Origin of the sequence: Moorena sp. SIO3A2 (assembly GCF_010672265.1) — a bacterium.
Classification (GTDB): Bacteria; Cyanobacteriota; Cyanobacteriia; order Cyanobacteriales; family Coleofasciculaceae; genus Moorena; species Moorena producens.
In genome coordinates, this window is record NZ_JAAHHC010000009.1 from 1 (window position 1) to 115,343 (window position 115,343).

Annotated in this window: 98 protein-coding genes and 4 pseudogenes; 48 read left to right on the top strand and 54 right to left on the bottom strand. The window is 44.0% G+C overall.

The window, feature by feature from the left end:
* Positions 1–394: 394 nt before the first annotated feature.
* A complete protein-coding gene (locus tag F6K64_RS12585) occupies positions 395–1,378 on the bottom strand; it encodes an alpha/beta hydrolase family protein (RefSeq protein WP_008185462.1) in 984 nt (327 codons plus the stop codon).
* Positions 1,379–1,499: 121 nt separating this feature from the next.
* Positions 1,500–1,667, bottom strand: a pseudogene (locus F6K64_RS12590) (element excision factor XisI family protein); the annotation flags it as partial.
* Positions 1,668–1,975: 308 nt separating this feature from the next.
* Between F6K64_RS12590 and F6K64_RS12595 the strand changes: the two are divergent.
* Complete coding sequence (locus F6K64_RS12595) at positions 1,976–2,617, top strand: LON peptidase substrate-binding domain-containing protein (RefSeq protein WP_008185458.1); 642 nt, start codon at positions 1,976–1,978, stop codon at positions 2,615–2,617.
* Between the two features lie 169 nt (positions 2,618–2,786).
* On the opposite strand, the gene pheA is transcribed toward F6K64_RS12595, so the two are convergent.
* Positions 2,787–3,647, bottom strand: coding sequence for a prephenate dehydratase (gene pheA / locus F6K64_RS12600; RefSeq protein WP_008185455.1), 861 nt, complete (start codon positions 3,645–3,647; stop codon positions 2,787–2,789).
* A 397-nt stretch (positions 3,648–4,044) separates the two neighbouring features.
* Here pheA and cobJ point away from each other — a divergent pair, with 397 nt between their 5' ends.
* Positions 4,045–6,015: a precorrin-3B C(17)-methyltransferase gene (gene cobJ, locus F6K64_RS12605; RefSeq protein WP_008185453.1), complete on the top strand. Its 1,971-nt coding sequence runs from the start codon at positions 4,045–4,047 to the stop codon at positions 6,013–6,015.
* Positions 6,016–6,161: 146 nt separating this feature from the next.
* Here the strand turns inward: cobJ and F6K64_RS12610 are convergent, their stop codons facing one another.
* A complete protein-coding gene (locus F6K64_RS12610) occupies positions 6,162–6,578 on the bottom strand; it encodes a Tery_1686 family protein (RefSeq protein ID WP_008185450.1) in 417 nt (138 codons plus the stop codon).
* Positions 6,579–6,946: 368 nt separating this feature from the next.
* Between F6K64_RS12610 and bcmE the strand changes: the two genes are divergently transcribed.
* Together bcmE and F6K64_RS12620 are read left to right on the top strand one after the other, a co-directional pair.
* Complete coding sequence (bcmE, locus tag F6K64_RS12615) at positions 6,947–8,329, top strand: thiamine pyridinylase (RefSeq protein WP_008185449.1); 1,383 nt, start codon at positions 6,947–6,949, stop codon at positions 8,327–8,329.
* Between the two features lie 202 nt (positions 8,330–8,531).
* Positions 8,532–9,377, top strand: a complete 846-nt coding sequence (locus tag F6K64_RS12620) for an alpha/beta fold hydrolase (RefSeq protein WP_008185446.1) — start codon at positions 8,532–8,534, stop codon at positions 9,375–9,377.
* Positions 9,378–9,398: 21 nt separating this feature from the next.
* Here F6K64_RS12620 and F6K64_RS12625 read toward each other — a convergent pair whose 3' ends face one another.
* On the bottom strand, positions 9,399–9,605 hold the full coding sequence (locus F6K64_RS12625; RefSeq protein ID WP_008185444.1) for a DUF433 domain-containing protein: 207 nt from the start codon (positions 9,603–9,605) through the stop codon (positions 9,399–9,401).
* Between the two features lie 1,104 nt (positions 9,606–10,709).
* Between F6K64_RS12625 and psbQ the strand changes: the two genes are divergently transcribed.
* The 6 genes from psbQ to F6K64_RS12655 all read left to right on the top strand — a co-directional run bounded on the left by psbQ (position 10,710) and on the right by F6K64_RS12655 (position 16,055).
* The gene (gene psbQ / locus F6K64_RS12630) at positions 10,710–11,210 is read left to right on the top strand and encodes a photosystem II protein PsbQ (protein ID WP_229414543.1); all 501 of its coding nucleotides are present in this window, start codon (positions 10,710–10,712) and stop codon (positions 11,208–11,210) included.
* 18 nt (positions 11,211–11,228) lie between these two features.
* Positions 11,229–12,365 (top strand): NAD(P)/FAD-dependent oxidoreductase, encoded by a 1,137-nt coding sequence (locus F6K64_RS12635; RefSeq protein ID WP_008185439.1) that lies wholly within the window; start codon positions 11,229–11,231, stop codon positions 12,363–12,365.
* Positions 12,366–12,608: 243 nt separating this feature from the next.
* Positions 12,609–13,325 (top strand): hypothetical protein, encoded by a 717-nt coding sequence (locus F6K64_RS12640; protein WP_229414541.1) that lies wholly within the window; start codon positions 12,609–12,611, stop codon positions 13,323–13,325.
* Between the two features lie 29 nt (positions 13,326–13,354).
* Positions 13,355–14,185: a biotin--[acetyl-CoA-carboxylase] ligase gene (locus tag F6K64_RS12645; RefSeq protein WP_008185433.1), complete on the top strand. Its 831-nt coding sequence runs from the start codon at positions 13,355–13,357 to the stop codon at positions 14,183–14,185.
* Between the two features lie 96 nt (positions 14,186–14,281).
* Complete coding sequence (locus F6K64_RS12650; protein ID WP_131827241.1) at positions 14,282–14,551, top strand: hypothetical protein; 270 nt, start codon at positions 14,282–14,284, stop codon at positions 14,549–14,551.
* A 10-nt stretch (positions 14,552–14,561) separates the two neighbouring features.
* Positions 14,562–16,055, top strand: a complete 1,494-nt coding sequence (locus tag F6K64_RS12655; protein ID WP_008185431.1) for a M23 family metallopeptidase — start codon at positions 14,562–14,564, stop codon at positions 16,053–16,055.
* A gap of 129 nt (positions 16,056–16,184) precedes the next feature.
* Here F6K64_RS12655 and F6K64_RS12660 read toward each other — a convergent pair whose 3' ends face one another.
* Positions 16,185–17,150: a GDP-mannose 4,6-dehydratase gene (locus tag F6K64_RS12660; RefSeq protein WP_071106964.1), complete on the bottom strand. Its 966-nt coding sequence runs from the start codon at positions 17,148–17,150 to the stop codon at positions 16,185–16,187.
* 705 nt (positions 17,151–17,855) lie between these two features.
* Here F6K64_RS12660 and F6K64_RS12665 point away from each other — a divergent pair.
* Positions 17,856–18,008 carry a hypothetical protein gene (locus F6K64_RS12665; RefSeq protein ID WP_287265509.1) on the top strand — a complete coding sequence of 51 codons (153 nt, stop codon included), beginning with the start codon at positions 17,856–17,858 and terminating at the stop codon, positions 18,006–18,008.
* Positions 18,009–18,336: 328 nt separating this feature from the next.
* Here F6K64_RS12665 and F6K64_RS12670 read toward each other — a convergent pair whose 3' ends face one another.
* Positions 18,337–18,474, bottom strand: a complete 138-nt coding sequence (locus F6K64_RS12670) for a hypothetical protein (RefSeq protein WP_287265511.1) — start codon at positions 18,472–18,474, stop codon at positions 18,337–18,339.
* A gap of 290 nt (positions 18,475–18,764) precedes the next feature.
* On the opposite strand from F6K64_RS12670, the gene F6K64_RS12675 reads away from it, so the two are divergent.
* Entirely contained in the window at positions 18,765–20,408 is a 1,644-nt protein-coding gene (locus F6K64_RS12675; protein WP_083374227.1) for an SLBB domain-containing protein, read from the top strand.
* Positions 20,409–20,746: 338 nt separating this feature from the next.
* Positions 20,747–20,947, top strand: a complete 201-nt coding sequence (locus F6K64_RS12680) for a type II toxin-antitoxin system HicB family antitoxin (protein WP_071106965.1) — start codon at positions 20,747–20,749, stop codon at positions 20,945–20,947.
* Between the two features lie 52 nt (positions 20,948–20,999).
* Here F6K64_RS12680 and F6K64_RS12685 read toward each other — a convergent pair whose 3' ends face one another.
* Together F6K64_RS12685 and F6K64_RS12690 are read right to left on the bottom strand one after the other, a co-directional pair.
* Positions 21,000–21,392, bottom strand: a complete 393-nt coding sequence (locus F6K64_RS12685) for an SCO5389 family protein (RefSeq protein ID WP_071106966.1) — start codon at positions 21,390–21,392, stop codon at positions 21,000–21,002.
* A 426-nt stretch (positions 21,393–21,818) separates the two neighbouring features.
* A complete protein-coding gene (locus F6K64_RS12690) occupies positions 21,819–22,061 on the bottom strand; it encodes a hypothetical protein (protein ID WP_008179649.1) in 243 nt (80 codons plus the stop codon).
* 579 nt (positions 22,062–22,640) lie between these two features.
* Between F6K64_RS12690 and F6K64_RS12695 the strand changes: the two genes are divergently transcribed.
* The gene (locus F6K64_RS12695) at positions 22,641–23,954 is read left to right on the top strand and encodes an acetyl ornithine aminotransferase family protein (protein ID WP_071108091.1); all 1,314 of its coding nucleotides are present in this window, start codon (positions 22,641–22,643) and stop codon (positions 23,952–23,954) included.
* A gap of 275 nt (positions 23,955–24,229) precedes the next feature.
* Positions 24,230–25,237 (top strand): phytanoyl-CoA dioxygenase family protein, encoded by a 1,008-nt coding sequence (locus F6K64_RS12700; protein WP_158026788.1) that lies wholly within the window; start codon positions 24,230–24,232, stop codon positions 25,235–25,237.
* 62 nt (positions 25,238–25,299) lie between these two features.
* Here the strand turns inward: F6K64_RS12700 and F6K64_RS12705 are convergent.
* The 5 genes and pseudogenes from F6K64_RS12705 to F6K64_RS12725 all read right to left on the bottom strand — a co-directional run bounded on the left by F6K64_RS12705 (position 25,300) and on the right by F6K64_RS12725 (position 29,053).
* Positions 25,300–26,085, bottom strand: a pseudogene (locus tag F6K64_RS12705) (sulfotransferase-like domain-containing protein).
* Between the two features lie 153 nt (positions 26,086–26,238).
* Positions 26,239–26,430: an SRPBCC family protein gene (locus F6K64_RS12710; protein WP_071106971.1), complete on the bottom strand. Its 192-nt coding sequence runs from the start codon at positions 26,428–26,430 to the stop codon at positions 26,239–26,241.
* Positions 26,431–26,484: 54 nt separating this feature from the next.
* On the bottom strand, positions 26,485–27,324 hold the full coding sequence (locus tag F6K64_RS12715; RefSeq protein ID WP_071106972.1) for an aromatic ring-hydroxylating oxygenase subunit alpha: 840 nt from the start codon (positions 27,322–27,324) through the stop codon (positions 26,485–26,487).
* 75 nt (positions 27,325–27,399) lie between these two features.
* Positions 27,400–28,431 (bottom strand): alpha/beta hydrolase, encoded by a 1,032-nt coding sequence (locus F6K64_RS12720; RefSeq protein ID WP_071106973.1) that lies wholly within the window; start codon positions 28,429–28,431, stop codon positions 27,400–27,402.
* A 7-nt stretch (positions 28,432–28,438) separates the two neighbouring features.
* On the bottom strand, positions 28,439–29,053 hold the full coding sequence (locus tag F6K64_RS12725) for a class I SAM-dependent DNA methyltransferase (protein WP_071106974.1): 615 nt from the start codon (positions 29,051–29,053) through the stop codon (positions 28,439–28,441).
* 101 nt (positions 29,054–29,154) lie between these two features.
* On the opposite strand from F6K64_RS12725, the gene tnpA reads away from it, so the two are divergent.
* The gene (tnpA, locus tag F6K64_RS12730) at positions 29,155–29,406 is read left to right on the top strand and encodes an IS200/IS605 family transposase (RefSeq protein ID WP_267875740.1); all 252 of its coding nucleotides are present in this window, start codon (positions 29,155–29,157) and stop codon (positions 29,404–29,406) included.
* 165 nt (positions 29,407–29,571) lie between these two features.
* Here tnpA and rpsJ read toward each other — a convergent pair whose 3' ends face one another.
* The 4 genes from rpsJ to rpsG form a co-directional block, all read right to left on the bottom strand.
* Positions 29,572–29,889 carry a 30S ribosomal protein S10 gene (gene rpsJ, locus F6K64_RS12735; RefSeq protein ID WP_008179644.1) on the bottom strand — a complete coding sequence of 106 codons (318 nt, stop codon included), beginning with the start codon at positions 29,887–29,889 and terminating at the stop codon, positions 29,572–29,574.
* Between the two features lie 98 nt (positions 29,890–29,987).
* On the bottom strand, positions 29,988–31,217 hold the full coding sequence (gene tuf, locus F6K64_RS12740) for an elongation factor Tu (protein ID WP_008179643.1): 1,230 nt from the start codon (positions 31,215–31,217) through the stop codon (positions 29,988–29,990).
* Between the two features lie 23 nt (positions 31,218–31,240).
* Positions 31,241–33,316, bottom strand: coding sequence for an elongation factor G (gene fusA / locus F6K64_RS12745; RefSeq protein WP_287265517.1), 2,076 nt, complete (start codon positions 33,314–33,316; stop codon positions 31,241–31,243).
* A gap of 140 nt (positions 33,317–33,456) precedes the next feature.
* Positions 33,457–33,927: a 30S ribosomal protein S7 gene (rpsG, locus tag F6K64_RS12750; RefSeq protein ID WP_008179641.1), complete on the bottom strand. Its 471-nt coding sequence runs from the start codon at positions 33,925–33,927 to the stop codon at positions 33,457–33,459.
* A 186-nt stretch (positions 33,928–34,113) separates the two neighbouring features.
* On the opposite strand from rpsG, the gene F6K64_RS12755 reads away from it, so the two are divergent.
* Positions 34,114–34,263 (top strand): hypothetical protein, encoded by a 150-nt coding sequence (locus F6K64_RS12755; RefSeq protein ID WP_154659673.1) that lies wholly within the window; start codon positions 34,114–34,116, stop codon positions 34,261–34,263.
* On the opposite strand, the gene rpsL is transcribed toward F6K64_RS12755, so the two are convergent.
* The 4 genes from rpsL to F6K64_RS12775 all read right to left on the bottom strand — a co-directional run bounded on the left by rpsL (position 34,256) and on the right by F6K64_RS12775 (position 38,388).
* Positions 34,256–34,627 (bottom strand): 30S ribosomal protein S12, encoded by a 372-nt coding sequence (gene rpsL, locus F6K64_RS12760; protein ID WP_008179640.1) that lies wholly within the window; start codon positions 34,625–34,627, stop codon positions 34,256–34,258. The genes F6K64_RS12755 and rpsL overlap by 8 nt on opposite strands.
* An 88-nt stretch (positions 34,628–34,715) precedes the next feature.
* The gene (locus tag F6K64_RS12765; protein ID WP_008179639.1) at positions 34,716–35,060 is read right to left on the bottom strand and encodes a HesB/IscA family protein; all 345 of its coding nucleotides are present in this window, start codon (positions 35,058–35,060) and stop codon (positions 34,716–34,718) included.
* Between the two features lie 528 nt (positions 35,061–35,588).
* Positions 35,589–36,017, bottom strand: a complete 429-nt coding sequence (locus F6K64_RS12770) for a phosphomannose isomerase type II C-terminal cupin domain (RefSeq protein WP_008179636.1) — start codon at positions 36,015–36,017, stop codon at positions 35,589–35,591.
* Between the two features lie 310 nt (positions 36,018–36,327).
* Positions 36,328–38,388 carry a phosphodiester glycosidase family protein gene (locus F6K64_RS12775; RefSeq protein ID WP_287265519.1) on the bottom strand — a complete coding sequence of 687 codons (2,061 nt, stop codon included), beginning with the start codon at positions 38,386–38,388 and terminating at the stop codon, positions 36,328–36,330.
* A 919-nt stretch (positions 38,389–39,307) separates the two neighbouring features.
* On the opposite strand from F6K64_RS12775, the gene F6K64_RS12780 reads away from it, so the two are divergent.
* On the top strand, positions 39,308–44,104 hold the full coding sequence (locus F6K64_RS12780; RefSeq protein ID WP_287265542.1) for a glutamate synthase-related protein: 4,797 nt from the start codon (positions 39,308–39,310) through the stop codon (positions 44,102–44,104).
* Positions 44,105–44,191: 87 nt separating this feature from the next.
* Here F6K64_RS12780 and F6K64_RS12785 read toward each other — a convergent pair whose 3' ends face one another.
* The 6 genes and pseudogenes from F6K64_RS12785 to F6K64_RS12810 form a co-directional block, all read right to left on the bottom strand.
* On the bottom strand, positions 44,192–44,947 hold the full coding sequence (locus tag F6K64_RS12785) for a hypothetical protein (protein WP_287265520.1): 756 nt from the start codon (positions 44,945–44,947) through the stop codon (positions 44,192–44,194).
* 276 nt (positions 44,948–45,223) lie between these two features.
* Positions 45,224–45,523, bottom strand: coding sequence for a hypothetical protein (locus tag F6K64_RS12790; RefSeq protein WP_287265521.1), 300 nt, complete (start codon positions 45,521–45,523; stop codon positions 45,224–45,226).
* Between the two features lie 696 nt (positions 45,524–46,219).
* The gene (locus tag F6K64_RS12795) at positions 46,220–47,137 is read right to left on the bottom strand and encodes a polysaccharide deacetylase family protein (protein WP_287265523.1); all 918 of its coding nucleotides are present in this window, start codon (positions 47,135–47,137) and stop codon (positions 46,220–46,222) included.
* Positions 47,138–47,254: 117 nt separating this feature from the next.
* Positions 47,255–48,811: a bifunctional pantoate--beta-alanine ligase/(d)CMP kinase gene (locus F6K64_RS12800; RefSeq protein WP_287265524.1), complete on the bottom strand. Its 1,557-nt coding sequence runs from the start codon at positions 48,809–48,811 to the stop codon at positions 47,255–47,257.
* A 116-nt stretch (positions 48,812–48,927) separates the two neighbouring features.
* A pseudogene (locus F6K64_RS38205) lies at positions 48,928–49,323 on the bottom strand (septal ring lytic transglycosylase RlpA family protein); the annotation flags it as partial.
* 1,036 nt (positions 49,324–50,359) lie between these two features.
* The gene (locus F6K64_RS12810; protein WP_008179597.1) at positions 50,360–51,442 is read right to left on the bottom strand and encodes a septal ring lytic transglycosylase RlpA family protein; all 1,083 of its coding nucleotides are present in this window, start codon (positions 51,440–51,442) and stop codon (positions 50,360–50,362) included.
* Between the two features lie 672 nt (positions 51,443–52,114).
* Between F6K64_RS12810 and purM the strand changes: the two genes are divergently transcribed.
* The gene (purM, locus tag F6K64_RS12815) at positions 52,115–53,167 is read left to right on the top strand and encodes a phosphoribosylformylglycinamidine cyclo-ligase (protein ID WP_008179594.1); all 1,053 of its coding nucleotides are present in this window, start codon (positions 52,115–52,117) and stop codon (positions 53,165–53,167) included.
* Position 53,168: 1 nt separating this feature from the next.
* Here purM and F6K64_RS12820 read toward each other — a convergent pair whose 3' ends face one another.
* Positions 53,169–54,392, bottom strand: a complete 1,224-nt coding sequence (locus F6K64_RS12820) for an RNA-guided endonuclease InsQ/TnpB family protein (protein ID WP_044492266.1) — start codon at positions 54,390–54,392, stop codon at positions 53,169–53,171.
* 55 nt (positions 54,393–54,447) lie between these two features.
* On the opposite strand from F6K64_RS12820, the gene F6K64_RS12825 reads away from it, so the two are divergent.
* Complete coding sequence (locus tag F6K64_RS12825; RefSeq protein WP_008179590.1) at positions 54,448–54,579, top strand: ribbon-helix-helix protein, CopG family; 132 nt, start codon at positions 54,448–54,450, stop codon at positions 54,577–54,579.
* A 318-nt stretch (positions 54,580–54,897) separates the two neighbouring features.
* On the opposite strand, the gene F6K64_RS12830 is transcribed toward F6K64_RS12825, so the two are convergent.
* From F6K64_RS12830 to petM, 4 genes are all read right to left on the bottom strand, one after another.
* On the bottom strand, positions 54,898–56,535 hold the full coding sequence (locus F6K64_RS12830) for a DUF6930 domain-containing protein (protein ID WP_008179589.1): 1,638 nt from the start codon (positions 56,533–56,535) through the stop codon (positions 54,898–54,900).
* A 465-nt stretch (positions 56,536–57,000) separates the two neighbouring features.
* Positions 57,001–57,918: an NAD(+) kinase gene (locus tag F6K64_RS12835; protein WP_044492265.1), complete on the bottom strand. Its 918-nt coding sequence runs from the start codon at positions 57,916–57,918 to the stop codon at positions 57,001–57,003.
* A gap of 212 nt (positions 57,919–58,130) precedes the next feature.
* Entirely contained in the window at positions 58,131–59,108 is a 978-nt protein-coding gene (locus tag F6K64_RS12840) for an SDR family oxidoreductase (protein ID WP_008179584.1), read from the bottom strand.
* Positions 59,109–59,330: 222 nt separating this feature from the next.
* Positions 59,331–59,435, bottom strand: coding sequence for a cytochrome b6-f complex subunit PetM (gene petM / locus F6K64_RS12845; protein ID WP_063747919.1), 105 nt, complete (start codon positions 59,433–59,435; stop codon positions 59,331–59,333).
* 162 nt (positions 59,436–59,597) lie between these two features.
* Between petM and pdxA the strand changes: the two genes are divergently transcribed.
* Positions 59,598–60,698: a 4-hydroxythreonine-4-phosphate dehydrogenase PdxA gene (pdxA, locus tag F6K64_RS12850; protein ID WP_008179581.1), complete on the top strand. Its 1,101-nt coding sequence runs from the start codon at positions 59,598–59,600 to the stop codon at positions 60,696–60,698.
* A gap of 20 nt (positions 60,699–60,718) precedes the next feature.
* Here the strand turns inward: pdxA and F6K64_RS12855 are convergent, their stop codons facing one another.
* Positions 60,719–61,093: a hypothetical protein gene (locus F6K64_RS12855; RefSeq protein ID WP_008179579.1), complete on the bottom strand. Its 375-nt coding sequence runs from the start codon at positions 61,091–61,093 to the stop codon at positions 60,719–60,721.
* 603 nt (positions 61,094–61,696) lie between these two features.
* On the opposite strand from F6K64_RS12855, the gene msrP reads away from it, so the two are divergent.
* On the top strand, positions 61,697–62,686 hold the full coding sequence (gene msrP / locus F6K64_RS12860; protein ID WP_008179577.1) for a protein-methionine-sulfoxide reductase catalytic subunit MsrP: 990 nt from the start codon (positions 61,697–61,699) through the stop codon (positions 62,684–62,686).
* A 172-nt stretch (positions 62,687–62,858) separates the two neighbouring features.
* On the opposite strand, the gene F6K64_RS12865 is transcribed toward msrP, so the two are convergent.
* Positions 62,859–63,485: a class I SAM-dependent methyltransferase gene (locus F6K64_RS12865; RefSeq protein WP_008179574.1), complete on the bottom strand. Its 627-nt coding sequence runs from the start codon at positions 63,483–63,485 to the stop codon at positions 62,859–62,861.
* Positions 63,486–63,592: 107 nt separating this feature from the next.
* Between F6K64_RS12865 and hemH the strand changes: the two genes are divergently transcribed.
* Positions 63,593–64,756 (top strand): ferrochelatase, encoded by a 1,164-nt coding sequence (hemH, locus tag F6K64_RS12870; RefSeq protein WP_008179571.1) that lies wholly within the window; start codon positions 63,593–63,595, stop codon positions 64,754–64,756.
* 129 nt (positions 64,757–64,885) lie between these two features.
* Here hemH and F6K64_RS12875 read toward each other — a convergent pair whose 3' ends face one another.
* Together F6K64_RS12875 and F6K64_RS12880 are read right to left on the bottom strand one after the other, a co-directional pair.
* A complete protein-coding gene (locus tag F6K64_RS12875; protein ID WP_008179569.1) occupies positions 64,886–65,386 on the bottom strand; it encodes a DUF427 domain-containing protein in 501 nt (166 codons plus the stop codon).
* Between the two features lie 458 nt (positions 65,387–65,844).
* Complete coding sequence (locus tag F6K64_RS12880) at positions 65,845–66,594, bottom strand: 2OG-Fe(II) oxygenase (RefSeq protein WP_287265526.1); 750 nt, start codon at positions 66,592–66,594, stop codon at positions 65,845–65,847.
* A gap of 439 nt (positions 66,595–67,033) precedes the next feature.
* On the opposite strand from F6K64_RS12880, the gene egtD reads away from it, so the two are divergent.
* Entirely contained in the window at positions 67,034–68,065 is a 1,032-nt protein-coding gene (gene egtD / locus F6K64_RS12885; protein ID WP_008179564.1) for an L-histidine N(alpha)-methyltransferase, read from the top strand.
* 106 nt (positions 68,066–68,171) lie between these two features.
* On the opposite strand, the gene F6K64_RS12890 is transcribed toward egtD, so the two are convergent.
* On the bottom strand, positions 68,172–68,336 hold the full coding sequence (locus F6K64_RS12890) for a hypothetical protein (RefSeq protein ID WP_008179563.1): 165 nt from the start codon (positions 68,334–68,336) through the stop codon (positions 68,172–68,174).
* A 35-nt stretch (positions 68,337–68,371) separates the two neighbouring features.
* On the opposite strand from F6K64_RS12890, the gene ovoA reads away from it, so the two are divergent.
* The 4 genes from ovoA to F6K64_RS12910 all read left to right on the top strand — a co-directional run bounded on the left by ovoA (position 68,372) and on the right by F6K64_RS12910 (position 70,666).
* The gene (ovoA, locus tag F6K64_RS12895; RefSeq protein ID WP_008179561.1) at positions 68,372–69,736 is read left to right on the top strand and encodes a 5-histidylcysteine sulfoxide synthase; all 1,365 of its coding nucleotides are present in this window, start codon (positions 68,372–68,374) and stop codon (positions 69,734–69,736) included.
* A gap of 130 nt (positions 69,737–69,866) precedes the next feature.
* Positions 69,867–70,091 carry a DUF433 domain-containing protein gene (locus F6K64_RS12900; protein ID WP_008179559.1) on the top strand — a complete coding sequence of 75 codons (225 nt, stop codon included), beginning with the start codon at positions 69,867–69,869 and terminating at the stop codon, positions 70,089–70,091.
* A 47-nt stretch (positions 70,092–70,138) separates the two neighbouring features.
* On the top strand, positions 70,139–70,297 hold the full coding sequence (locus F6K64_RS12905) for a hypothetical protein (RefSeq protein WP_008179558.1): 159 nt from the start codon (positions 70,139–70,141) through the stop codon (positions 70,295–70,297).
* Positions 70,298–70,450: 153 nt separating this feature from the next.
* A complete protein-coding gene (locus tag F6K64_RS12910; protein WP_008179557.1) occupies positions 70,451–70,666 on the top strand; it encodes a hypothetical protein in 216 nt (71 codons plus the stop codon).
* A gap of 316 nt (positions 70,667–70,982) precedes the next feature.
* Here F6K64_RS12910 and F6K64_RS12915 read toward each other — a convergent pair whose 3' ends face one another.
* From F6K64_RS12915 to F6K64_RS12925, 3 genes are read right to left on the bottom strand one after another with little or no spacing between them, the layout of a single operon-like run.
* On the bottom strand, positions 70,983–72,131 hold the full coding sequence (locus tag F6K64_RS12915; RefSeq protein WP_287265527.1) for an RNA-guided endonuclease TnpB family protein: 1,149 nt from the start codon (positions 72,129–72,131) through the stop codon (positions 70,983–70,985).
* Positions 72,132–72,187: 56 nt separating this feature from the next.
* A complete protein-coding gene (locus F6K64_RS12920) occupies positions 72,188–72,667 on the bottom strand; it encodes an IS607 family transposase (RefSeq protein ID WP_287263937.1) in 480 nt (159 codons plus the stop codon).
* Between the two features lie 53 nt (positions 72,668–72,720).
* Positions 72,721–73,278: a DUF4126 domain-containing protein gene (locus F6K64_RS12925; RefSeq protein WP_008184797.1), complete on the bottom strand. Its 558-nt coding sequence runs from the start codon at positions 73,276–73,278 to the stop codon at positions 72,721–72,723.
* Positions 73,279–73,538: 260 nt separating this feature from the next.
* On the opposite strand from F6K64_RS12925, the gene F6K64_RS12930 reads away from it, so the two are divergent.
* The 9 genes and pseudogenes from F6K64_RS12930 to F6K64_RS12970 all read left to right on the top strand — a co-directional run bounded on the left by F6K64_RS12930 (position 73,539) and on the right by F6K64_RS12970 (position 81,645).
* Positions 73,539–74,825 (top strand): Glu/Leu/Phe/Val family dehydrogenase, encoded by a 1,287-nt coding sequence (locus F6K64_RS12930; RefSeq protein ID WP_044493319.1) that lies wholly within the window; start codon positions 73,539–73,541, stop codon positions 74,823–74,825.
* 686 nt (positions 74,826–75,511) lie between these two features.
* Positions 75,512–76,057 (top strand): EF-hand domain-containing protein, encoded by a 546-nt coding sequence (locus tag F6K64_RS12935; protein ID WP_008184793.1) that lies wholly within the window; start codon positions 75,512–75,514, stop codon positions 76,055–76,057.
* A 16-nt stretch (positions 76,058–76,073) separates the two neighbouring features.
* Positions 76,074–76,208, top strand: a complete 135-nt coding sequence (locus tag F6K64_RS12940) for a hypothetical protein (protein WP_267875741.1) — start codon at positions 76,074–76,076, stop codon at positions 76,206–76,208.
* Positions 76,209–76,424: 216 nt separating this feature from the next.
* Positions 76,425–77,300, top strand: a complete 876-nt coding sequence (locus F6K64_RS12945; RefSeq protein WP_008184791.1) for a class I SAM-dependent methyltransferase — start codon at positions 76,425–76,427, stop codon at positions 77,298–77,300.
* A 5-nt stretch (positions 77,301–77,305) separates the two neighbouring features.
* Positions 77,306–78,886, top strand: coding sequence for a flavin-containing monooxygenase (locus F6K64_RS12950; protein WP_008184789.1), 1,581 nt, complete (start codon positions 77,306–77,308; stop codon positions 78,884–78,886).
* Positions 78,887–79,149: 263 nt separating this feature from the next.
* Positions 79,150–79,344: pseudogene (locus F6K64_RS12955) on the top strand (transposase); the annotation flags it as partial.
* A 1,509-nt stretch (positions 79,345–80,853) separates the two neighbouring features.
* Positions 80,854–81,159, top strand: a complete 306-nt coding sequence (locus F6K64_RS12960; RefSeq protein ID WP_008182331.1) for an IS5/IS1182 family transposase — start codon at positions 80,854–80,856, stop codon at positions 81,157–81,159.
* Positions 81,160–81,175: 16 nt separating this feature from the next.
* Positions 81,176–81,385 (top strand): transposase, encoded by a 210-nt coding sequence (locus F6K64_RS12965; protein WP_008182333.1) that lies wholly within the window; start codon positions 81,176–81,178, stop codon positions 81,383–81,385.
* Complete coding sequence (locus F6K64_RS12970; RefSeq protein ID WP_008182334.1) at positions 81,382–81,645, top strand: transposase; 264 nt, start codon at positions 81,382–81,384, stop codon at positions 81,643–81,645. Before F6K64_RS12965 ends, F6K64_RS12970 begins: the two co-directional genes overlap by 4 nt.
* A gap of 69 nt (positions 81,646–81,714) precedes the next feature.
* Here F6K64_RS12970 and F6K64_RS12975 read toward each other — a convergent pair whose 3' ends face one another.
* Entirely contained in the window at positions 81,715–82,824 is a 1,110-nt protein-coding gene (locus F6K64_RS12975; protein ID WP_008182336.1) for a hypothetical protein, read from the bottom strand.
* Positions 82,825–82,927: 103 nt separating this feature from the next.
* A complete protein-coding gene (locus F6K64_RS12980; protein WP_008182338.1) occupies positions 82,928–83,278 on the bottom strand; it encodes a DUF565 domain-containing protein in 351 nt (116 codons plus the stop codon).
* Positions 83,279–83,380: 102 nt separating this feature from the next.
* On the opposite strand from F6K64_RS12980, the gene F6K64_RS12985 reads away from it, so the two are divergent.
* A complete protein-coding gene (locus F6K64_RS12985; RefSeq protein ID WP_287249724.1) occupies positions 83,381–85,318 on the top strand; it encodes an ArnT family glycosyltransferase in 1,938 nt (645 codons plus the stop codon).
* A gap of 119 nt (positions 85,319–85,437) precedes the next feature.
* Here the strand turns inward: F6K64_RS12985 and F6K64_RS12990 are convergent, their stop codons facing one another.
* Positions 85,438–86,484: a T6SS phospholipase effector Tle1-like catalytic domain-containing protein gene (locus F6K64_RS12990; protein WP_008182343.1), complete on the bottom strand. Its 1,047-nt coding sequence runs from the start codon at positions 86,482–86,484 to the stop codon at positions 85,438–85,440.
* Between the two features lie 873 nt (positions 86,485–87,357).
* A complete protein-coding gene (locus F6K64_RS12995) occupies positions 87,358–91,023 on the bottom strand; it encodes an ATP-binding protein (protein WP_287265529.1) in 3,666 nt (1,221 codons plus the stop codon).
* 317 nt (positions 91,024–91,340) lie between these two features.
* Here F6K64_RS12995 and F6K64_RS13000 point away from each other — a divergent pair, with 317 nt between their 5' ends.
* From F6K64_RS13000 to F6K64_RS13015, 4 genes are all read left to right on the top strand, one after another.
* Positions 91,341–92,261, top strand: a complete 921-nt coding sequence (locus tag F6K64_RS13000; protein WP_008182350.1) for a circadian clock protein KaiA — start codon at positions 91,341–91,343, stop codon at positions 92,259–92,261.
* A gap of 127 nt (positions 92,262–92,388) precedes the next feature.
* On the top strand, positions 92,389–92,703 hold the full coding sequence (kaiB, locus tag F6K64_RS13005; RefSeq protein ID WP_008182352.1) for a circadian clock protein KaiB: 315 nt from the start codon (positions 92,389–92,391) through the stop codon (positions 92,701–92,703).
* 95 nt (positions 92,704–92,798) lie between these two features.
* Positions 92,799–94,358 carry a circadian clock protein KaiC gene (kaiC, locus tag F6K64_RS13010; protein ID WP_008182354.1) on the top strand — a complete coding sequence of 520 codons (1,560 nt, stop codon included), beginning with the start codon at positions 92,799–92,801 and terminating at the stop codon, positions 94,356–94,358.
* 644 nt (positions 94,359–95,002) lie between these two features.
* Positions 95,003–96,070, top strand: coding sequence for an LOG family protein (locus F6K64_RS13015; RefSeq protein ID WP_287253230.1), 1,068 nt, complete (start codon positions 95,003–95,005; stop codon positions 96,068–96,070).
* A gap of 104 nt (positions 96,071–96,174) precedes the next feature.
* Here F6K64_RS13015 and F6K64_RS13020 read toward each other — a convergent pair whose 3' ends face one another.
* A complete protein-coding gene (locus F6K64_RS13020) occupies positions 96,175–97,050 on the bottom strand; it encodes a DUF928 domain-containing protein (RefSeq protein ID WP_287253227.1) in 876 nt (291 codons plus the stop codon).
* Positions 97,051–98,150: 1,100 nt separating this feature from the next.
* Between F6K64_RS13020 and F6K64_RS13025 the strand changes: the two genes are divergently transcribed.
* Positions 98,151–98,582, top strand: a complete 432-nt coding sequence (locus F6K64_RS13025) for a hypothetical protein (protein WP_137985829.1) — start codon at positions 98,151–98,153, stop codon at positions 98,580–98,582.
* Between the two features lie 48 nt (positions 98,583–98,630).
* Positions 98,631–99,800 (top strand): 8-amino-7-oxononanoate synthase, encoded by a 1,170-nt coding sequence (bioF, locus tag F6K64_RS13030; RefSeq protein ID WP_287265531.1) that lies wholly within the window; start codon positions 98,631–98,633, stop codon positions 99,798–99,800.
* A 20-nt stretch (positions 99,801–99,820) separates the two neighbouring features.
* On the opposite strand, the gene F6K64_RS13035 is transcribed toward bioF, so the two are convergent.
* Complete coding sequence (locus tag F6K64_RS13035) at positions 99,821–101,491, bottom strand: CocE/NonD family hydrolase (protein ID WP_287265532.1); 1,671 nt, start codon at positions 101,489–101,491, stop codon at positions 99,821–99,823.
* 12 nt (positions 101,492–101,503) lie between these two features.
* On the opposite strand from F6K64_RS13035, the gene F6K64_RS13040 reads away from it, so the two are divergent.
* Positions 101,504–101,806, top strand: a complete 303-nt coding sequence (locus F6K64_RS13040) for a hypothetical protein (RefSeq protein ID WP_287265534.1) — start codon at positions 101,504–101,506, stop codon at positions 101,804–101,806.
* Here the strand turns inward: F6K64_RS13040 and F6K64_RS13045 are convergent.
* From F6K64_RS13045 to F6K64_RS13065, 5 genes are all read right to left on the bottom strand, one after another.
* Complete coding sequence (locus F6K64_RS13045; protein ID WP_353814189.1) at positions 101,741–103,249, bottom strand: SLC13 family permease; 1,509 nt, start codon at positions 103,247–103,249, stop codon at positions 101,741–101,743. The two genes, F6K64_RS13040 and F6K64_RS13045, sit on opposite strands and share 66 nt — an antisense overlap.
* Before the next feature lie 195 nt (positions 103,250–103,444).
* Entirely contained in the window at positions 103,445–103,897 is a 453-nt protein-coding gene (locus F6K64_RS13050) for a cupin domain-containing protein (RefSeq protein WP_008182370.1), read from the bottom strand.
* Between the two features lie 777 nt (positions 103,898–104,674).
* Positions 104,675–107,215 carry an endopeptidase La gene (lon, locus tag F6K64_RS13055; RefSeq protein WP_287265535.1) on the bottom strand — a complete coding sequence of 847 codons (2,541 nt, stop codon included), beginning with the start codon at positions 107,213–107,215 and terminating at the stop codon, positions 104,675–104,677.
* A 155-nt stretch (positions 107,216–107,370) separates the two neighbouring features.
* On the bottom strand, positions 107,371–107,847 hold the full coding sequence (locus F6K64_RS13060; RefSeq protein WP_287265537.1) for a nucleoside deaminase: 477 nt from the start codon (positions 107,845–107,847) through the stop codon (positions 107,371–107,373).
* A gap of 284 nt (positions 107,848–108,131) precedes the next feature.
* Complete coding sequence (locus F6K64_RS13065; RefSeq protein ID WP_008182374.1) at positions 108,132–108,275, bottom strand: hypothetical protein; 144 nt, start codon at positions 108,273–108,275, stop codon at positions 108,132–108,134.
* Between the two features lie 406 nt (positions 108,276–108,681).
* Between F6K64_RS13065 and F6K64_RS13070 the strand changes: the two genes are divergently transcribed.
* From F6K64_RS13070 to F6K64_RS13080, 3 genes are all read left to right on the top strand, one after another.
* Complete coding sequence (locus F6K64_RS13070) at positions 108,682–109,308, top strand: Uma2 family endonuclease (RefSeq protein WP_008182377.1); 627 nt, start codon at positions 108,682–108,684, stop codon at positions 109,306–109,308.
* Positions 109,309–109,535: 227 nt separating this feature from the next.
* Positions 109,536–110,948, top strand: a complete 1,413-nt coding sequence (murD, locus tag F6K64_RS13075; protein ID WP_008182378.1) for a UDP-N-acetylmuramoyl-L-alanine--D-glutamate ligase — start codon at positions 109,536–109,538, stop codon at positions 110,946–110,948.
* 41 nt (positions 110,949–110,989) lie between these two features.
* Positions 110,990–114,277: a patatin-like protein gene (locus F6K64_RS13080; protein ID WP_287265539.1), complete on the top strand. Its 3,288-nt coding sequence runs from the start codon at positions 110,990–110,992 to the stop codon at positions 114,275–114,277.
* Between the two features lie 46 nt (positions 114,278–114,323).
* Here F6K64_RS13080 and F6K64_RS13085 read toward each other — a convergent pair whose 3' ends face one another.
* Both F6K64_RS13085 and F6K64_RS13090 read right to left on the bottom strand, forming a co-directional pair.
* Positions 114,324–114,461, bottom strand: a complete 138-nt coding sequence (locus F6K64_RS13085) for a hypothetical protein (RefSeq protein ID WP_154659748.1) — start codon at positions 114,459–114,461, stop codon at positions 114,324–114,326.
* A 19-nt stretch (positions 114,462–114,480) separates the two neighbouring features.
* Complete coding sequence (locus F6K64_RS13090; RefSeq protein ID WP_287251228.1) at positions 114,481–114,888, bottom strand: ArsR/SmtB family transcription factor; 408 nt, start codon at positions 114,886–114,888, stop codon at positions 114,481–114,483.
* Between the last annotated feature and the right edge of the window lie 455 nt (positions 114,889–115,343).

Here is a 115,343-nt window from a genome sequence, read left to right on the forward strand (position 1 = left end):
TGAGTGTATTAATTTAGTACGAGAATTAATGAGACTTAATCGTAATAAATGGAAGTATTATTTACGAGGAATGAGAGCTAAATCGCTTGTCCTGTCTGCTTTATAACTATTTTCGTCGCCCCCCCAGAAGTTAGGCCTGGGATTGAATCAGCTAATTAGTGAAATTAATCAATGTCAATCCTTTTTTTATTCTGGATAATCTGGCTTATTTGTTAATCATTGAATTCGGAAAGTGACAGAAAAGGGATAAATTCCCTGCGGGCTTACCCCATGGCTAGAAGCAAGGGGCTTGCGCCCTTAGACTTTTCGGTCAAAATGTAACACAGTGCGATCAAGCCCGCTGCTAGGTTAGGTTAAGTTAAGTAACCCAACAATCTCACTAAATTAATTTAAATTACTTCCGTTCAAAGGAGGCAATCAAAGGGTTCTCAGAACTTAAGTATTGATTGATTGCTGACAAGGCTTGAGGTTGATGGGAAACATGAGCATCAATGAATAAACCAATTGTTTCTGCTAGCAAATTCCGTAGTAGGTCTTCCGGTTGAGATGCTGGATAGTCTAGGAAAGCTCTACCAGTAGTGGAATCAGATGGATAAGCAATAGAGAAATGATTGGCTCCCTCTAGAAGTAGCAGATAACTATCGTCTCTGCCCCCTGAGATCGATTCTCTAAAAGTGCGTAACACTGGAGTGGTTGCTTGTTCCCAAGTTACTCCATAGCGGTGGCTGCTGTTGGCAATAACTCCATCACAGGTTCCTCCAATCAGCATTAATGGTAAAGCATCAGGTAAAGGTAAGATTTTGCCCGATGGATATCCTAGTTGCTTTCCTCCTGCTGTATGTGCACCATAGGCAAAAGAAGCCACAATTTGTGGAAAGAAGCGTGGATTTGCACTTTCAATTGCAACTCTGCCCCCAGCGGAGTGTCCTCCTAGAATGATGTGTTTTAAATCAAGCAGGCCAGCTAGAACTCCGTTAAGTTGTAATTTCTCTAATGCTACCAATAGGCTTGGTAAAGCAGAGGCTGTTGGAGCTGAACCATAGGTGTTTGGAGCCCACATTGCGATGTCAACACCTGGAGTCAGACCTACTATACCAGGTAAGTTTTCGGCAACCCAGGAGAAAGTGACAACCACAAGCCCACGTTCTGCCAACTTAATAGCAAGCCACTGATATACTTCCGGACTACAGTTTATGCCATTAAAGAAAATGACGACTTTGAAGGGAGACTGCTGAGGATCAGCAGGAACAATACCCATATTTTGTTCCTGATCGCTGCCTGACATCAGGGCTGGATAGAAAACTTTCAAATGAATGGTGTCATATGGAGAGGAAGCATCTTCTACTTTGGTAGACTGAAAAATTGCTCGAATAACCATACCACAAAAACTTATTTATTCAGATTTTAATCAGCTTATCAATTACAGCGAGCTTTGAAGCACACCAATAGATGGAAGGCTAACGGCCTTGAGGCTAGCGGCGCGAGACCAACTCTGGGAAAAGCCAAATTTTGCCGTCTTTGATATCTAAATGAACGATAGAACGGTAAATCCGATTCAAATCTTCCCAACCCACATTCATCCACTGGTAATGATCCCGAACAGTGTCAAAAATTAGTTGTACTTCCACCTCATCATTAGAAACATCATCCTGGGCGTACTGGTTCAGTAATCTCTGAACCTACTCGCGGTATTGAGCTACTTTCTCCATTCAACAATCACCTCATTGGCTGGATCATACACAATTATCAAGACCTGATACTGTTGTATCGCAGGATGCTTTAGCCTACAGGTCTGCTGTCAGAGTAGTAAGTTATGACTGCTATTGCTGAGGAGCTCAAGCCTACACTCCCCTAGCCTCGCGAGTGTAGCTAGGTCACTACAAAAGACTACAGGAAGAATTATGCCGTGGAGTGTCAAACACAAAATCCGTTAAAGTATGTAAATAAGCGAAGTTACCTTTTTAACCCAGGCACAATGGTATCCTCATCCTCGATTGCTGTCAGAGAACTCCCCATATTTCCCCTACCTGAAGTAGTTTTATTTCCTGGACGCCCTCTGCCGTTACACATTTTTGAATTTCGCTACCGAATCATGATGAACACGATTTTGGATAGCGATCGCAGATTTGGTGTCTTAATGTGGGATCCTGTTAAACAGGAACCAGCTACAGTTGGCTGTTGCGCTGAAGTTATCCACTTTCAGCGTCTTCCCGATGACCGGATGAAAATAGTAACTTTAGGTCAGCAGCGGTTTCGGCTCTTAGAGTACGTTCGTGAAAAACCCTATAGGGTTGGACTAGTGGAATGGATTGAAGACCAGCCACCTGCTAAAGACCTCAAACCAAAGGCAAAAGACGTCGCACAGTTATTGCGGGATGTTGTGCGTCTTTCCGCTAAGTTGACCAACCAGAAAATTGAGCTACCAGAAGACCTGCCCGATCTACCGATTGAGTTGTCTTACTGGGTTGCTAGCAATCTGTATGGCGTAGCCTTAGAACAGCAGGCACTTTTAGAGACCCTGGACACGGAAAAACGTCTAGAACGGGAAACAGAAATTCTCACTTCAACTCGCAATCACTTAGCAGCACGCACTGTACTCAAAGATGCATTGACTTAAGCTTTAATTGTAGCGTTTCTCATAGCTATGAGGTACACAGGATTTTTGGCCAGATCCGCTGCTCTCGACTCCCGACTCCCGACTCCCGACTCCCTACTTCCATTAACCCAGAACGAAAGTACCTCACCCAATTAATAACTGCTATAACAGTTTTGTTCACGGTTGACGGTTAACTGTTGAAAGTAAAATTATCAACATTTATGAGGGTGTAGCTGCCAAAAATCTTGAGGATTTCCTGATCAGGAATTATTTCCTCAAGAGCAGCTTTAAATAATGGTGTATACAGATCTGATTCCAGTTCAATAAAGAATATGTACTCACCAAGTAATCGTTTGGTGGGACGAGACTCAATCCGACTTAAATTAATACCTCGACGGGCAAACACCTGGAGTGGTTTAGACAAGGATCCAGGTATATTAGCAGGAGGACTAAATGCTAAGGAGGTATGACTACCTCCAGGAGATGGCTTTAAACTCAGCACCCAAAACCGGGTGAAATTATCGGGATAGTCATTAATGTTAGATGCCAGTACTGGTAGAGTGTAAAGCTTTGCTGCTCGTTGAGAAGCGATCGCTGCTGCATTGTGATCTTTGTCCAAAAACTGTAGCGCTTCAGTAGTGGAGTTGGTAGGTACCAGTTGCACTGATGGCAGAAAATGCTCTAACCACCCCTGACACTGAGCCAGGGCTTGGGGATGGGAATAAACAGTTTTAATGTCTGCTATGGTTGATGCCCGTGACATCAGACAATGTCTGATGGGCAAAACCAGAGCCTGTTGGATTTGTAGCTGATCTAGTTGCCAAAGCCGATCTAGTGTCATGGCGACACTGCCTTCAATGGAATTCTCTACAGGTACCACTGCTAGATCAGCTTGTTGGTTAGCTACTGACTGTAAGGTTTGGCCAATGCTGGGATAAGCACACAAGAGGGATTGCTGACCCTGTTGTTTCTGGAGTCGCTCAGCATAAGCTGTGGCAGCGGCTTCTGTATAAGTTCCTGGTGGTCCGAGATAAGCAATAGAAAGTGACATAATAGAAAATCTAATTTTAAAGTAGCTTGAAGGTTAGCAGCTTGTTATTTAGTAAAGAGATGTGATTATTTTTTAGTGTGAACATAAATCAGTATTGAGTTTGATGATATAGTTATAAATGTTATCTAGAGTATGGCGGTTGAATTGTAATAATATAATTAATAATAAATTAGGATTATATCAGATTTTAAGTTACTTGGTATTTATCAAAATGTTAACTGTAAACTATTGAAAAAAAACACTACTAAGTTCGTCAGTATATCAGTTATTATTAGCTGGGGTATTTTTAGGCTTGTTTGGGAATCGAGGAACCGATAAACAGCAAGCGGGAATATTCTATTTTAAGAGTAAAGCTGGGTATCTTGATCTGCCCTAGTTAACGTTTATTTCTTTCATGATGGCATCGGTTTTTGAAAATTTCCAACCCCTAGCTGCGATCGCTACCACTCCTACTGGGGCTCAAATCCTGCAACCCCTGTGTCAAACTACTGGTGCAACTCTTTGGGTACCGAATTCTCTGAGCACCCTAGAACAGGTTGCTGTCTACAAGGGTTCTCTCAAAGACCACATTGCCTCCCTCTGGCCAAACCACCGTGCTTTGGTGTTTTGTTTGGCAGCCGGAGCAGCGGTGCGCTTAATTGCTCCTTTGTTAACGGATAAGTCCAGTGATCCAGCAGTTGTGGTAGTTGATCAAGGGGGAGGTTTTGTAATTAGTTTGTGTAGTGGTCATCAAGGGGGGGCAGATCAACTGACACGGTTAATTGCTTCCCAACTCGACTCAACGCCTATTTTAACGGGAGCAGCAGCGGATTTAGGTCTACCTGGAGTTGATGTCTTAGGTATTCCCTTTGGCTGGTATCGGGGAAAAGGGGATTGGACTAGAGTCAGTGCTGTGGTTGCCCGTGGGGAAATAGTACAGGTAATTCAAGAGGCTGGTTCCACTCTTTGGCAAGCTCATCTTAGAGATGGACATCCTTTTTATTTCGGATTTCCAGAGGATAGCGCTACAAGTGAATCCGAGTCGATCTCACCTAAAGCCAGGATTTGGATTAGTCCCACCCACCAGCAATTTTCTCCAGAATCGGATTTACCAAACGTGCAGTGGTATCCACGGGTAATGTGGGTGGGAATTGGCTGTGAGCGAGGAACATCGAAGCAGTTGATTGAAATGGCGATTCGGCAGACCTGTGAGGGTTATGGTTTATCAGAAAATGCGATCGCAGGAATTGCTACTATTGACCGCAAAGCCGATGAAGTCGGCATAGTCCAATTGTGCCAAGAGCGCCATTGGCCTTTACGCACTTTCCCAGCTGACGTACTCCGTTCCGTAACCGTACCCAACCCATCGGATGTGGTGGCGGCAGAAGTTGGTACTCCCAGCGTTGCCGAAGCAGCAGCTCTCTGTGGCGCTAGAGGGTTGAAGGTTAGCAAGTTGTTCGCGAAGCGTGGCCTTTTGGCCAAGGTTAGCAAGTTGAAGGTTGAAGGTTCTAACCTACAAGCGACTAACTTACAAGCGACTAACCTTCAACCCTTATTAGTTCCCAAACAAATAGTCAAATCAGCTAATCAACCAGGAGCAGTAACTGTAGCGATTGCTCAATCCCCAGTAGAATACACTGGACGTATGGGGAAACTGTTGCTAGTGGGTATCGGTCCGGGAAATCTTGACCAAATAACCCCAGCCGCTAAAACGGCTATATCCAGCGCTGATGCTGTGATTGGTTACTCCCTCTATATCAATTTAATTTCAACCTTGCGACGTCCAGGACAAATTATCGAAGCCTTACCAATTACCCAAGAAACCCAACGAGCAAAACGGGCTATTGAACTGGCTGAGTGGGGATTAACGGTAGCAGTGGTTTCCTCTGGTGACTGCGGTATCTATGGTATGGCGGGGTTAGTCCTAGAAGAATTGCGCTCTAGGGGCTGGGATGGTAAGACACCCCAGGTGCAAGTATTTCCTGGTATTACAGCGTTACAAGCTGCTGCCTCTCGTGTGGGAGCACCCCTGATGCATGATTTTTGTGCCATTAGTTTGAGTGACCTATTGACCCCTTGGCCAGTAATCGAAAAGCGTCTAGAAGCCTCAGCCGCAGCAGATTTTGTGACTGCGTTGTACAATCCGCGATCGCGTAATCGTACTGAGCAGATTGCGATCGCACAACGGATTTTTCTCAAGCATCGTAAGCCTGATACCCCTGTAGCCATTGTGGTTTCAGCCTATCGAGACGATGAAAACATCACTCTCACAACTCTTGACAAAATGCTGGAAATACCCATTGATATGCTAACTATGGTGCTAATTGGTAATCAAAGCACTGATATTCATCAGGATTGGATGATTACACCAAGGGGATATCAGATTTAAGGTTTAATGTTGAAGGTTTAAGGTTTAATGTTGAAGGTTTAAGGTTTAATGTTGAAGGTTGTTGGCTTTCGCGCAGCGTCGGCAAAGCCTAAAGCGTGGCCTTTTGGCCAAGGTTATTGGCTTGAAACCAGATTCAACAAGTTCAATCAGAGAAACAACTCAAACACCTGACGACAGAAATGTTTTAGCTTTTCCCCCACTTCAGCTGATGGCTGACAATTACCGATAATTTGCCAACGCTCCACTGTGGACAGTCGCCAAGCTTCTCCTTGATGGTTAAAGGCGGTCGCTTCCAAACCAATCAGCCGATGAGATTGATCCAAGTGGTCTTTATGAAACCGAATCTGTAACAAAATACTTCGACTTTGGAAGCGTCTACTCCAGCCAGGGAAGTGAAAACCAATGTCAATGGAGTTAGGATCCACCAGTTCTCGGGTTTCCGGGTCATTGGTCCAAGGCTTGAGGTCAGCCTTGGCATCAGGGAATTCAGACTTAAACAAATTCACAACAGCCGCAATTTTGGTGGTGACTTCTAAGCCGATTGCTTGTTCAGCTGCGTTCACGCCTAATCTCCTATGGTTAACTGCTAGTTAGTAACGTAATTTGTATCTTTTTATTACAACCTAAGATAAATCTACCCAATTATTTATAAAAATTTATACTTTTAGTGTAAAATTTAGTAATTTGATCAAAAGAAGAACCAAGTGTTCCAGGGTAAGCGCAAGAAAAATGAACTCATAATATGCTAGGGGAACCGATGTCAGAATAAAGGTTTCCAATGGTTCTTGGCTTCGATTCCCCCGGGTTACTCAACTCGAACAAGTCGGCAATCCTTGCCACTGCTGCCTGCTACTGATTGTCAACAAGTTCAGCAGGCACTGATTGATCCACGAGGGAAAAAAGGGGCTAGATATGTAGTGATGAAATAGTGATGAAAAAACTAATTAATTTCAGCTTGACCCTAATTTTAGCCTTGGCTATCAGTCTTCTAGGAATAGGAGAAGCATTGGCTACAGAGCTAAAGGTTGCACTGTATCCATACGTTCCTCGGCTTGAGCAATTCCAAACAGCAATACAAGCTGAATGGGATTTGGTTGAACCAAACGTTCCCTTGAATTTCGTTCCTTCGGAGGATTGGGATGGGGGTTACTCGAATAATCCTCCTGAAGATGCAGATGTTTATGTATTCGATGCCATGTTTTTCGACTACTTTCGCAGTAAAAACTGGCTCGAACCGATACAGGCTAGTGAAATCGACAACTTGGAGGACTTCGTTGAATACGCAATAGATGGGGTTAAGGTAGGTGGGGAGTATTACGCAATTCCCCAGCTTGGTTGTGCAAATATCTTATTTTATAGACAAGATGATCCAGCGATTGCCAATGCAACGAACCTAGATGAAATTCAGAGTGCTTTGTCTTCATGCACCTATACCAGCGAGATTCCCCCCGATATTCGGGGCATGATGCTTGATATGGCTGGTGGCACGACAAATGCTACTCTTTACCTAGACATTGCCCATAGCTTGACTGGAGAATATCCCTTCCCATTGCCTGAGAATGAATGCCAACTTAACTCCCAGGCGATAGACAACATGCAAGAGTTGCTAGGGATGGCAAGCTATGAGAATGCAACGGATTCTATGGAGCCCAAGCAGCAGCCCTACCAGCAGGCAGAGTGGTTTAGTAATGATTGGGGACGTGCACTCATGGGCTATACAGAAGCGATGTCAAACATGAGTGAAAACACACGGCAAAACATTGGCTTCAAGGTCATGCCGTTATCAGATCAAGATCAATCCTATCCAGAAGTTTTCTATGCTGATGTGATTGGTGTAAATACTACAACTAAAAACAGGGGGACACGTGACTTTGCTGTAAAGCTAGCTAATACGATGGCAGCCTCCACAACGATGATTGCAAGTATTGGAGCAGATGCAAGTCATCCCTATCCCCAGTATCTTATGGCCACTCGTCCCAGCATATTCCAGACTCTTGAGCAATCGTTCCCGCTTTATGGTGATATGTTTGGGCTCATCCAAGGTCAGAATATTATTATGTTCAAGGTGAATGATCAAAGCCGTAGCTGGCTAGGGAAAATGAAAAACACGATTCGTGAGAAGGCTAGGGAGAATTATTCTTGCGGCTGTGATTATCCAGCTATCGAACCTATTCTCAATAACACTTATGCTCCTGAGATTTGTGGAGATACATGTGCCGACCATGGCGCTTTTTGGAACGGTCAGTGGACCAATGCATACCCAGCTGCACAAGAAACATCTGTATGTGGTTGCAACACATGCCCCTTGCCATAAAAGTCTGGCACCTGAGTCCTCACTTGTCTAAATTCCCACTCAGGGGTAAGCTCATATAGCAATCCGAGCTGAAAAGTGAACAGTCACAGTTCTTACTCAAAACTCAGCACTCAGGACTGACGAACTATTTTCAAGGGAAGTATTGTTCACAAGTCGATCAGGATTGCCACACGACAAGCAACAGCGTAAAGGCAAAACAACCGTGTCCATCAGTGAACAATCTATAGAAGTCGGGTCTTGGGAATGGTTCTATCGGGAAGCTAAAGCCGTTGGCGATAGTAAACCAGTGCCAGTAGTACTGCTTCATGGCTTGCCATCCCAGAGTTTTTGCTGGTGTGAGATCATGCCAGATTTAGCTAAAGTAGGGTACGATGCGATCGCACCAGATTGGCTCGGTTCTGGATTATCCGCAAAACCGGATCGGCTTGACTTTCCTTACACACCAGATGCGTTCATTGAAGCCTTAGGCGATTTCCTTAAACAGCTGGAAATCGAAAGGTTTTCCTTAGTTGTCCAAGGCTTTCTCGCCTCAGTGGGACTTCAATATGCCTTGCGTCACTCAGACCAGATTGAGCGTCTAGTGATTCTCAATACACCTGTCTCGTCGGCTGCCAAGTTACCCAGCAAGATGCAGCAATGGGGATGGCCATTCATCGGAGATATGTTAACCCAAGACCCCCTGTTAGTTGACCGAAGTCTGGAAGGGGGGTCTCGCTATCGCATTGAAGACAAGTATTTAGATCTCTATCGCAAGCCTTTCCTCAAAAGCTCCGATCCTGGACGTTCTCTGGTAGCGACAATCAAGAATATCCAGATGAACAAGTGTATGGCAGAAATTGAATCAGGTTTCCGCAACTGGGACAAACCAACCTTAATTGTTTGGGGACTCAAAGACCCTTGGCTTCCGGTTGACCAAGCTGAGCAATTTGCTAATCAGCTTAAGAATGGGGAATTGGTGAAGCTGGAGGAAGCTGGACATTACCCTCAGGAGCATTGGTCGAAGGAAATTAGTGAAATACTGGTGCCGTTTCTAAGACGCAAAGCTTGAATTTTTCAGTATCCGTGGCAATTAAACGATGTCGCGATCAGCAGCAAATTCTAGGCAAGCTTTAATGTCTGTTTCGGTCAATTCTGGAAAGTCATCGACAATTTCGGCGTGAGACATACCAGCTGCTAGCCAGCCTAAAACGTCATCAACTGTTATGCGCATCTGTCGAATACAAGGTTTACCACCTCGCTTATCCGCTTCGGTGGTAATAATATTGCGATCGCTCATTGGAGTTTTAGGGAGTAGGGAGTAGGGAGTAGGGAGTAGGGAGTAGGGAGTAGGGAAGAGTAGAAAAGAGAGCCAAAGATTTTTTAGTACTATAAATCACATTTTGTTTTATGATAGCTTGGTAGAATATCTTGTGATCAGGGTTGGCGAATTTATTTCATCATTACTTAGCTTAAGCCTTAGTCAATATTTCCATCAGTAACGATTGCTGAACTAGTAATATAGTCTTATTTGACTTGATTTTAATTAAAACTAAAAATCCGTCATGATCGAGAAATTAATAATTGTTATCCCAATTATTAGCTTTTACCATGATACCAATCAATTTGATATTCTCAACTTCAAACCAATTCTAATTTTTGTATAAACTTGTTAATCTGACATTTATACAGCTCAGATACAAGCTTGAGAAAGGCAAACAGCAGTCAGTAGCTTCTACCTGAGCAGCTCGTGAATTAATTAGTATGTCGCCAACCAAGATCTTGCTGAAAGTAGTGCTTGGGTTGGTAAGCTTTGATGCAATCAGTGGTCAAGGTGCCCTATTGGGTATTAAACTTTTCGTTTGATGTGACCAATATTGGGTTATAGTACTTGACCAAAAATTTTGGGTTTAAAGCCCCGTTATTATAGGACGGCTTTTAAGTAAAGTGTGATAGAATAAACATGTAGCCTAGTACAGGCAGGATTCGTCGGTACTGCCAATTTAAAACAACGACGTAAAGCGATACTAGTACACGAGGAGCGCGCATACCTCGCCAAAACGCATGGATCTTAACAGATACCGAAACCCCAGTAAAATAAAATTTTAAAACTAAACGTACCGTGGGGCACACGGGAACGGGGGAGACCCAACGCTTAGGGAGATAAGCCCACGCTCGTTTAGTTAAATTAGGCTCGATATGCGCGTTTTTAAACGGGTATTTGGCTTAAGTACTGCCTTTGCTGGATAACTAATTTTAGCGATGCAGAGGTGCGACCCGTGGCGAATTTAATTCGCCTACGGAAAGCGCACCTAAGCGGTCTTGGGGGTTTCCCCCATGAGCGACTGCATCAAGACAAGGCGTGTCGTAGAACTAAGAATCCCCGCTCATAAGCTGGCGGGGAGTGTCAAGAACCTTAAGTAGTTTTCCCGAGAGGTTGGCTAGCGAACAAACAATGATGATGAGAAGTTATCGGTCTATTCTGACTGTGATTCTGGCAATGGTGATGACCTTTTTGGTCAGCTGTGGTAGCCCAAGTGCCACCACCGCTCCTACCTACACCCCTGAAAAAATTGCCCAAATCCAGACAAGTGCTACTAGAGTGCTTGAGCTTCGCGAGAAAATGCCAGTTCTCGAAGCCAACATTCAAGACGAAAACTGGGTAGATATTAGTTCATTTATCCATGGTCCGTTAGGAGATCTAGGGCGCAGCAGTAACTATCTGGCTGGTCAACTTCTTCCCAAAGACCAGAAAGCAGCCAAGCAAGCGGCTGAAGTATTGTTGAAATCTTTGGTGAAAATTGATGAAGCTTCTGTAGAGCGCAACTCCCAGCTAGCACTCAAAAACTACGAAGCAGCCTTGAAAAAATTTGATAACTTTTTGGAACTAATTCCCACTAGTTAAAAAGTTATCGATAAAATTGTGAGTAAAGTCGCTATTATTGGATGCGGTATCGTTGGAGCAGCGATCGCATATGAACTTAGTCGGGTAAATGGGCTAAGTATCACTGTGCTCGACCAGCATCTGCCAGCACAAGGCTCTACTGGTGCTGCTTTAGGGGTACTGATGGGTGCCATTAGTAAAAAAGTCAAGGGTAGGGCGTGGCAGCTGCGACAAGTCAGTATCCAGCGCTATCAGACCCTGATTCCTGAATTAGAGGCACTCACGGGATACCAGATTCCAGTCAATCGCAACGGTATCTTGAAGCTGTGTTTGCCTGGAGAGGACTTGGCCTCTTGGGAAAAACTAGTACAAACTCGCCTCACCCAAGGTTGGCAATTAGAAATTTGGGATGTTCCCCAAGTTAAGCACCGTTGCCCTCAGCTGAGTCAAGATAAATTTATTGCTGGAATCTATTCTCCCCAAGACCTACAAATTGATCCAACTGCCCTAACCCAAGTATTAGTGGCTGGTGCTGAGGCCAATGGGGTTAGGTTTAATTTTGGAATCACAGTTAAAGGCTTTGAATCCATAGGTTCCGATCTCAACAATTCTCTCAATTGCTCCCAAATCTCTACTGATTCTGGAACCCTAGAGATAGATTGGCTAGTAGTGGCTGCTGGGTTGGGTTCATCTGGGCTGATTAAGATGCTCCAACCACAAGACTTGCAAGTTAGTCGAGATCTGCCTCTGACTCTCAAACCAGTACTGGGACAAGGAGTAAAATTGCGGCTGCCACAGCCCATGGGATATGAAGATTTTCAGCCAGTGATTACTCGTGATGATGTTCATATTTTGCCAGTAGGTAAGCAAGACTACTGGGTGGGCGCAACAGTTGAGTTTCCCGATGATGCAGGTAATGTAGAAGCACAACCAGCCTTACTGGAGGTGGTCAGACAGAATGCGATCGCATTTTGCCCTGCTCTAGCCACAGCAGAAATTATCCACACATGGTACGGGTTACGCCCTCGTCCAGAAGGACGACCTGCCCCTGTTATTGATCAACTGCCTGGTTACAATAATGTTTGGCTAGCAACAGGTCATTATCGCAATGGTGTACTCCTTGCTCCGGCTACCGCACAAATAATTCGGGAAGAAATTATTGACTCAGGAAAATAGCTAGAGGTGCGACCCGTGGCGAATTTAATAATTAGATGCGGAAAGCGCACCTATTGTTTTTGTTGAGAGTTACTATTGAGATTTAACAGTTAACCGTCAATCGTCAAAAAACAGCGATCAATTAAAATATATAGGTTAAATGTTCATTAACTGATCAACTAATTGTTTTGTAGGAGGCGCGGCGCAACCTCTCAGGTTTAACCCCAATGGGGTGTCAGGGGAGTATCCAGCCGTGAATTTTTGATGAAATCTCGATGGTTAATCACGAGTTTGCTGATGGTGCTGATGAGCTGTAGCCCGTCGCCTACTCCATCAACTAAGAAAACACCGGTTTCCCAACCGATGCCAAGCCCGCCTAATTTAGAGGACACATCTAAATCTGGCAGTTCAAAGTCCACAACCAAACTGTCTCCACCAGCATCAGATGCCTTTACTATCTCTCCTAAAGGAATTGGACCGGCTAAGTTGGGAATGACCTTGGGACAGCTGAAACAATCCCTAGGGGATAAAGCAAAATTTGAGGTGAAGTCACCGTTTATTGTCGGTTTCGATGCGATCGCAGTTATCCAATCAGGACAACCCCAATACTATATTCTTTACCCGATGGGAACACCTATGGGTAATTCAACCGTAATGGAAGCGTTATTCACCACAAATCCTAACTATCGCACCACCAAAGGTGTTGGCCCTGGCACACCCCTCAAACTAGCTGAGCAAACTTACGGTGATGCTACCTTGTCCTTTAACTATGCCAGCGAGTCTCGGGAATACGTCAATTTTGCCAACCTATCGGAAGATATAGCCTTTCGCATGGGAGTAGCCGTCAATGATACTAATAATCAGTTTTCTGGCCTTTATGCTTCACCATTGAAAGAATATAACCAAACCCAGAACTATCGCGACTCAGCGACAATTAAATCTCTAGAAGTCTATTGCCGAGATAAATGTCCTTCACGCTAGATAATCATTTACGTGAGCTTATCATTTAAATGAATAAAAGCTCATTTAATCAACAAGCGTTTGAAATTGCTCTGGAAGCAGTAAGGGAACAGTTGCCCCTCAACTCCCCAGCCATGGGGCAATTTCCACCAATTCCTCTACAGGTCTTTGACACTCTCCCATCCACTAACCAAACCCTTTGGGAATTGCTCAACCAAGGTGCAACAGTTCCCACCATGGTTATTGCTGGGCAACAGACAGCAGGGCGGGGACAGTGGGGACGACAATGGCAATCTCCAAAAGGTGGACTCTACTTATCCTTAGCTTTAGCTCCCAAGTTACAGGCATTGGACAGCGCCCAGCTAAGCATGTGTAGTGCTTGGGGAATTGCTACAGCTTTGAGAGCTTACGCTATGCCTGTGTCTCTGAAGTGGCCAAATGACCTACTACTTAAGGGACGCAAACTCGGAGGTATTCTAACAGAAACCCGTGTCAAACAGGGTCAAATTACCAAAGCCGTTGTGGGTGTCGGAATTAACTGGAGCAATGAAGTGCCGGAATCTGGCATCAATTTGCGCTCATTTTGGCAACCCGAGTCCTATGCCACTGTGACTTCTATAGAAATGCTGGCTGCGATTGTTTTACAAGGACTACTGTCCGGATATCAACTCTGGTCAGAGGAAGGAATGAATAGTTTGCTACCACGATATCTAGCGCTATTCAATTATCAAGGAAGCCAGGTCATGGTAGAAGGAAATCCAGGCATCATAACAGGGGTAACCCCTAGGGGCGAACTGCGAGTGCATCTACACGATACTCCGACCCCAAAAGAAATTTTGCTCAAGCCCGGTACAATCAGTCTTGGCTATCGTAGTTGTTGAGAACTCTTACGGTTAAGGGTCAAATGTTAAGCATCAACTAATCAACAAAACAGGAATTATGGCGTTGCTTAATAATGGAATGATTTTAATAGTTTTGTGGAATGGGCATCTTGCCCGTTCCTGACGGTGCGCACCTATAGCGAATTTAATTCGCCAACGGTCGCACCTGTGGCATGGGCATCTTGCCGTGGCATGGGCATCTTGCCGTGGCATGGGCATCTTGCCGTGGCATGGGCATCTTGCCCGTTACAGTTTCCGGGCGGGCAGGATGCCCACTCTACTCCTATTCATTCCAAGACTGACGCAACGCCGGAATTATGGCTGATGGCTGAGCCGAGCGAGTATAACTGTGTAGTAATTATTTAGTGAGTCGTAAATGACCAAAGAAAACTCCCCTGGTAGCACCCTGTATAGCATTTTCTACCGATGCCCAAAACTCATCCATGGACTGAGTGTGATGAGTAGTATTGGTGTCCTCAGCAGCGGTATGGTTGTGGCCAAAACTCAGTCACCCATAGAAGCTGTATCAGTCAACACCACTACCAAATCTATAACGGAAGCAGCATTTGATCCAACTCTTATTGCTGCTTTGCCTAAACCTACACCCCCAAGCTCCTTTGCTGTGCCAGCTGTGCCAGTGGCCAAACCAGCCCCAGCAAAAGCTGCTTCAAAACCAGTAGCAGCAACCAAGGTCACTAAACCCATTGCCCCACGAGCACCAAAAGTTGCCCGGAAATCAGTAGCTCCCTCGGTGCCTATCCAGGTTAAGAAACCGATTGCTCCACCAGCTAGGAAATCTGTCCGGACAAAAGCGATCGCAGTCAAACGAGTACAGCGTAGAACCCAATTCTCTGTACCAGCTAAAGCCACTGTCGCCAAGCCACCGAAAGTCAAGCTCAATCCAGTAGCATTACAGCCTAGAGTTCCAAAAACCGCTGCTAAAAATAGCTATATTGACCGCACAAACTACAATGTTGGTGCCACTAAACGGTACACTCGCCCCTCGGCAGTTGTTTTAACTGAACGGTCAAGGGGTTGTCGGACTGTAGCCAGAAATGGGCAACTCAGGGGGAATTGTGGTGTTGCCCCGAGGCGTCAACCAATTGCTATCTCTGGAAGTAGACGGAACCGTAGAGTAACTCAATTACCCAGACCACGAGTAATTAGTACTCAAACTGCTAGATATAATCCGGTTCGACCAGTCAGATATAATTCATATAATTCAGTTCAACCGGTCAGATTTAATCGAGTCAAACCTGCCAAGAGTCGTCCAGCTAAATGGGTTCCTCGTGGGATTAGCGTTGCTCGGCGGAATCGGTCTGTCAGGAAACTTCCTACAGCCTTAGCCTACTACAATCTCACCCAACGACCCTTAGGACTGGCCAATTTCAGGCAATCCAGCTTTGTGTTCCCCGTAACGATTCCTTCTGCCATTAGCTCCCTATTCGGCTGGCGGACTCATCCGATTTCCGGTAATCGCCGTTTCCACGCTGGTACAGATATAGCAGCACCCCTAGGTACTCCAGTTGTTGCTGCCGCTGATGGTGAAGTAGTAACAGCTGACTTCTTAGGTGGCTACGGTTTGACCGTTATGGTGCGCCATGAGGAAGGTACCCAAGAAAGCCGCTACGCTCACCTATCAGAAATCTTTGTCCAACCTGGGGAATGGGTACAAAAAGGAACTGTAATTGGGCGGGTTGGCAGCACCGGTAATTCTACTGGTCCCCACCTACACTTTGAATGGCGGCATGCCACTCCCCAAGGCTGGGTAGCAGTGGATGCTGGCTCCCATTTGAAGTATTCTTTAGGTCAACTAGTCCAAGCCCTACAGGTAGCCCAAAATACCTCCTTTTCCCTACGAGGATTTTAGGCTGGTGATCGGGTGATCGGGTGATGGGGTGATCGGGTGATGGGGTAATGGGGACAGAGTTATATCAGCAGCACCAGTTATATCACCGTCTCAGTCCCCAGTCCCTTTTTCCCCTTTACCCTTTACCCTTTACTTAGACAAACTCTCCAACCGAGCTTCCACCATCATTCGCACCACATCCGGCATTTTGTATTGGGCTTGCCAGCCTAACTTATCCCTTGCCTTAGCTGGGTTAGATTTCCCTAAAGCCAAATCAGTCGGTCGGAATAAGTTGCTATCGGTCACCACATGCTCTTGCCAGTCCAAGTCAACTGTAGCAAACGCCGTTGCCACGAAATCTTCTAATTTATAACTCTCCCCTGTCGCTATTACATAATCATCTGGCTGGTCTTGCTGTAGCATTAAATACATTCCTTCAACATATTCAGGAGCCCAACCCCAGTCACGCTGAATTGCCATATTGCCCAAACGAAGCTTCTCTTGACTACCGTTAGCAATCCGACAAGCAGCACTAACAATTTTTTGGGTCACAAATCGTTCTGGTCGTAGGGGAGACTCATGATTAAATAAAATACCAGAGCAGGCAAATAACCCATAGGCTTCACGGTAGTTAGCTACTTCCCAAAACGCTGCTGCTTTAGCAACACCATAGGGACTTCTGGGACGAAAGGGAGTCTGTTCATCAGCGGCTTTGTCTCCAGTATCCCCAAAGCACTCACTAGAACTAGCATTATAGAGTTTAATGGGAGCACCAGTAAAGCGAATTGCCTCTAGTAAATTAATCGTGCCAGTCGCTATGCTTTCTAGGGTTTCTACCGGTTGTCCAAAAGACAAACCCACTGAACTTTGCCCAGCCAAGTTGTAAACTTCATAGGGTTGGAATTTTGTCAGCACTTGCAATACACTACGAAAATCCGTCAGTGTCATTGATTCCAACTTAACTTGGTCTCGGATACCCAAATACACCAAGTTCCTAAAGGAGGACATTTGAGCATCCCGTGATGTGCCACAGACAGTATAGCCTTTGTCTAAGAGCAATTTTGCTAAATATGCTCCATCCTGACCAGATACTCCACAAACCAGTGCCTTTTTCATTAACTTTTCTCAGGAAATAAACGATTCATGTCATGTTAATATTAACTATCCATGTTAGATATCATGAATCGAAGTGTACACTATAATAAAGAACAATAATGCTAATTGATAGCCCTGAGCGACAGTCTTTTAAATTTAGTTAATTATCCTAGATTGTCGAGAATTATGGCTAAGGCTAAGTTGTTTAGGGATATAAATAGGGATAGATATAAATAGAGATAAAAATTAACGTTACGTTCGTCAAACTATAAACCGGAGGCAAGAGCTAAAAAAAAATAGAGATAATTAAGTTGATTACCTAGGTGAATTACCCCATAACTTCAAACATCACTTATAATTATTTTGATTATAACTATTGTAAAACTATTTTGTTGATACTGTTTTCGTAAATTTTTATTTACTGTAACCTTTTCCCGACAACGGCGACAAATTATCTTGTGTTATTAAATAACTTTGGTTCTATTTTAAATCGTCACCAAAAAAAAATAATACCCCCTTCTGTCTTGATGAATGGCAAGCTACTAGTCAAGTATAACCTGCTGACTTAGAGTTGACAAAGGGGAACAGATTGGCGTCAGTGCTATTATGTGGGTATTAAGAATTAAGTATGACTAATTACTTATAGCAGCAGTTGGTCAGATGGGGAACTTTCCAGCTACGAGTATCCTCTAAGTAGAACAAACCGATATAGCGCTTTTTCTCCTCATGAGGTACACATATTTTTTTCCCTCTTCCCTGCTCCCTGCTCCCTGCTCCCTGCTCCCTGCTCCCTGCTCCCTGCTCCCTGCTCCCTGCTCCCTGCTCCCTGCTCCCTGCTCCCTTCTCCCTGCTCCCTTCTCCCTGCTCCCTGCTCCCTAAAACCAAAAAAATTGTACCTTACTAGATTAAAAACCGCTATAACGGATATTTAACAATGTCGCTCTACCAGGCTAATCTATGTCTTCACCAATTGTCAGTTGTCAATTGTTATTATTGACGCAACCACAATCAGAGACGTCATAGTAGTGAGTGCGCTTTACCTATAGGTTGCCTATCAAGAGATGAAACACTAGACCAGATCAAGCTCACCAATAACCGTAAGCATATGCGCTACGCGCACGCTGCTTGAGGTGCCGTCAGCGGTCAGCCGTCAGCTTTTAGCTCACGCTACGGGAACAGCTTTCCATAACTCAGATTAAACTAATGCTTACCTGTTGTCTTGATGCAATAGCGAGTGGGGGAAACCACGGCAGTCGCTCATGGGGGAGACCCCCTTTGGCCGCGCTGCCTCCCCAAGACCGTAATGGTGCGTTTTCCGTGATGGCGAGGGATTGCTCGCCATCACGGGTCGCACCTCTGCATCGCTTATTCAAAAGCTGTTCCCTTTGCTTACCCTATGCCCATAAGCACCTCAAGTAGCCTGTCCATAGCCCATAAGCTGATAACTGATAGCTGATACGCGACACGCTGATAGCTGAATGCTTACAAATAACCAATTACACATGACAGGCCAAGGGAAGCGTCAATGAACCCTAAACAACCCTAAACAGATTGGTGAGGTGGCTTGAGTCACAACATATTCCGGATTTTCTGAACAATTTAGTGTGTCTTTATCTAGCAAGAGTCAATATGTTTATGAACAATACAGTTAACCCAGGAAAAAAAAGACCCCTTGATATATTAAGCGAAATTGCTAAGAATCACAGTAGTCTACAACCACGATTGACTAGACCAGTGGTGGGTGTAAGCTTACTGGTGGTTTCCGCTATTACCCTACCTAAACCTAGCCTAGCTCAAATCCCTTCAATCAAGGTACCAGCTCCACCATCCCCGATCGAGGTACCAGCTTCAACATCCCCGATCGAGGTACCAGCTCCACCATCCATTGCTGACTTCATTAAGGTGAATCAGAGTAACACGGTATCAGCAGCCACACCCCCTGTGCGTAACTCTTTACCACCAGACAGAGCTTATACCCTTGATGCTGGAGATGTTCTTAATCTGAATATCTTTGATGTTGATGAATACAGTGGTCAGTATCAAGTACTGGTGAACGGTTCCCTTAACTTACCCTTGATTGGTAGTGTATTTGTAAGGGGAAAAACTCTCGATCAAGCTAGCGAACTCGTCACCAGTGCCTTTTCAGTTTACATCAAACGCCCAGTAGTTTCCTTGAGTCTGGTGAAACCCCGTCCTTTAAAAATTTCCGTGGCTGGGGAAGTGAGTCGCCCTGGAGCCTATACCATGGGTCTGAATGAAGGACAGCAATTTCCCTCCCTGACTCAAGCGATTAATTTGGCTGGGGGGGCTACCCTAACAGCAGACGTTAAGCAAGTAGAACTTCGGCGTCGTGAAGGCTCTGGGCAGCGCAATACTTATTATATCAATCTCCAGCAATTGATTAACAGAAGTGATATCAGGCAGGATGTTACCTTGCGGGATGGGGATGAAATCTTGCTCCGAACTACTACTGCTATCAACCCAGAGGAAACCCGTCTATTGTCCAATGCCAGTTTTGCAGCTAATGCCAGCCGTCCGATTCAAGTGGCTGTGGTCGGGGAAGTGATTAACCCAGGAGCTTATGTGGTCAAGGGAGAAACTCTGGGTAATAACAACATTAACATCGGTAGTGCTGATATCCGTAGCACCAATGCACCACCAACTGTAACCCAAGCGATCGCGATCGCTGGAGGCATTACCCAAGACGCTAACGTTCGCCAAGTTAAAGTGCGACGTTTGACCCAAGGGGGTACACAACAAGAAATTGCCTTGGATTTTTGGCAATTGTTGCGACAGGGTGACCTCTCTCAGGATATCCTCTTAAAGGAGGGAGATACAATTCTTGTCACCAAAGCTGACGAAATTGCTCCAGAGGTAGCATTGGCATTAGCAGATTCCAACCTTTCTGCTGCTGCCATCCCGGTCAATGTGGTTGGTCAAGTTCAACGACCTGGTAATGTGGAAGTCAAGCCCAATTCTCCTCTGAATGAAGCCTTGCTTGCCGCTGGGGGATTTGATGACGTTCGTGCTGAAAAGGGTTCTGTCGAATTAGTTCGCCTGAATCGCAATGGCACAGTTGAAAAAAGAGAAATTGAAATCGATTTTACTGCTCCAGTTAACGAGGAAACTAATCCCACCTTGCAGCCTAATGATGTGATTATTGTTAAACGGGATGGTGTCGCAAAAACTGCGGACAACGTCGAAAGGATTTCCAGACCTGCTAGCGGTATTTTCAACCTAATTGAATTACCGATTAGATTATTTAACCTTCTATTCTAGTTTAGCTGTCAGCGATCAGTATTAAGCATTCAGCTTATTTGCTGACCGCTGATGCTTTGTAAGCATATGCGCTACAGATGGTGCTACTTGAGGTGCGGTCAGCGGTCAGCGGTCAGGGTTCAGCTATCAGCTATCATGCTTAAAATAAACCTATGCAGGCCTATGGCCACGCTACGAGAACGGGAGATTTTAATAGTTCGAGATTAATGAGAATTGAAAGTCTGGGCAAAAGCCCTTGGCCTGTGGCCAAAGCTTAGCTCTTTTATTCAAAAGCTGACAGCTGACCGCTGAGGGCTGAATGCTGACCAATTTTAATACTGAGTTTACAGATAAGTCTGATGAAATGGAGAGTGATTCTTGAGCCTGATCTAGATAACGGAGACTGGGCAGCTTGGTGCCCGGAACTTCCTGGTTGTACTTCCTGTGGTCAAACTAAAGTAGAAGCAATAGAAAATATGCGTGAGGCTATTGAGCTCTACCTTGAACCTGCCCCCCTTGAGCTGGCTGAAGGCTCTGTCACATGTGAGGTTACTATCTAATGATATCTATTTTGACGCCTAGGCTCTAGTAGCTAGAGCCTCTGGCTAAGTTTTAACAATGGATCAGTTCTGGTGTCTGGTTCAGAATTTGACTGCGAATAGAAATAAAGTCCTGATAAGCCGGTGATTCTAAAGCTTCTGGACGAAATATAGCGGTTTTGTGGCAGTTTTGAAATGCTAACTTGATCCCAAAATAACCTTCGACTGCACCACGAATCGCATCCCCACCTATCATCCGCAGTAGCTGGGCTCGATCTTGCTCAGTTGGTGGTGGTACCGAATGCTCTACCCATTCCGCTTCACCCTCTGCCAAGCGCTTGGCCAGGTCTTCGACAATTCCAAAGGCATAAGGTAACGATTGCCTGATGCTCTCAATAAAAGCTTCTTGATTAACCTCACCCTCCTGTGCCTGCTTCAACAGCTCTGGAGTAATGTTCAGTGACATAGGCTTTTCCTTGATATCCCTAATCAACAAAATAGTTATCAGAGGTTCACACTTAGTTGCCTGAACCTCCCAGGGAACAGTATATTGTGATAATGATTATTTTTATTGTTAATAATAATCATTATTATTAAATAAATGTTACAATGCAGGCGGTTAGAGACGTACCATGCTATAAGTATGGGCTTGGTCAGTTTTGGGAGAATGCGATCGCACGCCATCCTAGTACCAAAAAGATGATGCCCCAGTAAACCGACTTGCAATGCAGCCAAACTATCCGCTACTTGGGGAATATCTTTGTGAAACTCAATCAAAAACTGCCACCCTTCCACTCCAGCACGTTTATAGCTGCCGCCAGTTTTCAGTCTGTAAACCAGGTTCACCTTTAATAAAGTCGCTGCATGACGCAAGTATCGAGAAGGTATCGCATCAGAATAATTCCGGTTCACGAGGTGGCAGGAGTTGATCACGATAGGACTCGAAAGCCGGGAAGTCAGGAATTCCTTCATAAGACAATACGGCATCCGACCACTGGGAAATAGAGCTAGGTGCTGTTTGGATTAGCTGGCGTAACGCTTGCAGAACAAGGGTTTGGATCCCGACATTTGATTGAACCGCTTGGCGGATGAGGTCTTGTTCGAGATCTGGAGGTAGGTCGATTGTGATTTGCATAGGTCAGATTCTTGGTATTAAAGTTTTGAATTTTTATTGAAGTTGAGGAGCTTGCGGTCTATTCAGAACTGGTTTTAGAGAGGAATCGAGCCATATTGGATTACCTGTGTTGATCTCGTCTAGCCAGTAACCGCTCACGTATTTGGTAGTGGTAAAGATGTAGTGATTTGGCTAAGATTTGGTCAAGATAACGGGAGCTAAAATCACTACTTGTGTACCACTAACAGCTTGCTATATTAGCCTATTAAAAAATGCCTTATTTAAGATAAATTTAATGTTGTATCACTACCTATTTATCACTACCAATATTTCAAAATTATTAATAAGCAAAAATAGTTATCGTATGACTATCATATCCAGCAGGTATTTCAAAATAAGATGCGAATACCGCTGGTTGTTTTGGGGCATCAGCTAATGGATGTGGATTGAAATCGGTTTGGAGAAGCTGCTATCAATCTTATCATTTCTGTCGCCTGTTCTTTTGGGAGCTAGTTAGCTAATAACACTCGCTAACTAGCTCCCCTTTTTGTCCAAAGTCCAATATAATTGCTCTGTTAGCAATTTAAAATGATTACTAAAATGCTTAGCATTACCAGCAACCGCACTCAGCCTCGGGTTCCCCAACTGAGAACATCCTTGCCTGGCCCCCGTGCCCGGGCGCTTATCGAACGCGATCGTGTCGTGAGTTCCCCCTCCTATACTCGCAGCTACCCGTTAGCAGCTGCCAGAGGTGAGGGCTGTATGGTCGAAGATGTGGACGGCAATGTTTTTCTAGACTTTACTGCAGGAATTGCGGTAACTGCAACTGGTCATGCTCATCCTCAAGTGGTTCAGGCAATACAGAACCAAGCAGCTAATCTCCTACATATATCGGGAACTGATTTTTATTATGAACCGATGGTGAAACTAGCGGAAAATCTAGCTGTACGTGCCCCTTTTCCAGAGTCAGTAGATGGTCGTGCCCGTGTTTGTTTCACCAACTCTGGAGCAGAATCAATCGAAGGTGCTATCAAACTAGCCCGCTACTATACAAAGCGATCGCGAATAGTTTCCTTCCAGGGTGGATTTCACGGGCGCACCTATGGGGCGATGTCTCTAACAGGTTCCAAAATCGTGCAGCGTCAAGGATTTGGACCGTTGCTTCCCGGTGTTACACACATTCCCTATGGAACCCATGGCAGTCTTGATTATCTAGAAGAAAAACTCTTCTCGAGTGTATTGCCACCAGAGGAGGTCGCTGCGATCGTTCTCGAACCAATTCAAGGAGAAGGGGGCTATATTCTACCATCCGATGGCTTCTTGGAGCGGATTCGCCAGATTTGCTCTCGCCACGGTATCCTGATGATTGTAGATGAGATTCAGTCGGGAATGGGGCGGACTGGGAAACTTTTTGCCATTGAACACTGGGGGGTAATGCCTGACATTATTACCCTGGCTAAAGGCATTGCCAGTGGTCTACCTCTGGGTGCTATCCTGTCTAGACCGGAACTAATGACCTGGCCTCCTGGCTCCCATGCTGCAACCTTTGGGGGCAATCCAGTAGCTTGTGCTGCTGCCAATGTCACCTTGGAACTATTAGAAGCAGAACTGATCGATAATGCTCACCAGATGGGAGAGGTATTGCACGCAGGTCTAACTGAACTGGCACAGCGATTTGACCAGGTTTCCTTGCCACGGGGGAAGGGTTTAATGATAGCAATCGATCTAATCGATGCCGATGGAAATCTCGACCCAGACCTACGGAATCGCATTGTGGATGGGGCTTTCTATAAGGGTTTATTGCTAGTCGGTTGCGGTAAAGCAGCAATTCGGTTTTGCCCACCCCTGATCATCAATAGCGATCAGATTCAGGTGGCTTTAGAGATTCTCACTGAGTTGTTTGAGGGAAAATAAAAAAAGTCGATATCTAGCAATTTTAAAATAGGTGAGATACACAAGTTTGGTATTTTAGGGAACAGGGAAAAAATAGGTGTGCGTCCCTCATTAATATCAGAACTGCTATAACTAATAAATGTAATGTGAATAAGGGAACAAATATGCTCTACCAGCCACATTTTCTATATCGTTTGAAGCTGATCTTAATTTACCTGCTTGTCAAACTTGAATTCCTTCAGCCCCTTTTACCTAAGAGTTTTAGGGATAAACTGCCTAGAGGCTGGAACAATCATATGTTTTGGGTTGCCTTTAAGTCAGGGGGAACTAGGGTATATTTTGAGTATTACTCCAAGTTACAAGAGCCAGATTCCTACGAACCTAAACTAGTTGTTGATCCTCAATATCAATTGACAGCAGAAGACATTCGCTGTTTCTATGAAAATGCTTACATCGGGCCATTCGATCTGATGCCTCCAGAAGAAATCGAAGGGATTAAAGAGCATTTGGTCGAGCTACTTAAAACTGAATCGAAGGTATTTTCTTATTCCAGGGGAGATTTTGAATTAGCTTCTGGAGGCAATGGCAAGGGTAACTGTTTTGATGATTTAAACGAGAAGGAAAAATATTATGTGAAGCTTCTCAACGGCTTTGAACGTCATCTTGAGGATTCTGTATACCTAAATTTGTTTAAGCATCCAGCTATTACGGAAAGATGTGCCCAAATCCTTGGCTCAGATCTACTCCTATGGCATTGTAATCATTTTGGTATTGATCCCCATACGAAAGGTAGTGGTTGGCATCAGGAAAGCACATGGCTCAGTATTGACATGAAAGAATCAATATTAGAGCCAACCAACGAGGAAGAAATGTTCGAGGTAGATTGCTGGATTGCTTTAACTGATGCCCCTATAGAGCGAGCTTCCTTAGCATTAATTCCAGGCTCTCAGAAAGAAATTTATCCAATGAAAGTCAAGGGTAAAAAAACCGACTCAGGAGATCAAGGGATTGTTTACGGTCAATACGATATAGAGCTAGACTACACAATTAAAGCTGAAAATATCAAATATCTTCCAGCCAAAGCTGGACAATTCTATCTGTTTTGTGGACGAGCAATGCATGGTTCTGCTGATAATATTACTGATCACAAGCGTTGGGCTGTGGGCGGTCGTTATATTAAAGCAGATACCAAGGTTTTTACCAAAAATATGCTGGAGAATGGTCTAACCCATGAAGTTTACGGTCTCAAGAATATCAAGTTAGACAATTGGAAACCGGTTCTAGTTAGGGGTAAAGAGGTTTAGCTTAAAAATCTAAGGACTTTTTAGTAACTTGATGCTTCTTAGGTAATCTGGGATTCATATTCCTAAACAATGAGGCGATATTTAGACATTTTTTCATAAAACGGCATAGCTTTATTAATACATGGCACTAATATATCTGGAATATTATCCTCTTGAGGCTTATCAAAAAAACCAGTAGAGTTAATAACATTTTCACTAAACTTTTCAAAAACTGTATTTTCCCATGATAAAACCTTCGTTTTATTGGGCTGCAAAGAAAGCATCTTTTCTGAAAAATCAACCCCTAATTGACTGCATAAAAGTTTTAAATAATCCCGAGGATTTTTGACGACATCGCCTGAGTCAATGACTAAAGGCTTTTCTTTTGTTAAGTCCTCAATTTATTTTAATAGTTGATAATGTTCTTCCCAGCCAACACGATATTCCCAATCCTCCCAATCGAAACCGCTGGCTGTAATGTTTTTCCAGTATGAAAGAATTGTTTCTTTTGGGTCTCGAATTAAAAATAAATTTTTAACTTTAGAGAGCCAATTTCTGTCAAATCCTGGAAGAAGATGATCTGAGATATGTTTTTGAAACGAAAAAGATTTTCCCTCTGGTAGATCGCCAGTTAATTTTTTAATCATGCTTGAATAATTAGTGTCGGGATGTCTTGATAAATAATCTGGTGCATAATTGATCCGATCATCAGAGTCAGTTAAAGTCTTAACAAAGCAGCAACCCTTTAAAGGTTCATCATAGATAATGCAATCATCAATCTGCTCAAATGCTCGTGTTATTGCAGTTGAACGACTTCTCGAACAAGCCCACATAGCAATGTGTTTAGTTTTCATAGCATTATGACTCATAATTTTCTACAATTGTATGACTAATGGAATTAACTGAAACAAATGTAACTATTTTGACTAACAGAGAGAATCAGTCAAGAAAGGTGCCGCAATCAGTTGATCACAAACTCATGTTAAAATGTCTCTAAATTTAACATTTACATGTACATGAGCTTAAAAATATAATGCCTTTTTAGTCAATTGTTGCATGTGATAAACAATTCTTTGATCCCATTCAATCGCTTCTGATTTAATCATAAAGAGACCCTTCTCATAACCTAAAGAGGATTGACCACGCTGAACCGCTTCAAGCACTTCGATATCTTCCTGGTTGGTATTTATTAGGTGTGTATTGATACAATCCATCTGTTGTTCGTTAGGGGTCTCGTTTGTAAACAGGTAGCTGAAATATTGGTGAGTTTAGCTAGGATTATCAGGATTGACACGGTAGAATCTCATCCCTTTTCCTGGAAAAGTTGCAACTTCTACAGAAGGCCAAATGAACCACCAGACGAACTGATCATAGTCTTCCTCTGCAAACTGATACACCGTTTTTGTTTTATCGGTTTCAGATATAGTATAAATGTAAGACTCCTTGAGGATGTGCTTATATGTGCTCATGTTTATACCTTTGCTGAGAGCGGGATGGACGAAAGGAGTATGATAATTGTCTACTGAATTATCAACAAGATTTTTCCAGTTTGAATTAACGCTAAACTCTTTATAATATCCTATAGTTAGTTGATCTATGTTGGGAATATAAGTACGCAAAGTCTCTTCCAAGTCCGGAAAATCTTGGATGAAAGGTGTTGCTTGTGGGTCGAGATTTATAAAAATAAGACCACAAATTTCATGCAATTTTATTCTGGGTAAGCAGTAGTTATTGACATCAAAGCCTTCTACTTCATTGCTATAAGGAGCCATAGCAAGTCTGCCATTTAAGCGATAAGACCAACCATGATATGGACAAACAATTTTTGATACTTTTCCTTCACCTTGTAATAATTCATGACCTCGATGCAAGCAGGCATTGTGAAAAGCATAAAGTTGGCGATTTTTACCACAGATAACAACAACATTTTGATCGGCTATCTTAGCAACAAAGTATTGACCAGGTTGTTTAATTTGTGTTACGTGACCGACAAAAATCCACTTTTTGTAGAATATCCGCTCTTTTTCTTGCTGGAAAATATTTGGATCGTAATAGACATGTGAGGGTAATCCCTCAAAAGTTTCATACTTTGGCTTTAGTATACTCATGTTGATTGACTTATCATTGATTTACTTCAAATTTTTATTAATTAAGAACCTTAACCGACTTGCATTATTGTACTATCAGTCATAGTTGTTATCGCTGTATTTGATCTGGCTTAACATAAATTGAGCCTGCAAATTAATGACTTCTCGATACGTTTCTACTGATTTCCTGTCCCAAAGATTGTGCCCTGCATCAAGTATGTGCAACTGATTTTTTTCGTCATTTTCTGCAAATGCCTTCAGTGCATGGGCATACTGGGGAAATAAGTTGAAGGGATCACCCAAGCTAACCAAAGTTAGGACTGGAGATAGGGATGGTCTAGATGGATAGTCAAAGTCAGGTGTGAAAGTCTTGTAAGCTTCCCAGCTACGCTCGTGTAGGGTCACACCTGGGGCATGGAGAAGGTCAGCCAGAACTTTAGCTTTATCCTCCAAGTATTGAACAGTAAACTGAAACAGTTCTGGGTCTGGATGGGGCGGATTGACAGCAATTGCTCCGGCTAGATCATGATAATGCTGGGCATACAGTATGGCAGCTATACCGCCTTGGCTGCGTCCACCAATAAAAACTGGGCGCTCAGGATAGAGGAGTGATAACACAAGATGGACGTGGCGAATCACGGTTATAAGGCCCTGTTCGCTGGCAAACTCGAATGGGGCATTTGAACCCATACCGTTGAGGGGGAGGTCAGTCGGAAAAGAGGCTACACGGAACGTCTCACCATCAGGCAGTAATTCAGTTAATAAACTTTGGTTGCTCTTTCGCCCACCTCCACGGTTCTTGCTTTTTCTGCCATGAAATGTTCCTGCAATATCACATAGTGTCTCGGCAACAGAAAAAGTTGTTCCTGTACCCGGTAATAGAATCAGGATTGCACGATGAGTCTGATCAACTGACTTGTTTGGCTCCAAAATGCCTGTGAAAGCCATCGGTAGATATAACTTCGTGAAAGGCAGCCTTTGTTTAGCTTGGCTGGTTGCACCAACTCGATGAACCAACTCTTGGCTTTCTTGAATCACTTTCATCTCCAGCAATTCACGGCGACTAATCTCACGAACCCTCGCCAGTTCCTGGTTAACTTTTTCGAGTTTTTTCAATTCTGAACTCATTTTTTATTTACGATTTAGTTGTATTACCAATTTTGTATGCTATAAGATACATGGGGTCGTCGTAAATCGGCATCACCTTGGAATCGATCACAGTCCATTCTGGTTGGTCGAAGACTTCCTGAAGTTGAGGCAAAAAGCTCTGACGTACTGTGAACACTAAGATTCCTTCAGGCTCGATACTGTCTTGAAGTGTGCTCAGTTCTGCTGGCCCAGCATGGCTCTCGGCAAATACTCCTGTGGCAATGATGCCACTTGCCCTTCCCAAGTTTCTGAATCGTTCATCGCCGATCGAGCAGCAAACCAAGGAGCTATATACCCCTTTTTCAGCAGCTTTGGTTAACATAGCAGGTGATATGTCAATGCCTATGATTTGTTCAAATCCCAACTCAGCCAATGCAACACCAACTAAACCTGTTCCAGCCCCGACATCAAGGATTACACCCTGCTTGTCGTCCATATACTCTGCTAGCATAAATGCCGCTGCCAAAGGGACTGGTCCCCACACTCCACCAACATCTGCGTCATACTGATCTGCCCATTGATCATAGTTCTGACGTAGCTGATCAAAATTTTGACTTGAACAGATCCACTTCAACCACTCGTTTGGTTGTATCTCAGGCATTTTTATTTCTCCCATCACATCAATAGTTAGACATTTTTATAGGATGCTCATCTACTTCGATTTGCTCACCTTCTCATCCGATCCGTGCCCTTTATAGGCTGTTGTGCCACAATTGTCTAACTAAAGAGATGTTGGACTCGCTTGTGGAGATATTGCGAGATTTCCTGGTCAAGTGGCAATGCACATTATTAGAGTTTGCTGGTGAAGGTGATCATGTTCATTTACTTTTTGAAGCACACCCAACCGTTGAACTCCCTCAGTTAATCAAAAACCTAAAGTCTGTATCAGCTCGTCGAATCAGGTCTGAATACGGTGATTACTTAGCAAAATATTACTGGAAACCTTACTTCTGATGAAATCATGCCTATACTTTTACTTCCGTAGCTGGGAAAGCAAACCTAGAGACTATATGAGTTTGTAGTCAAAATCAAGATGAACCAGCAAGATTAAAAAGCGTTGGCTCCTATACTAGGGATTAATCCTGTCGGATTTAATCCTAGGATCCGGAGCCATTTTGCTCAAAGCTTAACTTCAATATCAACTCCAGCAGGCAAATCCAATTTCATCAGAGCATCAATAGTCTTTGAAGAAGGCTGATAAATATCAATAATCCGTTGGTGAGTACGTGTTTCAAAGTGTTCCCGAGAATCTTTATCAACGTGAGGCGATCGCAAAACACAGTAAATACGACGTCGAGTGGGTAAGGGAATCGGGCCAATAGCTGTAGCATTTGTCCGGTTTGCTGTATCTACAATCTTCTCACAGGAAGTGTCCAGCAAGCGTCTATCAAAGGCTTTTAGTCGAATCCGAATTTTCTGCTGTTGAATAGTTGCCATTTTTTTAATTTTCTAGGTTCTTTTGTTAGCGTAAATAAACATGAATAAAGAGCAGAGAAGCTAGAACTTCCCTGCTCCTACTCTATAGTAGAGTACTGCTATTCGAGGATCTTGCTGACCACACCTGAGCCGATGGTGCGACCACCTTCACGGATAGCAAAGCGCATTCCTTGTTCAATCGCAATGGCGTTGATCAGGCTCACTGTCATTTTGATGCGATCGCCTGGCATCACCATCTCAGCTGTAGAGCCATCGTCAGCAGTAAAGGCATCAATAGTGCCAGTCACATCAGTGGTTCGTACATAGAACTGAGGGCGATAGCCGGAGAAGAAGGGAGTATGACGTCCACCTTCTTCTTTCTTCAGGACATATACCTCAGATTCAAACTTGGTGTGAGGGGTGATTGAACCGGGCTTGGCAAGTACCATACCCCGCTCAATGTTCTCTTTTTGGATACCCCGCAGCAGTAGTCCAACATTGTCTCCAGCCATCCCTTCGTCTAGGGTCTTCTGGAACATTTCCACACCAGTTACGGTGGTGTTACGGGTCTCTTTAAGCCCGATGATTTCTACCGTCTCACCAACTTTAACCTTACCCCGCTCGATTCGACCGGTGGCAACAGTTCCCCGACCAGTGATGGAGAAGACATCTTCCACTGCCATCAGGAATGGCTTATCCACATCCCGCTCTGGTGTGGGAATGTATGAGTCTACATTAGACATCAGTTCTAGTACCAGATCAGTCCACTCATTGTCACCTTTGGCAATGCTTGGATTCTCGGTCAGGGCGTTTACAGCCTCTAAGGCTGACCCAGCCACAATCGGGATATTGTCCCCGTCAAAGTCATAATCGCTCAACAGTTCCCGAATTTCCAGTTCTACTAGCTCTAGGAGTTCTTCATCATCTACTTGGTCTTTCTTATTTAAGAAAACCACGATGTTAGGAACTCCCACCTGCCGAGCTAGGAGGATATGTTCTTTCGTTTGTGGCATGGCACCGTCAGCGGCAGAAACCACCAGAATTGCCCCATCCATTTGCGCCGCACCCGTGATCATGTTTTTCACATAGTCAGCGTGGCCTGGGCAATCTACGTGGGCATAGTGGCGATTTTCGGTTTCGTACTCTACATGAGCAGTATTGATGGTAATCCCCCGTGCTTTTTCCTCAGGAGCTGCATCAATTTCCTCGTAGTTCCTCGCTTTTGCCTTCCCTTGAGCCGCCAATGTCATAGTAATAGCAGCAGTTAGGGTAGTCTTGCCGTGGTCTACGTGACCAATCGTGCCAATGTTGACGTGGGGTTTATTCCTTTCAAACTTTTCGCGTGCCATGAATTACATGTTCCTTTTTTTTGTTATGCGTTCCCTTGATTCTTAGCAATGATGGCTTCTGCCACATTGCGAGGTACTTCATCATAGGTGTTAAACTCCATAGAGAAAATACCCCGACCTTGGGTCTTAGACCGGATATCCGTAGCATAACCAAACATCTCTGCTAATGGAACTTTAGCAGTGACTTTGGCAATGCCGTCTTCAGAACCCATACCTTCAATTTGACCACGGCGGGAGTTGAGGTCACCCATGACATCCCCAAGGAAGTCTTCGGGCACTTCAACCTCAACTTTCATCATAGGCTCTAGGAGTACTGGCGCAGCCTTCATCACAGCATTCCGCATGGCCATAGAACCAGCAATCTTAAATGCCATTTCTGAAGAGTCTACGTCGTGATAAGACCCATCTACTAGGGTAACTTTCACGTCGATCACTGGATACCCTGCTAGAATACCTGATTCACAGGCTTCCTTCATCCCCTGTTCAGCAGGAGAGATGTACTCTTTCGGTACAGAACCACCTACAATCTTGGAGACGAATTCAAAACCACTACCAGTATCTCCTGGTTCCAATTCAACAATAACGTGACCGTACTGACCTTTACCGCCACTTTGACGGATAAATTTGCCTTCCGCCTGGACTGATTTACGAATCGTCTCTCGATAGGCTACCTGGGGAGCGCCCACATTCGCTTCTACCTTAAACTCTCGCAGCATCCGGTCTACCAGGATTTCCAAGTGCAGTTCACCCATGCCCGCAATCACAGTTTGGTTGGTTTCTGGGTCAATGCTGACCCGGAAGGTAGGGTCTTCTTCAGATAGGGATTGGAGGGCTTTGGATAGCTTCTCCATATCCTGCTTGGTTTTTGGCTCTACTGCCACCGAGATCACTGGTTCTGGAATAAAGAGAGATTCCAAAATAATGGGAGACTCTTCGTCACAAATAGTATCTCCAGTGATAGTATGTTTTAAGCCAACGGCAGCGCCCAAGTCTCCAGCCCGCAACTCCTCTACTTCAATGCGGTCATCAGCTTTCAATACAATCAAGCGAGATATCCGTTCCTTCTTATCCTTAGTGGAGTTGAGGACATAGCTCCCCTTCTTCAGTACCCCAGAGTATACCCGCAGGAAAGTTAGGCGACCATAGGGGTCTGCCATAATCTTAAATGCCAGAGCTGACATAGGGGCTTCGTCATCAGCCACCCGCTCGACGGTTTCACCCTTAGGCATAGTACCTTGAATTGGCGGAACATCAATCGGAGCTGGTAGGTAATCAATAACCGCATCCAACAGCAGCTGAACCCCTTTGTTCTTGAAAGCAGAGCCACACAACATAGGAACGATTCTGCCCTCAATGGTTCCTTTGCGCAGGGCTTCACGAATTTCCTCTGCCGTGATTTCCTCTCCTTCAAGGTACTTCTCAATTAACGCCTCGTCAGTTTCAGCCACCGATTCCACTAATTTGGCATGGTATTCTTGGGCTTGCTCTTTGACCTCTTCAGGAATTTCTGTATCTTCGATGTCAGTTCCCAGGTCATTGGTGTATATCTTGGCTCGCATCCGCACCAAGTCAACAATTCCTCTAAAATCCTTTTCACTACCAATCGGGATTTGGATGGGAACAGCATTGGAGCGCAATCGGTCACGAACTTGCTCGTAGACCTTGAAGAAGTTTGCTCCTGTCCGGTCCATTTTATTAACAAAAGCAATTCGAGGTACCTGATAGCGGTCTGCTTGCCGCCAGACGGTTTCAGACTGAGGCTGGACACCACCTACGGAGCAAAACACAGCAATCACACCATCCAATACCCGCATGGAGCGTTCCACTTCAATGGTGAAGTCAACGTGACCGGGAGTATCGATAATATTAATCCGATGCTCTCGCCAGTTGGTGCTAATCGCAGCAGCAGTGATCGTGATTCCCCGCTCCCGCTCTTGGTCCATCCAATCAGTTACAGCTGTACCTTCATGGACTTCACCAATTTTGTGAACAATTCCGGAATAAAACAGGATTCGTTCAGTTGTTGTTGTTTTGCCCGCATCAATATGAGCTGCAATTCCGATATTGCGTGTTTTCTCAAGGGGGATGGTGCGTGCCACGGTTACCTCCTTTATCTGGTGCCACCATTTCCTCACCAGGTAGCTATCTATTTACAATTTTATACTTTTTTTAAGTTTTTTAGGCATTTGTGGACATTATCTTATGGCTACCAGGTTCTTGTTCTGAACTTTTAGGGTAATTAGTACCGATAGTGGGCAAAAGCTTTATTTGCCTCGGCCATTCTATGGGTTTCTTCACGCTTGCGAATAGCATTTCCGGTTTCATTGGCAGCATCCATCAGCTCATTAGCCAATTTGCTAGCCATGCTCCGACCGGAGCGACTTCTGGAGAATTTAATCAGCCAGCGTAGGGCTAGGGTAGTCCCTCGCTCAGCCTTTACTTCCATAGGAACCTGATAGGTTGCCCCACCAACCCGGCGAGCCTTGACTTCTACTAGAGGCGTCAGGTTACGCACAGCTTTTTCAAAGGTTTCTATGGGATCAGCTCCAGTTCTTTCTTCAATGATTTTCATTGCGTCATAGATAATTCGGTAGGCAAGGGATTTCTTGCCATGACGCATCAGTCTACACCCCAACATACAAATCAGGCGACTGTTATAGACTGGGTCAGGGGGGACAGGACGCTTTTTAACAACTGAGCGACGAGACATAAGTAAGCTTCAGAAAAAATCAAAAATACAGTTTACTATTAAAAATTAACCAAGGCAAACAAATACACTCCTGTGATTAACCCTAGTGTGATTAACCCTGGTGCGATTAACCTTGGTTATACAGTTAGCTTATGGTTGGTCTTGTAAATCCTGTTTTTGTTTACAGGTTGTACGAGAAGCTAATCAGTGCAGCTTTCTAGTATGCCTAGGCTTCAGGAATTGAATCTTTCCTTGGGCAACGACCAAGCGCTATTTATCGGCATGGGTGAGATTACAGCAACTCTATTGCTGGAAGTCTCTTACTGTAGAGGGGTTAATGCTCGTGAGTTTACTTAGGGCGCTTCGTCCCATACTTAGAACGACCTTGACGCCGATCCTTAACTCCTGCCGTATCAAGGGTACCCCGAATAATGTGATATCGCACTCCAGGTAAGTCCTTAACACGACCGCCTCTGATCATCACGACGGAGTGTTCTTGTAGGTTATGACCAATACCAGGAATATAAGCTGTTACTTCAAATCCTGAAGTCAGACGAACCCTTGCCACCTTTCGCAAGGCTGAGTTCGGCTTTTTGGGTGTGGTTGTGAAGACTCTAGTACAAACACCACGGCGCTGGGGACATTGTTTCAGCGCTGGGGACTTAGTTTTCTTCTTAGCTTTGAAGCGCTCGTTACTAATGAGCTGCTGAATGGTGGGCATGGGTTACGGCTTAATAAACATTGGTTGATTGAACTTAATCAACTACAAACAAACCAAAGGTAATTATACCAATAATAACACTATGGTGTCAATCTGGCTCCTGTGATGGGTCTACACGAAAGGAATTACCGCAGTCGCAGCTTTCTGAAGCGTTAGGGTTATGGAAGCGAAACCCTCCTCCCATGAGGTCTTCTGAGTAATCTAGAGTTAAGCCATTGATAGTTTTTAGGCTTTGCGGGTCTACTATGACACTGATGCCATCACACTCATAGACCTGATCCTCAGAATTGATCACTTGCTCAAAGTCAATAGTGTAGTAAAAATCAGCACACCCCCCCTGGCGCACACCTAGACGTAATTTGGCCTCTGGCTTTTGACCCTTGGACTGTACACGTCTAATCTCACTCGCAGCAGCTTTACTCAGTTTAATCATTAACGATAGTAACTATACGCAACAACTAGCACCAGCTAATGTTACCTCAAAAAGGAATAGTCATTAATCATTAGTCATTTAATTTGCCACTGCCAAGAGGCTTTTTTGGGCATCCTAAAGACTTATAACTAATGACTAATGACTACTAACTAAAGACTTACAACTAATGAGCCCTTTGGGTAATTCAAAATTCAAAATTCAAAATTCACGCATCAAGTTTAGAACAAATTTTGAATTAATTAATTCCGGGTACAAGCCCCCCGGGGAATTAAAAATTCAAAATTCAAAATTCAAAATCTAGAATTGTCCGAATCATTTTGAATTAATAATTTTGAACTTTGAATTGGAGCGTTCGCGCAGCGTGACCTACGGTCAAGCGAGTTGTGGTCTTCAATCAGTGGCGGGTACAAGCCCCCACTGATTGTCATTTTGAATTAATAATTTTTAATTTTGAATTGGAGCGTTCGCACCTCAAGGAGCGTCGGCAATGCCTATAGCGTGACCTACGGTCAAGCGACTTGACTCAATCTATTTGTCTTCTGCTTTGCTACGGGCATAGTCATCTTCAAAACGAATAATGTCATCTTCTCCGAGGTATTCTCCATTCTGAACTTCAATTAAAACGAGGGGAATAACACCAGGATTCTCTAGTCGATGAGCATGGCCTTGGGGAACATAGGTTGATTGATTTTGATGAATAATTTCTTGTTTATCGCCACAAAGAACTTTAGCTGTACCACTGACAACAATCCAGTGTTCGCTCCTATGGTAGTGCATCTGTAAACTTAAGCGATGACCCGGCTTGACTTCAATGCGCTTGATTTTGTATCCCCGTCCTTCTTCTAAGACAGTGAATGACCCCCAAGGTCGTAGTTCGGTAGCGGCAACGCCTTCAGCTACTCGGGATGACTGTAGGGTAATTGCGGAAACTTGAGAAATTTCTTTTGACTGAACCATGGTTTTGTTACTGAAAACGTCTAGCTAAGTGATTTTGGGAAAGTTGACTAATCGGTTACTAATTTCTAGCTTAAACAAAATCAAGGATAATTGACTATAACCAAACCTAGCAAACTATAACTATTTTTTTAATGTCAGATTAGTCTATTACCTGAATTTATATCAATTCTTTACACTCTTATATAGTTATCTTGACCTAAGTGGAAGCTGAATAAACCTATAGTTAAGGGATTCGTGATTTCGGAAAATCTTAATAAATATGAGCACTTCATAATTCCTTCATACTTAATACTTAATACTTCTTAAACTATTAGGGAACAGGTGTAAAAAAGATGCCCAGACCGTTGTTAACTGGTGCTGCTGTATAGGGAGAGCGATCTAGGAGTTGACCACCTAGATAAAGTCCAGTTGAGCTACCCCCGTCAAGATTGAGGGCATTAATGGCTCCCAATTTCTGCATCAACTGAGCTGTTTCCCTTAATGTTGGGCCACGTCGAGTATGACTATGGTGAAAAGCAGCAATAATCAATGTGCCATTAGCAGTGGTTCCGATAGCACTGCGTGGAGCAGACTGCTGAATAAAGGCATCACTAAATTGTTCCGATTTGCCATCTAAAACAATTTTTCGATCTTGTAGTAGCAGTGGCCCACCACCGAGAATATGGGGGTACCCATTGAAGTCAGTGGGAAACGTACTCCCCTCAATTCGCACTTGGGTACCAATACTCAGATCATTAACAGCTGTCCTGTTGGCTCTAAGGGTAACTAGATAGCCATTGTCGGGAATACGAAAGGCTTGCTGACCGGCAAGTCCTCCAGGCAAGAGATCGGTGACCAAGTTGTTCTGGATAACTACGATAATTTCATGATCAATTAAGGGAGTATAGGTTGGTCCGAAGGCGCGAGTGTAACGGGCAATGCCAGCTTTGACATAACCACTGTTGAGGAATAGTACTGGTAAACGCTTTCGGTGTGAGGTAACTATGGTTTCGCTGAGGCTGAGTCGTCCGAGTTTAACGTGACCGCGATCATTCCAAGCGATCGCTCCCCGGTTCAAAATTGGACCGGATAACCACCGACTGTCACGGCGAATTGCTCCTAAGGGCAATTGGTTGTTACGGTTGAAAAAGCCAGCATTGATTGCAGCAGATGCTTGCCACCATTGAGCAGCTTTAATTAGTGGGGCTGTTCCCACTTGGGTCGTAGCATTACTGCCAATCGGTCTGAGGCGCAAGTGTTGAGATTTGGGGTCAACCTCCAGCCATACCACTGGGAAACTAGTATCTTTGAGACTAATCAACTGCTGACGCCACTGAATGCCAGGTGCCCAGAGAATATCTTTCTTGACCATGGCATCGGGTCGCAAATCAATCACTAATCTAAACGGGTTAGGCAAGGTGAAAGCTCGCAGACGTTTGCCTTTGGGGAAATCCACCCGGAGCCTAGTTTGGTTCTGATGGCTTTCTAAGCGGATAACCGGTTTATCCATAGGAGTGCTGACGGAAATGGGAGCTACATCTTCAGGCCCTTGGATCTTGGCAGTTTCTAGAGCATTAAAACCCTTGACTAGTGAGGAGTCGGCTGAGGCAGCTACTGTAATCACAGCTTCAGTGCGTCGGTCATTGACTTGCCAGAAGGTTGGGCGGTCTAAATCAAGAACAATACGATTACCCCAAGGCTGACGTCCCTGGCGAATAGCCTTCACCCTGGCTGGTATGGAAGAGATATACAGCTTATCCCCCTGAACTTGCAACTGCCAACCTGCTGTTTTGGCAAAATCGGTAATATCTAGATATCGATAAGCAGCACTAACTTGCCTGGGGAACACTACTGATGTATTCCGGGGTTTAGAAAACCAGCGAATTGGTTGCTGGGTAAAATCTTTACTGTTGAGCATTTCTATGCCCAAGATTTGCATCGCTCCTACATCACTGATGCCAGTGCGCACTGAGGTTCCCACTAACCATTGCTGCCAAGGTAAGTTGATCTGTTGACCATTTAAATACACTTGAACCCCTTGTCGGATCACCTGGGGTGGCACAGAGAAAAACTCCAGCTCTAAGGTGTTATCAGGCATGGGGGGTAGCTCTTCCAATAGTTTCTTGCCCTTTAAAACTAGGATGTTCTCCTGGGTCGTTTGGGATAAACCTTGAACTAGGACAGGGGTATCTTCAGCTGCTGGGGGCAACTGGTTCAGTAACTCTTTAAAGCTATTTAAGATTAGGGGTTCAATTGCTCCAACTCGCCTATTTGCCGTAGCTACGGATGCTGGGAATAGAATTACGAGCAAGAGGGTAATGGCTAGCTTGGAGATCTGAGTCCACACTTTTGTAGTATCAATTCTGGTCTTTGGTTTTACTCTAGTCGCCATCAAAGGGCTCCATGGAGCATTGATTGCTGGTAGTAGCCTGTTTCCTCAAAGGACTGATTTAGCTGAAAGCTATCCTTTCATAACCTAAATCAGTCAACAAAAACTATAAAGAAGGTCTAATTTCACATACTCTTCAACTAAGTTATAGGTATTTAGGCTCTAGGCATTTAGGCTAAGGGGGTTCTAAAAAAGTATGAAGCGCTCCGAGTCAAGCAAGGAAGCTCTCAACTCCCCCTGTTCTAAGACCTAAGAGCATGAGCCTAATACCTAGGCATTTAGGGAGGAGATGCCACCTGGTCTAAACTAATACTGTGATGAAGGCTACTGTGACAAGATCAAGTCCTGTCAGTGCAAAAGAGTCGTTAAGAAAGCTATTTTGAGTTTCGCTCAATGGTCTTGATCACTGCTACGGTAAATCCACCAATTTCTTCCCGAGTAAAATTTTCAGTAGGTTTATGGAGAAATTAGGTATTGCTATCGCTAACCTATTTCTTATATCATGACTATCCACCTATATAGGTAAGTTTCTAGGATTTATGCCAGCGTCATGGAACCCTGGTCACTTTGGTCATCAGCTAGGTGGTTAGTTGCATGGCATTGTTGAAGCACTAAGCGTGTTGCTACTGGTAAAACCTGATCAGGTTAACTACATCCCTTGGTCTGTGTCGGAGGATGTAGCTTTTGTGTCAGCAGCTGACCAGATTTCATTGGATACTCAGGATAGGAGTTTCTAAGGGAAAAAGCGTGATAGATTGTTCCACCCAGGGAATCGGGATTAGACCCAACCAACTTCTGGCTCACCATTGATGGTAAATCATTGTTGATTTTTCCAGCCTAGTAGCAGTCGATAGGTCACTGCTACTAGGTTAATAGTCCTCAATCTGTAATCAAAGCATCACTAAACATCGTGAATAATTGGATGAAGAATATCGATAACCAGAAAAACCAGGAAGATCTACAACACTATCACAAGAGGATACCGTATCCAGGTCAACGTTGGTTGGTGGAGGAACGAGATGCCTGTGGGGTTGGCTTTATTGCTTCTGGGCAGGGTATAGCTACCCATAAATTGATTGAACAAGCTCTAGTCGCACTGGGTTGTCTAGAACACCGGGGAGGGTGTAGTGCTGACCAAGATTCAGGGGATGGTGCAGGCTTATTGACTGCTATTCCCTGGAAACTGTTGGAAAAATGGTTCACCGAACAAAGAATTGACCAACCTCCTACGGAGCAGTTGGGAGTTGGGATGGTATTCTTGCCTCAGGATGAGAGCTTGATTAGGGAAGGTAAGTCTATTGTTGAGGAAGTCCTTGCTCAAGAAGGCTTAAAGGTACTAGGCTGGCGTGTGGTACCAGTACGTCCAGAGATGCTAGGTATCCAAGCGAAAGCGAATCAACCCCATATCGAACAGTTGATCGTAGCCTCTGAAGGGGAGATAGGAGATGAACTGGAGCGTTTGCTGTTCAAAACTCGCTGTCGCATTGCTAAAGCCCTAAAATCTCAGAGTACCATCCGAGTGCCTGAGGATTGGTATTTTTGCTCTTTTTCCAGTCGCACGATTGTCTACAAAGGCATGGTGCGCTCAGCGGTACTTGGAGAGTTTTACTTAGATTTAAAAAATCCTGATTACCAAAGTCGTTTTGCTGTCTATCATCGACGCTTTAGCACCAATACTATGCCCAAGTGGCCCCTGGCTCAACCGATGCGCTTGTTGGGACATAATGGTGAGATTAACACTCTGTTGGGTAATGTCAACTGGATGATAGCCCGAGAGGCTGACTTGGCTCATCCAGTTTGGGAAAAAGGGTTGAAGGTAAAAGGTTCTCAAACCAACCTTAAACCAAATAACTCCTTAGATGAGATCAAGCCTATTATCAATCCAGAAAACAGTGACTCAGCCATCCTAGATAATGTATTTGAATTACTGGTGCAATCTGGACGCAGTCCTCTAACCGGATTAATGATCATGGTGCCGGAGGCTTACCAAAATCAGCCGGATTTGGATAACTATCCGGAAATTGTTGATTTTTATGAATACTACAGTGGAATTCAGGAAGCTTGGGATGGTCCAGCGCTGTTAGTATTCAGTGATGGGAAAACAGTGGGAGCCAGCCTAGACCGAAATGGATTACGACCGGCTCGTTATAGCATTACCCGGGATGGCTATGTGGTGGTGGCATCAGAAGTGGGGGTAGTGGACTTGCCAGAAGCCGAGATTGTGGAAAAGGGCAGACTCGGACCAGGGCAAATGATTGCTGTTGACCTGGAAAGCAACGAAATTTTAAAAAACTGGGAGATCAAGCAACGGGTAGCGGCTCAACAACCCTATGGTCAGTGGCTGAAGCAGTACCGTGTAAAATTGGAACCCCAATCCTTTACTGAGGCTCCTGAACAAGAGGCTGCTGAGTTACTGCGTCAGCAGACTGCTTTTGGCTACACTGCTGAGGATGTGGAGATGATCATCCAGCCGATGAGCACCCAGGGGAAAGAACCTACTTTCTGTATGGGAGATGATATTCCCTTGGCGGTACTCTCCAATAAGCCTCGGCTACTCTATGACTATTTTAAACAACGCTTTGCCCAGGTCACTAACCCACCCATTGATCCTCTACGGGAAAGTTTGGTGATGTCCTTGAGCATAGAGCTGGGTGAGCGAGGCAATATATTAGAAGCTAAGCCAGAGTACGCACAGTTGTTAAAGCTGGAAACCCCAGTCCTCAATGAGGCGGAGTTGGCAGCGGTGAAAGCGTCACGGTTTGAGACGGCTGAACTGTCTACTCTATTTGAAATTGCTACTGGTCCAGGGGGGCTAGACGTAGCTGTGAATCGTCTGTGTGACCAAGCGGCTGAGTCGGTAAGGGCTGGTAAAACGATTCTGATTTTGAGTGATAAAACTGCTGGAGGGCTTTCTGAAAATTACACCTATATTCCACCAATGTTGGCTGTAGGTGCGGTTCACCACCACCTGATCTCTCAAGGATTAAGGATGAAGGCATCGATTATTGTGGAAACGGCTCAATGTTGGAGTACTCATCACTATGCTTGCTTAATCGGTTATGGTGCATCAGCAGTTTGTCCGTATTTGACTTGGGAATCGGTGCGGAATTGGTGGGCTAATCCTAAAACTCAAAAATTGATGGCCCAGGGGAAACTGGAAAGCCTAACCATAGACCAAGCTCAGAAAAATTATCGCAAGGCGGTAGAAGCAGGTTTATTGAAAATCCTATCTAAGATGGGAATTTCCCTATTATCCTCTTATCATGGCGCTCAGATTTTTGAAGCAATTGGCATTGGTGGGGATTTATTGGCAGTAGCCTTTAAGGGAACTACATCCCGCCTGGGGGGTTTGAGTATTGCTGATTTAGCTCAAGAAGTGATGGAGTTTCACAAACGGGCTTTCCCCCTGACAGCTAAGAAACTGCAAAACTTTGGCTTTATCAATTACCGTCCTCGGGGCGAGTATCACATGAACAGCCCTGAAATGGCTAAAGCCCTACACAAGGCGGTTTCTGCTTTCGTCCGTGACCAATCTTCTAACAATGGCAACGGTAAAAATCACAAAGAGTTGGAAGTTAGCAAGTTGCAGGTTAAACCTTCAAGCCTTGACGCTAACAAAGAAGCTTACGACCACTACGATGTGTATCGCAAACTGTTGGAAGAGCGTCCAGCAACTGCACTACGAGATTTGTTGGACTTCAACAGCGACCAACCTACTATTGGGATCGATGAAGTAGAACCTGTTGAGGAAATTGTCAAGCGCTTCTGTACCGGCGCAATGTCCCTAGGCTCTCTATCCCGAGAAGCTCATGAAACTCTAGCTATTGCTATGAACCGGATTGGCGGTAAATCCAACAGTGGTGAAGGGGGAGAAGACCCAGTGCGCTTCACCATTCTGAATGATGTGGATCAAACTGGTCATTCTCAGACTCTACCTCACTTAAAGGGATTACGTAATGGGGATGTTGCTTCGTCTGCGGTTAAACAAGTAGCATCTGGTCGTTTTGGAGTAACACCAGAGTACCTGATGAGTGGGAAGCAGTTAGAAATTAAGATTGCTCAAGGTGCTAAGCCAGGGGAAGGGGGTCAGTTACCGGGTAAGAAGGTCAGTCCCTACATTGCTAAGCTGCGGCGTTCCAAGCCAGGGGTAACCCTAATTTCCCCACCACCCCATCATGATATCTATTCCATTGAAGACCTAGCGCAGCTGATTTTTGATTTGCATCAGATTAACCCTCAAGCTAAGGTATCTGTGAAGTTGGTGGCAGAAATTGGGATTGGAACTGTTGCGGCTGGGGTAGCTAAAGCGAATGCGGATGTAATCCAAATTTCTGGTCATGATGGCGGTACTGGAGCATCTCCCCTGAGTTCGATTAAGCACGCTGGAACGCCTTGGGAACTGGGAGTAACTGAAGTACATCGGATCTTGATGGAAAACCAACTACGCGATCGCGTTTTGCTGCGGGTAGATGGTGGCTTAAAAACTGGTTGGGACGTACTGATGGCTGCCTTGATGGGAGGAGAAGAGTACGGTTTCGGTTCGGTATCGATGATTGCTGAAGGCTGCATCATGGCACGGATTTGCCATACCAATCAATGTCCGGTAGGAGTTGCTACTCAGCAAGAACGCTTGCGCCAGCGCTTTAGCGGGATTCCAGGCCATGTTGTCAACTTCTTCTACTTTGTGGCTCAGGAAGTGCGATCGCTTCTTGCCAAACTAGGTTACCGTTCCTTAAAGGATATCATTGGTCGGGCTGATCTACTCAAAGTCCGGAACGACCTTGAGTTGACTAAGACATCTATGCTGAATCTAGATTGTCTGACTCAGCTGCCTGATACTCGCACAGACCGCAGTTGGCTCAACCATAACGATGTCCACAGCAACGGACCAGTGCTAGATAATCAACTGCTGGCTGACCCTGACCTGACGAATGCTATTCAAAACCATGGGTCTGTGACTAAAGATGTTGACATTGTCAACACTGACCGTACTGTAGGGGCTCGAATTGCTGGGGTAATTGCCAAGCAGTATGGTAACACTGGTTTCGATGGACACATTACTCTCAACTTCAAGGGGGCTGCGGGTCAAAGCTTTGGTGCCTTTAACCTGCCTAGTATGACCTTGATTTTAACTGGTGAAGCGAATGACTATGTAGGCAAAGGGATGCATGGTGGTGAAATTATTATCAAACCACCCACTGATGCCACCTATGACCCAGCTAACAATGTGATTGTAGGTAACACCTGCCTCTACGGTGCCACTGGCGGAACATTATTTGCCCATGGCGGTGCTGGTGAGCGGTTTGGTGTGCGCAATTCTAAAGGCTGTGCTGTGATTGAGGCAGCTGGTGATCACTGCTGTGAATACATGACCGGTGGTGTAATTGTAGTCTTAGGGAAAGTCGGACGCAATGTAGGTGCTGGTATGACTGGTGGTTTAGCCTACTTCCTAGATGAAGAGGAGAGTTTTCCCGCCAAAGTGAACCAGGATGTCAAGATTCAACGGGTGATTTCAGCGGCTGGAGAGCAGCAGTTGAAAGGTTTAATTCAAGACCATGCCACTCGCACTGGTAGCCCGAAAGCCCAGGTGATTCTGGACAACTGGTCTGAATATCTGCCCAAATTCTGGCAAGTGGTACCGCCTTCTGAGGTCGATACTCCTCAAGCCAATCCTGATGTGGTAGAAGAACGGGAGTTAGTTTCTTCTACAGTAGGCTAAAGCAGTTAAAGCTTAAAGGTTCCAGGTTGGATTGGGTTACCAGTTGCAGGTTAGAAGGTTGAAGGTTGGTTTGATCACTTTTAACCTTCAACCTGTAACCTGTTCTAGGTCAATCTTTTCGAGGCAAAATTCATTCACAGACGCTTGACGACGAATCATTATCTCCCTGACCCAATCACGATTGCCTAGCTTAATATACTCTTCGATACAGTAAGCAGAATAGCCAATGTGGTTAGACTCATCACTGATGAATTTATCGGACATCGTCGTTACCTTCTGCAAATCTTCAGGTCTGGCGTAGGCTTGCAGCACAGGACGCAACAGAAGTTGAAGTACTAATGCTCTAATCTCCAGTAGGTTGATCTGGATCAGGGTATCCATCAGCAGCTGCTCATCTATAACCTGGTCAGGGGAAATAACTGCTGTTGGTGGATGGTTTTGCTGGCTATAGCTAGGACTTAACTCTTTCAAGTTTGTCCGAAAATCAGCTTCTATCTCAGTGGGAAAGAGAATATTAAGCAAGGTAACAAACATCTTTGAGTGGCGGGACTCGTCGATGGAGTGATTACGAACTAACCTAGTAAACTCCTGGTTTTCGATGCACTGGGATAATTGCCAAGCCTCTTGAGAACCCTTGCCTTCTTCCCTTGCATTGATAATTAGAGAGTTAGCAAACCACTCCTGATTACGAGCACACTGGCGATACAAATTACCATACCATGCCATGCCATGGGGAGGTGAGTGAATCTGACATACTTCGGTCAGAAGATTGGTATAATTTTCAAAAGTCTGATTTTTATAACCTTTAATATATGCGATCGCTAATTCGCTGATATAGCTCATGACTGTATTTTTGTTAATTGTTGACCGTTGAATGTTAACTATTAACAGTAAATTAAAAGCTGTTGAATTAGTTAACTTTAAGTTTATATTCTTAATCAATTAATGATATAAACTTACTTCTTATAACTTCTTTATTGCTATGTCTGGTAAGTGGCAATTATTCCAATAAAATAGTTTACCTATTACTAGAAAGGTTAATACCAAATCCGCGCTTATTTTCCTCTGAAGATATTAAACCTGGATTTGGTATAAATGAATGATTAAGTTTTTAGATATCTAAATTTCTGGGAATAACATCTCTTCATCACCAGGAAAGGCCATAATGCGTATTCTAAAAATATCGCAATCAAGTTTTAGACCATAGGGGCTTGGATGATAGTTACACCCTTCTGGGGGATTTGGAAAAATTTGCAATATAAATCCATGATCAGCTTTGTCTGCAAGTGGTTTTATACCTAGTCTTCTACTCCCTTTAATGGATTTTATATCTTCCTCACTTAAATCAAAGCTAATTGGCTCGAAGTTATTGAGATCTTCGATAGTCATTGAATTTATTTCTTGATCCTCATTTTTCATAATTTATAGTCTTTCCAATGTTGGATTAGCCGATTTATTATCTGGTAAGCAGGTGCACAAAATTAATTACACATTTTCCAAAACTCAAAGCCTTACGATGTAAGGGTTACAGAGATTGGTAGTAGGAAATTAATTTTGTTTAGGTGCTTAAACTAGATAGACAGAAGAAACTAATACTCAATTGCAGGAATAATGAACCTTGACTTGTGACCTTGGGTGTCACAACTATGAAACCCTACAACCACAAATAAATCTGTAGACCATAACAACACAGGACTTACGTATTCAATCTACGTTTAGGGTCAGTTATTAAGGCACGCTACTAGATAACTACACCATAACTACATAAGTTTGTTTGATGTCGAGTTTTGGGTAAGTCATGAACTTTGGGTAAGTCATGATCAGTTAACTGTTAACTTCTCAAGAGTTAACAGTATTGTCTTGTTTCAAGATTAAAATCTTGGTTTCCTAGGTTAATTTGGGTAGATAACTTATCAAATAGGATAACTAAATTTAAAAAAGCTATGTCGCCATTTTGGCGGTAAAATTAAAAATAAAGGATACCAAGGTTAACCATCAAAGCCTTCAAGGTTAGGTTAAGATCAAGTGGATTATAACTGATTACCTATTTATGGGCTTAAAGTTGACTCTTGATTGTCAAAAGCTAACGGTTAACCGTTGATAAATAATTACATATCACTTCTGTTCTTTTTGTGCCATTTCCAACTCTTTTTGTGCCATCTCCAACAATTCCGGTACGGTCACAAACTGGTAACCTTGCTTTCTCAATTCAGTAATAATTACCGGTAAAGCTCGTATCGTCTTGGAACGATTGCCGCCACCATCGTGTAGTAATACAATTCCTCCCGGTTTCGCTCTGCGGAGCACATTATAGGTCAACCGACGTTGGTTTACCGAGTAATCCTCTGAGTCAGCTGACCAATTCACGATCACGTAATTTTTTTTTCGGGCGTAAGCCACTAAGCCATTGTTCATAATACCCCCAGGGGGTCTAAACAAAGAGGTTTTAACGTTAATAGTTTTGTAAATCCGTGCTGTGGTGTTATCAATTTCCTTAGCAGCTGCTAAAGTATTATGATAGTAATAACTATGGTTCCAACTATGGTTGCCAAGGGCATGACCATGGTCTACAATTTTTTTAAGCTCTTCTGGATATAGATAAACATTTCTTCCTACCACGAAGAAAGTTGCCTTAACATTATATTTTTTAAGGATGTGTAGGACATCGTTGGTCATCTTCGGCCAAGGACCATCGTCAAAGGTTAAAGCAATGACTTTCTGTGGAGTTTTAAGCTCAACTTCCTCGATATATTTTCCCCGAAATTGGGGAGGAACATAGTTAATCCGCTTGCCTCTCTCTTGCTCTGCCCATTTAGCAATGCCTTGCTGCAAACCCTTATCTGGCTGCTTAGTTAAGGTTTCAACCTTCTTTGAGTCAGTTTGCTGCTTTGGTATTTGCCTAGTGATTAGTGCAGCAATATTTTGGTTAGCCCATCGGCCTGTTTTCAAGGTGTAGGCACCCATACAACTTAGAATAGCAGCAATTATAATCCATGTACTGCGCGACCAGAATAAGCCCTCACGTTTTGCCAAAATTGGTCTCCTTTGCTCCTGCCAAAATACCAGGAAAGTAAATTATCATCTATAACTAACCATCATCTTATAGAGTGGTGGCTAGCTGTTGCCTAATTGTCTGTTTAAGATTAGCGGTCAGCCATCCGGTGACAATTGCTGATAGTAGATATTGACAAGACAATCGGTAACTTGTGCAATACTCATACCATCGGTTTGTACTTCAATAGCATCAGCTGCCTTGCGCAAGGGGGCTACAGCACGGGTGCTGTCCTTCAGGTCGCGCTGTTGAATCTCTTGCTCCAGCTGTTCTAAGCTCACCTCTTGCCCCTGGTTTTTCAAGTCTTGCTGACGGCGACGCGCCCTTTCTTGGACAGAAGCTGTTAAGAATAGTTTGACTTCTGCATTGGGAAAGACATGGGTGCCAATGTCACGACCTTCAGCCACTACACCTCCTTGACGACCCCAGCGTTGTTGTTGTTTGAGTAACTCACGGCGTACTGAACTCAGGGCAGCCACCGTAGAAACTTTGGCAGTAACGGACTGTGAACGAATGACCTGGGTAACTTCTTCTCCATCAACCCACACCTGAATCCCAGACTCTCCTGGTTGATTATTAGTCAGATTAATTGTAATTTTACTGACTAATTCTGCGATCGCAGGCTCATCCTCCAAGTCAATACCTGCTTTGAGCACCCGCCATGTCACAGCCCGGTACATGGCACCAGTATCAAGATACATCAATCCTAATGCTTTGGCTACCAAACGACTAACAGTAGATTTTCCAGCTCCAGCCGGACCATCAATAGCCACAATCGGTTTACGGTGGGACAGGAGTATATTGTCAATTAAACGAGTTGTACCTAAGTGAGCTGCGATCGCTAATAATCCTTGCTCTTCAACCTGTTCGAGGGGAGTGAGAGTAACAGGATGTACTAATTCCACATACTCGACCTGGATATCCTGGGTTCCAGCTAATTCTGACATAACCCTCTCAATCAGATTGATGCGATCGCATAATCCACCTTGAAACGCTTTCTGAGCGCTACGCAACGCTTTATATAGTAATGATGCTTGGGCTTTTTGCTCTGGTGTCAGGTATTGATTGCGAGAACTACAAGCGAGTCCCGACTTTTCCCGCACAATCGGACAAGGAACAATTGTCACTGGTAACTTAAAATCTGCCACCATACACTGGATGATTGCCAACTGTTGGGCATCCTTTTGACCAAAATAGGCTCTGTTTGGTCGTACCAAATTCAACAGCTTGACCACAACAGTTGCCACACCCTGAAAAAAACCAGGACGAGAGACACCACATAGGACAGAAGTCATGGCTTTGGGTGGAACCACTTGAGTCAATTCATCACCCTTGTCCGCAGTGGGCATTGGATTGTCACCATACAACTGATCCACAGTGGGAGCAAAAATTGCATCAACTCCAATCTGTTGGCAAAGTTCTTGATCCTGAGCCAATCCACGGGGGTACTCCTGAAAATCCTCTGTCGGTGCAAACTGAAGAGGATTAACAAAAATACTAACAATCACCAGAGAATTTTCTCGTCTTGCCCGCTCAATTAAGCTTAAGTGACCGCTGTGCAAGGCTCCCATAGTGGTTACTAGACCCACTTCCTTGCCATGACCTTGACGTTCTAAGTAGCAGTGTAATCCAGCAGTTGTTGTAAACAGGTGCATAAGACTCTAGAGTTTAGATCCCTATTGATGTTAGCAACATAGTCCTATATAAATAGAAATCTCCAGGAGTTGCCAAGTAATTCCTGGAGATTTCTATTGGCTAATAACTAATTAATTTAATAAAGAATTTCTATACGCACAGACCCAGTGCCAGACCTTACCAGTCCAATTATTCTGGCAGCTCCTCTGGACAAGTCAATAATCCTACCCCTGACATAAGGTCCACGGTCATTAATCCGCACAATGACAGAGCGACCATTTCTGAGATTAGTCACTTTGACTCTAGTGCCAAACCGCAAAGTACGATGAGCAGCAGTCAGAGCGTATTGATTGAATCTTTCGCCACTAGCAGTGCGCCTGCCATGGAAACCTGAACCATACCAGGAAGCTATCCCCCTTACACTCCATCGCACTCGGCGACGGCTACGCCTTGCAATCGTTGGTACTTTTAGTGGTTGCCATGTCTGTGGTGAAGCAGTGCTTTTTTTGAGAGGAGAAGCTAAGCCGATCAGGATAGCGTTTCCTTGGAGATTAGAATTGGCAGAAGCTCTCTTCTCTTCTGACTTTGGAATCTCCTCAGTCGTAATTAGCTCAGACCCTGGCAAGGTTAAACTAGGAAGAGTTCTAAATTTATCTGGAAACTTAGCAAAATCAAACATCTGAACTTGCTGATTTGAGAGTTTTTCAGCATCTGGAATTGTGGCAGATTTCACCTCTGTCATCAGTGGTAAGTCAGGGTTATCTTTAACAGTATAGTCAAAGCCCTTAGCTGATGAAATATCAGTTGATAAATGATATAGCACTACGCGCTACTGTTAGGACATTCCTAAACTCCGAAACTTACTCATAGCTAACTTTTAGGTGCGACCCGTGGCGAATTTAATTCGCCGAACGCGCCCCGCGTCTCCTACGGAGAACGGAAAGCGCACCTTTGACTTCTGACTTCTAACTTCTGACTTGCGGGTAGCGCTATAAGCCTCACAGCTTAGTTGCTAGAGGCTATCCACTTAAACAATAAGCATTCAGCCTAGGGAGTTAGCTGAATGCTTACTTTAAGCAGGGACACGGATCATACTAATAGTGACATACTCCCACACGCTCATCGAAGATTACAGTGTGGGCTTCTTACCAACTCCAGCCATCACTATCGGCTTTCGCCGACGCGGGGCGCGAACGGATACACGGGTTACTTTATTAACGACACGGGATGCCCCGACCCACCGGAACAATATAATGAGTTCTATTTTTTAGGCACGTAAGTGGCTGACTTGCCCAGCATTTAAGGCCGTAGGCCACGCTACGCGAACGGCTTTGTTTATCAGTACATATATTATAGCAATTTTATAATACCCTGTGCAAAATTCATCCCACACCTAATGCTACGCATTAGGTGTGGGATGAATTTTGCCGGACAGCTAATTGTCGTGTCTACCTGCAACAAACTTTTTTTCACCTTTGGTAATGGAGAATTGGGAATTGGGAATTAGATTACAATTAGCGATTACCCATTCCCCATTAGCCATTACCCATTGCCGTTGAAGATTTAAGTTAATATAAAACCTCTAGACGCACAGCAGCAGTGCCGGATCTTTCAAGTCCGATAACTCGGGCTGCGCCCCTGGAAAGGTCAATGAGCCGACTCCTGCTGTGGGGTCCACGGTCATTAATTCGCACAATGACGGAGCGACCATTTCTCATGTTAGTCACCCGCACCCTAGTCCCAAACCGCAAGGTACGATGAGCAGCAGTCAGGGCGTATTGATTAAATCGCTCACCACTGGCAGTGCGTCGGCCATGGAAACCCGGACCATACCAAGAAGCCATACCCCTCATCTGACTTCTTACTCGTCGAGTGGTACTCCTAGCTACTTTCTGTACTCTTCGTGGTTTTGGTGCTGGCGGTAAGTCGGCAATTTCTTTGAGAGGGGGAGCGTAACCGATCAGCCGTCGCAATCGATTAGTAGCTTGTAGAGCATCTTCAGCCAGGTCTTTAGTGGTATCTGGCAGAATTGTATTCTGATCAACTTGGACTAATTCTTCCTGATTGACTTGGATGCTGTAGCTTTTGTAGGAACCATTCCAACGGACAGTGATTGACTCAGCATTGACATTGTTGCGATGAAGTTCATTGATCCGAGCAGCAACCACTTGAGCCCGCTGAATTGAGTCATTTTCTGACCCCTTAGCATCCGATATCGTAGCGTTGCCTGGGGCAACAGAAGACGGAGTTGCTATCTTTTCAACCTCAGTAGCAACTCTGTCTTTGCTAGGGTCAGTATTGATTCCCTGTGAACCTAGGAAAGTCAGAACAGGAATACTGCGGACATACAGTGTAGCTGCCTGACGTCCTGCCAGTTGATAAGCATAAATATTGGTAATGATTTCTGAGGTACTGGCAGTCCTCAGTTGCTCTGGAAACTCAGCCAATTGAAACTCTGGTGTGGGCTGAGCTGGTAGTTTTTTTATTGCTGCAGTTGCGCTAGATGGCAATTCTTGTGCCAGTTGGGTATCAGAATTTCCTTTCACAGTCTGAACAACTGTCTCAGCGGATGAGACAGGAGTTGATGTTGTTGTACCGAGAACTGTTGTTAGGAAAGAAGCGGTGATGCCACCCCAAATTTTTTGATTCATAGGTCTGTTGTCTACGATAATTGGCAGTTTTAGGCATTATGGTGCTGCAAGAAACCCAGCAACATAACTTCAACTTGCCCATTAACTCCTCACAAATTGGTTATTAGTGATTTAACTAAAAACCTGAAACAGAATACCATGAAGTTTCTGATGGTGGAATCCCCATTTTATGAAGCTGTTACTAATAACTTGTCAAAATCGACTGTTGTAGATTGACCACAAACTAAGTTATATTAGTGGTTAGAGCTTTTGTGAAGTTTTTGTGAAGTAACGCCAATAATAGTTAATTCTTATCAATCCCATCAAGATCTGCGAAATAACTAATGAATCAACCTCAACAAATTTCCTCTATAAAGTAAACTTGAATACAGACTAGGTGCAACCAATTCTGGTAAGAAAGGGCGCTGACCACGGCGCTGACCACGGCGCTGACCACTACCTTCATCAAAACACTACTGATCTGACCCTATTTGCCCCCTAGGTCTTGATCGACACTACCCTGTAAGATCAGGTCAGGATAATTACCCTTAATAAAAATCTCCCTATCTCCCCATCTCCCCACACCTCCGTTTCTCCCCATCTTCCCCACCCTCTCCTTAATTATGGGTATTCAACCAGACTTGATATAAAATACATCCTGCATTTCTAGCTCAAAAGCATTTTTGTTTTCCCATGGATTATCGAGACGCTGGTGTTGATATTGAGGCAGGTCGAGGATTTATTAACCAAATCCGTAGCCTGGTAAAAAGTACCCACCGTTCGGAAGTATTAGGTGGACTAGGTGGTTTTAGTGGTTGCTTTCAGCTGCCAGTTGGATATACTGAGCCAGTGCTGGTATCTGGAACTGATGGAGTTGGTACTAAACTCAAATTGGCTCAAGACCTCAACCGCCATGACACTGTTGGCATTGATTTGGTAGCGATGTGCGTCAACGATGTCTTGACTGTTGGTGCGGAACCCCTGTTTTTCTTGGATTATTTAGCCACTGGCAAGCTCAACCAACAACAACTGACTCAGGTTGTTGCCGGTATTGCCCAAGGTTGTCGTCTGGCTGGGTGTGCTTTACTAGGAGGGGAAACCGCAGAAATGCCTGGTTTCTACGAACTCGCTGAGTATGACCTAGCAGGATTTTGTGTAGGAATTGTGGAAAAGAGCCGCATGCTTGACGGTTCCCAAGTCCAAATTGGAGATGTGGTAATTGGTTTGGCCAGTCAGGGCGTCCACAGCAATGGTTTTAGTCTGATCCGGAAAATTGTTCAGGATTCCCCAGACAACGCTCTTTCCTGGGACATAACTCCGGAATTTTTAGCTGGTAAAAGCTTAGGGGAGGAATTGTTGACACCAACTCAGATTTACGTCAAACCGGTGCTTGATGCTCGTAGGGCTGGTATCGAGATTCACGGTATGGCTCACATTACTGGCGGCGGTATCCCAGAAAACCTCCCTCGTTGCCTGGGTGCTGGACAATCCGTCCAGATTTATCCCAACAGCTGGGTGATTCCACCAATTTTTAAGTGGCTAGCCCAAACAGGTCAGGTTAGTCCTCAGGCAATGTTTGATACCTATAATATGGGGATTGGTTTTGTGCTGATTGTTCCTCAACAGCAGGTTGAGCAAACCCTAACATCGTTTAATTCACAGCAGGTAAATGCATGTAAAATTGGTGAAGTAATCCCAGGGGATGGTGGTGTTGTTGGTCTAGTTACATACTCCCGACGCTCATGAGTCACGCATAGAGCGCGGGCTTCTCAGGGACTCCTGCTATTGCATCGGACGCTACCTGAGCTTTATTGACGGAATGCCCTACCGCCAAATACTTGATATTGATTGCTGCATTGTGGTCACGGTCAATCGTCAGCCCGCATTCAGAACAGTTATGAAGCCTGTCTGAGAGCGTTTTTGGGACTTTTGCACCACATTCAGAGCAGTTTTGAGAAGTGCCGTTTGGATTCACCGCAATTGCCAACAATCCGGCTCTTTCAGCCTTGATTGAGAGAATTTGCAGGAATTGACCCCATCCAGCATCCGTAACAGATTTTGCCAGCCTAGATTTGGCTAGACCTTTGATGTTCAGCTTTTCATGTGCTAAATTCTTGCCTTGAGATAAAAGCTTTTTGGCGGTTTTGTAGTGAAAGTCTTTGCGCTGATTTGAAACTTTCAAGTGAGCTTTAGCGACTCGCTTAATAGCTTTCTTTCGACGGTTGGAACCTTTCTTCTTACGAGAAAGTGAGCGCTGCAACCGTTTCAGGCATCTCTCTGCTTTGCGATAGTGTTGAGGAATTGGCTCGTATGCCCCCGAATCATCTACCAGAAACTCTTTCAATCCCATATCAATCCCAATGGTATTATCGAGACTTGGAGCATCAGGAGTAAGAACGGGAACCGACGAATCTTGTAACGACAACGTGATGTAATACCCATCCGCTTTCTTGGTAATAGTTGCTGTTTTCACTTTGAAGCCATCTGGCAACGGACGATGCAGAATCATTTTCAACTTGCCAATCTTTGGTAGCTGGATCAATCGCCCGTCAATATGTTCTGGCTTAATGGGATCTGGAAACGCAATTGAACGATAACGCCCAACTCCTTTGAACCGGGGCTTACCGCTTCGCTTGCCGTTGCAATCCCCTTGGAGCCATCGATCAAACGTCTTTTTTACTCGTGCAATCACATCTTGCAGAGTATGTGACGGCAGATCCTTGTATTCGGGGAACAGCTTTTTCGAGTTGACCAGATCCCGTTTCTGAGCATAGAAATCAGGACGGTCTTTCAATTCTGGGAGATGACATACCAATGGACAGGCATTAATATCGCAGCGATTTTGCTCCCACCAATTAAACCGCTCTGCCAGCCGATAGTTGTATTGCCGACGGCAAATGTCAAGCCATTGGTCAATGGTGACTTGCTGTTGTCGAGTCAATCTTAATCGGTACTGGTAGGCGGTTCGCATAGGAAAAAATATTGTCGTGATACTATTGTAGTGCATATTTCCATACACTGCAATCATGACCAGTAAAGAAACAATCCAGATTCGACTCCCTAAAACCGAAAAAGATCGACTGGATTCCTATTGTCGAAAAACCGAAAGATCCATCACGGATGTTCTGCGGGAATTTATTCGTTCATTGCCTGAGTGAGTTGCTCGTCTCGTCGGTGTGGGTCGCACTCGCCTCAGTTCCTTCGGCATTGATTGACCCACCCTCCTCATCTCGCTCGCATTCTTCCCGACGCTCACCCTTCGGGTAGAGCGCGGGGCTGCTGCTGCTTTAGCTCATCCCGTGATCCGATCAGGCTTCTGGGTGGGCAGTCTCTCAATCATTAGACTTCGCGGCAGTTGTCAGGGAATAGGGAATAGGGAATAGGGAATAGGGAATAGGTCTCAAAATTGACTTAGAAGCTATCCAAAATGATTGCTTAGTTATTTTTGCAAGAGGTCTATTCTCTCAATCAGAAACTCAAAAGGGTGGCTCAGTTATTGAGGGTTCTGCCTTCAGGATTGCTATTCCCAAATCTGTAGTGGAGAGCGATCGCGCTTCAAACAATGCCATCATGTCACGAGGCTTGGGATTACCCCGAGATGCTCCTGCTAGACCTCTGGCAATAACTAAACCACAATAGCCCTGATTTTCACAACCCTCCTCCCACTGCTCGCGGGCAGCAGCATGGTTGGTATCGGTTTCAGAAAACTCTCCTAACAAATAAAGACTGCTGTTTTCTGTTTGGATAATGCCAAGGTCGTAGCGTGTGCCCTCAAAGGGGTCTTCCCCTGAATTAAAGCAAATCCCTTTGATTCCACCAGCAGTCTGGATCTGTTCTATCAACACTTGTGCCTTTGGTCGGGTGGTTTGAATCAAAATAACTGGCATGCCTTCCCCGATTGCTTTAATATTCTGAGACTGATAGGATTTGACACCAGAGCGAATAGATTCTATTGCTTCCCAAGACATCATGCCCAGCTTGAGGAAAGCATCCTTTGGCACAAGGTCATCCCGTAAGGGTATGGTCATCGACCCTGAATCGAAATCATCTTCCTCGGACTCAATTGCCATCTCTAACAACTCATCCGCTAGGTCAGGATGGGTGTTAACTTTAACGTTAACAGTAGATTTTGCTTCTAGGGGTACCGGGATGCGGTAACGCTTACCAATCTTGGGTAAGTTTTCGTCATCTAATTGCTCATGGTAATCGTGAACAAATCGCTGAATGGCTTCTAGGGCAACATAAATGGCGATCGCTTCTTCTTCATAAATATAAGGTCGCATTCCTTCCAAGGGATGGACTGTACCAAAGCCAGGTACAATCTCTGATACTGGTAAATCAGCTAAATCAATATCATCCTCTTCATCCTCATCTTCGGTATCATCCCCAAACCGCCCGAAGGTTAAAAACAAGCAATCTTGCCCTAAGAAAGCTTGTTCCATCTTGTCCCACGAGTCATCTGCCAGCACTGATGATCGGAACCGTTTCAGGGAATCCCAGGACCGATATAGTAGTACCCCGTACTCCATACCCAGCATACCCATTACTGAGACGTATAGAGTTTCCAAATCCCAGCGATTTAATTCAATCGAGATAATCTGATGATCAGCCACTACTTCCCAAGCAGCTTCATGCCAAATTTCATAGGCTTTTTCTATAAGTAGGTCGGCATACTTAGGTGGTAGCTGGGGTTGTCGAGTAGCCGCCATTTCCTCAAATCCCCGAAACAGTTCGTCAATCAAGGGTAAATTGGGTACATAATCAATTCCAATGTCTAACCCTTGAAGGACACCTCGCAAAAAAAACTGAATTTCTCGGTTACGAACAACAATCTTTGAGGGTCGTGCTGGTCTGGCGGGGCTTTGGGGATGTTCCATGGCTTGCATAAGGGCACGAACAATCGCTTCTGGTCCCATTGTTGGTGATACTAAATCCATTGCCCTGACAATGCCTTCTGAGCCATCCACCCAAAGAATGCAATCATTATGACCCTCACCATCCGGCTGATGATTGTTACCAATAACTGACAGGGGACGGCGGTCTCCCTCCCACACACTGGAAGTCTGTTGTAATTTATTGAGCCGACGACGAGTATTGCGATTCAAAGCAGACATAGAATAGTTTGGGTTGATTGCCTAAGTACCGACCATGAATAGCCAGTTGCTGGTGGATACTCCTATCTTACCGGGGTATAGTTGCACAAGCCCCCCTGATCCGAAGTTGCGTTTCACAGATTACATACATGGATTTGGGACACCACCAGACACCACCAGAAACTACCAGATCGAGATTAATAGTACTAGGTATGAATACAACTTTCGAGCAACACGTTCAGGAAACCCTTATGGTTAGTTGATTCCAGCTAATGGTGTTTCTCGTAACCAACAGGCAGCAATCACCGTTTTTGACACTCCTGCCTAACCCCCCTTCCCATGGCCTGGCTTTCTTCAATTCAGCTGGAGGAAAGCCTATACAGAAAATCCTGATCTAGAAAATCCTGATTGTTTTGTTTACCTATATCCCCAGCTCCCCAGCTCGAGAATACTAGTTGACAAAACTTTCTGACATGGATGTACGCTCTAAGGCAACTCCACAGAGGTCGGTTTAGCAATGTGCGGCAATCCCCACCCCAACTTTTCTCGCAAAACCCTGAAAAACTCTGGTGCTTGCAAACGGATAAATCGAGCGGAGTAAGGCGATCGCTTAACTTTTATTTTATCTTCTGGTATGACGTAGCAACCACCATTGCCATCAACTACCATCACCATCGAATTGGGAGTAGCGGGAAAAATGGTTAATTGCTCTGTGTCGGCAAAGACTAATGCCCGAGATGCCAAAGAATGGGGACAGATGGGCAACAGTTGCAACACCGGCACCTCAGGAGTTAATACTGGTCCTCCAGCACTTAGAGAATAGGCAGTAGAGCCAGTGGGTGTTGAGACTATTATACCATCAGCTGCAATATCCACTGGTGCGTGATGTCCTATTTGTACCTCAAAATGGCACATACTCGTCAAAGGTTCCCGGTGCAATACCATTTCATTTAAACAAAGTGCCTCCCACCAAATCGTCTCATCTCGCAGGATCTGCACAGAAAGCATGGACCGTTCTTCTATAGCATACTCTTCTGCCATTACCTGCTCCAAGACAGAAGGCAACTGATTGACATAGGTCTCTGTTAAGAAACCCATGTGACCTGTATTCACCGTTAGCACAGGGATCCCTTGGGGAGCCAATTGGCGAAAAGCCGCTAGTACTGTACCATCTCCCCCCAATACAATTGCGAAAGCCATCTGGTCATCAAAACCAGGGGGGGCTAGTTTGTCCATTGGTGTATGACACACTGGTGATTGAGGACTCGAATAACCCAGAATTCCCCCAACCCCTGTCGCCATACACACTTCCCAACCCGCAGTCCTCAATTGGTTGTGCAACTCTTCAGCAACGCTACAAGCCATTGGTTTAAGGTCGTTGTAGATAATGCCTGCTTTTGGTATACTCACCAGTCCCCGTCTTGAACTACTTGGATTAAATTATCTGAAACATCATGGACAATTGTGATTTAATCAGCTACTGTCTTGATGCAGTCGCGCTATGGGAACCGGCTGTGTGCTCAGGCTGGCATCCGCACCTTGGAAGCCCCGTCGAGAAGCACTTTTGCTGCACTGGCTCCCCAAAACCTCCCGCTTATCGATTTTCCAGGAAATATCTAGGATTTAGATTTAAAAGGAGTCCTCTTCTTAGACTTCTTTTTAGCTTTCTCGTAATCGATTTCTTTGAGCTTATTCATAATCCGGTTAAAGTATTCTTGTAGATATTCTTCCAAAGTTGTGGTTTCCTTAGGGTCTAGGCCAAAGACCTCGTATACCTTATCCATCGGTGCATCCAGCGGTTTCCCGCTCACTAGCACCTCAGTGAAGGCAAGCCGATCTGCCACATTCCAGCCCCACTGAAAAAATCTCACGAATCGCCGCATACCCCGCAAAAAATTTATTGGGAGTCGGGCTATTTTAGCATCTTTACCGGACAACCGCTCACACAGGTTAATGATTTCGTAGGTACTATAGGCTCTGGTTCCCACAACCGGGAATGTCTGATTTACTGTTTCTGGAACTTCCAGAGCACGAATGCCAAACTTAGCAATATCCTGGGTGTTCATATAGGCGATGGGAGAGGTTTCTCCTGTAATCCAAACCGCCTGTCCATCCAAAATGGGGATCGCATACTGACCAATTAAGCCTTGCATAAAGCCACTTGGTTTCAAGATTGTGTGTGGCAATCCTGATTCTGCCAGAAATAGTTCTGTACAGTGCTTTATTTCCATCAGTGGGACATGAGCAAAATTCTCACTTCCCAGAATTGAGAAAAAGACATATCTTTCTATACCAGCAGCCACAGACGCTTGAATGAGGGCAACTTTCCCTTCCCAGTCTACCTGTCTGATGGTCAGAGAATCTGTTGGTCTCGATGTTGCCGCATCAATGACAGCTGTGATCCCTTCCAGGGCTTTTGGTAGGGTTTCTGGAACACACAGGTCTCCTTGTACTAGTTCTGCTCCCCATTCTTTAAGGAAAGAAGCTTTTCGTGGACTGCGTACAAGACAGCGTACCTGATGATCCTCGTCTAGTGCACGACGAACCACCTGTCTTCCTAAGGTGCCAGTTGCACCGACGACCAACAAGTTCATTATAGTAATTTTAGTAAGGAATCTTAAACTTTCTATAAGATTCTATCAGAAATTTTGTCGATCTCTCATTTTTCTGGTATTCAATAGGCAACGCCATCAGGTGAGGGGTGTGGGAGAATGGGTTTAGGCTAAGACAGCATAAGTGATTGGTTTAAAAGAAAACTGTGCCAGAATTCTTGACCAAACCCCACAGCCGTTACCCCATAACCCATTCACTAGAAACTATTCTGACACTCCCTGGATTTTGAGTAGCAAGAAGCCTAAGCCCAAACCCACAAGAATCAGGGTGAAGGACAAAAACGCTGCATTGAAAATTTCTGTACCCATTAGTTTTATGATCTCCTATGTACTTTTGTTACAAGGTATCATGACTAGGGTGCGAGAATATAGCAATCCTATGGAAATCCTGAGCAAGAGTATTCCAGCAAAGGGGTTAGGGTACTGGAGTGTTTACGAATTATGTCAGACTTGTCAACAAACCATCAGAACATGTCTTTGACAGGAAAACTTAACTCACCACCAAGGCGTCCTAGGTTAGCGGTGACCTTGGGAGATCCGGCAGGCATTGGACCAGAAGTTGTCCTCAAGGCATTGGCAGATTCCCAAGTCACTAGGAATTGTGAGATAACCGTGATTGGCAGTCGGTACCTCTTGAATGGGGCTTACACCCAGCTAAGTCAGCAGGGGATTGAAGATGTAGCTACTTTAGCTTCCCCAGAGACATTATCAATCCTTGACATTGAGTTGGATTACGGACAACGGCCTCAAATAACCCCAGGTGTTGGTAATGCTGCTAGTGGTGCTCTTAGTTTTATGTATCTGGAAAATGCGATCGCACTCACCCAACGTGGTGAGTTTGATGGTATTGTGACCGCACCCATTGCCAAGTCTCTCTGGAAAGCCGCAGGACATGATTATCCTGGTCAAACTGAAGTGCTAGCCCACTACTCTGGTGTCAAACAATTTGGGATGCTCTTCGTAGCGCGATCGCCCCATAGTGGTTGGGTGCTACGTACACTTTTAGCTACCACACATATTCCTTTAAGTCAAGTCCCAAATACCTTAACGCCACTATTGATGGGGAGTAAACTAGACTTACTGATCGCCTGTTTGGCTAGTGATTTTGGCATCAACAAACCTCGAATCGCGATTTCTGGGTTAAATCCTCATAGTGGTGAGCAGGGTCAGCTAGGTTGTGAAGAACAAGATTGGCTGATTCCCTGGCTAGAGCAAGAGCGCCAGCAACGCCCGACTATCCAATTAGATGGACCAATACCTCCTGACACTCTTTGGGTAAAACCTGGTCAGGCTTGGTACGGCAACCACCAGCAGTACGCTGATAATGCTCATGATGCTTATTTGGCACTCTATCATGACCAGGGCTTAATTCCTGTCAAACTCATGGCATTTGACAGAGCGATCAATACTACCATCGGTTTACCCTTTGTGCGTACTTCTCCTGATCATGGCACAGCGTTTGATATTGCCGGTCTTGGCATTGCTAACGCTACTAGCATGAAGGCTGCAATTAGCCTAGCTACTGAACTGGTGAACCAGAGGTTGAGTAACCCTTTAGCTATCAGTGCTTAGAACAAACTTTTAGTCAACCTTTACTCTCTTAGTGGAACCGCCAACTGGACTTTTTGAGTATTGCGAGTAGTTGGGGATTGAGGAAACACATTAAGTTCTTCCTGCTGGATGGTATCCCCAAAAACTATGTCTACATTGTCACTTGAACCAACCTTGAACTTAGGCTGTAAATTGTTACCTAAGCCTTCCTTTTCCTCCAGCTCTAGTGATGTTGGGAAAAAGGTGCCATAATCGTCTGAGACCGTGCGACCATTAACTTGGCGGAGGGTGTCACCAGACAGGGTTACTGAACCGCTTGGCTCACTAGACTGCGCTCCTGACTGAGCATAGGCAAGAGGTACCAATCCCACAACTATCCAGCCGATTCCTACTATAACTAGTGTTTTACGGATCATCAGCTTTCTCCTGGTTTTTTTATTTACGTTATTTTATTTATTTATTTATTTTTATTTTAGTAGTCATGACATTAATCTGGCATCCTAATACATCCTTATAAAAAAAAATAAGCGGTAGTAATTTTAACTATAGTTATTAACTATACTTGGCACAAGTATAACTTAAGCTTTTAACTGGCGCTATCAGTCAAGGCACTACTTGAAAAGCTACCCTTGCCAGCTATAAGCTCGTAAGCATTCAGCTATCAACTAATGCGCTACATCACAGCGTCGAAGCCTGTGCCACGCAAGCTACTTGAGGTGCTATCAGCTTATGGGCTATCAGCTTATGGGCTATCGACAAGCTAAGGGAACAGCTTTTGAATAAGCGATGCAGCGCCGACCTGCGGGGGTTTCCCCCACTCGCGCTTTGCATCAAGAAAACAGGTAAGCATTCGTTTAATGTCTGTTACGGAAAGCTGTTCCCGTAGCGTGAGCCTTGGCCTATGGCCACGCACTAGCGTTTGGCTGACGGCTAACGGCTGACTGCTGAATGCTTAAATAAGCTCCAGAGCCTCAGAGGCTGACTGCTAAAAGCTCACCGTCAACAATATCACTTACTTTATGACCATCATTCGTGTACCAAAGTCCTGGGAACTGCCAGAGCAACAAGTCACCTCAGAAACGGCTTATTCTAACCGACGTCGCTTTCTCAAAAATTTAGTTGGTGCCAGCCTAGGCACTGGAATGCTCTCAATTCTTGGTTGTCAAGCTTCCTCTTCTGCCTCAGACAAAGCTCTTGTGGAAACCCTAAATCAACCTAAGTTAAAATCCTTAGCAACCAATCCAGCTTTTGCCAGTGTTGACAGACCCATCACTGATCAGGATCTTGCTGGACAGTACAACAATTTTTATGAATTTGGCGGCAGTAAATCGATCTGGCAAGCAGCCCAAAATTTACCAACCAAAGACTGGAAGCTACAGGTGACGGGATTAGTCAAAAATCCCCAAACCTATGACCTAGATGATCTGCAAACTAAATTTCCCATCGAAGAGCGGATCTATCGCTTCCGCTGTGTAGAGGCGTGGTCAATGGTGCTACCCTGGATCGGATTTCCCATGAAAGCGCTGATCAAAGCAGTAGAACCTACTTCAGAGGCTAAATTTGTGCGATTTACCTCCTATTATGACCGCAAAATTACTATTGGTCCAGGCATACACCTTGGTTCCTTACCTTGGCCTTATACCGAAAGTTTACGTGTTGAGGAAATGGCTAACGAACTAGCATTTTTTGCTATTGGTATTTACGGTCATCTATTACCCAAGCAGCATGGTGCTCCTATTCGCATGGTAGTGCCCTGGAAATATGGTTTTAAAGGAGCAAAATCTATAGTCAAAGTCGAGTTTTTAGCTAACCAGCCAGCTACCTACTGGAATACTATTAATTCCTATGAATATGACTTTGAGGCAAATGTTAACCCCAATAAGCCTCACCCCAGATGGTCACAAGCTACAGAAAAATTCATCAGTAGCGGTCCTAACTTATCCTGGGACAAACGACCCACCCTACTTTACAACGGTTATGGGGAATATGTAGGTCAGCTGTATAGTTGAAGGTTATTTGGTTGTTCGCCTTTGGCGTTAGGTGTAGGGTAGGTTGAAGTTTGAAGGTTGAAGGTTGAAGGTTGAAGGTTTAAAAATGAAGGTTGAAGGTTGAAGGTTGAAGGTTGAAGGTTGATCGCCCTTGGCCTTCCCTTCGGGTAGGTTTTTTGGTTACTGTCGGCCTTTACCCTTTGGTCACCTGAATCACCTGTAAACTACCACCTGCGTACAAGGAGCGATCGCATACCTTAAACCCCACTTCCTCAAGCCCTTTGACCAAGTCAGTCTCCAGTAATTGCCAAGCTGTTTGGGTTTCAAACAACCACATAAATACCGCTAACCCTGGCCAAAACAAAACATTAGTTGGCTTGTGCAAATCCACTAGGGTAAATACTCCTCCTGGTTTAAGCACCCGGTAAACTTCCTGAATAATCTGCTGCAACACCTCAGGGGTCATTTCATGGAGTGCGGCGCTGGTGTGAACTATATCAAATTGAGCATCTGGAAATGGCATCTGTTCAGCCAAACCCTCTACATAGTTGGCCTGGGGAACATTCCGCCGCGCTCGCTCTAGGGATAGTGGCGAAATATCTAAACCTGTGACATGCTCAGACAATTCCACCAAGAACTGGGTTGCCTGACCACTGCCGCAACAGAGATCTAGCACCTTGGTTCCTGAATGAATTGTTAAGCCCTGTAACGGTAGCTGGCGGAATCGTCTCTCTCCACCCACGCTCAAAGCCGCGATCCGGGAAATACTATCATACAGCCATTGGTACTGATAACTCCAAGCTCTAAGAACTGTTGCCACTACTCACTCCTTCGTAAAGATCTGTGTTTCTTGTTGCAAATTTAAGTTAAAAAATATATTGTTAAAATCAGTAACAAATATGAAAGTTATGGGAAGCTGTGTTAACTATGGGTCGTGTTGGGGTATTATTGCTTAATCTAGGTGGGCCAGATCAGTTAAAGGATGTTCGTCCCTTTCTATTCAACCTGTTTTCTGACCCGGAAATCATTCGCCTGCCTTTTCCGTGGCTGCAAAAACCCCTGGCTTGGCTAATCTCGACTAAGCGTGCTAAGATATCCCAGGAGAACTACAAGCAAATTGGCGGTGGTTCCCCTCTACGGAAGATTACAGACGCCCAGGCTCAAGCCCTCCAGGAACATTTGCAAACGAAAGGGCAAGAGGTCAGTGTCTATGTGGGAATGCGTTACTGGCATCCTTTCACTGAAGAAGCGATCGCAACCATCAAAGCGGATGGCATCGAACGCTTAGTTATTCTACCGCTTTATCCCCAATTTTCTATCAGCACCAGTGGTTCTAGCTTCCGTCTGCTAGAAAATCTGTGGACAGAAGACCCAGACCTGAGCAAGATTGAACACACAGTCATTCCCTCCTGGTACCAGCAGCCACAATACCTCCAAGCCATGGCTGATTTAATTGCTCAGGAACTCGATAAGTTTTCTAATCCTGATCAAGTTCATATCTTCTTTAGTGCTCACGGTGTCCCGATCAGCTATGTCACAGAAGCTGGAGACCCCTATCAGCAGGAAATTGAGGATTGCACTGCCTTAATTATGAAAACCCTCAACCGCCCCAATCCCCATACTCTGGCCTATCAAAGTCGGGTTGGTCCGGTAGAATGGCTCCAACCCTACACCGAAGATGCCTTGCAAGAACTCGGAGCTAAGAATACTCAAGATTTGCTGGTAGTCCCGATTAGTTTTGTCTCGGAACATATCGAAACCCTGCAAGAAATTGACATTGAGTATCGAGAAATAGCAGAAGAATCAGGGATTAAGCAGTTTGAGCGGGTACCAGCCCTCAATACCCATCCCCTGTTTATTGAGTCTTTGACAACTTTGGTAGTTGACGCTCTCGAATCACCCAGCCGTGAACTCTCTGAGGTAATTCGTCCCCCAGAGACAGTCAAAATTTACCCTCCAGAGCGCTGGGAGTGGGGCATGACTACAGCAGCAGAAGTTTGGAATGGTCGTCTGGCTATGATTGGGTTTATTGCTTTACTGTTGGAGTTGATTAGTGGTACTGGACCGCTACATTTTGCTGGGTTGTTGTAAATTTCTTCAGGTTACAACAGAAACGGGCAAGTCTAGATCTAGCACATTTAATTGGGAGGGGGGGCAAGTAATCGTCCCCCTCGACTGCTCCCAAATATCACCCACTATCTACCAAATCTACTAACCCATCTACCAACCCATTGTTCCTGGTTCTCCCTTGAAAGGTCCAACAATATCACTGGTGATCCAGCCACCATAAAGATTGCCAGCTTGGGGTATAACTAACTCATCATCCACATAGCAAGCATCCATTGGACGAGGATAAAAACCGTAGTAGTCTCTAATTTCAGTAAAATGAGGGGTTGGCTGAAAATAACGCCAAGCTGCATTAGCTACTTGTTTGTCACCCACAACAACATTGTAATATAAACACTTACCTTTCCACTCGCACCAGGTTTGACGTGGTGTTTCAATTAGATATTCCAACTTAATGTCTTCAGCGGGAATGTAGTATATGGGGGGATGGCTTGTTTCCAGCACTCGTTTAGCTCGTCTGGTCTCAGCTAGAACGATATCATTGAAAATGATTCGGATATGCTTAGTTGTATCTTCCCAAATGGCAGGGCGAGGATAATCCCAAACAGATTCTTGACCTGGACTGGGAGGGATAGGAGTTGGTCTTGGTTTCATGTCCTCAGTTATATTAGACTATATACAACTTCATGGTGTGGAATAAGAGTGAGTAGTATTTTGGTGAAAGTCTTCATTCCGCAGTATTGTCCAAAAATTCATTGTACACATTAGGTGCAAATACCACTCTTGTCAAAAGATATGCACCTGGGCTTGTATAATCATTATTTTTAAATAAAAAAACATTGTCTCCGTAATTCTTTAATATCGAACTTAAAACAAGTAATCTACTTTGAATACATTCTTTTAGTTTATTTTGCAGTGTTGTAAAAAATCTTTTGTTAAGTAAGATGGTGGACAACCAAAAAATACAGTAGTTTCATTTTTTGTTATATTTAACACTTTTTTGTCAGTTTGTAAGAAATCGCCTATTATTGCTGTGGTTTGGCTAGGGTTTGGTCAAAGTAAAGGAAACTAAAATCAATACTTGTGTACCACTACAGGTGATTCTAGGAACCCTATACATAATTTGGATCTGAAGAAATTCCCTTTTGATTCGTATACAAGTAAGAATCTAGCCCCTTCTCTACAATAAACTCCACTCCTGGAAAGTCGTAACTCATCACTACATTAATTCTTTCTTGTTCACCTTCTAACGCTTTCACGCTATGAAGACATTTGTCTCCTTGCATAATCACTATCATCCCTTGACGAGGTTTGATAAATACTTTTTTACCAAAAAAATATCGAATTAACTTAAGCTTTACTACAGCATCCAAGCACTTTTGTATAAAGGTGAATTGTTGGTTTTTCCTGCCAAACCTAAGCCTATAGTTAGGATACATTTCTAGTTCCCCACCTTCTACTGAATTTAAATATAGTAAGGCGGTAACAGCATTTCTGTCATAGTGCCATCGATACTCTCCACCTGGTTTAATGATGTTAATGTTAACTGCTGGTAATTTGTTACTAAGAGGAAATAGAACCTGACTACTGACTTTGTTCACTAATAGATTGACATTCTCGTATAACTGCCATACTTCAGGTAAGTATTTCTCAATTTGTTGCCCATTAATTACAAAATATCGAAGATCTCTTTCTTTAAAAGGTCGATAAACTTCAGTTACTTCATATTTTTTTTGTCGATAATTAGCGATTGTTTTTAAAAGGGTTTCACATTCCCTAATTGTCAAAAAATTATCAATTATTAAATAACCTAATCTTTTTAAATCTGAGATATTTTTTATTTTAATATCAGTGTTTTTCATAATCATTAATGTTGATTTATGGCCTATAAAAAATTTGTAGTATTAAATAAATTTGGATATTACGTACTTGTTATGTTAATTAAAATCTTTGGGAAAGGAAGCATTTAGCAGTGGAAAGAGCCTGTATTCAAAAAAAAAAATTAGTGATGATTTCATTATATCATATTTGGCCATAAAATTTGGCCATCAAGTTAACTTAGCTTTCATTGATCATACTCTTGCTTATTTGTCAAACTAATTTAGATGGGTTTGCCCTGCCCTCAGGCAAAATCGACAAAGTATAGCTCTTACTTTGGACAGCGAACCCAAAGTAAGAGCTATTTAAAACTGGTAAAAATTATGGTACTCTTAACCGGTGCTAATCCGAACATGGGTTAAGCAGTATAAATGTACTGTTTTTAGAAAACTGTTTTTGGAAAACTAAAATTAAAAGAGTATTATGTCAACAACTTTTCAAGAGACCACAAAGAATCTGAGATTCAGTGAGGATCGCCTAGGAATTAACTATCTCGGGAGTGCCAACCTTCCTACTGCAACAGATGATGGCAAAGATATCATTCGAGGATTAACCCAAACGCCGAAATGTTTGCCACCTCGTTACTTTTACGATCAAAAAGGCTCCCAATTATTTGAGGAAATCTGCGAGTTACCGGAATATTATCCCACCCGCACAGAGGCAGAAATTTTACAACAGTATGCTGTAGAAGTAGCCCAATTGACGGGAGCTTGCGAATTGGTGGAGCTGGGTAGTGGCAGCTCTACCAAGACTCGCTTGTTGTTGGATGCCTATGAAAACCAGGGATATCCTTTGCGCTATGTTCCTATTGATGTCAGTGGGGAGATTCTTGAAGAGAGTGCCAAGCAGCTGTTGCTGGATTATCCCAAGTTAAAGGTTCAGGGTCAGGTCGGAACCTATGAACACGCCCTGAGCCAATTAACTCCAACACCATTACCTAGTCGGATGGTTTTCTTTTTGGGTAGTAGCTTGGGGAATTTTCCTCCTGAACAGTGCGATCGCTTTTTTGAGAAAATGACAGCTTTACTAGCACCAGGAGATTACTTTTTGCTGGGCATTGACTTAGAAAAACCCAAGCAGATTCTGGAAGCTGCCTATAATGATACTCAGGGGGTGACTGCGGCATTTAACCTGAATATGCTGGCACATCTGAACTGGCGTTTCCAAGGAAATTTTGACCTCGATCGCTTTACCCATCAGGCGATTTATAATCAATCGGAAACTCAGATTGAGATGTATTTACATTGCCAGCAGACCCATGTTGTGCGCTTAGCCAGCCTGGATTTAACGGTTGAGTTCCAAGCAGGAGAAAGCATGCTTACAGAAATTTCTCGCAAATTCAATGTGGAGCAGATGGAGCACTATCTAAACGATCGGGGACTAAAAACAGTTCAGGCTTGGACTGATATTAAGCAATGGTTTGGTTTACTCCTGTGTCAGATACAGACTGTGTAATCGACGTGTAAGCTATCAGCTATCAGCTTTCAGCTATCAGCTTTCAGCTATCAGCTTTCAGCTTTCAGCTTTCAGCTTTCAGCTATCAGCTATCAGCTATCAGCTTTCAGGCAAAGGCCTGTGGCCAAGCTACACCGAACAGTTTTTGAATAAAATAAGCCGACCGCTGACTGCTGACCGCTGACTGCTGACTGCTGACCGCTGACCGCTGACTGCTGACCGCTGACCGCTGACCGCTGACCGCTGACCGCTGACCGCTGAATATAGACACCCCTAAGTTGAAGAATAGTATTTGGAACTCAAAGGATGGATACTCTCGAATCTACTCAATTCCCTCGCCTTGACACCTGCAATAGCGAAACTATTATCAATTACTTTAAGAATTCATGGGAACTCGAAGATGTTCTGATGAAAAGTCTGGTTGGGGAAGAAACATTCTATATCAGTCCCGACCCCTTAAGAAACCGTCTGATTTTCTATTTGGGTCACTCTGCTGTCTTCTACATCAATAAATTCCTTGGGGTTGGGTTATTGGATAAACCCATTAATCCTAACTATGAAATCCTGTTTGAGATTGGTGTAGACCCGGAAACTCCTGAAGAACTCGATCAAGCAACCAAAGATATCCACTGGCCGAAAGTGGAAGAGGTTTGGCGGTATCGAGATCAAGTGTATGGGGTGGTTATAGAAACTATCGAAAAGACTCCTCTGAATCTGCCAATTCATCAAAATCATCCTCTTTGGGCGCTGATGATGGGAATTGAACACAGTCGCATCCACTTTGAAACCTCTTCGATGCTGATCCGACAACTGCCTGTAGAGCGGCTTGAACGTCCTGACAGCTGGAATTATGCTGTTTCTAATGGCAAGGTTTCCAAGAATGAAATGCTCAAAGTTTCTGGGGGTTCGGTAGCACTTGGTAAACCAGAGGATTATCCTATCTATGGCTGGGATAGTGAATATGGCAATCGTTCGGTAGAGGTTAAACCGTTTTTAGCCAGTCAGTATCTGATTACCAACGGAGAATTTCTGGAGTTTGTCAATGATAATGGCTACGATAATCCAGATTACTGGGATAAAGAATCCTGGATTTGGAAGACAACCTATAATATTAAGCACCCTAAATTCTGGATACCTAGCAATGGTGGCGACAACTGTGGCTACAATTATCGAGCGCTGTTTGACGAGATTGACCTACCTCTCGATTGGCCCGTTGAAGTGAATCATCATGAAGCCATGGCTTACTGTCGTTGGAAGGGTAAAGGGATTCGTTTGATGAGTGAAGCAGAGTGGAATATTGCCACTGCTGAGCTTGATGAAAGTAGCACAAATTTCCAGCAAGACCCCTTTGGGATAGAGGATTACAATCTAAATCTCAAGTTTGGCTCACCTAGCCCAGTGGGTATGTTAGAAACTGCTAAAAGTCCTACTGGACTCTATGACCTGCGGGGGAATGTATGGGAGTGGCTGAGTGATGACTTCAAGCCGCTACCAGGATTCAAGCCCCATCGGCTCTATGAAGATTATTCTGCTCCGTTTTTTGATACCCAACATAACATGATGCTTGGTGGTGCTTGGGTGACTACTGGAACAGAAGCATCCACATTCTATCGTAACTGGTTCCGTCCCTACTTCTACCAACATGCTGGGTTTAGAATTGCTGCTTCATAGCTTTTTGTTGTAAAAAAAGGTGTAAGCATATGCGCTACTTGAGATGCTACTTGAGGTGCTATCAGCTATCAACACCGGAGCTGTGGGACTTCTTTTAACATTGAGTTAAATAACACAAGACTAACAAACTATGGACTATCGCCACATCATCACCATCGAGCCTGGAAAACGCAGTGGTAAACCCTGCATCAGAGGCATGCGCATTACCGTCTACGACATTTTAGAATATCTGGCCGGGGGAATGACAGAAGCAGAAATTCTAGAAGATTTTTCTGAACTAACGTCCGAAGACATCAAAGCCTGTCTTGCTTTTGCAGCAGAGGGTGAGAAAAAGTTATTCGTGGTATCTTTGTGAAACTTCGTGCATAAAATGTCTATAGAAAGGAGCGGGTTGATGAGGTCATGGAAAATGATGAAGTTAAAAACGAATATTATAAGCAGGCAATTTTATCAATAACAATAAATACAGTAGTAGTTGCAGTAGAAACAGGTAAATCAATCCTTCTACTTGGGTCAATGGCAATTAATAAAGCGTGGAGAGCGATATTATCCCCACCCTAATACTAACCTGAAGACTTGTTTAGAAATCTGGACTTATAAAGTTAAATAAATTTAAGCCTTAATAGATACTGAAGTCCAGGAAAAAAAACTTCATGGCAGCGGACGAGGACTATTAGAATAGAAAGGTACGCTCGACTTGAGCGGAGTGTTTATATGGTTTCATCAGAACTAATCTCGACGTTGAGAGAACTGAGTCGCTCAGACAAGTTCTATATCATACAGATTCTGATTTCGGAACTAGCCCAACAAGAAACTGATTTAATTAAACCTGACCAGTCTTACCCAGTGTGGTCGCCTTATGATGCGGTTGAGGCAGCGGATACGATGTTAAAAGTGCTACAGGCTGCCAAAGCTCAAGATCATGGCTAATCCTGAACGATATCCAAAAGACCTAAAAACCGCTCTCCCAACAGACCCTTAGCAACCACGAATATAGCGCAGCAATTCTCCCCTAAACGTTATCCCCTTTAGTCAGGATTCTGGTGATGGTTTTGACCACTGATACGGGAACGCTTCCGATACTTTTTAGCTACTAAAGTCTACCAAGCAGACTCTAGCCCGCCAATGCAAGCTGATTTTTCAGCCAGGGTGTATCTACCAAGGCACGAAGAAATATTCCTCGTGCGCCATTGATGTCCCGTTCGCGTTCGCGCAGCGTCGGCTTTGCCGAAAGCGTGACCAAAGGTCAATCCATTATCCGGCCATCAATCTTCGATCTAATAATCTTGCTTCCACCAACGTTGACCAATTCACCAGTCCAACTAACAGTCTTACTGGTATATGCTTCACATACATCCACTACTATTTTTCCATTCTCAATCGCCTTGTGTTTTAAGAATTCCTTGAACCGATAGTGAGCAAAAGATAACATATTGCGCACTGTCTTAGACCTGATTTTTCGCTTTGACTTCTTGGACATTTGAGATGTCTCAAAAGTAGGGAGTAATATTACGTCAAAGTTATTTACGAAAAATCTGGCAGCCTTATGATGAAGCTCGTTAACTAGATTTTGGATTTTGATTACCATCCTTCTAGCAGCTTTCCTCATTCGACGTTTTTGCTTACCTTTGGCTTTGCTTATTTTTGAAATAAGACTATCTAGGTGATGACATAATCGCTGGATTCGCGAGAAGTCACCTTGGCCAATTTTGCCAACATAAGTTTCACTGAAAAACGTCAAGAAAGTTCTAACGCCAGGGTCTAAAGCTACTACTCTACCTTGGTTTTCGGTCTTTTCTTGAGTAGTAGTGTAAGGAACTACTAAATAATAATTTCCGTTGTTGCTAACCAATCGGCAGTCACAAATTTTTTCAGGGAGTGCTTCAGCAAAGGTTAGTGCCCCTAATTTTGTGTGATAAACTCCTTTAGATGAAACCGCCGATTTTGGGATGTAACAAGACTGAGTAGGATTTTTCCTAGACCTAAACTTTACCCGGTTGATTTGTGAAGTTTTTTTGTACTTTTTCTTGGCTTCTCTGACGGAGGTGCAAGCATCCTTAATCGCTATAGATTTGATTTGATAAGGCACTGTCTTGCACCAATCAGGAAGGTCATTTAAGATGCCAGTTTTAATGGCTTTCCAGTTGGCTTTAACTTCTCCACTTTGAATAATTTTTACGGTCTTGTTAAAGACATAGCGAGACACTCCAAACCATCTTTTTATCATGGAACGTTGCTCAGGACTTAGGAACACTCGAATCTTCTTTGATTTTTTTGCCGTATTTCCGGAGTCCGTGGACTCTGCAAGAGAAGACGTGAATGATGGAGAGAAGATCTGCTGTAAGTTCCAATTCGGGGCAGCTTTCAGGCTGGTCGAGAACCAGGATTTTTCCACCGTTGATACTGACCGGAGATGAAACCTTAGAGTAGTGCAGCCTTACTACAAAACCTTTACCCTATGCTGCATAATTTACCAACTATAAAGGCTGCACTACTCTTACGGTAACTTCTAACCAAGTACTCAATGAGTTCAAATCCGAATCTAGTGAGTCTGTCCCGGCAGGCAACCACAATCGTGAGCTGACTTCCCTGCATAAGTCGTTCCAATATGGCTCTAAGTCCTTTCCTTTTGTAGTTAAGTCCTGAGCCAATGTCTTGGATGATTTCGGCTTCTGGGAACAAGGAATGCATGTATGCGATTTGTCTGGCGAGGTCGTCTTTTTGTTTTTGACTACTGACTCGGCAGTAACAAATGGTGGCTGGCTTTGGTGGCTGTTGTCTTCCCAAAGTGGCAAGACTAACTGTATCGAACATTCGGTATCCACTTGGAGTTCGTTCGCATTTGATGATGCCATTGTCTGCATACTTCCTTAGCGTTGTTTTGGAGAGTCCCGTAAGTTCGACCGCCTTACGGAGTGGTACTAGTGTCATATTAATAGTCTAGTACTTTAGAATAGTCTTTAGTACACTTTATGACACTTTCTCTAACTGTCCTCTAGCCCTCTAACATACCAACGATACCAATGCTTAGAACTGCGAATGGCTAGCCACAGTAGCAGTAAAGCGATTAATCCTCCTTGTTCTGGAGCATCAAAAGCTAAGATTATCAAAACTACGCACAGAAAATCCTGAAGAAACACTACCCACAGAGGTAAGCCACGCAAACGGTAGAACCATCCCACTTGAACTAACTGGAGTACAAAGGCTAATAAACCGCCGACAATACCGACTACCCAGACATATCCCGTTAGTTCTTCGGCAAACTGAGTCACAGCAATACCAAGAATTGCTCCCACTAGAGGACTTAACACTAGCTGAACTATTTGCAAGACTCGCTGTCCTAATAGCTTTTTGGAGGCAAATAGTTCCACCAATGACCAGGTTGTCAAGATAGTCAGCAAGACTGGGGGATGAATCTGTGACAGTAACGGTACCTTCGACCACAGTTGGTCACTGTGGAGCAAACCAATTACCAACAGAGGCAGGGCAATTCTCATTCCTGCCGCAGCGGAAGCTGAGAGGGCGGCGAGGAGTGCAATCATGAGTGTAGTTACTTTGGCAAGAGGTTTAGTATAAACCAGTAAAGCTTAGCATAATGTAACAAAATATACAGTTTTTTTGTGATTAAATTAAATATAGGACTTACGAAGTTGAGTTGGTTTTGCCCCCCTAACCCCCCAAAATTGGGGGGGAATGATGTCAAAGTCCCCCATAATTGGGGGACCAACGGGGGCTTTGCGTAAGTCCTGAAATAACCAGGACTGGGTAAATGGTAAATATTGTTAGCTGGAGAAATAAGGCCATGTCTGAGTCATTATTTGCTGATGCCAGTAAACGATTGCAGAAATCATTGAAATATGTGTCAATTTCCGAGGATGCGATCGCACGCTTAAAATATCCCAAATCTAGTTTGAGCGTTTCTATCCCAGTCCGCATGGATGATGGCTCCTTACAGATGTTTCAGGGCTATCGGGTTCGCTATGACACCACCAGGGGACCAGCAAAAGGGGGAGTGCGCTATCATCCCAATGTTTGTTTAGATGAAGTCCAATCCTTAGCCTTTTGGATGACCTTTAAATGTGCCACCTTAAATTTGCCCTTCGGCGGTGGCAAAGGAGGAATTACTCTAAATCCTAAAGCCTTATCGAAGCTGGAGTTGGAACGGTTAAGTCGTGGTTACATCGATGCGATCGCAGATTTCATTGGGCCTGATATTGATATTCTCGCTCCCGACGTTTACACCAATTCCATGATTATGGGTTGGATGATGGATCAATACAGCGTCATTCGCCGTCAAATCAGTCCAGGGGTCGTCACAGGTAAACCCTTGGCACTGGGAGGAAGTGTTGGTCGCGATACCGCTACCGCTACTGGCGCGTTTTTTGTGATGGAATCGATTTTGCCCAAATTTGACCAGCTGCCTCAAAATACCACCGTAGCCGTGCAAGGATTTGGTAATGCTGGTGCTGTGATAGCGCAACTGTTAGCTAAAGCAGGCTATAAAGTTGTGGCTGTCAGTGATTCTCAAGGGGGTATTTATGCCAAAAAAGGGTTAGATATTCCCAGTATTCGCCAATACAAAACATCCAGTCAAGGCATTAAAGCTGTTTACTGTCGAGGTAGCGTTTGCAATATTGTTGAGCATGAAGTCATTACTAATCAAGACCTTTTAGCCTTAGATGTAGATGTCTTGATTCCCGCTGCCTTGGAAAATCAAATTACCGAAGAAAACGTTGATAATATCAGAGCAAATTATATCTTTGAAGTAGCGAATGGACCAGTAACCTCTACAGCTGACAATCGTTTGGAAGAAAAAGGCATCTATGTTTTTCCTGACATTTTGGTTAATGCTGGAGGTGTCACGGTTAGCTATTTTGAATGGTTACAAAACCGGAGTGGACACTATTGGAAGCTCGATGAAGTCCATCAACGTCTCAAGGAGAAAATGGTGGAAGAAACTGAAACAATTTGGTCACTTTCTCAGGAACTAGCGGTTTCCATGCGCACAGCTGCTTATGTTCATGCTTTGAATCGCCTGGGAGACTCTCTGGATGCTAAAGGAACTAGGGATTATTATTGTAAAACTTGAGATGTAGCAGTTGTTAATTGGGTGAGGTACTTTGTAAGTATTCAGCTATCAGCTTATGCGCTACGCGCACGCTACGCGAACAGCCGTCAGCCTTCAGCCGTACCAGTTTGACCCGGTGGTGCGTTACGGGATGGACTGTATCAACACTGGCTACCAATAAAATTAGGGTGAGCTCATCCCTAACGCACCCTACGCCACTGATTTTTCTAGATTGGTGACAAGTTCATTTTGTCGGTAATTTATCACCAATCTAGTGACAAATCATCAGAAAATCTCTAATGGTTTGCTAATTATAACGTTTGAGAATTTTATGATTTTAGCAACAGCGTTATCTAGTTAGCGATCGCATACAGCGCAGCAGAGCATATCGCCAACTTATACACACAACGATCAAACGTTAATTTTACCTCTGGTATAGAAAGGCAAATTCCCAAATACCAATCACAGCAAGATTTTGGGGCTTTGATTAAAATTTATTAACAAACCCTTGACAAATAGTCTTTTTTATGAATTTATCACCAAGGCTAGATTAGCTGTTTTGTAACCATTCAGCTATCAGCTGACGCTGTTTTTACCCTGACCATCAGCTGTTGCTGTAACCAACGGTGTATTAATTGTGTCCCACTAGTTATCCTACGGTAAACATAGTGTAAACTTGAATTTATTACTCCCTGGAGAAAATAATTATGTTAACTGAATTGCAGAAGCAGAAATTCCCAAGATTGTTTGAAATGTATGACGCCGACAATAACGGTTTCATTGAGCAAGCGGATTTTGAGCGCTTCCTAGAAAGCTACTCTCAGCTTCGCAGCTGGGAGCCAGGCTCACCCAACTACAATTCCTTTCAATCGAAGTTAATGTCTCGTTGGGATAGTATGCAAAAGTTTGCAGACACCAATCGTGACAATAGGATATCTTTAGAGGAATGGTTGGTATATATCGAGAATATCCTTAATGACCAAGACGCTTATGAAGCAGAAATAAAGGGCATCGCCGGTTTCGTCTTTAGCTTATTTGATACTAATGGGGATGAGCAACTGGATTTGGAGGAATACAGACAATGGTATCGAAGCGCCGGACGTGATGAAAATTTGGCTAACGAGGTATTCAAACGGCTTAATTTAAAGGATGATGACTCCATTTCTAAAGAAAAACATATCGAGCTGATCGATGAATTCTTCCGTAGTGAAGATCCCGAAGCACCTGGTAATTTTGTCTTTGGTCAAGGGTAGATAGAACGGTAAGCATATGCGCTACGCGCAGGCTACGCCAACAGCTATCAGCTGTCAGCCGTCAGCAAATCAACGGGAGGTAGTAAACAAGACGGTGCTGGTACGGCTGGTTGAAAACCCCTGCTCCTCTGATCCGACCCTGTGCAGTTAAAGCGCCTGCTAGCACCTCAAGTAGCACCATCTGTAGCGCATTAGCACCTCAAGTAGCGTGCGCGTAGCGCATTAGCTGATAGCTGACGGCTGAATGCTTACATAGAACCTTACAATATTCCTGTCACAGAAATGTTGCTAAGTAAGCGCCCAGTGTTAAAGGGGAAACTTGCTTCCCCTTTTCCCTACTCCCTAAATTCCCAATTCCCAATTGCTAATGATGCAGGTGCCAACTAGTTCCTTCGACAATATCAGTCCCACAGCGTTACTAGTGGCTTATGCCAGACAGTTTACCGACATTCCTTATGGGCAAGAATTAGCACAATTGGTTAATGCTCAAGCTTTCGTGGAGCAGTTACAAAAACAACAGTCTGATAAATCGTTTGAAGTAGCCGTTTTATTTGAAGGTCGGTATAAAGCTATCAATCAAGTGATGGCTCAATTTCAAAAAACTCAAATCCTTGAACTAGCCTCCGGCTTGATGCCACGGGGCATGGTAATGTCTGGTAACCCTTCTACAACTTTTATCGAGAGTGATTTGCCAGGGATGATAACGCGCAAACAGCAACTGGTGAAACAGCTAATTGGCGGACGCTCAAACTTGCACTTTGTTGGGATTGATGCCACTAGTCAACCCAGCCAATTACCTATCGATGTAGGTTATCTAGATTCCCGAACGCCCATTACTGTAATATCCGAGGGACTACTGCTGTACCTGACATTTAATCAAAAACAGCGGTTGTTTGCTAATGTCCGGGAGTTGCTTCAGGTTTATGGTGGTGTGTGGATAACCCCTGATTTAATTACAAAAGAATATTTGAGTAGGGTACGGCGAAATAGCCCAGCTTGGCAAAAATTGAGCCAGACAGTCAGAGGAATGACAGCCACCTCAGACACAGATACTATCTTTGACAATTTCGATCAGGTTAGACAATTCGTAAATGAGCAAGGGTTTCAGCTTCAGGGGTATAGTATGCTCAATGTATTAGACCAACTAACTTGCTTGCAACCCTTGGGGATTAATCCTGCTGTTGCTGAATCTATACTCGCGGATTCATTTGTTTTTGTGCTTACTCCCGACATCGGAAGTTAAATAGTATGTTAGATTGCATAGTGATTGGAGCAGGGCCAGCTGGTATAGTTACTACCAAAGAATTACTAGAACAAGGTGTAGGCGAGGTAATATGTTTAGAGCAAGCAGAGGATTTGGGCGGGGTTTATGCCAATGCCTACGACAGTTTAGTGCTGACTACATCTTGCGCATTTAGTATGTTTTCGGACTTCTGGATAGGTGATGGCAATCAGCACAAATTCTGGACAAAGAACGAAGCAGTTGACTATTGGAAAAGCTATGCCAAACATTTTGGTATTTTAGATAAAATTCGTTTCAAATCGAAAGTTGTAGCACTCACTCCCCAAGACAATCAAGGGTGGCAAATTCAACTAGCCTCTGGAGAGATTTTGCACTCAAAACGGGTAGCGTTGGCAATTGGTAACAACAGTATCTCAAATTATCCAGAGTGGAAAGATTTATTAACTGAGGTGGAGTTTTCCCATTCCAAGGACTATCGTAATGCTGATAACTTTGTGGGCAAAACAGTATTAGTGGTTGGGGGAGGTGAGTCAGCTTCAGACATCGCCCTAGAAATATCTCGTGTCGCCAACAAGTGCTGGGTCAGCCTTCGCAATTCAGCTGGGTGGATAATACCCAGGAAGAGAGGTGACTATGCTGCCGATACTGCTAGCCATCGTGGTGTATACGGTCTACCAAGGGACTATGGAGATGCTTTGAGCAAACTTATCTTCCGATTAGAGTTGAGCAAAAACGATCCAGTTCATGATACTATATTTGAGCTAAATCAGAAGGTTAAGGCTAAAAAAGGGGTCTGGGGTACATACGGAACTAAAAATATATCCTTACCCAAGGCAATTGTCTATCATGGCTGTCAAGTGGTCGGCGAAATAGTGAAGGTAAAAGATGGTGGCAGGACATTGATCGCGGCTGATGGGGAAACCCTTGAAAACGTGGATGCGGTAGTATTTTGTACCGGCTACAAAAACTATGTGTCTTTCCTGCCTGAGCACTTGAGAACAACTGACCCCCGGAGTCTTTACAAACATATCTTTCATGCCTTGTATCGGGATAAAATCGCTTGGATTGGTTGGGCACGTCCTGCCATTGGCAGTCAGTTTCCTATTACGGAAATGCAAGCCAGATTTTTTGCCTTGATTTGCACTGGTAAACGAACTCTTCCGGCTTCTGAGGAAATGGAGCAGGTGGCATCTATCGATAAAGCCAAATATTTAGAACAGTTTGAACATAATGCCGCTCGGATCCGAAGCTTGCTTGATTATCATATATACATCGACGAGCTAGCTGATTTAATTGGGTGCAAACCGCCCTTGTGGAAATACTTTTTCTTAAATCCTCGGCTCTGGTTTACCATCGTATATGGTCCGACCCAAGGTACCCAGTTTCGTTTACAAGGACCAGGCCAAAAGAAAGCTTTGGCTCAAGAGCTAATTAGGAAGTTACCAGTGATTCCATTCAATAATCACGTTATCAAAGCTGGTCTAAGAGGTCGTGTGATTTATGGGTTCAAGGCTGTAGTTAAGGGGTTGATGAATCCGCTTTATTTTGCTGTGAATTTGGTGAGAAACAAAGGTCAATTAGGGTAAGCATATCCGCTACGCGCACGCTACGCGAACAGCGGTCAGCGGTCAGCGGTCAGCTGAAAATAAACCTCTTTAGGGAGAATTTAATAGTTCGAGGTAAGGTATCAGCTGATAAGCTGTTCGGCATTTAAATTGGTATAATAAAAATTAATAAATAACCCAATAATAGGAAATATGCCAGCAAAAAATTATCTGACAGCAAAAAACAATACTTCAAAAAGCCTTAAAAATAGAAGAAAATGGAAATATTAGAGAACGTATTTTATCTTCCCGAGTATAGTCCTGATTATAACTTAATTGAATTGGTTTGGCATTCAGCAAAAGAATATATTGCCAATCGAGTTTTCAAATCAATTGAAGAATTAGAATGTTTGTTAAATCATCTTTTAAATGAAGGAGGGTTAATTATAAAATGGGTACGAAAAATAAAAAACAAAGGCAATGCTGTTATCACAGTTTAAATGCGCAACAGCTTAACTATCAAGTACACAGGATTTTCTCCTTCTTTCCTCTTCCGAAGTCCCTGCTCCGAAGTCCCTGCTCCGAAGTCCCTGCTCCCTAAAAACCCATAAATTTGTACCTAATTGAAGTGCAAACCGCTGTATTTCTCTAGGGCGTGTCTGCAAACCCAATAATTTAGGTTAGAGAGATTTGCGATGCTCCTTTGGAGCCGCTAAAAGCGAACGCGAGCATAAGGAAGGGAATTTGGGCAAAGCCCGACCCTAAGCAAACGTTTTGCTCAACTTGACCATAAATCTTTCTTAGATCAACAGTTAAAAGATTTATTTTTATCTATAGCAGTCAGAAAAAACATGATTTCAACTAATGGTACTTTAGCCAAAATCAAGCCCAAATATAGCCCAAGCTGGCTTTATATCTAGGGCGTGTCTGCAAACTGTTGTATGCTAATTGACACTCCCCGCCCGCTTATGGACGGGGATTCTTGTTTCATAGAGCCAACTTGCGTGAACCTTGCCGGAGTCAGGAAGAGTAGAGGTCGATTCTCCGCAAGGGTATCGGCGTTCGCCTTTGGCGTGGCCTACGGCCAAGCCGACGCTACGCGAACGGATCAACGATCCAGGTTCCAGTATGCCCCACCGTACCTTACCTTTTTTTTACATATAGATAGATACTTTTTTTATCTAATTTTTTTTCATAGACGTTGTCTTGATGCAAAGCGCGAGTGGGGGAAACCACGGCAGTCGCTCATGGTTTGAAGTTACCGTAAGACAGGCTCGCCTTAATCAATAAGTTTTAACCCTTTTTTGCATAACCTACCAACCATAAAGGCTCAACGTAATCAGGTTTCGTCTCCGGGGAGACCCCCAAGACCGCGCTGCCTCCCCAAGACCGTAATGGTGCGCTTGACCCGTAATTAAATTCGCCACGGGTCGCACCTCTGCATCGCTTAAGTCGTGCTTACCAAATTACGCAATATGTATCTGATACATATTTTTTACGTTGTCTACTTATCATTAGATAGTATTTATCTAGTTTTTGGTTTCTTGTTGAGATTTTTAATAACACGCAGTGCGAAAACTGTCAAGTTTTCACTTAAAAAGAAAGCCGTCTCTAGAAGTTACCGTAAGAGTTAAGAAGCCTTAATTAATAAGTTTTAACCCTTTTGCTCATAGCCTGCTCCCAATAAATGCTTCTTAACTCTGAGGCGCGCGTCTCCTATAAGGACGGGGCGCGATTACCCAAAATTTTTGGTAAAAAGACGCACGGAAGTAGCACAAAAACGAATGGAGATTGCTAACAGAGGCGAGTTAACCGACGAACAGTGGGAAAAGCAAAGCGCCCTTATTACCACCTCAAAAAGCTTGGGAACGAAGTTACCGTAAGATAGGGTCGCCTTAATCAATAAGTTTTAACCCTTTTACCCATAGCCTGTCGCCCATAAAGGCGACCCTATCTAAGGTTTCGTCTCCGGACTGGAAAACCAGCACATGACAATCGTTCCATCATTAATGGGATTATCACCGATCTTGAGAACAGGCGCACCCTGGAGAGATTTACCTCCGGATTACGGAATTCACAGTACAGTCTCCAGTCGGTTCTACCGATGGCGAAAACCTGGTATTTGGGATCAAATTTGGGCAGGTCTTCAACAAAAAGCTGTAGCCGTTGGGCTGATTGATTGGGAAGTCCATTTTGCCGACAGTACCGTAGTCAGAGCACATCAACATGCGGCGGTCGCAAAAGAGGGCAACAAAACCAAGCTAAGCGGCGTAGCACTTGGAGGTTTCTCTACAAAAGTCCACAAAGCGAGCTGAAGGGTTTGGAAAACCAATGGTTTTTGTCCTAACATCAGCTTGTAGTCATGACACCATTGCTTTTGATGACTTACTGACTGGAGGAAAAGTCAAAGGAATTGGACTTCGAAGACCAAAAAGTCGATTTCGCTACTTTTTAGGTGATAAAGCTTACAGTAGTCAAGCAATTAGAGAAAAACTGCGTTTTCAGGGAGCAACCCCTATTATTCCCCCCGAAAAGCAATGAGAAAAAACGAGAACGCTTCAATCGGGGTCTGCAAACGAGAACGAAATCGAGTCGAACGACTTATTAATCGCCTCAAGCAAAATCGACGAATCGCAACTCGTTATGAGAAATATGCCATCAATTATCAAGCGATGTTGACTATTGCCTCTATATTACTCTGGCACGAGAAGTGCATGGGGTCAGATCAGTCAAACGAGCAGGGATTTTCAACCAGCCGTACCAGCAATCCCGGTGCTTGTTTACTACCTCCCGTTGATTAGCTGACGCCTAAGGGCTGATAGCACCTCAAGCAGCGTGCGCTACGCGCATATGCTTACGTTGATTTTATCCTAATCAGCATCCCCTGGTGAATAAATCACACCAGGTGTGTGGTCAGGATTAATTTCAACCACCAAGTCTACTAGATTTGGGTTTCGAGTCAGGGGTGTAATAAATAATTCTGGATGGAGAGCTTTCCAAAAATAGTTGACAAAATCTCTAATTTGTGAATCTTCCATCCCTGACTTACCCTGAGCAATCATCTGTTTCTCTGCCTGTAGTCGCCATTGCTGACTGAGGCGGTAGTCAGTAGGGTAGAGTACCATCAATCGGTCTAATCGTTCCCACAGGGGTACATAAAGCCTCAGTTGCTGATTCATATCCCGAGCAAACTCTCGGTCTTCCAAGGTATGAATCGGTTCTGGAACAGAGCCATCAAACGCTTCTGGCTCAATGGGTCGAACCCCAACAAACCACCCTTCAAACAATACAATATCAATACTTTCGACCACCTCTGGAGTGATTCGGTCTCCAGCCCCCCCAAAAGCTGATTTATCAAACCGAGGCACGAGGATTTGTGGCGTAGGGGAAGGGGATCGTAATTGGTCTAATAGCTGTAAACCCAGCTCAACATCATGAGTTCCAGGGGGACCACGCCAGATCAGCCTGCGGTCTTGTTCTTGAAGCTGTTGTCGCTCCTTGTAGGTTTTGTAGAGGTCATCGATAGACAGGCTGAGAGTGCGTTCGCTGAAAGCGGGACGAAGTCCATCGCCTAATTTGTGGAGAATCACACTTAAGACTGCCGCTAGAGTGGTTTTCCCGGTGCCCTGCCCTCCTAATATGCCCTGAATCAAAGGACGTCCCAGCTGTTTACGACAGGATACCAACTCCATGGCTAAAGGAAGCCAGAGGTTCCAGAGGCATAAGAGAGTCTTTTGCTGTGTTTCAGGAGTAGTTTCAAAATACGGTAGACGGAGAATATCTGGGTAGACTATCTCAAACAAATGCGATCGCGCTTGGATTACCTGTTCACCATTATCCTCTGTGATGCCAAACGCCTTTGCCTTTAGGTGATCAGCCAGTTCCTCAGCCAAGAGTTGCTGAGATTCAAGGGGATTGGGTGTTTTTCCTGATACCCACTGCTCGAGAATTTGACCAACGCTCTTGGTGTCACTTGTCATTTATCGTTTCTCGGTCAGTAGTTGCATCAGACGTCTCCCTTGTTAGGATTCAGCAGTAATTACTCAGCAGTGATTACTAACTCATTAGTAACTGATTACTATTTTAAGAGCCAAGCTTGAAGGCTTCTAAATACATACTGTATACCAGACCAATTTTAAAAGCATTGACTACATCTGCCAACCATGAAACCCGGTCAACGGTTTGATTTAATTGGCCTTTTGGAAATTTACCGCTATAAATCAACCGGTTAACTGCTTCTGTAAAAACAATCAACATCCCAGATAGTATCCATTCCTGGCCAGTTCCTGCTGTAGTACACAGGGCTTGTCCTACCAAGAAGCCAAACAGAAAGCTAATCAGGACCATCGACAGGCGTCGCCAGGGATTAGCAAACCATAGCCCCAGCCGCGTCCATAAAAAATCAACTAAATTATTAAGACGGGTATTCTGCATCTACTACACTCGTTGAAATAAGAATAACACACGTGTAGACCATGCTATCCGTTTTTGGAATAATGATAGCCTGCTAGACCTCAATCACACCCTAGCCCATTGATGAAGTTTACATTAGCTAATAGGTTTAAAAATTGGTGGCAATCTTGGCAACAGCATCCCACCACCATCTGGACACTTTCTATTCTGTGGTTACTCCTGATCAGCTGGCTAGCTTTTTTGTGGAATTTGGGCAACATCGGTTTAGTAGATGAAACTGAACCCTTGTTTGCTGAGGCCGCTCGCCAGATGACGGTGACAGGTGACTGGATTACCCCTTATTTCAATGGTGAGACTCGCTTTGATAAACCCCCCCTAATCTACTGGTTGATGGCAATTGGTTACCGGTTGATTGGGGTGAATGAATGGGCAGTAAGACTGCCGTCAGCCTTGAGTGCGATCGCATTAACTGGATTAGGCTTTTACACCCTACGATATTATGGAATTTCCCGTCCTGCTGCCTTTACCCCTGATGTAGATTCTAGTCAGCACAGGGATAGCAAAATCAACCCTTCCTATCCCCAGCGGCAGTTGTGGATCTGTGCCTGGATTGGTTCAACCCTGATGGCAGTGAATCTTCAAACCATTATCTGGGCAAGAACCGGTGTCTCAGATATGCTACTCAGCGGCTGTGTAGGGGGTGCATTACTAAGTTTTTTTCTAGGGTATGCCCATCGAAACCAGAGGAGCACAGGAGCACAGGAGCTCGGAAGCAGCGAAAAAACTGTTGCTAAAAGCCCCTCACCCCCTCACAAATACCCTTGCCGTTGGTACCTAGCCTGTTATGTGCTAATTGCTCTAGCTATCCTTACCAAAGGACCAGTCGGTATCGTTCTACCCACACTAATTATTGGTGGTTTTCTGCTTTACCTGGGCAATGGCAGGGAAGTATTGCAGGAAATGTGCTTATTTAGAGGCATTGTGATTATTTTGGCTCTGACACTACCTTGGTATCTATTAGTAACCCTAGCCAATGGGCAAGCCTATATCGACTCGTTTTTTGGATATCACAATATTCAACGCTTTACTCGCACCGTTAACCGCCACGCTGGGCCTTGGTATTTTTATTTTCCAGTAGTACTAGTAGCTTTTGCCCCTTGGTCGAGCTACTTGCCGTTTGCGATCGCACGACTAAAATTTTGGCGGCGGGTGCGGTGGAGTAACTCACCCCGTTCTACTCATTTGGGTTTATTTGCTCTGTTCTGGTTTGTAGGGATTTTCGGCTTTTTTACCATTGCTGCCACTAAACTACCCAGCTATGTGCTACCCCTAATTCCAGCTGCCGCCATTCTTTTGGCTTTATTGTGGAGTGACCAACTCACCCATACTAGTACCCTTTCCTGGTCTGCCCGTGTGCCCCTTTCCCGATCCATGCTACTCAGTAGCCTATTTAACCTCTTGTTGTTAATTGCCCTTGCCACTGCCATTTTTTTTGCTCCCGAATATATCGGTAGTGGACCAGCAGCACCAGACTTACCGGAGCAGTTGCAAGAATCCGGCTTAATGGTGAGGGGAGGTATTATTTGGAGTATAACTGCTATTGTAGCAGCACTGTTGCTCTGGCGACGTTGGTTGTTTGGGCTATGGATAGTCAACCTAGTGGGATTTTTAGCCTTTCTTATTTTCGTGTTGACCCCTACTTTCTTGTTAGTGGATCAAGTGCGTCAATTACCCCTACGGCAATTATCTGCCATTGCTGTTCAAGAAAAGCAATCGTCAGAAGAATTGATTATGATTGGTTTCAAAAAACCCAGTGTGGTTTTTTACACCCAGCAACCCGTCACCTACATGAGCAAAGGTAAAAAAGCACGAAATTACATGAAAGAAATAGCAGTGACTCAGCCTTCACCTCCCTCCGTTTTGATGTTAGCTAGGAATAAAAGGCTAAAGAAAGCCAAGCTAAAACCTGAGCAATATACTACCTTAGCTAGTCTTGGTCCCTATAAACTCATTCGCGTTTCCAAACAAGTTTTTGTTGATAAATCTAAAATTAAAAACTAAAATTTTAGTTGTCACACTTCACACTTCACACTTCATACTTCATACTTCACAATTTTATTCAAATAACAAATTACTAATTATTAGCTGTTGACTAGTCAACCAAAATTGACATCATTATTTTACTTCTGTTGCTTAAGTTGTAATAGTTGATTTAGTCTGGGGCCGTGCTTGTCAGCCAGATTCCTCGGTCGATAATCAGGCCGCTTCATCCAGCGTTCTATTACACTCTGGTGAAGGTCATCAAAGTTATCCGAAATCTCCCGTAGCTTGCGCCCTGTGAACTTGAATAGACCCAGAGCATTGTTGAAATCAATATCATAATCAAGGTTGATACCAGTAGGAATTGCCCTTGGGTCAAACTCAAGACCAAGACCGATCTTGCCGATTGAGTCCATCATCCACTGCAGTGCGCCGTCGGACAAGCCGCTCTGCTCCTGGGAGCCACCACCGACGGAGCCGTGAACCCCTGGAAACCATACTTCACGAACAACCTGGGTCTGGGAAAGGTGGCTTTTGTCCATTGGCGTCACGTCAAAGACTTTGCGCTGCTCATCAATGGATACAGCGTGCAACCCATGCTCAATAATCGGACTCAAAGAGGTATCGTGGAATCTGTACCTCTTGTTAAACCTTTTGTCAAACCACAAAAAGGGGGATAAATTAGGGATACCAAGGGAACCAACCGTGTCCCAGCAGCCAAGCAAGGTAATGGGGACACTTTCTCCGTATTTTTTGCGGAATTCTACCATTTGTTGGTGATTGGGCTTGATATCCCGAGAGCGGTACATTTCGTAGGCTTCCGGAGCTTTACGGATCTCGGAGCGGGATAGCAAGCCTGATTTATAAATCATTCCAGCTAGACTGCGCACTGTATAAGCCCCACGGCTGAAACCGAATAGGTAGATTTCGTCACCAGGGATGTAGTTCAGGCAAAGAAAGCGATAAGCATCCTGGATATTGGTATCAATCCCTCTGCCAAAAGCGCCACCGAAAAGCTTGCTCTTCAGAGAGTCTTCTGTGCCAATTCCCTCATCGTAGAATACGATTTGTAGAACTCCGTGACTACCCAATGCTTTAACTGCCTGAGAAATCTTAACCACATTGCTTGGGTAAGTACTTGATAACTCTTGCCATGTTCCATCACAACATACCACAAGACGTTTCATGGTCTACCTCCTTTAAAAAACTTACTTACTCTTACTTACTATTTAAATTAACGTAAATACTTTCTAGCAACTCAGATTAAGCGACCGCTCCATTCATTAACCATAAGCAATACTATTGTTGGCACTTATTTTTGGTAATCTTACTATTTAATCATCCTTTTGTTAACCGTAAACAGTTTGTTGGTTTGCCGTTTTCATATTTATTTTTATGCTTGTTATTACGTTTTAACCTTGTCCTGTTTTTCGTTTAATTAGTTTTAGTAAAACTAATTAAACATTACGATATTAATTAGCCACAAATATTAACTATGATTAAATATAAATGCTAAGGTAAACGTGAGATAAATCCAAATAACTTTGGCTGGATAGGAGGTGTCTTCTCCATATTAGCTTGAATTTCGAAAGAAGGCTCACGCCATAATCGTTGATTTGCCGTGGGCTCAATTGCAACCAACCAATATAGCAATTATCATAGCTATGAGGTACAAAATTTCGGGATTTTAGGGAACAGCGGATCACCGGAACAGCGGATCACCTGAAGAGAGAAGAGGGAAGAGGGAATAGGGAATAGGGAATAGGGAATAGGAATGCGCTGCATCAAAACAGGGAATCAACGTCAAAAAAGACTGTACCTCATAACTGCGATCAACGCTATAAATTGGGCGAAGGGCATCCTTATGGTATAATAAACTGATCAGATAGTTAGGAATTGCTGTTGTTTGTACTTGAATCCAAAAGAGGAAGGTTCAACAAAACAGTTTGGCATCATTGGCTTTATGATCCCCACGGCTGGCTTTGTTCGCAACAAGTGTCTCCAAGACTGGATGGACAATCACGGTGTCGGACAATATGACCGACTTGCATCCCACCCCTTTAAAGGGTTGGGTTCATGAGCTGCTTAATCTGTTTCAATAACTGGGTCATTGACTGAGAATGCCAGTGTACAATCTGAGTAGCAATTTTCTCAAGCAGCAACTCCAACTGAGAATTCGAGTTACTACTGTTACTACTCTGGATTACTGGATCGTGCTGCTTAGCCTCTAATCGATGATCCAAAACCAGAATGGGTGGTCGCTCTGGCAATTGAGCAAGAGTTATCAATCCTTTCGAATGTTCTGAAGGATTAGTGAGATCTGTTAATCGAATCAGCAGCAAGTCCACACTTTTTCCCTGAATTTGACGGTATACTTCTGCCCAAGAACAGGCCACTAAGCTGCAATAACCAGCAGTTTGTAAGTATTGAATCAGTGCCTGTAGCCAAGATGTTGATGATTTTCCGGCCATTGACAACCCGTAGGATAAGTGAGAGGATTCAAGGTTCAACCTGTTAACCTGTAACGGATTACCCCTAAACTTTGTCCTCTGCTCCCCCGTGTCCATCACTAAAATGGTAGGCTTGCAACTGATTCCAGCTGCCACTTGAATGACTTGCAGTATGGCAGCCATCTTTTGTTGATTATTTGGTGCTAAACAGGGATAGACCGAAAGACCAGTTACTTGATTAGCAGCTTCTGTAGTTTGGTGATCCAGGGTTACTAGTGGTAAAGTACTCAAGCAAGGATATGATGAAAACTGATTCAAGTAGATTAAAGGGTTTATCAGTCGAGCACCATTTAATACAATCACATCTGGATTCCAAACCCGGCTCAATAACTCAGCTTGATCGAAATCATCGGCTTCGAGTACCCGATAATTGAGGTCTAAGTTTTCTAGACTCAATAGTGAAGTTAACTCATAAGTCAGTGCAGACGAGTCAGGGTTCTGGTAGGACTCTACAGAATAGCCTTTTCGCCCATCACCAGGATTGAGATAGAGAATCGTTAGCACACTACTGGTATTACTCTCATCTTTAGCCAGCCGAGACAGGTTTTCTCGTAATGCTTCCTCTTGTACTGGCAGACTTAAGAAACCATCAGCTTTGTTGTGGGTGGCCTGCTGTTTTTCGGCCTGGGTGGCTGTTACCAAAACCGGGATGTGATTAGTTTGGGCATCGGACTTTAGCAGTGTTAGGACATCCCAACCAGAAAGTTTTGGTAGTAGGGGATTGAGTAAAATAGCATAGGGTTGTAGACGACGGGCTTTTTCGATTGCTTCCGTACCAGAGCGGGCAACCACCACCCAATAGCCTAAACTCTTGAGCTGTTCCGTCAATCCTTCCAGGTAACGAGGTACAGCTTCCACAATTAACACTAAACGGTTGGGCGTCGAAGATGGGGGGTGAGACCTTGCCGTAGGGGCAATCTCTGATAGTTGCTCATCCCAATTGTCCAATTGATCAGATGAAGCGTGGGGAGGACAGGGGGGGAAGAGTAAGGTAAACTGACTACCGAGCCCTGCCTTGGAAATAAACGAGACATCTCCACCATGCAAGTGAGCTAGATGTTGTGTTAAGACTAATCCCAGACCCGTCCCCTCAAAGCTACGAGTCAGAGGCTTTTCCAGCTGTTGGAATTTCTGAAAGATCAAGTGCTGTTTATCAGCAGGAATACCAATGCCAGTGTCCCAGACCGTGAAAGCAATCCAACCTTGCCACCAATTGACCTTCAGACCAATTTCACCACTGCCATCGGTAAACTTAAGGGCATTAGAAAACAGATGGGCCAACATTTGCCGTAAACGCAACTCGTCAGCAATCAGCATCTCTAAACTTGCTTCAATCTCTAGGGTGAATTTTGTGGGATAATCTCGATTGTTGTCCTCCGAGTGTTTTGAGTCTATTTCAGAGCGAGCCTGGTCATAAGCGCGATCGCATACAGTCCGAATTGGCACCGGTTCGAGGGTAAGTTTCAGTTGACCAGTCTCCATACGGGTCAAATCGAGAATATCGTTGACCACGGTCATTAGCTTACGCCCACTCTGATAAATTAACTGCGCATAACGGGATTGACGTTGATTGAGTTCCCCTAGGGCTTGGTCTTTCAACAAAGTTGACAAACCCAAAATCGCAGTTATAGGTGTTTTCAGTTCATGGCTAATACAAGCTAAAAACTCATCTTTGAGTCGGTTTAGTTGCACTAAATCAGCATTTTTTGCTGCCAGTTCTTGGGCAAAGAGTCGTTGCTCTGTGGTATCTTGAGCCAACACTAGGTACAATTGAGAGTTAGGTGACTCAGACCGAGATATTGGAGATGGGGAATAGTTAAAAGCTACCTTAGGCTCGCAACTGTCAGTTTCTAGTCCTCCTTCCCAAAGAGCAGCGATAGCAGGTGACAGAGGAATTTTGACAAACGAGAATACCCGCTCCTGGCTGTTTGAAAGAGTTGGATCAGTTGGCGCAGCGGTTTCCTGGCAGGGGGTATGGTTTGCCCCGGTTTTCTTGACTGGTGGTGAAAAGAGCAGCACGCGCTCGTGAATAGTGGTTGCTGCTTGATAGGGAGTATCAAGAGCACAGTATTGCCCAACAGCAGCTTGTTCAGATGTTTTGTCTCCCTGGTCACAAACATTGCCCACAGATAATGGCCATTGTCCTGGAGATCGAGGAGCAGATTGGTTATGGAAGGTTGGGGAATTCTGGGTATCAGGCTGACGCCACTGGAAGTCTAACGATGTCCTAGGCTCTTCCATCGATTGCTTCAAACCTTCCTTACTGACTTCCCTCGGTATATCATTGGATAACAGACGATTGTAAGAAGAACGGTAGGGTTTCTTTTCCCTACCTCCAGGGTTTTTCTGGGCAGAGGTAGTATTCTTAGTTCCTGTGGTGCTACCATTTCCCGGATTACTCTGGGAGGATGTCTCAATCTGCTCACGCCAGGTCAGATTCTCAACTAAAACTTTTCCCGTCGAGGTTTGTATGCTTAGGGGTAATGGCAGTTGTTCTAACAGTTGCACTAAGGGTTTCATGCCCTTGAACTGGGCACTGTAAGTTAGGGCTTCTTCCTGAGTTTTCAGTCCTGAGTTGATTCGAGATGATAATCCTAGGGAATTGGCCCAAGAACTCTTGGCTGTTAATCCATAGTGTGGGTGGTGAGTCCTGAGGGGATTAGGGTTCAGTCCCTTGGGTTGAGTACGCTTTACTATCGATTCAGAACGTTGTTGGGTGAATGTGGATGCTAAGAATTTTAACAGCAGGCAACTGTTAAGGAGTCCGATAAATTTCTGGTCCCCATCTACTAATGCCCAGTGTTCCTGATCTGGGATGGGGAATTGGTTAAATTCTCTATCCCAGTTTCTGCCCAACTCCCCTAACCCCCCCTCCCTACTTCCATGGTCTTGTAGGTAGTACCAGAATTGGTTTAGACTCAGCTTACCTGGTAGGATGGTTATGGGTTCAATGATGTTTGGCTGTATCCAAGATAGTGGTTTGTGAAGAAAACCAGTTGTCATTGTTGCTCCTGAGCTACCTACCTTAGCGTATGAGAGCAGGTGAGGCATGATCTGCCTTAGGTTAACCACTCCCACAGGATATTGCTGTTCGCTGACTACCACAATCGAGTCATGCCTTGAAGCATGAAAAATATCAAGAATAGTAGCCAAATCAGAAGTCCTTTGACAAATAGGAACTAGCTCGGCAAATTTTTGGATACTGGGAGTAGGCATCGACATAACCAATCTAGCTTCAACAGCGGTTGAGCCCTACAGTAGCAACACATCCTCCTAAAGTAGCAACAAAGGAATTCACTCAAACCCAACAGGGCATGGGCGATCCCCTAATGCTTGAAGAGCAAGTACTTTTCAATATACTGCTCAACACTGGGCATATAGTGAGGCGCGAAATCAAAATTAATTTCAATTATCAGACTGTTTCAATTCAATTTAATTTATATTAAGCTCATTGTTAAAAAAAATGTTAAAATCTTACTGGTTTAAGTACTCTTATATAGTAAGAGTAACCAGTTTGTTATTCCAGACCTGTTGTGTTGCTTTCCCAACTAACCATATGTACGCTGATCAGTTCTGATTCCCTAGCTCAATCCCTTTCTCAGGTTTTGGGTAGCGAGCAGTATATTATACACTCTACTAGCTCCGAATCTGAATTTTTCGAGGTGGTTGAGCAACATAAACAGGATCTTGATTGTTTGGTATTGCAGGATACCGACACACTTCCCAAGGTGATCCACTACTTGTACCTGCAAGGAACCACCTTACCTGCAGTATTTTTGCGGTCGGACTCCCCAGAAATCCCCCCTAGGGTTGACAGCAATCAACAGCTGGCTTCTAACCAGACGACGGATAAATTCACCGCTAGGTCTAGCGCTCATCTGTTCCATCCGGCAGAAGTCGAACTTAGTATTCACCAATTACCTGAGATTGGCGATTTCATCCAACAGGCGATGACAGAGTTTTTGTCCCTAGCTCCCGCCTGTAACTTACCCAGGTCATCTGGCCCAGTTTATCCTAACCTCGCAGTAGCTAATTACAGTTTCTTGAGTAAGCAGCAGCATCGGTTAGCTGAAAAGCTCAGGGAAAGACTTGGATACCTTGGTGTGTACTACAAGAGAAATCCTCGGCTTTTTTTTCGTAATCTATCTCTCAACGACAGGGATGAGCTGTTAGAACACTTAAGATCACAGTATCGTCAAATTGTTCTACAGTACTTTGCACCGGGAGATACCCTAAACCAAGACATCGATCATTTTGTAGAACAAGTGTTTTTTGCGGATATTTCTATATCTAAGATTGTGGAAATTCATATGGAACTGATGGATGAATTTTCCAAACAGTTGCAGCTGGAAGGGCGTAGAGAGGATATACTGCTGGATTATCGCCTGACGTTAATCGACGTGATTGCTCACTTAGGTGAAATGTATCGCCGCTCCATCCCCAGAGAACTGTAAGATCAGCATAATCGGATCAACATTGAGTAGTAAGCTTGATGGGAGGCTCTCCTAAAAAACCGTTTCCTTGAGTTCCTTGATCCCTTGTATTGACCTTTAACCCATCTTCTCCTAAACTTAAGAGCCTATGAGTTCCTATAAAAAAACTTATGTTCTCAAGCTTTATGTAGCTGGGAACACCCCCAACTCCGTCAGGGCTTTGAGAACACTGAAAACTATTCTCGAACAGGAATTCCAAGGGGTTTACGCTCTCAAAGTAATTGATGTTCTCAAGAGCCCCCAACTAGCTGAGGAAGATAAAATTTTGGCAACACCAACCTTGGCAAAAGTTTTACCGCCTCCTGTGCGAAAAATCATTGGGGATCTCTCGGATCGAGAAAAAGTCTTGATCGGCTTAGATTTGCTCTATGAAGAACTCCGTGAAGGAGATTTGGATTTCTAAATATCTTATACCATTTTAGATTAATAGTCAAGATTTAGCAAGTCAGCAACACCATTAAACTTTTTTTTGATTAAGAACATTTACTTAAGACCAATATGAATCAATTTAATCAAAATGAACTATATCAAAACTCAGTAACAACGGTCGGTGTCCAGAAAATACGGACAATGATCGAAGGCTTCGATGAAATCTCTCATGGGGGTTTACCATCTGGTAGAACCACCCTGGTCAGTGGAACGTCTGGCACTGGAAAAACTCTATTAGCCGTTCAATTTCTCTACAACGGCATTAGCAATTTTGATGAAGCTGGTGTGTTTGTTACATTTGAAGAATCACCCACAGATATCAGCAAAAATGCATCAAGCTTTGGTTGGGAGCTAAATAAACTAGTTAATGAAGGCAAGCTATTTATTCTGGATGCTTCCCCGGATCCAGAAGGACAGGACATTGTCGGCAACTTCGACCTGTCTGCCCTGATCGAGCGTATTCAGTACGCCATTCACAAATACAAAGCCAAGCGAGTTTCCATTGACTCAATCACTGCCATATTTCAGCAGTACGATGCTGCTTCTGTGGTACGTCGAGAAATTTTTCGCCTAGTGGCACGCCTGAAAAGCATTGGCGTAACCACCATTATGACTACAGAGCGAGTTGAAGAGTATGGACCAGTAGCTAGATTCGGGGTGGAAGAGTTTGTCTCGGATAATGTGGTCATTGTCCGTAATGTTCTGGAAGGGGAACGCCGACGCCGCACTATAGAAATTCTCAAGCTGCGGGGTACCACCCATATGAAAGGAGAATACCCCTTTACGATTACGGATCAAGGGATCAATATCTTCCCCTTAGGAGCAATGCGACTGACTCAACGGTCTTCCATGGCCAGAGTGTCTTCCGGAATCAACACTCTTGATGTTATGTGTGGTGGTGGTTTCTTTAAGGATTCCATTATCCTGGCAACGGGTGCCACAGGTACTGGCAAAACCTTGTTAGTGAGCAAGTTTATCCAAAATGCTTGCATACAAGGTGATCGCGCGATTTTGTTTGCTTACGAAGAATCTCGGGCTCAGCTATCTCGTAATGCATCGTCTTGGGGCATTAATTTTGAGGAAATGGAACAAAAGGGTTTATTAAAAATTCTTTGTTCTTATCCAGAATCAGCGGGGTTAGAAGACCACTTACAACGGATAAAAACAGAAATTGCTGAATTTAAACCCTCTCGCATTGCCATCGACTCTCTTTCTGCTTTAGCACGGGGAGTGAGCAACAATGCCTTTCGGCAGTTTGTGATTGGTGTGACGGGCTATGCGAAGCAAGAAGAAATTACCGGATTTTTTACCAATACCACAGATAAATTTATGGGAGCTCACTCCATTACCGATTCCCATATTTCTACAATTACTGACACAATTATAATGCTACAGTATGTGGAAATTCGTGGTGAAATGTCCCGTGCTATCAATGTATTTAAGATGCGTGGCTCTTGGCATGATACAGGTATCCGAGAGTACACTATCAGTAAGGATGGACCAGAAATTAAGGATTCCTTCCGCAATTACGAACGAATTATCAGTGGTTCTCCCACTCGGATTCCCGTCGATGAAAAGAGCGAACTCTCTCGGATTGTTAAAGGCGTTCGTGATAAGTCGGGGGAATAATATCTAGTCTTATTAAGTAAGCATTCAGCTATCAGCATTCAGCTATCAGCTTTTGAATAAAACCAGTAAGCTGTCGCGTATTTAAACTCCCTTTGATTAAATCATAAAAAAAAACTGAAACTCTTTTACATTCTGCCTTCTGCCTTCTGCCTTCTGCCTTCTGCCTTGGTGTTGTAGAATTTAAATGCACAACAGCTTAACCATTGGTTTAATCTCTGTTACGTCAGCTCACGGCACCTCAAGTAGCGTGAGCTTTTAGCTCACGGCACCTCAAGTAGCGTGAGCTTTTAGCTCACGGCTGACGGCTGAATGCTTACCTTATTAATCACTTCGTATTCAGGAAAATCGTTAATTGTTAATTGTTAATTGTTAATTGCTAATTCATCCTTTACCCCTTTGGGGAATTAAAAATTAAAAATTAAAAATTAAAAATTTACGCATCAAGTTTAGAACAAATTTTGAATTAATTAATTCCGGGTACAAGCCCCCACTGATTGTCATTTTGAATTAATAATTTTTAATTTTGAATTGGAGCGTTCGCGAAGCGTGACCAAAGGTCAAGCGAGTTGACTATTGACAATTTTCAATTTTCAATTTTCAATTGACGAAAAACCTTTAATGATAAGTAGTCAACTGGATACGATATGACCCTATCTCCTTCTGCGGATGGCTTCAACTCACTGTCAACGGATTTAGCAACACTGATTGACCAGCTACCTAATCTAGAAAATCGTAAATTGATCAAACGGTCTCTGGCAGTGCTAGTGCGACTAACTGGGGAAGAAATTGACCGTCTGGACTGGAAAATAATCACCGCTTCTCTAGAAGATATGGAGCGGGCATTTCAAGTTTTTTATCCCTATCGTCATGTTCGGAAAGTTACCATTTTCGGTTCCTCACGCCTTGCCCCAAATACTCCTGAATATCAGCTGGCAGCTGAATTTGCCTATCATTTAACCCAGCAGGGATTTATGGTAATGACTGGTGCTGGTGGTGGCATTATGGAGGCAGGAAACAAAGGTGCTGGCTCTAAGCATTCGTTTGGTCTGAATATTCAACTACCGTTTGAGCACGGATCAAATTCGTTTATCGCAGGGGATCCCAAGCTAATTGAGTTCAAGTATTTTTTCACTCGCAAGCTATTTTTCATCAAGGAAACGGATGCGCTTACCTTATTTCCTGGTGGCTTTGGTACTCAGGATGAAGCCTTTGAGTCTTTAACCCTTTGTCAGACAGGACGATTAGAACCAACTCCTTTAGTACTGATTGATAAACCTGGTGGCACCTACTGGAAAGATTGGGATGCTTATATTCACAAGCACCTCATGCAACGGGGTTTGATCAGGCCAGAGGATTCCAGTCTCTATACCATCACAGATAACTTAGATGTGGCTTACGAAACCATTAATCGGTTTTACCGGGTTTATCACTCTAGCCGCTATGTCAGAGATCAATTCGTGATTCGCCTCAAATCTGAGTTGTCAAACCCTGAGGTTGAACAGCTAAATCAGGATTTTAGCGATATCTTGGTTCAGGGACGGATTGAGAAAAGTCAGGTTTTACCGGAAGAACTACCTGATGAAACCGCTGAACTCCCCCGTCTGGTTTTCCACTTCAATCGACGAGATGTTAGCCGTCTTTACCAGCTACTCGCTACTATTAATCACATGGGTGTTTCCGAAGAAAGTACAACTCATCCGGAACTGAAATAAGGCTTGGATGCTTGCATCCTTAAAATACACAGGAGGCTCGACCAATGACCAATACCGGAAATGACCCACTCTCTTGCTGGTAATGGAATTAGAGCGACTTGATCTTAAAATTCCAGAAAGGGTGCTTGCGTGATCGCATCTAAGTCAACAGACTGCAATAATTTCACCCAATCCTTGATCAGCAGGTCATTGCTATAATTTTGCTGACGTAGCTTAGCTAGAGCATTAAGGGTATCATACCAGATCCCTGATCTGGCATAGATAATCGCTTTCTGTTCTAATGTCGCTTGGTCTAACTGATTTTTGAGGGATGGGTTGAGTGACATCCGTTTTACCCACCCTGTCACTACAGGAGATCCCAGTCGCTCACATTTAACCACAAAGTACCAACGATACTGTTTACCAACCTCAAGGGAGGCGACTGTTGATGGAAGTTCGATGCCTACTACACTTGGTGAGGAAGATGAGGCAACAAATTTAGTCCAGTAGATTTCGTTATGGTTTTCATCTTGTAGCACAAACTCCAAAGGCAAGTCCGGTGTCAGGGCATAGGGAACATAAAACCAGAAGGTGGGATGAGAAACAACGGTTAAGCCGAAAACCGATTCTGATGCAATTTGACCCTCACTGGCAATGGTGGGGCTAGCAGGGACCAAGGCAGTCAAAGGTGGCTCGACTTTTGGACATCCCCCACGGCTTGCCGCTGCTTTTCGTTTACCGGGTACACCTCGTTCCGGTACATTTGGTGGCACCCAATCTAGACTGATACCTAATGGCTGTGGATTCCTTGAAGTAATTCGCTCTTGCTCTCGGTGGTTTTGAGCCACTTCTGCTGTTGGAGAACGTTGATTTGAGTCCAACCGGGAATTGCTAGGATTAGCTGTTGAAATCCCTGGCAAGGCAATACTGCTACTAAAGCTGACAATTGCTAATGCAATTCCTAAGATTGGCGGTGCTAACGGTAGTTTTATCTTGCTCATGATTCATAAAGAGTAATTTTGAAGGAATGTTTTCCTTGTAATTGGTCAGGTGATTGGTCAGTTGTTAGTTACTATCCCTAATTTTTTCGATATCGTTGCTAGGCTCATGATCACTCAATTGAGTGTATAGCGCTACGGGCAATGGCATTGGCAAGAGGCAAAATTTTACTACAAAAGCTTTTCAGGTTGTATCAATTTCCTAACCTTAATGGGTAGTGCTATATCTAATTTTTACTACTGACCAGTGATTATTTTCTATATCTAGTTTGGGGTCTTCAGTACCTTTTATGCGAAAGTTCCAGTTAAAAAACTCATAAAGCTTACTTTACAAGCGATGCAGCTTCGGAACAGGGGAGGCAGTGGGGCTAAAGGGGAGGCAGCTCGGTCTTGGGGGAAACCCCCACTCGCTATTGCCGTTTCCACGGGGCAAACAGCGGTGCGGACGAAGGTTTGCTTTGAATTACCGTAAGGAGAGGGGAGCCTTATTTCATGTAACTTAAAATTATTACTCTTTACCTATCGACTATAAACGCTCCCCCATCCTGCGGTTATGTCTTAACACCCAGCCCCTCCCCATGAGGAACTGCCGTGGTTTCCCCCACTCGGGCAATAATCAAGACAGGAAAATTCTGCTATTCAACTCACAAAATTTTCTGAATACGGCCTTTTTCCACTATTCCCTGCTCCGAAGTCCCTGCTCCGGAGTCCCTGCTCCGAAGTCCCTGCTCCGAAGTCCCTTTGCCAGACTGTTTATTTAGCATAACAAGTACATAAGAACCCTAGTTTGATCTACAATCTAGTAATTGAAGAATCCAGAATTTAAAAATGTTTCATTTTCAGGACTTACTTAGCTATTATAGCTGGTGAATTTCGACTATTTATTAGCATAAAATTATTATTTTGTCAACTGCATTTTGATAGATATAGATAGTTAACAGTTCCGGTAATTCATCCCCAGATCCAATCTATAATTTAGTAGGGGATAGGGATCCGTGTAGGAATTGTGAGAATTTTTGATGCCATATTCCCTACTCCCTATTCCCTACTCCCTATTCCCTTTGCTAGATGATGAGTCAATACTATTAGGATCGTGAAGTTTGGTGGCAGACATGAAAATTTACCAAAAATCTTTTTTGAATAACAAACTCTGTAGCATCCTCTTGTTGCTGACTGTGGGAGTAACATTACTCAGTAGCTGCTCCCCTAACAAAATGGAGAAGTGCAAGCTGATTGAGGTTGAACCCAGGGAAGTTGAGCTAGACATCAAGGACACTGATATTGAGGGATGGGAATTAGAGGTACTTTGTGGTGACCAACTTTGGGATATCCCATGGTCAGAAATTAATCGGCACTTCAAGATTGACCTGAAGAAGTATTACTCGAAGAATCCACAAGCAGCTCAACGGCAGCTGCAACGACTGGAGCAACGACTACTTTTCTATAAACCAGACAACAAGAGGGGAAATATCCTATACGGTTCTTTAGATGGCAATCCAGAGTTAGTTGGGGTGAAGGCGAAAAAAGATGATTAAGATTCAACCGGCACCAAGCCCAAGTCTCACCACCAAATACAATGTCTAATGTCTACTGACCCTTATGCTTGGCTAAAGCTATCCCTGGCCACGATTGAGAAAGCCAATTGGTATCGTTCAGTACAAACTCTACAAAGTATGCCTGGTGCTGTGGTGCAACTGGAAGGGCGAGAGGTGATTAACTTTGCTAGTAATGACTATCTGGGACTGGCGGGCTCACCTCCTTTAATCGCAGCCGCAGTTACTGCTACTAAGGACTATGGTACTGGTAGCACTGGCTCAAGATTACTTACTGGACACCGGGAACTCCATAGACATTTGGAAAATGCGATCGCATCTCTCAAACAAACTGAAGATGCGATCGTCTATAGCTCTGGGTATTTGGCAAATATAGGTACGATTGCGGCGTTAGTAGGGAAACGGGATTTAATCCTAGGGGATCAGTACAACCACTCCAGCCTAAAAAATGGGGCAATTTTGAGCGGAGCCCAGGTAATTGACTATGAGCACTGCAATATGGCTTCTTTGCAGGGTCAACTGATTCAATACCGACAACAGTACCGCCGTTGCTTAATTGTTACTGATAGCGTCTTTAGCATGGATGGTGATTTATGCCCCTTGCCTGAGCTATTAGGGTTGGCAAACCAATTTAATTGTATGCTCCTGGTGGATGAAGCCCATGCTACGGGAGTTTTGGGCGCTACAGGCGCTGGGTGTGTGGAACATTTTGGCTGTACTGGAGAAACGATTATTCAAGTTGGCACCCTCAGTAAAGCTTTGGGTAGTTTGGGAGGGTATGTTGCAGGTTCGGCAGTTTTAATTGATTTCCTCCGAAATCGTTCTCCTAGCTGGATTTACACCACTGCGTTATCTCCAGCAGATACAGCAGCAGCATTGGCAGCAATCCAAATTGTCCAACAAGAACCAGAACGGTGCGCTCAACTTAGGAATAATGTAGAGACTCTCAAACAGTTAATTACTCAACAGCTGCCTAATCTCAACTGTTTGCCCTCCGAGTCACCTATCCTTTGCATTTCCATAAATAGTGCTACTGAGGCTCTTGCTGTTGGGGAAACCTTGAAAGCAGCTGGTATCTTTGCCCCTGCTATTCGTCCTCCTACAGTGCCTACGAGTCGAATTCGGATCTCAGTTATGGCAACTCATACATTGGATCATTTCGAGCAGTTAGTTGCTGCTTTGGAGACCTGTCAGCTATAGCGCTAAATTGATCATGGCGCTCATTTTGGGTCAGAGTTAAAAATAGGTAATAAAACACGAGTTGGATAATCTCCTCCACAACTCACTATCAAAGTAATAATCTCAGCATCCATCAATCGACTTTCACCAGGAAAAGCCCCGGTGCCGGAATTGACTGGATAAGCGGGAAAACAAGCCCCACTTAAGCTCAAGCGCAACTGATTCCCTTGGGCAATACGCACAAAAGTTGCTTGGAATCGAATACGCCACGGATTAGTATTGTCTCCAGGATTCACCCGCCCATATCCCTGAGTGACATGGTAAACCCTGCCATCGGGATGGACTTCCGACAACACTGCACAGATATCAAAACTGGGAGTATCAGCTGTGCAAAACACCTCTACCAGCACATCCCCTACCAAATGTAAATTTTCTGCTAAGGGTGGAGAGGTGTAGGTTAAAACATCTGTGCGACAATCTATGGAAGTGCGATCGCATGAACCGACTGGCATGGCTGCATGACCCCCTATTGCTGGAACTGGACGCCAAGGGTCATGAACTAATAGATCACAGGATAGATCAAAGGTATGCTGGATTTGGGATACTCCCTGTGTCTGCGATCGCTGTTGCATTCCTTGAGACTCTTCTGGGACTAATTTTCCAGAATCTTCCCTGACACTGGCTAAACCGGAAGTTACCAGATAATAAGATTTCTGATTTCCATCAGGCCAACTATCAAAATAACGCCACCGATTAGTTCCCATCTCAAATAGAGAAACAGGGGGTTGCTCAACCACGTTGGTATCAATTCCTTTGAGGAACTGGTCAAACCAACGCACTTGCAAGCCATCAACGGGACTATTCGCCTCGGGACCGTAATCGACTGCTCCCACTTTACGCCCCCAAGGCAGGTGCGCCCAAGGTCCAATGATCAGATGCTGGGGCGAACTGCCATGAGATGCCATATCCTTATATAAATGAAGTGTCCCTCGCAAAAATGGGTCAAACCATCCGCCAATATGTAACATGGGCATGTCTACATCCGGCATCATTCCCTTGGGAGATAGTTTTTCCCAGTATTGATCTGGGTGAGGATGGTCTAACCAGTCGTGATAAAAGGAGTCTGGTGCTAAGTCTTGGAGAATTTGAGGCCGAGCCGGAATTGGGTCATACAGGGGTAAATTCCGAGATGCCGCATACAGCAGTTGATAGGCTTGCTCATCTCCCCGCAATCGTGCCGTTTCTGTTGCTAATTGTATCGCCCAACCCAGATTAGCTTGTAAACAAAACGCCCCTCCCTCATAGGCCCAATCGCTGTATAAATCATAGCCAATCATCGCTGGACAGATCGTTTTCAGAGCGCTGGGATAGCTGGCAGCAGCGTACAGTTGAGTCATCCCCTGATAGGAAAAGCCGTACATGCCCACATCCCCAGTGCTACCGGGTAAACTGGCTGCCCAGTTAACACTATCAAAGCCATCTTCCACTTCGTGGGCAAACAAATCAAACTTACCGTCTGAAGTGCCCCTCCCCCTGACATCTTGAATCACCACAATGTAACCGTGGGCAGCATACCAAGTGGGATGAGCATAAACTACCGTAGATGCGATCGCTCTTCCATAGGGTTGCCGCATCAGCAAGACGGGAAACTCACCAGCACTATCGGGACGGTAGATATCCGCATCCAGCCGCACTCCATCCCGTGTTACCATTGATGCTGTTTCTTGTTTAACCTTCAACCTTCCAACCTTCAACCTTCCAACCTTCAACCTTCCAAACTTCAACCTTCCAACCTTCAACCTTCCAACCTTCAACCTTCCAACCTTCAACCTTCCAACCTTCAACCTTCCAACCTTCAACCTTCCAACCTTCCAACCTTCAACCTTCCAACCTTCAACCTTCCAACCTTCAACCTTCCAACCTTCCAACCTTCAACCTTCCAACCTTCAACCTTCCAACCTTCAACCTGTAACCTCTACCCATCCCAACATGGGGATAGCTACAAAATTCATCAACAAACTTACTAAAATCACCCCCACTATATTTAAAACTAATCCTACCTTAGCCATGGTAGAAATTGGAAAATATTCCTGAGAGTAAACAATGGCATTGGGACCAGTTGCGACTGGCAGCATAAAGGCGAAGGAAGCAGAAAGTGCGGCGGGCCACATCAACAAAGCAGGTGAAACATTTATAATCGATGCAGCAGTAGCTAAAATAGGCATGATCAGAGCCGTGGTTGCTATATTCGAGGTAACTTCTGTTAAAAATGTCATAAATACACAGATGCAAACCACCATCAAAACCGTTGAAAGTCCCTGCAATCCGATTTGTAAATTATCCCCTAGGAATTGAGATAATCCTGACGCAGCAAACCCTTTAGAAATTGCAATTCCACCCCCGAATAGCAGCAATATTCCCCAAGGAATTTTTACAGCGGTTTCCCAGTCTAGGAGGTTTATTTTATCCCCCGTCTCTGTTTTCACAGGAAGTATAAACATGATCACAGCAATTAGGGCAGCCACACTGGAATCATGAACAAAGTTAGCCACCCCCAGATAGGTTGCCCAACCAGTTAATGTAAAGGAACCGATGGTGATATCTGCCCTAAAAATCCACAACAATGCTGTTAACCCAAATAAAATGGCAACGTATTTTTCTCCCTGAGACATTTTTACCAGTTTCTGGACTTCTTTGTCTGGAATATTAAAATAGTCTGACGATAAAGTGTTATTATCAAGCTTTACTGTAATTTTAGTTAAATAGATCCAAGTTAACAAGATAAATATAAAAACAGCTGGCACTCCCACCATCATCCATTGATAAAATGTAATCGGGGTATTGTCTGGAAAATTTTCTTTTAATTGTGCCAGAAATATCAGGTTAGGTGGCGTCCCGAACGGGGTGCCAATCCCACCAATATTAGCGGCGTAGGCAATTCCCAGCATTAGCGAAGTTCCCAGAGTTTTACCTACATCAATTTTGGGATTGACAAGAGCCGTTTGTTCGATGATAGAGATAGCTATTGGCAGCATCATCAAGGTTATAGCTGTATTGGATATCCACATCGACAATACTGCTGTTGCTAGCATAAATCCCAAAATTAACCTGGTCGGTTTGGTACCAATAATGCTAATAATGTGGAAAGCAATCCGCTGATGTAGGTTATATTTTTCAACCGCTTTAGCAATAAAAAAAACTGTCATAAATAGCAAGACTACATCAGAAGCATAGGCGGAAGCAACCTCTTCAGCAGAAACAATTCCTAAAAAGGGGAATAAACCCAAGGGAATTATCGAGGTGGCCGCAATTGGGATAGTTTCAGCAATCCAAAAAATTGCCATGAGAAGCGTTGCTCCTAGCATTTTCACAGCAGTTGGTGGTAAATTTGCAGGGAGTAATGCTGGAAAAAATGAAAGGAGCCAGCATAGGGTGAAAATACTAACTCCTAGGTAAAAGCTTTTTTTCATTAATAGGACTTACGCAGTAACTCTACTTCTCTTAGTAAGATGCTTTCTTAACGAAGCCTACACTATAAGTGAGTTTAAAGTCTAGTTTTTCGTAAGTCATGTTATTCCTGGATTGAACAATTCTGGGATTTTACTAAATACGAATTTATTAACAGTTCCAGATATCCAGCTATTTAATTATTCAACATAAATTATTCAACAAGCTACCAACACATCTTGACGCCCAAGCACTCTCAAATCCTCTTCATCGAATTCAACCGGTGTACCACTGCGAACCAGTTCAGCAAAGTCCTCATTAGGCACCATCCAGCACAGGGTATATAAACGCTCAGTCCCAGTATTTCTAATTTCATGAATTCCTGTAGGCGGAACTAATAACGTATCTCCAGTCCGCAGCGTAACGATTTTGCCATCACAGCTAGCTAGCCCTTGACCCTTGAGGATATAGAACATTTCTACTCCAATTTTATGATAATGGAGCGGAGTCTTTCCTCCTGGCTCAAAAATCTCTACACAAAATGTTATTGAAGCATTAGCACTGTCTGGATCAAAGACAATAGCTAAGCGATTTTTATCTTGGGGACTAATACGATAAGCTTGGTAGTCTTTGGGAGATCTAACTACGGGAATCATGCAACGATTATCCATGGTTGATTTATTACTGTTGAGGGTTGACTGTTGAGAAGTTAATTGAGAATTTAATTAGTTAAGTGCTTTGAGACTTGTTGGAGAATCTTTGACAACTCAAAGCCAAGGATTGGTTAGGATTATAAGTGGTAACTTTTATTCAATAATTTTAGTCAATAATCTAGTAAGATAGTCGCCGCATAGTCTTAGACTAGTTGCAGTTTACTTTATCTACCAATCCCTAGCTATTAAATTTAATATTATCTAAATTTTTGTTGGGCGATTGACTTAATCCGGGAGAGTTTGTAAAGAAATATGAAATAGCCCTTGAATTCCCCTACACCCCACAGCCTATAATTCACATTTTTGTTTGGGGCGATTGACTTAATCTGGGAGAGTTTGTAAAGAAATATGAAATAGCCCTTGAATTCCCCTACACCCCACAGCCTATACTCCACATTTTTTTTGGGGCGATTGATTTACATCTGAGACAGTTTGTAAAGAAATATAAAATCGCCAGTGAATTATCCTAGATCCCACAGCCTATACTCTAACTCAACCAGCAATCTCTATTGGTCTCTAAGTACGTAATAAATAGGGGTAGGTAGTAAATCGGTAGGGGGTTGACAAAATTACCTTTTACCTGATTGTTTTTAGGGTTTTCCATGGCGTCGCATCAGATAATCCAAGATTCGGTCTAATCTTTCGACAGCAGCATTAGTCGAAACCTGTTGTTTAGCGAGTTGTTCTTGTAGAGCCGTGCATCGCTCGATACTTGGAGTAAGTGATCGCTTGGATTCAATTACTAAACATCTGAAACAGTTTAGTTATCCTGTGATGACCATCCCGTGAATCTTGATGAGATTTTACTTCCTGTTGCTGGAGTAGGGCATTCTCCAACACTTGTTCAATGCGATCGCATAAAATAAATTCCATTTGGTTACGCACATCGTCCGGCACGTCAACTAGGTCTTTCTGATTCTGTTGGGGTAATAGCACTCGTTTGATACCAGTCCGGTGCGCTGCTAACACCTTTTCTCGCACTCCACCAATGGGGAGTACTTCACCACTGAGGTTAATTTCTCCGGTCATGGCAGTATCCGTGCGTACCGATTGATTCATCAACAGGGATGCGATCGCTGTTACCATAGTTACCCCTGCAGAGGGTCCATCTTTGGGAATTGCACCGGCTGGCACATGGAGGTGTAAGCCATTATCTTTGAATGCACTCAAGTCAATTCCCACAGATGCAGCATGAGACCAGACATAGGAGCGAGCAATCTGAGCCGACTCCTGCATTACTTCCCCAAGCTGACCGGTGAGCATCAAGTCTTTACCCTGGGGTAAAAAGACAGCCTCAACAAAGAGGACTTCTCCCCCTTGGAGAGTCCAAGCCAGACCTGTGGCTACTCCAGGTTGTGTAGTTTTGCGGATCTGTTCGAGCAGAAAGCGCCTTGGTCCGAGTGAGGCTTCCAACTGTTCCGGATTGATTGCCATTGGCTCAGTTTTACCATTGGCATACTGAACGGCAACTTTGCGGCACAGAGTCCCCAGTTGTTGCTCTAGTTTACGTACTCCTGCCTCACGAGTGTAGTTTTCAATCACCTGGCGTAGGGTTTCTGTGGGTAGTTCCACAGCATTAGCTGGCAGTCCTGCCTTTTCGATCTGTCGAGGCAATAGATATTTCTGAGCGATCGCAATTTTCTCCTGTTCGGAATACCCAGATAATTCAATAATCTCCAGCCGATCTATTAGTGGAGGGGGAACACGAGATAGGTCATTAGCAGTACCAATGAAGATAATCTGGGACAGATCGAAGTCCAAATCCAAATATAGGTCTCGGAAACTATGGTTTTGCTGGGGATCAAGGATTTCTAGTAAAACAGAGGCAGGGTCACCACGATAGTCCATGCCCACCTTATCCAACTCATCAAGCATAATCACTGGGTTCTTCACCCCAGCTCGATATAGCGCCTGTATAATCCGACCTGGCATAGCACCGATATAAGTGCGACGGTGACCCCGTAATTCTGCCTCATCCCGTAACCCACCCAGGCTGACTCGCTCGAAGGGACGACCCAAAGCATGAGCAATCGAGCGACCTAGACTGGTTTTACCTACCCCCGGAGGACCAGCAAAACAAATTACTGTACCGATGCTGTAGCGCTGATCTGGTTTCTGTGGCTGTTCAGCATCCCTTGTTTCGAGATCCTGCTGAGTCCAAGCCATTTGTTTGAGCTTGAAGGTAGCTAGGTGTTCGATAATACGTTCTTTAATTTTGGTCAGGCCATGGTGATCCGCATCAAGGACTTCCCTAGCATGTTGCAGATCCAGGTTGTCCTGCACCGTCTTGTTCCAAGGCATCTCTAACAACCAGTCGAGATAAGTGCGAATCACCCCACCTTCTGCCGAGGCATTCCCAATACGTTCTAAGCGAGCTAATTCTCGTTTCGCTTGCTTTTGGGCAGTTTCCGGTAATTGGCCTTCCTTGATCCGAACCCGCAATTCCTCAATTTCCTGACTATCGGGATCCAGCTCACCTAATTCCTCTTGAATTTGCTTCAGTTGCTGGCGCAGGAAGAATTCCCGCTGCTGCCCTTCAATTTCCTTTTTCGTCTCTCCCAGAATTTCTCTACGCAGGCGCTGGACTTCTACCTCCTGCTTCAAATCCTCCAACATTTTACGCAAGAGCATCTCCAGGTTTTCTTCCTCTAACACTGCCTGCATTTCCGGAACATCCTGCTGTAACAAGATGGAGGTCTGGTAAGCCAACTGTGCTGGATCATCGCTATGTAATAAGACTGCTAAAAGTTCTTCAGGGAAGTTGGAATTTAACATAGCAGCCTCTTGCCAAAGGGATTGAATCGCACTAGTTAGGGCTGCTAGGGTCTGTTGTTCTGTTCCTGCTGCGATCGCTGCTTCTGTAGTAACTTGAGGCAGGAGTTGATAGTTAACAGTGTAGGTGGGTTCGGTCTGAATTAATTGCTCAATTCGGACTCGCTCGAGACCTTCAATGATCAGTTGGACTGGTCCGATGGGTAGTCGGCTTATTTTTTTGACCACAGCCAGGGTAGCAACCGGATAGATCTCGTCGAGGCTATTAATTTCAGCTTTTTCGTCTTCTTCCAGTTTCCCCTGGGCTTCTGGGCGAATCGCAGCCACAATTAGCTGCTTGTGCTCAGTCAGCATAGTTGACTCAGCTACTGCCACAGAACGACGCCTACCTGCTACGATTGGCAGCGTAATCCCTGGCAGTAACACAATGTTGCGCAGGGGAAGTAGTAAGCTGGTTTCCAGCTGTTTCTCTTGCCTGGAAAATACGCTAGCAGTGATATCCATAAAACCTTCCTCTCCCATCGATTCACGTTCTGCCTTTCGCCATCTCCGGGATATTTTGGTTGCAGGGAGCAGGTAAGCAATCTCAACAGCTCACTTTAGCCTGTATTTCAATTTTATGGTATTTTTTGGATGTCCGCATCGGCTAAAGCGTATTATTAGTACTCTACCTTATCGGTTTTTTCTTGCCATTCTTGGAAAGCTCTCAACGCTTCATCCGGCATCAATTGAATTATTGGGAGTTTGCGATCGCTTATCGGCAAGTCCAATTCCTCGTAAATGAACTGGTCATCAAATCCAATTTGAGCGGCATCAGCTTTAGTATTGGCATAGTAAACTTTGTCTAGCCTAGCCCAGTAGATCGCCCCGAGGCACATCGGGCATGGCTCACAGCTAGTATAGAGTTCGCAACCGGTCAGTTGAAAAGTCTGTAAGACCTTGCAAGCATCACGGATAGCTACAATTTCAGCATGTGCGGTGGGATCATTAGTGGAGGTGACTTGATTATGAGCTTTGGCAATAATCTCTCCATCCTTGACAACCACTGCTCCAAATGGACCTCCCTTTCCAGAGCGAACGCTGATCACAGATAGAGCAATTGCCTCATTCATAAAGCGACTGTTAGGCTGTGTCATGAATTTCCATGGTTTAGAATTTTCGCTTTGCCATGATAGCTCAGTCGTCAGGAGCGCAATTTTTAAGAAGGTGGGTTACGGCGCTTTTAAAGACTGATTGATCATCGCTCAAATCCTGGCCGCGCCTAACCCACCCTACTGGGCTGACATCTCTAAAAATGTAAGTTGGCTTGAACGAAGGGAAATTTGAAGAAGGTGGGTTACGGCGCTTTCAAAGACTGATTGATAATCCCTCAAATCCTGGCCGCGCCTAACCCACCCTACGCAATATCTAGGGGTTTGCCTTAACCTCGTGTCATTTTGATGTGCTCCATAATTATCTGCTTCTTAGCCTCTGAATATAAGGAAGGCTGCTCCTGAGGCAGTTCCGTAGTTTTCTGCAGGTGCTCCATGATTTTCTGTTTGCGTTGTTCTTCTGAAGTAGCCATAGTTAATATGTTGAGAAATATTGTCTTACATTAATTTATGTTAAAATTTATCGGATCAAATGGCAAGCTCAAATCCCCATCTTCCCCTAAGGCTTGAAGCTGCTGGAGTTTTTGGGGTGCTAAACCCAGCATCTGTTGAGCTTTGTTGATCTTTGATATAATGTATAGTTTTAAATCCCATACCGAAGTTCTTCTCAATCAGCTGGTGGTTGCGATTGCGTTCGCGAAGCGGTTCTTTTGGAACATTGAATTGTCCACAATCCCTGTCAAAAAATTTTTTTCTCAGCTTGATAGAGAGGATGCTTAGCAGTTATCAGCACGTTGTAACTTCCCCAATTGATAACTGCTATAGAGAGTAATTATATAATAAAAAAATGACCTATTATTAGCTTCGGAGACCAAACTAATGGTAGTGACGAAACCGAGAGCAGATCGGGTGGTTTTACATAACATTTCCTGGGAACAGTTTGAAAATCTGCTGCTGGATTTAGGTGACCATCGCTCTGCTCGTTTAGCCTATGATTATGGTACCATTGAGATTATGACTCCCTTACCTGAACATGAATATTATAAAGAGGTGATTGGTGACTTAGTTAAAGACCTGGCAGATGAACTAGATTTGGACTACGAAAGTTTAGGGTCAACAACCTGGCGGCGAGAGAGTAGCTTAGCTGGGCTAGAAGCAGATAATTGTTTTTATATCCAAAATGAAGCGGCGATTCGAGGCAGGTTGGACTTAGATATCAACCAAGATCCCCCCCCAGATCTCGCTCTAGAAATTGATATAACTAGTAAATCACTGCCTCGTTTGCCAATCTATTCTCGCTTAGGAGTCCCAGAAATCTGGTGCTATGATTCTGGCAAACTAACAATTTACTTACTGCAAGAGGGTGAGTATGTAGAACAAGCAAAGAGTAGGGTTTTTCCTGAGTTGCCGATTCAAGAGCTTCCTAGTTTAATTGAGCGCCATCGGGCTGATGGTAGGCGGGCAATTCGGCGAACAGTGCGAGATTGGGCAAGGAACTATTTTTAAAACATTCGAGATTTTTGGATAATATTTAAGTCATATTAATGTCAAGTAATAAAGAATTATAGCGTTAATCATACTTATAAGATAAAGTCAAGTTTATTCCCCCTACTCCCTACTCCCTACTCCCTACTCTCTAAAATCCCAAGGGCGTAAGTAACTTACCCAAGTTAAAACCCCTATAACTGGTATAGTTAAAACGGCAAACCATCAGATGCACTACCAATCAAAGTATGCCTAAGGCTGATGTTATTGGATTAGGACGGTCAGGTCTTGCAGCCGCAAGACTCCTAAGAAAAGAAGGTTGGGATGTCACTCTCAGCGATGCCGCTAGCCCTGAACGCATCGCTGCACGTTATACCCCAGAAGACTGGCAACACCAACAACAACAGCTTGCCAGAGACGGAATTAACCTTAAACTGGGTTATTCCCTAACCCTAGACTCTTCAGACTTACCCCAGCTAATTGTAGTTAGTCCTGGTGTTCCCTGGGATATACCAGTGTTAGTTGCGGCCAGGACCCAAGGCATTGAAACCATAGGGGAAATTGAACTAGCTTGGCGTTATCTCCAATCCTGTCCATGGGTAGCTGTTACTGGTACTAACGGCAAAACTACTACCACCTCCCTGATTGCTGCTATTTTTCAAGAAGCTGGTTTCCATGCCCCCGCCTGCGGTAACATCGGTTATGCGGCTTGCGAACTCCTGCTAGCACCAGAAATCAATGGCAAAGCCCAGGAAACATCCCCAATCGATTGGGTAATTGGGGAAATCAGTAGTTACCAAATCGAATCTTCCAAAGACCTTGCTCCTCGTATTGGTGTCTTGACAACCTTGACCCCTGACCACCTCAGCCGCCACAAAACCCTGGAAAACTATTATGACATCAAGGCATCTTTACTGCGTCGCTCCCAGTTACAAGTTATCAATGGGGATGACCCTTACCTGGGTAATTTGGGCGTAAACTACTGGCCTGATGCCTATTGGATCAGTATCACAGGTGGTCAGGGGGACAGGAATTTTCAACCTTGGGCTTACATCCAAGATGACTGGGTGATAGCAGACTCAGAACCGATCTTGCCAGTGAAATCCTTACAGATGGTCGGAGATCACAATCGACAAAATTTATTAATGGCAGTGGCAACAGCACGATTGGCAGGAATTGAGAAAAATGCGATCGCATCCGCCATTGCCAAGTTTCCTGGTGTGCCCCATCGCCTAGAAAAGGTGATTACCTGGCAGGGGATAGACTTCATCAATGATAGTAAAGCCACCAACTATGATGCGGCTCAAGTCGGTTTAGCCTCAGTAGCTGCACCGACTATTCTAATTGCTGGTGGTGAAGCCAAAGCTGGTGATGATACCAGTTGGATTGAGACCATTAAACTCAAAGCAGCGGTTGTCTTACTAATTGGTGAAGCTGCACCTGCTTTTGCAACACGCCTTAAGGAAGCTGGCTACTCCAGTTACGAAATTGTGGAAACTATGGCGAAGGCAGTACCAAGAGCAGCAGAACTAGCTCAACAGTATAATGCGGGTGTTGTCCTGCTCTCTCCCGCCTGTGCTAGCTTTGACCAATACCAAAGCTTTGAACATCGGGGGGATGATTTCCGCAGGTTGTGTCAGCAGCAGTTCAGTACTATTTAGCTAGTAACTCACGGTAACGTCCCTAATTGGAGAGCCATGTTATGTCTAGCCAAAACTTTCGCAAGCCAGAATTTAGCAGAGAACTGCGCTTAGGACTAGTGGTTTATGGTGGAGTCTCTCTAGCCATTTATATGAACGGTGTTTGCCGAGAATTTTATAATGCTGTTCGCGGTCGAGGTATCTATAAACTTGTTAAAGCTCTCACCGATTCTGATATTGTTGTTGATATTCTCTCAGGCACGTCAGCGGGAGGGATTAATGGGGTTCTGCTTAGCTACGCTTTGACCAATAGTAGTCAGGATGAAGTAATCGATTTTGAAAACTTTGCCCAAATTTGGCGGGAAAATGGCAACATCCGCAAGCTCATGCATCAACCTAGCCTTAGTCAAGGTAAAAATGATGGGGAATCTATTTTAGATGGCAAGGGCTACTATCAAGATGCCCTAGCTAAAGCCTTTGAACAAGGGCAGATTAATAAAAAGAAAGCACCCTCAGACGAGTGGGTATCTTCGTTTAATGAATTAGATTTATTTGTGACAGGAACTGATGTTATAGGACGGGTTGATACCGTTTTTGATGATACCGGACGGGTGATTGATCTTAAAGACCACCGCACTATCTTTCATCTCAAGCACCGTCAAGGTCGCAAAGAGCCCTTTAATCCCAATTTAAACCCAAACCATTCCACTGTCAAAGACACCTATCAAGCTCTGGCAAAACTGTGTCGCATTACATCGTGTTTTCCAGTTGCCTTCCCTGTAGTTACCGTTGAGTTAGATAATCCTAGCAATCAGGTCGATGCCAAGTTAGTAGAATGGGGAATCCTTAACAATCGCAAGTTACCGGAAACCCCTCCAACCGGTGGGTATCAATTGCACTTTGTGGATGGAGGGGTGCTAGATAATCGGCCTTTCAGTTATACCATCAAAGAAATGTATTATCGTGCCGACTATTATCCAGTTGAGCGCAAGTTATTTTATATCGATCCCAGTCCAGATAATTTTGCTGGCAGCCAAAAGTTTAATCAGATGCCAAAGCCTGATGTCTGGGAGGTGATCCAGGAGTCGTTGTTAGGAATACCGACCTATGAAAGTATTAGTAATGATTTGGGGTTAATCAAAGACCGTAACCAGAAAATCCAGCGCTACCAGTCTCTACTAGCAGATGCGGAATCCCCCTTATTTGCTAAGGCTGACAACTCCCAACAGACAACGCTCCCAGTTGAGACGGGAATTTATTGGCGTAGTCGTCTGATTAGCTTACGCGATCGCACATTACCTCTAGTCTTGAGAATGTCTCAAGTCAGTAGCACCAAATCTTACCAAGAAACCTTAAACAAGCAAGTCCTTTTAGATCAAATAGCTAAGCTACTGACGCAACACATTACTGAACCGGAAAAACGGGAAAATCACGACATTATTCTCCAAGACCCTAGTCAACAGATTAGCAATCTCGATATCGAATATGCCTTAAGGAAGCACTTCTATATCGTTAAAAAAGTTTGTCAGTTGATGAATCAGGATCCATCATTATCAGAGTATAAAACGCTCCAATCCCTAGCCTTAAGGCTAGGTCGTCACATTAAACTCCTAGAAGTCCTTAAGATGGCATTAACTAAGCTGTTGAATCATCCCCAGGTTAGTCAATCCTTCTATGACCTGATATCATCCTTTCAAACGAATCAAAGTTCAGAGTCTACGGATAATCTGCGTAGTCAGATTTACAACCGTCTACTCCGGTTATACCGTTTCTTGCTCGATGCTGAGGGGCTAGCAGAATTTGTACCACAAAACCATCAGCAATCTTATTTAGAAAAAGTCCCAGCCTATTTATTGCAAAAATTACCAGAAGCAGCAGAACAATTAGCTGCTAAATCTGAAACCCAGACAGTTGGAAAAACCACCATGGACTGGTTGCCCCAGCCACTAATTTCCAGCATTTTTGAACAATTTCAGCAAAAAGTTAATCAACTAGAGCAAGAACCAAATCAACTTCAAAAAATCTGGCTTGCTGAAAAATATAAAGATAACGATAATGAAAATAATGGAAAACAATACTCCTCCGTTTTGTGCAAGATAGAGGAAGCATCAGAAAAATTCATTGAACTAAGTGGGCTAAATCAGTCTGAAGAAATATTGACTCGTTTTAAACGATTTCGAGAACTCGATCAAGTTCTGTATCCCTTTGAGTATCTATCTGAAATTGAGGAAAAAGACCTGATCGAGACGATTCGGATTAGTCCAGATGATGCTCAGCTAGGTTTTGGTAAAGGGCAAAAATTAGATAGTAAACTCGCGGGAAATACCTTAAATGCTTTTGGCGGTTTCTTTAAAAAGTCTTGGCGTTCCAATGATATTATGTGGGGGCGCTTAGACGGATTAAACCGGATAGTGGAAGCTTTACTTACTCCTGAAGGTATTGCTAAGTTTCCTAATTTTTTGAAACGACAAGCTCAAGAATATAACATTCCTGAAGCGGGAGAAGAATTTGATCAGTTTAAAGAACAGTACTTAGATTTTTTAATTCAAGAGTCTTTCCCTAACGCTACGGCTGATCACCAGGATAAAATTAAAGATCATCTACGTAAGCTGGCAACTCCTAATCCAGATCTTTCTGAAGCTGATATTAAAACAATACTGGATGATTTAGTCTTGGAAGGACATCGTGATATTCTCAGCACTGACCTACAGAATGTGATTGAAGATGAAATTTCTGAACAACTAGAGTGGAGTAACCAGCGAGTTCAACCTGCTGCTCCTAACGATAGTCTAACCACAAGTCAAACCACAATACCCCAGTATAGTCTAGTTGAGGGTAGTTTTAGTGAAACCATTAGTCTACTAGCAGCTCAGGAATTAGCTAGGAAAAGCATTGACTCCTTACCCCAGGGTAAAGAAAAGTTCTTTCTCAACCATTACCAGGTGGGTTCAGAGACATTCTCAAATGATATTCCCAGTACTATCCTCACAAATCTCGCTACCCGAGCTGCCCTGATTCTGCGAGATATGCTGATCACTGTATTAGGCGATCGCACTCCAGGCTTCGGTAGTAGTTTGATCTATCAAGTCTTGAATAAATCCTTAGAACTATTTTATTGGTGGCAACAGATTAGCCAATCATCAGGGATTAAAAAGGGTGATGGTAGTCGCCAGAAGTTGATTTCCCTGGTAGTGCAAGTAGCCTTGTTGCTGATTGCTATCCTGTCTGTGGTTATTATAATATATCGGTCATGGGTATGGTTTGCGATCGCATTTCTTACTGGGGTGTTGTCTTGGCTTTTAGGGAATCCTTGGAAAGCTATAGAAGAGCGATTAATTATCAAGGATTAATTATCAAGTATGTGTGCGTTGACGTAGCGATTCTCCTTTCGAGACACTACGTCAACCCATAGCTGTTTGCCCCATCTCCCGCTAACCCTTTCGGGCAAAGCCCGACGCTGCGCGAACGGGTATAACGGGAGGGGAATTGGAGTTGAATGATGGGCAATAGTTCGGGAGTAATCACAATTACCAATTACCAATTACCAAGGTCACTAAAAAGATTGCTGCATCGCTTTGAGTTGCTCTAGCTGTTGATGTTGTTGCTCTATTTGCAGTGACAGGGAATCACACACTAGCTCACATAGCTCAAAGATAAAGGGATTAGCTATTTGGTAGAAGACATTGATTCCTTGTTGATTGCGAGTTACAATCCCTGCTTTAGCCAGGATTTTTAAATGCTTGGATACATTGGCTTGACCTAAGCCTGTTTCTTCGATAATTTGACTAACATTTTTTGAGCCGGACTTCAGACAACAGATAATCTGCAAGCGACTTACTTCAGATAAGACTTTAAAGAAATCAGCGATCAGGGTCAAGGAAGTAGGGGATAACTGGGATATCTCACAGTCTGGAGGTTGCTCAGTCCTCAGAGAGGATTTTGGCAAAGAACTTTTAAGCATAATAGATTGGCTGACAGTGGGAATCAAGACTAGGCTTTATCTATTATATTATTATACGGTAGTCTTAGGGAGTAGGGAGTAGGGAGTAGGGAATAGGGAGTAGGGAATAGGGAATAGGGAATAGGGAATAGCGATTTATGAATTTATTACTATCTAATACTACTAATAAAAAACCGTATTTTTACCTATATAACATTTTTATTTATTACCAAAAAAACGCTTTAAAAGAAATTACTTAAATCATAAAAATAATAGCTAAAATACCATCAATACAAAAAATAAAGATACAATAAAAAACAGGCGTTACTGATTAATGGGATGATTGAGGGTAATTAGTAATTGGTAAGCTGTTGCCCATTTAAATTGGATATTATTCAGTTATAAAAATAATCCCCTGCTCCCTGCTCCCTGCTCCCTGCTCCCTGCTCCCTGCTCCCTGCTCCCTGCTCCCTGCT

Excerpts from the sequence above, each read along its gene's own strand:
- F6K64_RS12585 (WP_008185462.1), bottom strand. The coding sequence starts at position 1,378 with ATGGTTATTCGAGCAATTTTTCAGTCTACCAAAGTAGAAGATGCTTCC.
- F6K64_RS12595 (WP_008185458.1), top strand. The coding sequence starts at position 1,976 with ATGGTATCCTCATCCTCGATTGCTGTCAGAGAACTCCCCATATTTCCC.
- pheA (WP_008185455.1), bottom strand. The coding sequence starts at position 3,647 with ATGTCACTTTCTATTGCTTATCTCGGACCACCAGGAACTTATACAGAA.
- cobJ (WP_008185453.1), top strand. The coding sequence starts at position 4,045 with ATGGCATCGGTTTTTGAAAATTTCCAACCCCTAGCTGCGATCGCTACC.
- bcmE (WP_008185449.1), top strand. The coding sequence starts at position 6,947 with ATGAAAAAACTAATTAATTTCAGCTTGACCCTAATTTTAGCCTTGGCT.
- F6K64_RS12625 (WP_008185444.1), bottom strand. The coding sequence starts at position 9,605 with ATGAGCGATCGCAATATTATTACCACCGAAGCGGATAAGCGAGGTGGT.
- F6K64_RS12640 (WP_229414541.1), top strand. The coding sequence starts at position 12,609 with ATGAAATCTCGATGGTTAATCACGAGTTTGCTGATGGTGCTGATGAGC.
- F6K64_RS12645 (WP_008185433.1), top strand. The coding sequence starts at position 13,355 with ATGAATAAAAGCTCATTTAATCAACAAGCGTTTGAAATTGCTCTGGAA.
- F6K64_RS12655 (WP_008185431.1), top strand. The coding sequence starts at position 14,562 with ATGACCAAAGAAAACTCCCCTGGTAGCACCCTGTATAGCATTTTCTAC.
- F6K64_RS12660 (WP_071106964.1), bottom strand. The coding sequence starts at position 17,150 with ATGAAAAAGGCACTGGTTTGTGGAGTATCTGGTCAGGATGGAGCATAT.
- F6K64_RS12665 (WP_287265509.1), top strand. The coding sequence starts at position 17,856 with ATGAGGTACACATATTTTTTTCCCTCTTCCCTGCTCCCTGCTCCCTGC.
- F6K64_RS12675 (WP_083374227.1), top strand. The coding sequence starts at position 18,765 with ATGAACAATACAGTTAACCCAGGAAAAAAAAGACCCCTTGATATATTA.
- F6K64_RS12680 (WP_071106965.1), top strand. The coding sequence starts at position 20,747 with ATGAAATGGAGAGTGATTCTTGAGCCTGATCTAGATAACGGAGACTGG.
- F6K64_RS12685 (WP_071106966.1), bottom strand. The coding sequence starts at position 21,392 with ATGTCACTGAACATTACTCCAGAGCTGTTGAAGCAGGCACAGGAGGGT.
- F6K64_RS12690 (WP_008179649.1), bottom strand. The coding sequence starts at position 22,061 with ATGCAAATCACAATCGACCTACCTCCAGATCTCGAACAAGACCTCATC.
- F6K64_RS12695 (WP_071108091.1), top strand. The coding sequence starts at position 22,641 with ATGCTTAGCATTACCAGCAACCGCACTCAGCCTCGGGTTCCCCAACTG.
- F6K64_RS12700 (WP_158026788.1), top strand. The coding sequence starts at position 24,230 with ATGTTTTGGGTTGCCTTTAAGTCAGGGGGAACTAGGGTATATTTTGAG.
- F6K64_RS12710 (WP_071106971.1), bottom strand. The coding sequence starts at position 26,430 with ATGGATTGTATCAATACACACCTAATAAATACCAACCAGGAAGATATC.
- F6K64_RS12715 (WP_071106972.1), bottom strand. The coding sequence starts at position 27,324 with ATGAGTATACTAAAGCCAAAGTATGAAACTTTTGAGGGATTACCCTCA.
- F6K64_RS12720 (WP_071106973.1), bottom strand. The coding sequence starts at position 28,431 with ATGAGTTCAGAATTGAAAAAACTCGAAAAAGTTAACCAGGAACTGGCG.
- F6K64_RS12725 (WP_071106974.1), bottom strand. The coding sequence starts at position 29,053 with ATGCCTGAGATACAACCAAACGAGTGGTTGAAGTGGATCTGTTCAAGT.
- rpsJ (WP_008179644.1), bottom strand. The coding sequence starts at position 29,889 with ATGGCAACTATTCAACAGCAGAAAATTCGGATTCGACTAAAAGCCTTT.
- tuf (WP_008179643.1), bottom strand. The coding sequence starts at position 31,217 with ATGGCACGCGAAAAGTTTGAAAGGAATAAACCCCACGTCAACATTGGC.
- rpsG (WP_008179641.1), bottom strand. The coding sequence starts at position 33,927 with ATGTCTCGTCGCTCAGTTGTTAAAAAGCGTCCTGTCCCCCCTGACCCA.
- rpsL (WP_008179640.1), bottom strand. The coding sequence starts at position 34,627 with ATGCCCACCATTCAGCAGCTCATTAGTAACGAGCGCTTCAAAGCTAAG.
- F6K64_RS12765 (WP_008179639.1), bottom strand. The coding sequence starts at position 35,060 with ATGATTAAACTGAGTAAAGCTGCTGCGAGTGAGATTAGACGTGTACAG.
- F6K64_RS12770 (WP_008179636.1), bottom strand. The coding sequence starts at position 36,017 with ATGGTTCAGTCAAAAGAAATTTCTCAAGTTTCCGCAATTACCCTACAG.
- F6K64_RS12775 (WP_287265519.1), bottom strand. The coding sequence starts at position 38,388 with ATGGCGACTAGAGTAAAACCAAAGACCAGAATTGATACTACAAAAGTG.
- F6K64_RS12780 (WP_287265542.1), top strand. The coding sequence starts at position 39,308 with ATGAAGAATATCGATAACCAGAAAAACCAGGAAGATCTACAACACTAT.
- F6K64_RS12785 (WP_287265520.1), bottom strand. The coding sequence starts at position 44,947 with ATGAGCTATATCAGCGAATTAGCGATCGCATATATTAAAGGTTATAAA.
- F6K64_RS12790 (WP_287265521.1), bottom strand. The coding sequence starts at position 45,523 with ATGAAAAATGAGGATCAAGAAATAAATTCAATGACTATCGAAGATCTC.
- F6K64_RS12800 (WP_287265524.1), bottom strand. The coding sequence starts at position 48,811 with ATGCACCTGTTTACAACAACTGCTGGATTACACTGCTACTTAGAACGT.
- F6K64_RS12810 (WP_008179597.1), bottom strand. The coding sequence starts at position 51,442 with ATGAATCAAAAAATTTGGGGTGGCATCACCGCTTCTTTCCTAACAACA.
- purM (WP_008179594.1), top strand. The coding sequence starts at position 52,115 with ATGGATTATCGAGACGCTGGTGTTGATATTGAGGCAGGTCGAGGATTT.
- F6K64_RS12820 (WP_044492266.1), bottom strand. The coding sequence starts at position 54,392 with ATGCGAACCGCCTACCAGTACCGATTAAGATTGACTCGACAACAGCAA.
- F6K64_RS12825 (WP_008179590.1), top strand. The coding sequence starts at position 54,448 with ATGACCAGTAAAGAAACAATCCAGATTCGACTCCCTAAAACCGAAAAA.
- F6K64_RS12830 (WP_008179589.1), bottom strand. The coding sequence starts at position 56,535 with ATGTCTGCTTTGAATCGCAATACTCGTCGTCGGCTCAATAAATTACAA.
- F6K64_RS12840 (WP_008179584.1), bottom strand. The coding sequence starts at position 59,108 with ATGAACTTGTTGGTCGTCGGTGCAACTGGCACCTTAGGAAGACAGGTG.
- petM (WP_063747919.1), bottom strand. The coding sequence starts at position 59,435 with ATGGGTACAGAAATTTTCAATGCAGCGTTTTTGTCCTTCACCCTGATT.
- pdxA (WP_008179581.1), top strand. The coding sequence starts at position 59,598 with ATGTCTTTGACAGGAAAACTTAACTCACCACCAAGGCGTCCTAGGTTA.
- F6K64_RS12855 (WP_008179579.1), bottom strand. The coding sequence starts at position 61,093 with ATGATCCGTAAAACACTAGTTATAGTAGGAATCGGCTGGATAGTTGTG.
- msrP (WP_008179577.1), top strand. The coding sequence starts at position 61,697 with ATGACCATCATTCGTGTACCAAAGTCCTGGGAACTGCCAGAGCAACAA.
- hemH (WP_008179571.1), top strand. The coding sequence starts at position 63,593 with ATGGGTCGTGTTGGGGTATTATTGCTTAATCTAGGTGGGCCAGATCAG.
- F6K64_RS12875 (WP_008179569.1), bottom strand. The coding sequence starts at position 65,386 with ATGAAACCAAGACCAACTCCTATCCCTCCCAGTCCAGGTCAAGAATCT.
- F6K64_RS12880 (WP_287265526.1), bottom strand. The coding sequence starts at position 66,594 with ATGAAAAACACTGATATTAAAATAAAAAATATCTCAGATTTAAAAAGA.
- egtD (WP_008179564.1), top strand. The coding sequence starts at position 67,034 with ATGTCAACAACTTTTCAAGAGACCACAAAGAATCTGAGATTCAGTGAG.
- ovoA (WP_008179561.1), top strand. The coding sequence starts at position 68,372 with ATGGATACTCTCGAATCTACTCAATTCCCTCGCCTTGACACCTGCAAT.
- F6K64_RS12900 (WP_008179559.1), top strand. The coding sequence starts at position 69,867 with ATGGACTATCGCCACATCATCACCATCGAGCCTGGAAAACGCAGTGGT.
- F6K64_RS12905 (WP_008179558.1), top strand. The coding sequence starts at position 70,139 with ATGGAAAATGATGAAGTTAAAAACGAATATTATAAGCAGGCAATTTTA.
- F6K64_RS12910 (WP_008179557.1), top strand. The coding sequence starts at position 70,451 with ATGGTTTCATCAGAACTAATCTCGACGTTGAGAGAACTGAGTCGCTCA.
- F6K64_RS12920 (WP_287263937.1), bottom strand. The coding sequence starts at position 72,667 with ATGACACTAGTACCACTCCGTAAGGCGGTCGAACTTACGGGACTCTCC.
- F6K64_RS12925 (WP_008184797.1), bottom strand. The coding sequence starts at position 73,278 with ATGATTGCACTCCTCGCCGCCCTCTCAGCTTCCGCTGCGGCAGGAATG.
- F6K64_RS12930 (WP_044493319.1), top strand. The coding sequence starts at position 73,539 with ATGTCTGAGTCATTATTTGCTGATGCCAGTAAACGATTGCAGAAATCA.
- F6K64_RS12935 (WP_008184793.1), top strand. The coding sequence starts at position 75,512 with ATGTTAACTGAATTGCAGAAGCAGAAATTCCCAAGATTGTTTGAAATG.
- F6K64_RS12940 (WP_267875741.1), top strand. The coding sequence starts at position 76,074 with ATGCGCTACGCGCAGGCTACGCCAACAGCTATCAGCTGTCAGCCGTCA.
- F6K64_RS12945 (WP_008184791.1), top strand. The coding sequence starts at position 76,425 with ATGATGCAGGTGCCAACTAGTTCCTTCGACAATATCAGTCCCACAGCG.
- F6K64_RS12950 (WP_008184789.1), top strand. The coding sequence starts at position 77,306 with ATGTTAGATTGCATAGTGATTGGAGCAGGGCCAGCTGGTATAGTTACT.
- F6K64_RS12960 (WP_008182331.1), top strand. The coding sequence starts at position 80,854 with ATGGGATTATCACCGATCTTGAGAACAGGCGCACCCTGGAGAGATTTA.
- F6K64_RS12965 (WP_008182333.1), top strand. The coding sequence starts at position 81,176 with ATGGTTTTTGTCCTAACATCAGCTTGTAGTCATGACACCATTGCTTTT.
- F6K64_RS12970 (WP_008182334.1), top strand. The coding sequence starts at position 81,382 with ATGAGAAAAAACGAGAACGCTTCAATCGGGGTCTGCAAACGAGAACGA.
- F6K64_RS12975 (WP_008182336.1), bottom strand. The coding sequence starts at position 82,824 with ATGACAAGTGACACCAAGAGCGTTGGTCAAATTCTCGAGCAGTGGGTA.
- F6K64_RS12980 (WP_008182338.1), bottom strand. The coding sequence starts at position 83,278 with ATGCAGAATACCCGTCTTAATAATTTAGTTGATTTTTTATGGACGCGG.
- F6K64_RS12985 (WP_287249724.1), top strand. The coding sequence starts at position 83,381 with ATGAAGTTTACATTAGCTAATAGGTTTAAAAATTGGTGGCAATCTTGG.
- F6K64_RS12990 (WP_008182343.1), bottom strand. The coding sequence starts at position 86,484 with ATGAAACGTCTTGTGGTATGTTGTGATGGAACATGGCAAGAGTTATCA.
- F6K64_RS12995 (WP_287265529.1), bottom strand. The coding sequence starts at position 91,023 with ATGCCTACTCCCAGTATCCAAAAATTTGCCGAGCTAGTTCCTATTTGT.
- kaiB (WP_008182352.1), top strand. The coding sequence starts at position 92,389 with ATGAGTTCCTATAAAAAAACTTATGTTCTCAAGCTTTATGTAGCTGGG.
- kaiC (WP_008182354.1), top strand. The coding sequence starts at position 92,799 with ATGAATCAATTTAATCAAAATGAACTATATCAAAACTCAGTAACAACG.
- F6K64_RS13015 (WP_287253230.1), top strand. The coding sequence starts at position 95,003 with ATGACCCTATCTCCTTCTGCGGATGGCTTCAACTCACTGTCAACGGAT.
- F6K64_RS13020 (WP_287253227.1), bottom strand. The coding sequence starts at position 97,050 with ATGAGCAAGATAAAACTACCGTTAGCACCGCCAATCTTAGGAATTGCA.
- bioF (WP_287265531.1), top strand. The coding sequence starts at position 98,631 with ATGTCTACTGACCCTTATGCTTGGCTAAAGCTATCCCTGGCCACGATT.
- F6K64_RS13035 (WP_287265532.1), bottom strand. The coding sequence starts at position 101,491 with ATGGTAACACGGGATGGAGTGCGGCTGGATGCGGATATCTACCGTCCC.
- F6K64_RS13045 (WP_353814189.1), bottom strand. The coding sequence starts at position 103,249 with ATGAAAAAAAGCTTTTACCTAGGAGTTAGTATTTTCACCCTATGCTGG.
- F6K64_RS13050 (WP_008182370.1), bottom strand. The coding sequence starts at position 103,897 with ATGGATAATCGTTGCATGATTCCCGTAGTTAGATCTCCCAAAGACTAC.
- lon (WP_287265535.1), bottom strand. The coding sequence starts at position 107,215 with ATGGATATCACTGCTAGCGTATTTTCCAGGCAAGAGAAACAGCTGGAA.
- F6K64_RS13060 (WP_287265537.1), bottom strand. The coding sequence starts at position 107,847 with ATGACACAGCCTAACAGTCGCTTTATGAATGAGGCAATTGCTCTATCT.
- F6K64_RS13065 (WP_008182374.1), bottom strand. The coding sequence starts at position 108,275 with ATGGCTACTTCAGAAGAACAACGCAAACAGAAAATCATGGAGCACCTG.
- F6K64_RS13070 (WP_008182377.1), top strand. The coding sequence starts at position 108,682 with ATGGTAGTGACGAAACCGAGAGCAGATCGGGTGGTTTTACATAACATT.
- murD (WP_008182378.1), top strand. The coding sequence starts at position 109,536 with ATGCCTAAGGCTGATGTTATTGGATTAGGACGGTCAGGTCTTGCAGCC.
- F6K64_RS13080 (WP_287265539.1), top strand. The coding sequence starts at position 110,990 with ATGTCTAGCCAAAACTTTCGCAAGCCAGAATTTAGCAGAGAACTGCGC.
- F6K64_RS13090 (WP_287251228.1), bottom strand. The coding sequence starts at position 114,888 with ATGCTTAAAAGTTCTTTGCCAAAATCCTCTCTGAGGACTGAGCAACCT.